This window comes from Nocardioides alpinus (assembly GCF_900112035.1).
GTDB classification, from domain to species: Bacteria; Actinomycetota; Actinomycetes; order Propionibacteriales; family Nocardioidaceae; genus Nocardioides; species Nocardioides alpinus.
In genome coordinates this window covers 56,307-169,472 of sequence record NZ_FOKC01000002.1, presented here as the reverse complement: position 1 = coordinate 169,472, position 113,166 = coordinate 56,307, and the positions used below count along the sequence as shown (strand labels likewise).

The 113,166-nt window shown below is 70.9% G+C and carries 116 protein-coding genes and 1 riboswitch (2 of these 117 running past the window's edge); of the genes, 60 read left to right on the top strand and 56 right to left on the bottom strand.

Annotated elements, in window-relative coordinates; genetic code table 11:
• Positions 1-979, bottom strand: the 5' portion of a protein-coding gene (locus tag BM127_RS06135; protein ID WP_175507333.1) for a molybdopterin-dependent oxidoreductase. Its footprint begins 1,166 nt before the window's first position; only the first 979 of its 2,145 coding nucleotides appear in the window; the start codon lies at positions 977-979; its stop codon lies beyond the left edge, outside the window.
• A gap of 142 nt (positions 980-1,121) precedes the next feature.
• Here BM127_RS06135 and BM127_RS06130 point away from each other — a divergent pair, with 142 nt between their 5' ends.
• From BM127_RS06130 to BM127_RS06115, 4 genes are all read left to right on the top strand, one after another.
• Positions 1,122-1,388, top strand: coding sequence for a DUF6458 family protein (locus BM127_RS06130; protein WP_091195989.1), 267 nt, complete (start codon positions 1,122-1,124; stop codon positions 1,386-1,388).
• A gap of 182 nt (positions 1,389-1,570) precedes the next feature.
• Positions 1,571-1,846 (top strand): 30S ribosomal protein S15, encoded by a 276-nt coding sequence (gene rpsO, locus BM127_RS06125; protein WP_091195987.1) that lies wholly within the window; start codon positions 1,571-1,573, stop codon positions 1,844-1,846.
• 286 nt (positions 1,847-2,132) lie between these two features.
• Complete coding sequence (locus BM127_RS06120) at positions 2,133-4,367, top strand: polyribonucleotide nucleotidyltransferase (protein WP_091195984.1); 2,235 nt, start codon at positions 2,133-2,135, stop codon at positions 4,365-4,367.
• A gap of 95 nt (positions 4,368-4,462) precedes the next feature.
• The gene (locus BM127_RS06115; RefSeq protein ID WP_231263286.1) at positions 4,463-5,782 is read left to right on the top strand and encodes a M16 family metallopeptidase; all 1,320 of its coding nucleotides are present in this window, start codon (positions 4,463-4,465) and stop codon (positions 5,780-5,782) included.
• 327 nt (positions 5,783-6,109) lie between these two features.
• Here BM127_RS06115 and BM127_RS06110 read toward each other — a convergent pair whose 3' ends face one another.
• Positions 6,110-6,625, bottom strand: coding sequence for a methyltransferase domain-containing protein (locus BM127_RS06110; protein ID WP_091195977.1), 516 nt, complete (start codon positions 6,623-6,625; stop codon positions 6,110-6,112).
• Between the two features lie 114 nt (positions 6,626-6,739).
• On the opposite strand from BM127_RS06110, the gene dapB reads away from it, so the two are divergent.
• Positions 6,740-7,495 (top strand): 4-hydroxy-tetrahydrodipicolinate reductase, encoded by a 756-nt coding sequence (gene dapB, locus BM127_RS06105; protein ID WP_091196858.1) that lies wholly within the window; start codon positions 6,740-6,742, stop codon positions 7,493-7,495.
• A 172-nt stretch (positions 7,496-7,667) separates the two neighbouring features.
• On the opposite strand, the gene BM127_RS06100 is transcribed toward dapB, so the two are convergent.
• The 5 genes from BM127_RS06100 to BM127_RS06080 form a co-directional block, all read right to left on the bottom strand.
• Positions 7,668-7,964 carry an AzlD domain-containing protein gene (locus BM127_RS06100; RefSeq protein WP_091195976.1) on the bottom strand — a complete coding sequence of 99 codons (297 nt, stop codon included), beginning with the start codon at positions 7,962-7,964 and terminating at the stop codon, positions 7,668-7,670.
• Entirely contained in the window at positions 7,964-8,695 is a 732-nt protein-coding gene (locus BM127_RS06095; RefSeq protein ID WP_091195973.1) for an AzlC family ABC transporter permease, read from the bottom strand. Before BM127_RS06095 ends, BM127_RS06100 begins: the two co-directional genes overlap by 1 nt.
• A 49-nt stretch (positions 8,696-8,744) precedes the next feature.
• A complete protein-coding gene (locus tag BM127_RS06090) occupies positions 8,745-8,972 on the bottom strand; it encodes a hypothetical protein (protein WP_091195971.1) in 228 nt (75 codons plus the stop codon).
• Between the two features lie 119 nt (positions 8,973-9,091).
• Positions 9,092-9,649, bottom strand: a complete 558-nt coding sequence (locus BM127_RS06085) for a GNAT family N-acetyltransferase (RefSeq protein WP_091195969.1) — start codon at positions 9,647-9,649, stop codon at positions 9,092-9,094.
• Positions 9,650-9,659: 10 nt separating this feature from the next.
• Positions 9,660-10,238 (bottom strand): DUF3043 domain-containing protein, encoded by a 579-nt coding sequence (locus BM127_RS06080; RefSeq protein WP_091195966.1) that lies wholly within the window; start codon positions 10,236-10,238, stop codon positions 9,660-9,662.
• A gap of 151 nt (positions 10,239-10,389) precedes the next feature.
• Here BM127_RS06080 and BM127_RS06075 point away from each other — a divergent pair, with 151 nt between their 5' ends.
• Genes BM127_RS06075 through BM127_RS06055 form a run of 5 tightly spaced genes read left to right on the top strand, consistent with a single transcriptional unit; the run spans position 10,390 to position 14,139 of the window.
• On the top strand, positions 10,390-11,190 hold the full coding sequence (locus BM127_RS06075) for a PspA/IM30 family protein (RefSeq protein WP_175507332.1): 801 nt from the start codon (positions 10,390-10,392) through the stop codon (positions 11,188-11,190).
• On the top strand, positions 11,187-11,465 hold the full coding sequence (gene pspAA, locus BM127_RS06070; RefSeq protein WP_091195961.1) for a PspA-associated protein PspAA: 279 nt from the start codon (positions 11,187-11,189) through the stop codon (positions 11,463-11,465). The genes BM127_RS06075 and pspAA overlap by 4 nt, the downstream gene beginning before the upstream one ends.
• A gap of 8 nt (positions 11,466-11,473) precedes the next feature.
• A complete protein-coding gene (gene htpX, locus BM127_RS06065) occupies positions 11,474-12,376 on the top strand; it encodes a zinc metalloprotease HtpX (RefSeq protein WP_091195959.1) in 903 nt (300 codons plus the stop codon).
• A 9-nt stretch (positions 12,377-12,385) separates the two neighbouring features.
• Positions 12,386-12,958, top strand: a complete 573-nt coding sequence (gene pspAB / locus BM127_RS06060) for a PspA-associated protein PspAB (RefSeq protein ID WP_091195956.1) — start codon at positions 12,386-12,388, stop codon at positions 12,956-12,958.
• Positions 12,955-14,139 (top strand): sensor histidine kinase, encoded by a 1,185-nt coding sequence (locus BM127_RS06055; protein ID WP_091195953.1) that lies wholly within the window; start codon positions 12,955-12,957, stop codon positions 14,137-14,139. Before pspAB ends, BM127_RS06055 begins: the two co-directional genes overlap by 4 nt.
• Positions 14,140-14,191: 52 nt before the next feature.
• Here the strand turns inward: BM127_RS06055 and BM127_RS06050 are convergent, their stop codons facing one another.
• Together BM127_RS06050 and nadA are read right to left on the bottom strand one after the other, a co-directional pair.
• Positions 14,192-15,373, bottom strand: a complete 1,182-nt coding sequence (locus tag BM127_RS06050) for a winged helix DNA-binding domain-containing protein (protein WP_091195951.1) — start codon at positions 15,371-15,373, stop codon at positions 14,192-14,194.
• Positions 15,374-15,391: 18 nt separating this feature from the next.
• Positions 15,392-16,564, bottom strand: a complete 1,173-nt coding sequence (nadA, locus tag BM127_RS06045; protein WP_091195949.1) for a quinolinate synthase NadA — start codon at positions 16,562-16,564, stop codon at positions 15,392-15,394.
• Positions 16,565-16,620: 56 nt separating this feature from the next.
• Here nadA and BM127_RS06040 point away from each other — a divergent pair, with 56 nt between their 5' ends.
• Entirely contained in the window at positions 16,621-17,865 is a 1,245-nt protein-coding gene (locus BM127_RS06040) for a glucose-1-phosphate adenylyltransferase family protein (RefSeq protein ID WP_091195946.1), read from the top strand.
• Between the two features lie 22 nt (positions 17,866-17,887).
• Here BM127_RS06040 and BM127_RS06035 read toward each other — a convergent pair whose 3' ends face one another.
• Together BM127_RS06035 and BM127_RS06030 are read right to left on the bottom strand one after the other, a co-directional pair.
• The gene (locus tag BM127_RS06035) at positions 17,888-18,775 is read right to left on the bottom strand and encodes a GNAT family N-acetyltransferase (protein WP_198554206.1); all 888 of its coding nucleotides are present in this window, start codon (positions 18,773-18,775) and stop codon (positions 17,888-17,890) included.
• Positions 18,772-19,200 (bottom strand): SRPBCC domain-containing protein, encoded by a 429-nt coding sequence (locus BM127_RS06030; protein ID WP_091195940.1) that lies wholly within the window; start codon positions 19,198-19,200, stop codon positions 18,772-18,774. The genes BM127_RS06035 and BM127_RS06030 overlap by 4 nt, the downstream gene beginning before the upstream one ends.
• A gap of 67 nt (positions 19,201-19,267) precedes the next feature.
• Here BM127_RS06030 and BM127_RS06025 point away from each other — a divergent pair, with 67 nt between their 5' ends.
• From BM127_RS06025 to erpA, 3 genes are all read left to right on the top strand, one after another.
• A complete protein-coding gene (locus tag BM127_RS06025; protein WP_091195937.1) occupies positions 19,268-20,350 on the top strand; it encodes a glycerate kinase family protein in 1,083 nt (360 codons plus the stop codon).
• 359 nt (positions 20,351-20,709) lie between these two features.
• Positions 20,710-21,669 (top strand): hypothetical protein, encoded by a 960-nt coding sequence (locus tag BM127_RS06020; protein ID WP_139227666.1) that lies wholly within the window; start codon positions 20,710-20,712, stop codon positions 21,667-21,669.
• A 249-nt stretch (positions 21,670-21,918) separates the two neighbouring features.
• A complete protein-coding gene (gene erpA, locus BM127_RS06015) occupies positions 21,919-22,281 on the top strand; it encodes an iron-sulfur cluster insertion protein ErpA (RefSeq protein WP_091195932.1) in 363 nt (120 codons plus the stop codon).
• A 57-nt stretch (positions 22,282-22,338) separates the two neighbouring features.
• On the opposite strand, the gene BM127_RS06010 is transcribed toward erpA, so the two are convergent.
• Positions 22,339-22,593: a hypothetical protein gene (locus tag BM127_RS06010; protein ID WP_091195930.1), complete on the bottom strand. Its 255-nt coding sequence runs from the start codon at positions 22,591-22,593 to the stop codon at positions 22,339-22,341.
• Positions 22,594-22,657: 64 nt separating this feature from the next.
• On the opposite strand from BM127_RS06010, the gene BM127_RS06005 reads away from it, so the two are divergent.
• Positions 22,658-23,644, top strand: coding sequence for a carbohydrate kinase family protein (locus tag BM127_RS06005; protein WP_091195928.1), 987 nt, complete (start codon positions 22,658-22,660; stop codon positions 23,642-23,644).
• A gap of 40 nt (positions 23,645-23,684) precedes the next feature.
• Here BM127_RS06005 and BM127_RS06000 read toward each other — a convergent pair whose 3' ends face one another.
• Positions 23,685-23,927, bottom strand: coding sequence for a sulfurtransferase TusA family protein (locus BM127_RS06000; protein WP_091195925.1), 243 nt, complete (start codon positions 23,925-23,927; stop codon positions 23,685-23,687).
• Entirely contained in the window at positions 23,924-25,051 is a 1,128-nt protein-coding gene (locus tag BM127_RS05995) for a cysteine desulfurase family protein (RefSeq protein WP_198554205.1), read from the bottom strand. The genes BM127_RS06000 and BM127_RS05995 overlap by 4 nt, the downstream gene beginning before the upstream one ends.
• A gap of 152 nt (positions 25,052-25,203) precedes the next feature.
• On the opposite strand from BM127_RS05995, the gene ctaC reads away from it, so the two are divergent.
• From ctaC to BM127_RS05975, 4 genes are all read left to right on the top strand, one after another.
• Positions 25,204-26,112, top strand: coding sequence for an aa3-type cytochrome oxidase subunit II (gene ctaC, locus BM127_RS05990; RefSeq protein WP_231263285.1), 909 nt, complete (start codon positions 25,204-25,206; stop codon positions 26,110-26,112).
• Positions 26,109-27,869, top strand: a complete 1,761-nt coding sequence (ctaD, locus tag BM127_RS05985; protein WP_443678024.1) for an aa3-type cytochrome oxidase subunit I — start codon at positions 26,109-26,111, stop codon at positions 27,867-27,869. The genes ctaC and ctaD overlap by 4 nt, the downstream gene beginning before the upstream one ends.
• Positions 27,866-28,264 (top strand): cytochrome c oxidase subunit 4, encoded by a 399-nt coding sequence (locus BM127_RS05980; RefSeq protein WP_091195916.1) that lies wholly within the window; start codon positions 27,866-27,868, stop codon positions 28,262-28,264. Before ctaD ends, BM127_RS05980 begins: the two co-directional genes overlap by 4 nt.
• 98 nt (positions 28,265-28,362) lie before the next feature.
• Complete coding sequence (locus BM127_RS05975; RefSeq protein ID WP_231263284.1) at positions 28,363-29,583, top strand: L,D-transpeptidase; 1,221 nt, start codon at positions 28,363-28,365, stop codon at positions 29,581-29,583.
• 528 nt (positions 29,584-30,111) lie between these two features.
• Here the strand turns inward: BM127_RS05975 and qcrB are convergent.
• Genes qcrB through ctaE form a run of 4 tightly spaced genes read right to left on the bottom strand, consistent with a single transcriptional unit; the run spans position 30,112 to position 34,501 of the window.
• Complete coding sequence (qcrB, locus tag BM127_RS05970; RefSeq protein WP_372476611.1) at positions 30,112-31,878, bottom strand: cytochrome bc1 complex cytochrome b subunit; 1,767 nt, start codon at positions 31,876-31,878, stop codon at positions 30,112-30,114.
• The gene (gene qcrA, locus BM127_RS05965) at positions 31,875-32,954 is read right to left on the bottom strand and encodes a cytochrome bc1 complex Rieske iron-sulfur subunit (RefSeq protein ID WP_231263283.1); all 1,080 of its coding nucleotides are present in this window, start codon (positions 32,952-32,954) and stop codon (positions 31,875-31,877) included. Before qcrA ends, qcrB begins: the two co-directional genes overlap by 4 nt.
• Entirely contained in the window at positions 32,951-33,823 is an 873-nt protein-coding gene (qcrC, locus tag BM127_RS05960; protein ID WP_091195910.1) for a cytochrome bc1 complex diheme cytochrome c subunit, read from the bottom strand. The genes qcrA and qcrC overlap by 4 nt, the downstream gene beginning before the upstream one ends.
• Before the next feature lie 30 nt (positions 33,824-33,853).
• Positions 33,854-34,501, bottom strand: a complete 648-nt coding sequence (gene ctaE / locus BM127_RS05955; protein WP_091195907.1) for an aa3-type cytochrome oxidase subunit III — start codon at positions 34,499-34,501, stop codon at positions 33,854-33,856.
• Positions 34,502-34,567: 66 nt separating this feature from the next.
• Here ctaE and BM127_RS05950 point away from each other — a divergent pair, with 66 nt between their 5' ends.
• The 3 genes from BM127_RS05950 (at position 34,568) to trpD (ending at position 37,062) form a co-directional block, all read left to right on the top strand.
• Complete coding sequence (locus tag BM127_RS05950; RefSeq protein WP_244889160.1) at positions 34,568-35,491, top strand: cytochrome c oxidase assembly protein; 924 nt, start codon at positions 34,568-34,570, stop codon at positions 35,489-35,491.
• A gap of 82 nt (positions 35,492-35,573) precedes the next feature.
• A complete protein-coding gene (locus BM127_RS05945; protein ID WP_091195903.1) occupies positions 35,574-35,990 on the top strand; it encodes an Rv3143 family two-component system response regulator in 417 nt (138 codons plus the stop codon).
• A gap of 43 nt (positions 35,991-36,033) precedes the next feature.
• Complete coding sequence (gene trpD / locus BM127_RS05940; RefSeq protein WP_091195901.1) at positions 36,034-37,062, top strand: anthranilate phosphoribosyltransferase; 1,029 nt, start codon at positions 36,034-36,036, stop codon at positions 37,060-37,062.
• Positions 37,063-37,069: 7 nt separating this feature from the next.
• On the opposite strand, the gene BM127_RS05935 is transcribed toward trpD, so the two are convergent.
• Together BM127_RS05935 and BM127_RS05930 are read right to left on the bottom strand one after the other, a co-directional pair.
• Positions 37,070-37,363: a hypothetical protein gene (locus tag BM127_RS05935; protein WP_091195898.1), complete on the bottom strand. Its 294-nt coding sequence runs from the start codon at positions 37,361-37,363 to the stop codon at positions 37,070-37,072.
• A 77-nt stretch (positions 37,364-37,440) separates the two neighbouring features.
• Positions 37,441-38,067 (bottom strand): hypothetical protein, encoded by a 627-nt coding sequence (locus BM127_RS05930; protein WP_091195895.1) that lies wholly within the window; start codon positions 38,065-38,067, stop codon positions 37,441-37,443.
• A 61-nt stretch (positions 38,068-38,128) separates the two neighbouring features.
• On the opposite strand from BM127_RS05930, the gene BM127_RS05925 reads away from it, so the two are divergent.
• The 3 genes from BM127_RS05925 to BM127_RS21805 are packed head-to-tail and all read left to right on the top strand — an operon-like array spanning position 38,129 to position 40,932.
• Positions 38,129-38,407, top strand: a complete 279-nt coding sequence (locus BM127_RS05925) for an Lrp/AsnC family transcriptional regulator (RefSeq protein WP_091195892.1) — start codon at positions 38,129-38,131, stop codon at positions 38,405-38,407.
• 53 nt (positions 38,408-38,460) lie between these two features.
• Positions 38,461-39,303 (top strand): glycosyltransferase family 87 protein, encoded by an 843-nt coding sequence (locus BM127_RS05920; RefSeq protein ID WP_157829515.1) that lies wholly within the window; start codon positions 38,461-38,463, stop codon positions 39,301-39,303.
• 12 nt (positions 39,304-39,315) lie between these two features.
• Positions 39,316-40,932: a hypothetical protein gene (locus BM127_RS21805; RefSeq protein WP_139227665.1), complete on the top strand. Its 1,617-nt coding sequence runs from the start codon at positions 39,316-39,318 to the stop codon at positions 40,930-40,932.
• 10 nt (positions 40,933-40,942) lie between these two features.
• Here the strand turns inward: BM127_RS21805 and BM127_RS05915 are convergent, their stop codons facing one another.
• The 3 genes from BM127_RS05915 to BM127_RS05905 are packed head-to-tail and all read right to left on the bottom strand — an operon-like array spanning position 40,943 to position 44,030.
• The gene (locus tag BM127_RS05915) at positions 40,943-42,721 is read right to left on the bottom strand and encodes a DEDD exonuclease domain-containing protein (RefSeq protein WP_091195888.1); all 1,779 of its coding nucleotides are present in this window, start codon (positions 42,719-42,721) and stop codon (positions 40,943-40,945) included.
• A gap of 29 nt (positions 42,722-42,750) precedes the next feature.
• Complete coding sequence (locus BM127_RS05910; RefSeq protein WP_091195885.1) at positions 42,751-43,587, bottom strand: hypothetical protein; 837 nt, start codon at positions 43,585-43,587, stop codon at positions 42,751-42,753.
• Entirely contained in the window at positions 43,584-44,030 is a 447-nt protein-coding gene (locus BM127_RS05905; RefSeq protein WP_139227664.1) for a hypothetical protein, read from the bottom strand. The genes BM127_RS05910 and BM127_RS05905 overlap by 4 nt, the downstream gene beginning before the upstream one ends.
• Positions 44,031-44,137: 107 nt before the next feature.
• On the opposite strand from BM127_RS05905, the gene BM127_RS05900 reads away from it, so the two are divergent.
• The 5 genes from BM127_RS05900 to BM127_RS05880 all read left to right on the top strand — a co-directional run bounded on the left by BM127_RS05900 (position 44,138) and on the right by BM127_RS05880 (position 48,444).
• Entirely contained in the window at positions 44,138-44,398 is a 261-nt protein-coding gene (locus tag BM127_RS05900; RefSeq protein ID WP_091196846.1) for a hypothetical protein, read from the top strand.
• Positions 44,399-44,408: 10 nt separating this feature from the next.
• The gene (locus BM127_RS05895; protein ID WP_101228775.1) at positions 44,409-45,650 is read left to right on the top strand and encodes an NYN domain-containing protein; all 1,242 of its coding nucleotides are present in this window, start codon (positions 44,409-44,411) and stop codon (positions 45,648-45,650) included.
• A gap of 69 nt (positions 45,651-45,719) precedes the next feature.
• Positions 45,720-45,926: a hypothetical protein gene (locus BM127_RS05890; RefSeq protein WP_091195877.1), complete on the top strand. Its 207-nt coding sequence runs from the start codon at positions 45,720-45,722 to the stop codon at positions 45,924-45,926.
• Between the two features lie 119 nt (positions 45,927-46,045).
• Positions 46,046-46,206: riboswitch (cyclic di-AMP (ydaO/yuaA leader) on the top strand.
• Positions 46,207-46,289: 83 nt separating this feature from the next.
• Positions 46,290-47,210 carry a C40 family peptidase gene (locus tag BM127_RS05885; RefSeq protein WP_231263279.1) on the top strand — a complete coding sequence of 307 codons (921 nt, stop codon included), beginning with the start codon at positions 46,290-46,292 and terminating at the stop codon, positions 47,208-47,210.
• Between the two features lie 67 nt (positions 47,211-47,277).
• Positions 47,278-48,444: a hypothetical protein gene (locus tag BM127_RS05880; RefSeq protein WP_091195871.1), complete on the top strand. Its 1,167-nt coding sequence runs from the start codon at positions 47,278-47,280 to the stop codon at positions 48,442-48,444.
• Positions 48,445-48,630: 186 nt separating this feature from the next.
• Here BM127_RS05880 and BM127_RS05875 read toward each other — a convergent pair whose 3' ends face one another.
• From BM127_RS05875 to BM127_RS05820, 12 genes are all read right to left on the bottom strand, one after another.
• Positions 48,631-48,804: a Flp family type IVb pilin gene (locus tag BM127_RS05875; RefSeq protein WP_091195869.1), complete on the bottom strand. Its 174-nt coding sequence runs from the start codon at positions 48,802-48,804 to the stop codon at positions 48,631-48,633.
• Between the two features lie 76 nt (positions 48,805-48,880).
• Positions 48,881-49,066 (bottom strand): Flp family type IVb pilin, encoded by a 186-nt coding sequence (locus BM127_RS05870; protein ID WP_091195866.1) that lies wholly within the window; start codon positions 49,064-49,066, stop codon positions 48,881-48,883.
• 181 nt (positions 49,067-49,247) lie between these two features.
• Positions 49,248-49,895 (bottom strand): response regulator transcription factor, encoded by a 648-nt coding sequence (locus BM127_RS05865; protein WP_091195863.1) that lies wholly within the window; start codon positions 49,893-49,895, stop codon positions 49,248-49,250.
• Positions 49,892-51,448 carry a sensor histidine kinase gene (locus BM127_RS05860; RefSeq protein ID WP_091195861.1) on the bottom strand — a complete coding sequence of 519 codons (1,557 nt, stop codon included), beginning with the start codon at positions 51,446-51,448 and terminating at the stop codon, positions 49,892-49,894. The genes BM127_RS05865 and BM127_RS05860 overlap by 4 nt, the downstream gene beginning before the upstream one ends.
• On the bottom strand, positions 51,445-52,251 hold the full coding sequence (locus tag BM127_RS05855; protein ID WP_175507330.1) for a type II secretion system F family protein: 807 nt from the start codon (positions 52,249-52,251) through the stop codon (positions 51,445-51,447). Before BM127_RS05855 ends, BM127_RS05860 begins: the two co-directional genes overlap by 4 nt.
• Positions 52,252-52,376: 125 nt before the next feature.
• Entirely contained in the window at positions 52,377-54,287 is a 1,911-nt protein-coding gene (locus BM127_RS05850; RefSeq protein WP_091195856.1) for a type II secretion system F family protein, read from the bottom strand.
• The gene (locus BM127_RS05845; RefSeq protein ID WP_091195853.1) at positions 54,284-55,690 is read right to left on the bottom strand and encodes a TadA family conjugal transfer-associated ATPase; all 1,407 of its coding nucleotides are present in this window, start codon (positions 55,688-55,690) and stop codon (positions 54,284-54,286) included. The genes BM127_RS05850 and BM127_RS05845 overlap by 4 nt, the downstream gene beginning before the upstream one ends.
• Before the next feature lies 1 nt (position 55,691).
• Entirely contained in the window at positions 55,692-56,873 is a 1,182-nt protein-coding gene (locus tag BM127_RS05840) for a CpaE/TadZ family protein (protein ID WP_157829514.1), read from the bottom strand.
• 77 nt (positions 56,874-56,950) lie between these two features.
• A complete protein-coding gene (gene cpaB / locus BM127_RS05835) occupies positions 56,951-57,736 on the bottom strand; it encodes a Flp pilus assembly protein CpaB (protein WP_091195849.1) in 786 nt (261 codons plus the stop codon).
• A 58-nt stretch (positions 57,737-57,794) separates the two neighbouring features.
• On the bottom strand, positions 57,795-59,483 hold the full coding sequence (locus tag BM127_RS05830; RefSeq protein WP_198554204.1) for a pilus assembly protein TadG-related protein: 1,689 nt from the start codon (positions 59,481-59,483) through the stop codon (positions 57,795-57,797).
• A complete protein-coding gene (locus BM127_RS05825; protein ID WP_091195847.1) occupies positions 59,474-59,905 on the bottom strand; it encodes a TadE/TadG family type IV pilus assembly protein in 432 nt (143 codons plus the stop codon). Before BM127_RS05825 ends, BM127_RS05830 begins: the two co-directional genes overlap by 10 nt.
• A gap of 201 nt (positions 59,906-60,106) precedes the next feature.
• On the bottom strand, positions 60,107-61,903 hold the full coding sequence (locus BM127_RS05820; protein ID WP_091195844.1) for an AMP-dependent synthetase/ligase: 1,797 nt from the start codon (positions 61,901-61,903) through the stop codon (positions 60,107-60,109).
• Between the two features lie 95 nt (positions 61,904-61,998).
• On the opposite strand from BM127_RS05820, the gene BM127_RS05815 reads away from it, so the two are divergent.
• The 4 genes from BM127_RS05815 to BM127_RS05800 are packed head-to-tail and all read left to right on the top strand — an operon-like array spanning position 61,999 to position 65,037.
• The gene (locus BM127_RS05815; protein ID WP_091195842.1) at positions 61,999-62,436 is read left to right on the top strand and encodes an SRPBCC family protein; all 438 of its coding nucleotides are present in this window, start codon (positions 61,999-62,001) and stop codon (positions 62,434-62,436) included.
• Positions 62,437-62,450: 14 nt separating this feature from the next.
• Positions 62,451-63,656, top strand: coding sequence for an ArsA family ATPase (locus BM127_RS05810; RefSeq protein WP_091195839.1), 1,206 nt, complete (start codon positions 62,451-62,453; stop codon positions 63,654-63,656).
• Positions 63,653-64,036, top strand: coding sequence for a hypothetical protein (locus tag BM127_RS05805; protein ID WP_091195836.1), 384 nt, complete (start codon positions 63,653-63,655; stop codon positions 64,034-64,036). The genes BM127_RS05810 and BM127_RS05805 overlap by 4 nt, the downstream gene beginning before the upstream one ends.
• Positions 64,033-65,037, top strand: coding sequence for an ROK family protein (locus BM127_RS05800; protein ID WP_231263278.1), 1,005 nt, complete (start codon positions 64,033-64,035; stop codon positions 65,035-65,037). Before BM127_RS05805 ends, BM127_RS05800 begins: the two co-directional genes overlap by 4 nt.
• Here BM127_RS05800 and BM127_RS05795 read toward each other — a convergent pair.
• The gene (locus BM127_RS05795) at positions 64,981-66,375 is read right to left on the bottom strand and encodes a hypothetical protein (RefSeq protein WP_091195834.1); all 1,395 of its coding nucleotides are present in this window, start codon (positions 66,373-66,375) and stop codon (positions 64,981-64,983) included. The two genes, BM127_RS05800 and BM127_RS05795, sit on opposite strands and share 57 nt — an antisense overlap.
• A 95-nt stretch (positions 66,376-66,470) precedes the next feature.
• Entirely contained in the window at positions 66,471-67,712 is a 1,242-nt protein-coding gene (locus tag BM127_RS05790) for an ornithine cyclodeaminase, nickel-pincer nucleotide-dependent (protein ID WP_231263277.1), read from the bottom strand.
• 131 nt (positions 67,713-67,843) lie between these two features.
• Between BM127_RS05790 and BM127_RS05785 the strand changes: the two genes are divergently transcribed.
• Positions 67,844-69,316: a hypothetical protein gene (locus BM127_RS05785; RefSeq protein ID WP_139227661.1), complete on the top strand. Its 1,473-nt coding sequence runs from the start codon at positions 67,844-67,846 to the stop codon at positions 69,314-69,316.
• Here the strand turns inward: BM127_RS05785 and BM127_RS05780 are convergent.
• The gene (locus tag BM127_RS05780; RefSeq protein WP_091195826.1) at positions 69,313-69,735 is read right to left on the bottom strand and encodes a hypothetical protein; all 423 of its coding nucleotides are present in this window, start codon (positions 69,733-69,735) and stop codon (positions 69,313-69,315) included. The genes BM127_RS05785 and BM127_RS05780 overlap by 4 nt on opposite strands.
• A gap of 83 nt (positions 69,736-69,818) precedes the next feature.
• Between BM127_RS05780 and BM127_RS05775 the strand changes: the two genes are divergently transcribed.
• Genes BM127_RS05775 through BM127_RS05755 form a run of 5 tightly spaced genes read left to right on the top strand, consistent with a single transcriptional unit; the run spans position 69,819 to position 73,766 of the window.
• Positions 69,819-70,631, top strand: a complete 813-nt coding sequence (locus BM127_RS05775; protein ID WP_231263276.1) for an alpha/beta hydrolase — start codon at positions 69,819-69,821, stop codon at positions 70,629-70,631.
• 9 nt (positions 70,632-70,640) lie between these two features.
• The gene (locus BM127_RS05770) at positions 70,641-71,408 is read left to right on the top strand and encodes a lysophospholipid acyltransferase family protein (RefSeq protein WP_091195823.1); all 768 of its coding nucleotides are present in this window, start codon (positions 70,641-70,643) and stop codon (positions 71,406-71,408) included.
• Positions 71,409-71,434: 26 nt separating this feature from the next.
• Positions 71,435-72,559 (top strand): MacS family sensor histidine kinase, encoded by a 1,125-nt coding sequence (macS, locus tag BM127_RS05765; RefSeq protein ID WP_091195820.1) that lies wholly within the window; start codon positions 71,435-71,437, stop codon positions 72,557-72,559.
• Positions 72,560-72,563: 4 nt separating this feature from the next.
• On the top strand, positions 72,564-73,079 hold the full coding sequence (locus tag BM127_RS05760) for a flavin reductase family protein (RefSeq protein WP_091195818.1): 516 nt from the start codon (positions 72,564-72,566) through the stop codon (positions 73,077-73,079).
• 36 nt (positions 73,080-73,115) lie between these two features.
• Positions 73,116-73,766, top strand: coding sequence for a response regulator (locus BM127_RS05755; RefSeq protein WP_091195816.1), 651 nt, complete (start codon positions 73,116-73,118; stop codon positions 73,764-73,766).
• A 27-nt stretch (positions 73,767-73,793) separates the two neighbouring features.
• On the opposite strand, the gene BM127_RS05750 is transcribed toward BM127_RS05755, so the two are convergent.
• From BM127_RS05750 to BM127_RS05740, 3 genes are all read right to left on the bottom strand, one after another.
• Positions 73,794-74,753, bottom strand: coding sequence for a hypothetical protein (locus tag BM127_RS05750; protein WP_139227660.1), 960 nt, complete (start codon positions 74,751-74,753; stop codon positions 73,794-73,796).
• Positions 74,750-75,241 (bottom strand): class F sortase, encoded by a 492-nt coding sequence (locus tag BM127_RS05745; RefSeq protein WP_157829513.1) that lies wholly within the window; start codon positions 75,239-75,241, stop codon positions 74,750-74,752. The genes BM127_RS05750 and BM127_RS05745 overlap by 4 nt, the downstream gene beginning before the upstream one ends.
• Before the next feature lie 143 nt (positions 75,242-75,384).
• Complete coding sequence (locus BM127_RS05740; protein ID WP_175507329.1) at positions 75,385-76,146, bottom strand: DUF4397 domain-containing protein; 762 nt, start codon at positions 76,144-76,146, stop codon at positions 75,385-75,387.
• A 263-nt stretch (positions 76,147-76,409) separates the two neighbouring features.
• Between BM127_RS05740 and BM127_RS05735 the strand changes: the two genes are divergently transcribed.
• From BM127_RS05735 to BM127_RS05725, 3 genes are read left to right on the top strand one after another with little or no spacing between them, the layout of a single operon-like run.
• Positions 76,410-77,303 (top strand): arylamine N-acetyltransferase family protein, encoded by an 894-nt coding sequence (locus BM127_RS05735; protein WP_157829512.1) that lies wholly within the window; start codon positions 76,410-76,412, stop codon positions 77,301-77,303.
• A complete protein-coding gene (locus tag BM127_RS05730; protein ID WP_157829511.1) occupies positions 77,300-77,743 on the top strand; it encodes a GNAT family N-acetyltransferase in 444 nt (147 codons plus the stop codon). Before BM127_RS05735 ends, BM127_RS05730 begins: the two co-directional genes overlap by 4 nt.
• 10 nt (positions 77,744-77,753) lie before the next feature.
• Positions 77,754-78,659, top strand: coding sequence for a hypothetical protein (locus BM127_RS05725; protein ID WP_091195800.1), 906 nt, complete (start codon positions 77,754-77,756; stop codon positions 78,657-78,659).
• On the opposite strand, the gene glpK is transcribed toward BM127_RS05725, so the two are convergent.
• Both glpK and BM127_RS05715 read right to left on the bottom strand, forming a co-directional pair.
• On the bottom strand, positions 78,656-80,125 hold the full coding sequence (gene glpK, locus BM127_RS05720) for a glycerol kinase GlpK (RefSeq protein WP_091195797.1): 1,470 nt from the start codon (positions 80,123-80,125) through the stop codon (positions 78,656-78,658). The two genes, BM127_RS05725 and glpK, sit on opposite strands and share 4 nt — an antisense overlap.
• Entirely contained in the window at positions 80,122-80,961 is an 840-nt protein-coding gene (locus tag BM127_RS05715) for a DUF1028 domain-containing protein (protein ID WP_091195795.1), read from the bottom strand. The genes glpK and BM127_RS05715 overlap by 4 nt, the downstream gene beginning before the upstream one ends.
• 61 nt (positions 80,962-81,022) lie before the next feature.
• Here BM127_RS05715 and BM127_RS05710 point away from each other — a divergent pair, with 61 nt between their 5' ends.
• On the top strand, positions 81,023-82,276 hold the full coding sequence (locus BM127_RS05710; RefSeq protein WP_198554203.1) for an MFS transporter: 1,254 nt from the start codon (positions 81,023-81,025) through the stop codon (positions 82,274-82,276).
• 124 nt (positions 82,277-82,400) lie between these two features.
• Here BM127_RS05710 and BM127_RS05705 read toward each other — a convergent pair whose 3' ends face one another.
• Positions 82,401-83,594 carry a pyrophosphate--fructose-6-phosphate 1-phosphotransferase gene (locus BM127_RS05705; protein ID WP_091195792.1) on the bottom strand — a complete coding sequence of 398 codons (1,194 nt, stop codon included), beginning with the start codon at positions 83,592-83,594 and terminating at the stop codon, positions 82,401-82,403.
• A gap of 165 nt (positions 83,595-83,759) precedes the next feature.
• On the opposite strand from BM127_RS05705, the gene BM127_RS05700 reads away from it, so the two are divergent.
• The 4 genes from BM127_RS05700 to BM127_RS05685 all read left to right on the top strand — a co-directional run bounded on the left by BM127_RS05700 (position 83,760) and on the right by BM127_RS05685 (position 89,244).
• Positions 83,760-85,217 carry an APC family permease gene (locus BM127_RS05700; RefSeq protein ID WP_091196833.1) on the top strand — a complete coding sequence of 486 codons (1,458 nt, stop codon included), beginning with the start codon at positions 83,760-83,762 and terminating at the stop codon, positions 85,215-85,217.
• 27 nt (positions 85,218-85,244) lie between these two features.
• Complete coding sequence (locus BM127_RS05695) at positions 85,245-86,591, top strand: metallophosphoesterase family protein (protein WP_139227659.1); 1,347 nt, start codon at positions 85,245-85,247, stop codon at positions 86,589-86,591.
• A gap of 75 nt (positions 86,592-86,666) precedes the next feature.
• Positions 86,667-88,004 (top strand): class II 3-deoxy-7-phosphoheptulonate synthase, encoded by a 1,338-nt coding sequence (locus BM127_RS05690; protein WP_091195786.1) that lies wholly within the window; start codon positions 86,667-86,669, stop codon positions 88,002-88,004.
• 244 nt (positions 88,005-88,248) lie between these two features.
• Positions 88,249-89,244, top strand: a complete 996-nt coding sequence (locus BM127_RS05685) for a threonine aldolase family protein (RefSeq protein ID WP_091195783.1) — start codon at positions 88,249-88,251, stop codon at positions 89,242-89,244.
• 3 nt (positions 89,245-89,247) lie between these two features.
• Here BM127_RS05685 and BM127_RS05680 read toward each other — a convergent pair whose 3' ends face one another.
• The 6 genes from BM127_RS05680 to BM127_RS05655 form a co-directional block, all read right to left on the bottom strand.
• On the bottom strand, positions 89,248-89,742 hold the full coding sequence (locus tag BM127_RS05680) for a GNAT family N-acetyltransferase (protein ID WP_091195780.1): 495 nt from the start codon (positions 89,740-89,742) through the stop codon (positions 89,248-89,250).
• 20 nt (positions 89,743-89,762) lie between these two features.
• A complete protein-coding gene (locus BM127_RS05675) occupies positions 89,763-90,839 on the bottom strand; it encodes a zinc ribbon domain-containing protein (protein WP_139227658.1) in 1,077 nt (358 codons plus the stop codon).
• Positions 90,840-90,886: 47 nt separating this feature from the next.
• Complete coding sequence (locus BM127_RS05670; RefSeq protein ID WP_091195775.1) at positions 90,887-91,786, bottom strand: DMT family transporter; 900 nt, start codon at positions 91,784-91,786, stop codon at positions 90,887-90,889.
• 17 nt (positions 91,787-91,803) lie between these two features.
• Positions 91,804-93,972: a Stk1 family PASTA domain-containing Ser/Thr kinase gene (gene pknB / locus BM127_RS05665; protein ID WP_157829510.1), complete on the bottom strand. Its 2,169-nt coding sequence runs from the start codon at positions 93,970-93,972 to the stop codon at positions 91,804-91,806.
• Positions 93,973-94,154: 182 nt separating this feature from the next.
• The gene (locus BM127_RS05660) at positions 94,155-94,913 is read right to left on the bottom strand and encodes a lytic transglycosylase domain-containing protein (protein WP_091195769.1); all 759 of its coding nucleotides are present in this window, start codon (positions 94,911-94,913) and stop codon (positions 94,155-94,157) included.
• Positions 94,914-95,090: 177 nt separating this feature from the next.
• Positions 95,091-95,891, bottom strand: a complete 801-nt coding sequence (locus tag BM127_RS05655; RefSeq protein WP_091195767.1) for a glycoside hydrolase family 16 protein — start codon at positions 95,889-95,891, stop codon at positions 95,091-95,093.
• Between the two features lie 103 nt (positions 95,892-95,994).
• On the opposite strand from BM127_RS05655, the gene BM127_RS05650 reads away from it, so the two are divergent.
• The 3 genes from BM127_RS05650 to BM127_RS05640 are packed head-to-tail and all read left to right on the top strand — an operon-like array spanning position 95,995 to position 97,324.
• Positions 95,995-96,378: an Rv2175c family DNA-binding protein gene (locus BM127_RS05650; protein WP_231263275.1), complete on the top strand. Its 384-nt coding sequence runs from the start codon at positions 95,995-95,997 to the stop codon at positions 96,376-96,378.
• Positions 96,378-96,893 carry a guanyl-specific ribonuclease gene (locus BM127_RS05645; protein WP_231263274.1) on the top strand — a complete coding sequence of 172 codons (516 nt, stop codon included), beginning with the start codon at positions 96,378-96,380 and terminating at the stop codon, positions 96,891-96,893. Before BM127_RS05650 ends, BM127_RS05645 begins: the two co-directional genes overlap by 1 nt.
• The gene (locus BM127_RS05640; protein ID WP_091195763.1) at positions 96,890-97,324 is read left to right on the top strand and encodes a barstar family protein; all 435 of its coding nucleotides are present in this window, start codon (positions 96,890-96,892) and stop codon (positions 97,322-97,324) included. Before BM127_RS05645 ends, BM127_RS05640 begins: the two co-directional genes overlap by 4 nt.
• Positions 97,325-97,348: 24 nt before the next feature.
• On the opposite strand, the gene BM127_RS05635 is transcribed toward BM127_RS05640, so the two are convergent.
• Both BM127_RS05635 and BM127_RS05630 read right to left on the bottom strand, forming a co-directional pair.
• The gene (locus tag BM127_RS05635) at positions 97,349-97,906 is read right to left on the bottom strand and encodes a hypothetical protein (protein WP_139227657.1); all 558 of its coding nucleotides are present in this window, start codon (positions 97,904-97,906) and stop codon (positions 97,349-97,351) included.
• A 73-nt stretch (positions 97,907-97,979) separates the two neighbouring features.
• Positions 97,980-99,044, bottom strand: coding sequence for a polyprenyl synthetase family protein (locus BM127_RS05630; RefSeq protein WP_091195759.1), 1,065 nt, complete (start codon positions 99,042-99,044; stop codon positions 97,980-97,982).
• 78 nt (positions 99,045-99,122) lie between these two features.
• On the opposite strand from BM127_RS05630, the gene metF reads away from it, so the two are divergent.
• On the top strand, positions 99,123-100,013 hold the full coding sequence (gene metF, locus BM127_RS05625; protein WP_091195757.1) for a methylenetetrahydrofolate reductase [NAD(P)H]: 891 nt from the start codon (positions 99,123-99,125) through the stop codon (positions 100,011-100,013).
• 35 nt (positions 100,014-100,048) lie between these two features.
• Positions 100,049-100,660 carry an SIMPL domain-containing protein gene (locus tag BM127_RS05620; protein ID WP_091195755.1) on the top strand — a complete coding sequence of 204 codons (612 nt, stop codon included), beginning with the start codon at positions 100,049-100,051 and terminating at the stop codon, positions 100,658-100,660.
• Positions 100,661-100,672: 12 nt separating this feature from the next.
• On the opposite strand, the gene BM127_RS05615 is transcribed toward BM127_RS05620, so the two are convergent.
• The 3 genes from BM127_RS05615 to BM127_RS05605 are packed head-to-tail and all read right to left on the bottom strand — an operon-like array spanning position 100,673 to position 103,072.
• Entirely contained in the window at positions 100,673-101,974 is a 1,302-nt protein-coding gene (locus tag BM127_RS05615; RefSeq protein WP_091195752.1) for a phytoene desaturase family protein, read from the bottom strand.
• A 9-nt stretch (positions 101,975-101,983) separates the two neighbouring features.
• A complete protein-coding gene (locus tag BM127_RS05610; protein WP_091195749.1) occupies positions 101,984-102,574 on the bottom strand; it encodes a DUF4126 domain-containing protein in 591 nt (196 codons plus the stop codon).
• 3 nt (positions 102,575-102,577) lie between these two features.
• Positions 102,578-103,072: a YbaK/EbsC family protein gene (locus BM127_RS05605; protein ID WP_091195746.1), complete on the bottom strand. Its 495-nt coding sequence runs from the start codon at positions 103,070-103,072 to the stop codon at positions 102,578-102,580.
• A gap of 68 nt (positions 103,073-103,140) precedes the next feature.
• Here BM127_RS05605 and BM127_RS05600 point away from each other — a divergent pair, with 68 nt between their 5' ends.
• The 7 genes from BM127_RS05600 (at position 103,141) to BM127_RS05570 (ending at position 110,919) form a co-directional block, all read left to right on the top strand.
• The gene (locus BM127_RS05600; RefSeq protein WP_139227656.1) at positions 103,141-103,584 is read left to right on the top strand and encodes a hypothetical protein; all 444 of its coding nucleotides are present in this window, start codon (positions 103,141-103,143) and stop codon (positions 103,582-103,584) included.
• A 177-nt stretch (positions 103,585-103,761) separates the two neighbouring features.
• Positions 103,762-104,079: a DUF6504 family protein gene (locus tag BM127_RS05595; protein ID WP_091196828.1), complete on the top strand. Its 318-nt coding sequence runs from the start codon at positions 103,762-103,764 to the stop codon at positions 104,077-104,079.
• Positions 104,080-104,125: 46 nt separating this feature from the next.
• Positions 104,126-104,527, top strand: coding sequence for an SAV_6107 family HEPN domain-containing protein (locus BM127_RS05590; protein WP_091195742.1), 402 nt, complete (start codon positions 104,126-104,128; stop codon positions 104,525-104,527).
• 1 nt (position 104,528) lies between these two features.
• Positions 104,529-108,347, top strand: coding sequence for a DNA polymerase III subunit alpha (locus BM127_RS05585; protein ID WP_091195740.1), 3,819 nt, complete (start codon positions 104,529-104,531; stop codon positions 108,345-108,347).
• A gap of 37 nt (positions 108,348-108,384) precedes the next feature.
• Complete coding sequence (locus BM127_RS05580; protein ID WP_091195738.1) at positions 108,385-109,128, top strand: class I SAM-dependent methyltransferase; 744 nt, start codon at positions 108,385-108,387, stop codon at positions 109,126-109,128.
• Positions 109,129-109,170: 42 nt separating this feature from the next.
• Entirely contained in the window at positions 109,171-110,352 is a 1,182-nt protein-coding gene (gene dinB / locus BM127_RS05575; protein ID WP_231263273.1) for a DNA polymerase IV, read from the top strand.
• A 129-nt stretch (positions 110,353-110,481) separates the two neighbouring features.
• A complete protein-coding gene (locus BM127_RS05570) occupies positions 110,482-110,919 on the top strand; it encodes a DUF3040 domain-containing protein (RefSeq protein WP_091195736.1) in 438 nt (145 codons plus the stop codon).
• A gap of 216 nt (positions 110,920-111,135) precedes the next feature.
• Here the strand turns inward: BM127_RS05570 and BM127_RS05565 are convergent, their stop codons facing one another.
• On the bottom strand, positions 111,136-113,166 hold the 3' portion of the coding sequence (locus BM127_RS05565) for a transglutaminase TgpA family protein (RefSeq protein WP_091195735.1). Its footprint extends 339 nt past the window's final position; only the last 2,031 of its 2,370 coding nucleotides appear in the window; the start codon falls outside the window, past its right edge — the gene reads right to left on this strand; its stop codon occupies positions 111,136-111,138.

The following is a 113,166-nucleotide window of genomic DNA, read 5'->3' as shown; positions in this document are numbered from 1 at the left end:
TGAGGCAGTTGACCGCCCACTGGCACACCGTGCCCCACGGTCCGGCGGAGACACCGATCCGGCTGTAGACCACGCCCGCACCAGCGGCCGCCAGCTCGTGGGCGAGGCGGCGGATCTCGCCCGCCGGCAGCCCGCTCATCGCCTCGGCCCGCTCGGGGGTGAAGTCGGCGACCAGGTCGACCACCGTCGCGAGCCCGTCGACGTACGCCGCCACGGTGGGCGCGTCGTCTGCCTCGACGGTCAGGACGTGCAGCATCGCCATCAGCACCCAGGCGTCCGTGCCCGGGCGCACGAAGTGGTGCTCGTCGGCGATCCGCGCCGTCTCGGTGCGGCGCGGGTCGAGCACGACCATCCGACCACCGCGGGCCTTCAGGTCGCGCGCCCGCTGCGGGAAGTCGGGGACGGTCATCAGCGACCCGTTGGAGGCCATCGGGTTGGCGCCGATCACCAGGAACCACGACGTGCGGTCGATGTCGGGGATCGGCAGGAAGAGCTGGTGGCCGAACATCAGGTGCGCCACCAGCTGGTGGGGGAGCTGGTCGACGGAGGTGGCGGAGTAGCGGTTCTTCGTCCGGAACGACTTGAACATCGCCGTGCCGTGGGTCATCGAGCCGAGGCTGTGCGCGTTGGGGTTGCCGAGGTAGACCCCCAGGGCGTCGTCGCCGTGCTCCTCGATCACGCGGGCGAGGCGGGTCGCCACCAGGTCGAAGGCCTCGTCCCAGCCGATCTCCAGCCACTGCGCGTCCGGTCCCTCACCGACCCGTCTGACGGGTCGCCGCAACCGGTCGGGGTCGGCGTACACGTCTGCGATGGCGACGCCCTTGGGGCAGATGTGCCCGCGCGAAAGCGGGTCGGCGCGGTTGCCGCGCACCGAGAGGACGTCGCGTCCCTCGATGGTGAGCTCGAGGCCGCAGATCGCCTCGCACAGGTTGCAGACGCCGATGCGCTTCTCGCCCTGCGGCGAGCTCTGGGTGGACACCTGCCGATCCAACCACGTCGGTCCTCTGGTGGTGCAGGGCGAACCGGGCCACCCCGAGAGGGGTTTCGCATCCGGTCACCGGTCGTGCACACTCTGCGCGTTCCGGCCACTGCCGGGCATCCCCAACAGAATGGAGCTCGTCATGGGTTTCGGAGGGCCGATCGGCCTCATCGTGCTCGGACTGATCCTCGCGCTCGCCTTCAACGAGCAGCAGGTCGGTCCGCTGGAGGTCATCACGCTGGGCTGGATCCTCGTCGTCGCCGGCGTGCTCTGGCTGGTGCTGACTCTGGTGCAGCAGAACACCAAGCGTCGCCACACGACCACCGCCACCACCACTGACGCGCAGGGTCGCCAGGCCAGCACGCAGCGCACCAGCGAGTCCGACCCGCCGGCCCCGCCGGCTGTCTGACCTCATCGGAGGCTGACACAGCTCCTCGACCGCGCGGCGCGGATTGGTCTCACCGTCCAGCGCCTCGATATGCTTCTGCGGTTGCCCTCAGGGGTGACGTGCCGTGACTACGGCCGCGGATCCAGAGTGCCCCGGTGAACAGGCCCGGGCGCGCCGCGCAACGAGAACCCGAAGGAGCCCCCATGTCGATTGGTACCGACGCGGAGACCAAGAAGAAGATCATCGCCGAGTATGCCCAGACCGAGGGCGACACCGGTTCCCCCGAGGTGCAGATCGCGCTGCTCAGCCACCGCATCTCGCACCTCACCGAGCACCTCAAGACGCACAAGCACGACCACCACAGCCGTCGTGGCCTGCTGCTGCTCGTCGGCCAGCGCCGGCGGCTGCTCAACTACCTGAACAAGACCGAGATCGAGCGTTACCGATCGATCGTCGAGCGCCTCGGCCTTCGTCGCTGATCACTGGAGCGGCCTCCCACACACGGGAGGCCGCTCCGCTCAGTTTTCGGCTCGCAGGAACCTGCGCTCGTCGCGCTAGTGTCTGAGCCGAAGCACTGCACAACTGAAAAACCAAACCACAGGAGCGACCCGCACGTCTGGCTCGGTCCTCGGTAGTGGCCTTCAGACATCCCCCACGCGGGAGCTGCGGGCCTCGATCGAAGACCGGCCCCGCGGGGCTTCGACGCCCCACCTCAGAGTGGACGCCGCGGATCGCTCCGCGAAGAGAAAGCAGGATCCTGCTTCCATGAGTGAACCCATCATCTCCGCCGTCGAGACCGTTCTCGACAACGGCAAGTTCGGCAAGCGCACCATCAAGTTCGAGACCGGCCTGCTGGCCCGTCAGGCTGCCGGTTCCGTCACGGCCTACCTCGACGACGAGACCATGCTGCTCTCGGCGACGACCGCGGGCAAGACGCCCAAGGACCACTTCGACTTCTTCCCCCTGACGATCGACGTCGAGGAGCGGATGTACGCCGTGGGCCAGATCCCCGGCTCGTTCTTCCGCTCCGAGGGTCGCCCGGGCGAGGACGCGATCCTCACCTGCCGCCTCATCGACCGCCCGCTGCGCCCGACCTTCAAGAAGGGCCTGCGCAACGAGGTCCAGGTCGTCATCACCGTCATGGCGCTCGACCCCGACCAGCCCTACGACGTGCTGGCCATCAACGCCGCGTCGCTGTCCACGCAGCTCTCCGGCCTGCCGTTCTCCGGCCCCGTCGGTGGCGTCCGCGTGGCGCTCATCGAGGGCCAGTGGGTCGCGTTCCCGAGCCACTCGCAGCTCGAGTCGGCCGTGTTCGACATGGTCGTCGCCGGTCGCGTTACCGAGTCCGGTGACGTCGCCATCATGATGGTCGAGGCCGAGGCCCCCGAGGACACCATCGCCCTCGTCCAGAACGGCGCCCAGGCGCCCACCGAGGAGGTCGTGGCCAGCGGCCTCGACGCCGCGAAGCCCTTCATCAAGCAGCTCGTCGAGGCCCAGGCCCAGCTCGCTGCCGAGTCGGCCAAGCCCGTCCAGGACTTCCCGGTCTTCCTCGACTACGAGGACGACGTCTACGCCGCCGTCGAGTCGGCCGCCAAGGACGACACCGCTGCTGCGCTGACGATCGCCGACAAGCAGGAGCGCGAGACCAAGGTCGACGAGATCAAGGTCGGCCTGCTCGAGAAGCTCTCCGGCCAGTTCGAGGGTCGCGAGAAGGAGATCGGTGCGGCGTTCCGCTCGCTCAACAAGTCCGTGATGCGCCAGCGCGTGCTGCGCGACAAGATCCGCATGGACGGTCGCGGCCTCGCCGACATCCGCCCGCTGCACGCTGAGGTCAACGTGATCCCGCGCGTCCACGGCTCGGCGCTCTTCGAGCGTGGCGAGACCCAGATCCTGGGCGTCACCACCCTCAACATGCTCAAGCTGGAGCAGCAGCTCGACACGCTGTCGCCGGAGAAGCACCGCCGCTACATGCACAAGTACGTCTTCCCGCCGTTCTCCACCGGCGAGACCGGTCGCGTGGGCTCGCCCAAGCGCCGCGAGGTCGGCCACGGCGCCCTGGCGCGTCGCGCCCTCCTGCCCGTGCTGCCGTCGCGTGAGGAGTTCCCCTACGCGATCCGCCAGCTCTCCGAGGCCATGGGCTCGAACGGCTCCACCTCGATGGGCTCCGTCTGCGCCTCGACCCTGTCGCTGCTGCAGGCCGGTGTGCCGCTCAAGGCCTCCGTTGCCGGCATCGCGATGGGCCTCATCTCCGACGAGGTCGACGGTGAGACGCAGTACGTCGCGCTGACCGACATCCTCGGTGCCGAGGACGCGTTCGGCGACATGGACTTCAAGGTCGCCGGAACCCGTGAGTTCGTCACCGCGCTGCAGCTCGACACCAAGCTCGACGGCATCCCCGCCGAGGTGCTCGCCGCCGCGCTGACCCAGGCCCGCGACGCGCGCCTGGCGATCCTCGACGTCATGGCCGAGGCCATCGACGCCCCCGAGGAGATGTCGATCCACGCCCCGCGCATCATCACGGTCCGCGTGCCCGTCGACAAGATCGGCGAGGTGATCGGGCCCAAGGGCAAGGTCATCAACCAGATCCAGGACGACACGGGCGCGACGCTGTCCATCGAGGACGACGGCACGGTCTACATCGGCGCGACCAACGGTGAGGCTGCCGAGGCCGCCAAGGCCGCGGTCAACGCGATCGCCAACCCGACGATGCCCGAGGTCGGCGAGCGCTACCTCGGCACCGTGGTGAAGACCACCAACTTCGGTGCCTTCGTCTCGCTCATGCCCGGCAAGGACGGCCTGCTGCACATCAGCAAGCTCCGCGCCCTGGCCGGCGGCAAGCGCGTCGAGGCCGTCGAGGACGTCCTGTCGGTGGGCCAGAAGGTCCAGGTCTCGATCGCCGAGATCGACGACCGCGGCAAGCTGTCCCTGGTCCCCGTCGTCGACGAGGCCGAGGGCGACTCCGAGGAGTCGGCCGAGGTCGAGGCCGTCGACGCCGAGTGACCTGAACGAAAACGTTCCACCTGCGACCGGCCGGCAGCCATGCCGGCCGGTCGCGGCATTTCCCCCAGCAGGACCTGGACACGCAAAGGACCCCCGTGCAGAAGAACGGCACCACCCGCACCCTCCAGACCGTCAAGGACGCCGACGGGACGGTGACCTCACGCGTACGTCGTACGGTCCTGCCCAGCGGCCTGCGGATCGTCACCGAGGACATGGCCGGTGCCCGCTCGGCCAGCATCGGCGTGTGGGTCAACGTCGGCTCGCGCGACGAGACGCCGGCCCTGCACGGCTGCTCGCACTTCCTCGAGCACCTCCTCTTCAAGGGGACGCCCGAGCGCTCCGCGATGGAGATCTCGGTCGCCCTCGACGCGGTCGGCGGCGAGTTCAACGCCTTCACGTCCAAGGAGTACACGGTCTTCCACGCGCGCGTCCTCGACGAGGACCTCGGCACCGCGGTCGACGTGCTCGGCGACATGGTCACCGCCTCCACCATCACCCCGTTCGACGTCGAGGCCGAGCGCGACGTGATCCTCGACGAGATCGCGATGCACGACGACGACCCGGACGACGTCGTCCACAACCTCTTCGCGCACCAGGCCTGGGGCGACAGCCCGCTCGGCCGGCCGATCGCCGGCACGGAGGCCTCGATCACCGCGATGACGCGTGCGCAGATCCACCGCTTCTACCGCCGCCACTACCGTCCCGACAACATGGTCGTCGCGGTGGCCGGCAACGTCGACCACGCGAGCGTCGTACGCCAGGTGACGAAGGCGTTCGGTCGCAACGACTTCCTCACCGGCGACGCCACGCCGACCACCCCCGTCCAGACCGAGAAGGCCCGCAAGGTGCAGCCCGGCGAGGCGAGGACGGTCCGCCCGCTGGAGCAGGTCAACCTGGTGCTGGGCGTGAAGGGCCTGACCCGCACCGACCCCCGCCGCTACGCCCTCGGCGTGCTCAACACCGCGCTCGGCGGCGGCACGTCCTCACGGATGTTCCAGGAGGTGCGCGAGCACCGCGGCCTGGCCTACTCCGTCTACTCCTTCGCCTCCCACCACGCCGACGCCGGCATCGTCGGGGTCTCGGTGGGCTGCCTGCCCGGCAAGTACGACGCCGTGCTGGAGACCGTGCGCGGCGAGCTCGCCAAGGTCGCGGCCGAGGGGCTCACCGAGGAGGAGGTCGAGCGCGGCAAGGGCCAGCTCAAGGGTGGCCTGGTGCTCGGCCTCGAGGACTCCGGCTCGCGCATGTCGCGCATCGGCAAGGCCGAGCTGGTCTACGACGAGCTGCTGACCATCGACGAGGTGGTCGGCCGGATCGAGGCCGTGACCCTCGAGGACGTCTCGGCGCTGGCACGCGAGCTGTTCACCCAGCCCGAGATGCTGGCGGTCGTGGGTCCTGCTGCCGCCGCCGCTGGTTGAGAAGTGTGCGCTGGCGCCGGTGGTTGAGCAGTGACCGCTGGCGCCGCCGCCGGGTTGAGCAGTGACCGCTGGCGCCGCCGCCGCCGGTTGAGCAGTGACCGCTGGCGCCGCCGCCGCCGGTTGAGCAGTGACCGCTGGCGCCGCCGCCGCCGGTTGAGCAGCGAGCGCAGCGAGCGTGTCGAAACCAAGGTGCGTGGGCTGAGGCTGCTCCTCGGCTGACCGGGTTTCGACACGCTCGGTCACGCCTTCGTTCCTCAGGCGTGCTCGCTGCTCAACCACCGATGCTTGGCGACCGTCGAGCGGCCTCGCAGGCTCGGCCGACGACGCTCACCTGCGCGCGATCAGCCCTATGACGGGGGGAGCCTTCTGCTCCACCACGCTCACGCGGAAGCCTCCGAGCTGGAGGTTCTCCGACGCCTTCTTGACGATGTTGGGGACCAGCTCCGGACGGGCGGCCTCGTAGAAGAGGTAGACGGCGCCGCCGGGCACCACCCGCTCGTGGAGCAGGGCGATCTCGTCCTCGCAGGCGCGGACCCAGAACAGGTTGACGTTGAAGGCGAAGACCTTGTTGAGCCGCTTCACCGGCACCCGCAGCGTGGCGAGGTCGATCTGGCGTACGACGAGGCGTCCCGCGTCGACGTAGCGCTGGTTGCGACGCTTGGTGCGGTCCACACCGGACTCGGAACGGTCGATCGCGAAGAGCTTCCCGGTCTCGAGGCGGGCACAGATCGCCTCGGCTCCGGCGCCGGCACCGCAGCCGATCTCGAGGACCTGGTCGCCCGGCTGGACGTCCATCAGGTCGACGGCCCACTTGATGCGCGGCGGGATGGTCGAGTTGGGCATGGCCCACAGCCTGCCAGACCCGCGTTCGTCAGTCAGCCACCGCCACCCGCCACGAGATCGCAACGCTAGATTCAGCCCGTGAGCACACCAGCAGCAGAGTCGCAGTCCACCACGATCCGCCCGGTCATCAAGGTCGGCGTGCTGGGCGCGCGCGGGAAGGTCGGCACCGAGGTCTGCAGGGCCGTCGAGACGGCCCAGGACACCGAGCTGGTCGCCACGGTCGACGCCGACGACGACATCGAGGAGCTGGTGCGCGCAGGCGCGCAGGTGGTCGTCGACTTCACCCACCCCGGGGTCGTGATGGACAACCTGCGCTTCTGCATCGAGCACGGCATCCACGCGGTCGTCGGCACGACCGGCTTCGACCAGGCGCGGCTCGACCAGCTCGAGGAGTGGCTCGCGGACGCGCCCGGTGCGGGCGTCCTCATCGCCCCCAACTTCTCGATCGGCGCGATCCTGATGATGCGCTTCGCCGCCCAGGCTGCGCCGTTCTTCGACTCCGTCGAGGTCGTCGAGCTGCACCACCCCGACAAGGCCGACGCACCCTCCGGCACCGCACGGCGTACGGCGGAGCTGATCGCCGCCGCCCGCCGGGAGGCCGGCAGTGACCCGATGCCCGACGCGACCTCGACCGGCATCGACGGTGCCCGCGGGGCCGACGTCGACGGCGTCCGGGTCCACGCCCTGCGCGTCCGCGGCCTGGTCGCCCACCAGGAGGTCCTCCTCGGGACCGCGGGGGAGACCCTCACGATCCGCCACGACTCGCTCGACCGCGTGTCGTTCACGCCGGGCGTCCTGGTCGGCGTCCGCGCCATCGCGGACCACCCCGGCCTGACGGTCGGGCTCGACTCCTTCCTCGACCTGGAGTGACCCCTTCGGCCTCCCGCTGAGGGTGGCGGCAGATGGCAGGTTGAAAGGCGCCGCGGACGCGATCTGCCGCCACCTTCGCGCGCGGGCGCCCGAGGGTGGCGGCAGATGGCAGGTTGAGGGGCGCCGCGGACGCGATCTGCCGCCACCCCCGCGGGCGCCCGCCGTGCAGCCCTCAGACGAGACGCGCGAGGGCAGCCACGACTGACGCCCCCACCACCACGACCAGGAACGGCATCCGCAGCAGCAGGGCGACCACCGCGAAGCCGAGGCCGAGCGCCCGGGCGTCGACCGTGAGGGCCTGGCCGTCGGCGAAGACCTGCACGGTGACGAGCGCGGCGAGCAGCGCGACGGGGATCAGGTCCGCCACCCGTTCGACGGTCGGGTGGCTGAGCACCCGCTCGGGCAGGGACAGGCCGGTGAGCTTGAGCAGGTAGCACCCGACCCCGGCGACGATGATCGCGGCCCACATCAGCGGTGTCCTCCGGCCACGTCGTCGGGGCCCGGGATCTCGGTCGGGTCCTGGCGCCGCGCCAGCACCCCGACCAGCAGGGCCACCCCGCCGGCGGCGAGGACAGGTACGCCGGGAGCGGCCACCGGCACGATCGACAGGGCGACCGCTGCGGCGAGGACGGCGACGAGGATGTTGCGCCGGTCCTGGAGCCGCGGCCAGAGCAGCGCGAGGAAGGCGGCGCCGACGGCCGCATCGAGTCCGTAGGTCCGCGGGTCGCCGACGGCTTCACCGGCGACCGCACCGATCGCGGTGGCGAGGTTCCACAGCACGAACACGGACAGTCCCGTGGTGAGGAAGCCCAGCCGGGCGCCCTCGGTCGTGCCGCGGTTGACGGCCATCGCCGTCGACTCGTCGATGAGCACGTGCGCAGCGCCCACCCGGCGCCAGCCGCGCCACTGCAGCAGCGGCGCCATCCGCAGGCCGTAGAGCGTGTTGCGCGTGCCGAGCAGCAGTGCGGTCGCGGCCCCCGACATCGGGGCCCCACCCGCTGCGACGACGCCGGCGAGCGCGAACTGGCTCGCGCCGGTGAACATCAGCAGCGACAGCACGCAGGTCTGCGCGACGCTCAGGCCGGACGAGACCGCGACGGCGCCGAACCCGATGCCGTACGCCCCGGTGGCCACCCCGACGGCCAGGCCGTCGCGGATGATCCCCGAGCGCTCGGCGGCGCTGAGGGAGGGCTCGGTCACGCGTCGAGGCTATCCGGGGCGCGCCGCGGGGACGGGGCCGGTGGCGCGGCTAGTGCGCGCGGCGGCGTGAGCGGGCCGGCCGGGTGCGCTGCTGGTGGAAGTCGTGCACCAGGACGAAGGCGGCGGCCACACCCGCGCCGGTGCCGGCCAGCAGGCCGGCGCGGAGGTTGAGCGGGATCTCGGGCATGGCGCCGAACCAGAAGCCGATGCCCGTGCAGACGACGAGTGCGGCCAGGACCAGGACGAACCGGTGAAGGGTGGGAAGCGGACCGAGCATGTCGAACCCCCGTGCTGGATCCGGCGGAGTGCCGGACCTCCATAGTGACGCTCGCCACACGAAAAGCAAGCAGCCTCAGGGGTGAAGTTCGCGCAGGTCGGGCAGCCGGTGTGCCGGGGTCAGCCGATCGCGGTGTGGAGCCGCACCTGCTTGACCGTGGTGGCGCCGGTCCCGTCGAGGTCGAGCTCGCGGTGGGCCGTGTCGGGGGCCCATCCGGCCTCGGTGAGGAAGGTCAGGAGGGCGTCGTCGCCGACGTTGACCCACGTGACCGCGCGGGTGAAACGGTCCGCGGCGAGCGTGTCCACGGCTGCCTGGAGCAGCCGGGAGCCGTGCCCCTTGGCGCGCTCGGGCGGGTCGAGCGTGACCTCGGCGAGCTCCCCGTCGGCGACGGGGTCGCAGTCCGGGTCGACCGCGGGGGAGGTCAGCGCGAAGCCGACCACCCGGTTGCGCTCCAGCGCGACGAGGACCCGGTGCCGGGCGTCGGCGGGCTTGGCGAGCGCCTGGCGCCACTGGGCGCCGACCGCCTCGACGTCGGTCGGGAGCACGTCGGCCGGGAGCACGCCGGCGTAGAGCTCGGGCCACGCGCGCACCTGGACCGCGGCGATCGCAGGGGCGTCGTCGCCCCACGCGATGCGGACCGAGACGTCGGCCGTCGGCCCGCCATGACTGTGGGTCATCGGCGGGGCCTCATCGATAGGTCTCGGGCAGCTTCTGGCCGATCTTGACCTGCGCCTTGGGCAGCCGCAGGAACTTCATCTGCAGGGACCGCATCACCGCGTACAGGGTGGCGCCCTTGGTCGCAGTGGGCTCGTCGGGGAAGCGCGAGGCGAGCTCGCGACGCAGCCGGAAGCGCAGCATGATGATGTCGAAGATGATCACCATGATCGTGCTGAAGAGGATCGTGTTGCCGAGCTGGGCCAGGCCGGTGTAGCTCAGGACCATCGAGGCGATCAGCAGCGGCACCATCAGCTCGATGAAGGAGAAGCGGGCGTCGACGTAGTCGCGCAGGAAGCGGCGTACGGGCCCCCGGTCGCGTGCCGGGAGGAAGCGCTCGTCGCCGGTCTTCATCGCCTCGCGCATCTTCTGCGAGGTGTCGCCGCGGGCCGCGCGCTGGGCGGCGGCCTGCTCCTTGCGGCTCCGGGGCACCTTGGCGCGCGCCCGGGCGGCGGCCTCGGCCTCCTTGCGGGTCGGCGTGGGGCGACCCTTGCCACCCACCTTGTCGGTGGTGGCCGGGGTCTCCGGCTGGGAGCTGGTACGACGGAACACGCGCGCTGCCTTCAGATGGTTCGGATGCTGGGAGCAGCCTATCGCCGCGGCGGGTGGGCGCGCGGTCGCGGGATGCCCTACCTCCGGCTTGGCTTTGGTCCTAGGGTGAGACTGACGACCCAGCCGTGACCAAGAGAGGGTTTCCACCCCGATGAGTCTCATGAAGCGCATCAGCCTGATCTTCCGCTCCAAGGCCAACAAGGCCCTGGACAAGGCGGAGGACCCCCGCGAGACCCTCGACTACAGCTACCAGCGCCAGCTCGAGCTGCTCTCCAAGGTCCGCCGTGGAGTCGCCGACGTGGCCACGAGCCGCAAGCGTGTCGAGCTGCAGGTCAACCAGATCGAGGCCCAGGCCGCCAAGCTCCAGGGCCAGGCCGAGAAGGCGATCGCCGCCGGCCGCGAGGACCTCGCCCGCGAGGCCCTCACCCGCAAGTCGGGCCTCGCCTCGCAGATCACCAGCCTCAAGGAGCAGCAGGCCACGCTCCAGGGCGAGGAGGAGAAGCTCGTCCTCGCGCAGCAGCGCCTGCAGGCGAAGGTCGAGGCCTTCCGCACCCGCAAGGAGACCATCAAGGCCACCTACACCGCGGCCGAGGCGCAGACGCGCATCGGCGAGGCGATGTCGGGCATCGGTGAGGAGATGGGCGACGTGGGTCTCGCGATCCAGCGCGCCGAGGACAAGACCGCCCAGATGCAGGCGCGGGGCCAGGCGATCGACGAGCTGATCGCCTCCGGCGCGCTCGACGACGCCTCCCAGCTCAGCGCCGGCGACGACATCTCCCGCGAGCTCGACGCGCTGAGCTCCGGCTCCGACGTCGAGGCCGAGCTGGCCCGGCTCAAGGCCGGGAACGCACCGCCGCAGGCCATCGAGGCCGCTGACGGCGGCGACATCCTCGCTGCCGAGCCGGAGGCCGTGAAGGTCGAGGGCGAGAGCACCGAGGGCGGAAGGGCATGATCGTCCGCATTCTCGGGGAGGGCCAGTACGACCTGGCCGACCACGCGCTCGACGCCCTCAACGGGCTCGACAACCAGATCGAGCGCGCCATCGAGTCGGGCGACGAGGTGATGTTCCGCCTCGCCCTCGAGGGCCTGCTGGCTGCCGTGCGCTCCAGCGGCACGCACCACGACCCCGACTCGCTGGACGAGTCCGACCTCATCCTGCCGCCGCCGGACGCGACGATCGACGAGGTCCGCGAGCTCCTGGGCGACGACGGCCTGATCCCGGGCTGAGGCGGGCGTTGGCCACCTCGCGCTTCATCAAGGACACCGGGCTCACCGCCCGGATGACCCTCACCATGTTCCTCCTGGGTGGCGTCTTCGTGGCGCTGGTCGTCGGTGCGACGTACGCGGTCGGTCCCGGCTGGGCCCCTGTCATCGCCGCGGCCGGCATCGGTCTGGCGTTCTGGCAGTGGTGGAGCTCGGACACGATGGCGATGCGGGCCATGCGCGCTCGCGAGGTCGCGCCGGAGGAGGCGCCCGAGCTGCACGGCATGATCGACCGGCTCTGCGCGCTGGCCGACATGCCCAAGCCCCGGGTCGGCATCGCGGACATGTCGGTCCCCAACGCGTTCGCCACCGGTCGCTCGCCCGACCGCGCCGTGGTGTGCGTGACGACCGGCATCCTGCAGACGCTGGATGCCGAGGAGCTGGAGGCGGTGCTGGCCCACGAGCTGAGCCACGTCGCCCACCGCGACGTCCTCGTCATGACGGTGGCCTCCTCGGCCGGCATCGCAGCCGGCCTGCTGATGCGTGCCGCCCAGTTCGGCGCGCTCGGCCGCTCGCGCAGCAACAGCGCCCTGCCCGCCGTGCTCATCGCCCTCGTCGTCAGCCTCGTGGTGTACGCCGTGAGCTTCCTGCTGCTGCGGCTGCTCTCGCGCTACCGCGAGCTGAGCGCCGACCGGGCCGGCGCCTACCTCACGCTCAAGCCCGCCGCGCTCGGCAGCGCCCTGCAGAAGATCAGCGGCGAGGTGGCTGCCACTCCCACCCGCGACCTCCGGGCCGGCAGCGCGGCCAGTGCACTGTGCATCGTCCCGGCGATCAGCGGCGGGCTGACCGGCCTGCTGGCCACGCACCCGCCGCTGCAGCAGCGCCTCGAGCAGCTGGCCCGCATCCAGGCCGAGCTCAGCCGGCCCACGGCCTGAGGAGGACGCATGGGACTCTGGGAGACGGTGCGTGCGCGGACGCGCCCCAAGCGCAACGACCTCGACGCACTGTTCCTGGTGCCGAGCGCGGCGATCACGTTGCAGACCACCCTCGGTCTCGTGCCCACCGGCTCCGGATCCGTGTGCTACCGCTCGGCCGCGGGTGCCGCCTTCGCGCAGACGCAGGACGACGTGCTGGCCCTGCTGCGTGACGACGCCGAGGCGCCGGACGTCACCGTCTCGCAGGACGACTTCGGGTTCACCTGGCTCGTCGTCACCGGCGATCCGGCCGACCTGTCCGGGCTCTGCACCGGCCTCCACGCCGTCAACACGACGCTCGAGCTCAACGGCTTCGCTGGCGGCCTGCTGTGCTCGCTGGTGCCGTTCGCCGACGCGGCCGGACGGCGGGTGGGGCTGACGTACCTCTACAAGCAGGGCACCTTCTACGCGTTCGCTCCCAGCGGGGAGCAGACCCGCGACACCCTCCTGGAGCTCTCTGTGCGCGACCAACTCGACAAGGAGCTTCCGATGGAGCCCGACCTGCAGCGCTGGCTGGCCGTGTGGAAGGCGCCGGGCCTGTGAGCGACGAGGTCCGTGACCAGCAGCGCGAGCGGGTGCTGGCGACGTACGACGTCGTCGGGGCGCCGGCCCGGCGCGAGCTCGACGCCCTGGTCGAGCTGGCCGCGCAGGTGGCGGGCGTCCCGTTCGCGGCGATCAACCTGCTGAGCGCCAGCGCCCAGCACCAGGTCGCCACGGCCGGGTTCGAGGGCGGGGACTCACCCATCGAGAGCTCGATGTGCCGGCTGGTCGTGGAGTCGGACCAGCCGATCATGCTCGAGGACGCGGGCGAGGACGTCCGGTTCGCGCAGAACCCGTGGACGACGGGCGAGATCGCCCACGTGAAGTACTACGGCTCGCACCCGTTGCGGACCCCGGCCGGTGTCGTGATCGGCACGCTGTGCGTCTTCGACAACGACGTCCACCCGGTGACCCCCGAGTCCGCCAAGGGCCTGGCGCAGCTGGCCGACCGGGTCGTCGACGTCCTGGAGCTGGAGCTGGCCTCGCGCCTGCTCAGCGCGGCCAACGACCGCCTGAGCACGTCCAACGACCGGCTCAGCCACTTCGCCGGCCAGGTCAGCCACGACCTCAAGAACCCGCTGACCTCGGTCTCGCTGTCGCTCGAGGCGCTCGAGCTCGACATCACCGAGGCGGGTCAGGCCGACACCGTGGCCAGGGCCCGTCGCGGCGTCGACCGGATGAACGGGCTGATCGACAACCTCCTCGAGTTCGCGACCCAGGGATCGTCACCGGGCGAGGACCTGGTCGACCTCGGCGTCGAGCTGGCGCTCGCGCTGGACGACCTCTCCGGGCACGTGCTCCCGCAGACCGTGCGGGTGATGGGGGAGCTGCCCGCGGCACGCGGCGACGCCGCGCAGCTGCGCTCGGTCCTGATGAACCTCCTCGACAACGCGACGAAGTTCAGCGAGGACGGTGAGCCGCCCGAGATCGAGGTCGACAGCCACCCGCTCGGCCGGCACAACCGGATCGAGGTGCGCGACCGCGGGCGCGGCATCCCCGTCGAGGCCAGGGAGCGGGTCTTCGCCCCGCTCGCGCGGCTGGACAAGAGCGTCGCCGGCGTGGGCATCGGCCTGGCGACGTGCCGCCGGATCGTCGAGGCACACGGCGGCTCCATGGGTGTCGACGCCCGTGAGGGCGGTGGATCGGTGTTCTGGTTCGAGCTGCCGGTCGTCGACGCCTCCTAGACGACCTCGGTCGGGGCAGCCGGGTAGGGGCAACTGGGTCAGGGCAGCTGGGTCAAGGCAGCTTGGCCTGCTTCATCAGTCGCGAGGCATAGACGTTGCCGATCACGGTGCCGCCCAGCCAGGCCGTGAGCCGCTCGGCCTCGCGGTCCAGCGCGGCGCGCCCCTCGGCGCCGACGTCCTCGAGCAGCGAGAGACGTACGCCCCCGTCGGGGTCCTGCACCCAGCAGCCGACGATCCGGCCGTCCCACCACGCCGTGGTGCCGGCGTTGCCGTTGGTGTCGAAGAGGTGGGCGACGTGGTCGGGGCGGAGGTAGAACGCCCGCGCCTTCCAGCCCATCACGGTCGGGTCGAGCGTCGGCAGCAGCGCCGCCCACGGTTCCAGGGGCGCGGTGTCCTCGGCGTCACCGGCGAGCACCCAGCCGGTGGTGCCGTCCTCGAGCGCGACCTCCTCGGCCCCGACGTCGGCGAGGGCACGCGCGACCGCGGTCTTGGTCGAGCCGAGCCACCACTGGATGTCGTCGGCGGTGCCGGGGCCGAAGGTGCCCAGCCAGGCGCGGACGAGGTCGGCGTACCCCTCTGCCTCGTCGAGGGCGACCGGCACCTCGTCGAGCCAGTCGTGGGTGAGGGTCCAGCTCGGCTTGTTGAGGCGCCAGTGGCCGGCGTTGCGGCCCCGGAGGGCGGCGCCGGTGAGCCCGAGGTGGGTCAGCACCCACGGCGCCACCGGCGTCGGCCGGTCGTAAACCTTGTCGGAGGTCCCGCCGGTCGTCCCGGCCAGCTCGGGCACGTCGGCGCGCAGCTGCGTGGTCGTCGCCGGTCCGACGGCCAGGCGGGCCAGCGTGGCAGCGCGGGCCGCCTCGAGCCAGGCGTCGCCGTCCTCGGCGACGCCGGCGGCCGCGACGGCCTTGGCGATGCGTCTGCCCTCCGCCGTCGCGACCCGCGCCGAGGCGCTGCCCCAGGCGGCGGGCAGGAGCTCGCGGGGGAAGACGAAGAGCGTGCGTCGCATCGCCAGCTGCTTGACGACCTCGCGGTCGTCGTACAGGGCTGCGTCGACGTGCGCGGGGGTGAGGCCCTCGGACCGGGCCGCGACCGCCAGGTGCACCGTGGCCGCCTCGGTCGCATGCAGAACCGTCATCGCCCGCGTCACCGCGGCGACGTCGCCCAGCCGGTGGGACGGCGCGAGGGCATGGCGTACGCCGATCCGGCGCCGGCGCTCGGCATCGCTGAGGTGCGGCACCGCGGGAGACACAGTCGGTCAGTCGCGGTGGGACTTGCCGGGCAGGTCGAGCATCCGCTGCAGCGCGAGGAGCGCGTCGGCCTCGGTCTCCGGGTCGACGGTGATCTGGTTGACGACCGTGCCGGCGACCAGGTTCTCGAGGGCCCAGACGAGGTGCGGCAGGTCGATCCGGTTCATCGTGGAGCAGTAGCAGACGTTGCGGTCGAGGAAGACGATCGTCTTGTCGGGGTGGGCGTCCTTGAGGCGCTGGACGAGGTTGAGCTCGGTGCCGATCGCCCAGACCGTGCCGGGCTCGGCGGCCTCGATGGTCTTGATGATGAACTCGGTCGACCCGACCAGGTCGGCCTTGAGGACGACCTCGTGGGTGCACTCGGGGTGGACCAGGATGTTGATGCCGGGGTGCTTGATGCGCAGCTCGTCGACGACGTCCGCGGAGAAGCGGCCGTGGACCGAGCAGTGGCCCTTCCACAGGATCATCCGCGCGTCCTGGAGCTCCTCGGCGCTGAGCCCGCCGCCGGGCTGCTGCGGGTCCCAGACCACGCAGTCCTCGAGGGACATCCCCATCTTGAGCACGGCGGTGTTGCGGCCCAGGTGCTGGTCGGGGAGGAACAGGATCTTGGCACCGGGCCGCTGCTCCTGCGCCCACTCCAGCGCCACGTCGGCGTTGGACGAGGTGCACACGACGCCACCGTTGCGGCCGCAGAACGCCTTGATGTCGGCGCTGGAGTTCATGTAGGTCACCGGCACGACACTGTCCTGGATCCCGGCGTCGGCCATCGCGTCCCAGGCGTCCTCGACCTGGCGCAGGCGGGCCATGTCGGCCATCGAGCAGCCGGCCGCGAGGTCGGGGAGGATCACGCGCTGCGTCGGCGAGGTGAGGATGTCGGCCGACTCGGCCATGAAGTGCACGCCGCAGAAGACGATGAACTCGGCAGCGGGCCGTCCCGCGGCATCGCGCGCCAGCTTGAACGAGTCGCCGGTGACGTCGGCGAACTGGATGACCTCGTCGCGCTGGTAGTGGTGGCCGAGCACGAAGAGCCGCTCGCCCAGCGCCGCCTTGGCAGCACGCGCTCGCTCGACCAGGCCCGGGTCGGACGCTGCCGGGAGGTCACCGGGACACTCCACGCCGCGCTCGGCGTCGAGGTCGCGGCCCTTGCCGAGGGGGAGGAGCGGCAGGTCGACGATGCTCATGCAGCACATCCTAAGAGGGGGCACGGCGCGGGACCGCCGCGTGCCATGCTTCGGCCATGCCACGTCGCGGTGAGGTACTGGCCCTGGTCCAAGCGGGCGGACAGGGCTCCCGCATGGATGTCCTCACCCGGGAGCGCGCCAAGCCCGCGCTGCCGTACGGCGGGGTGCACCGGCTGATCGACTTCGCGCTGTCCGGGCTCGTGCACGCCGACCTGGCCGACGTGTGGGTGTCGCTGGAGTACCAGGTGACGTCCATCGACGAGTACCTCTCCGGCGGGCGTCCGTGGTCGCTCGACCGCAACCGTGGCGGGTTCCGTCGCATCGTCCCGCAGACCGGCACCGGTCCCGCGACCGAGAGCGGCTTCGCCCACGGCAACGGCGACCTGCTGCTGCGGATGTCGGCCGACATCGAGGCCTTCGGCGCCCGGACGCTCGTCGTCTGCAGCGCCGACCACGTCTTCAACATGGACCTCGGCCCGGTCGTGGACGAGCACGTCGCCTCCGGGCGGGTGGCGACGGTGCTGACCAGCGAGGTGACCAAGAAGGACGCGTCCGACAACGTCGTGGTGCTCGCGAACCGCGACGGCACCGTCACCGGCATCGAGCACAAGCCCTCGAAGCCCTCGGCCGGCACGGTCGCGACCGAGATCTTCGTCTACGACACCGAGGCGCTGATGGCAGCGCTCCACACCCTGCGCGCCGAGCTGGTCGGGGAGCAGGACCCCGAGGACGCGGCTGACGGCGACAGCGGCATCGGCGACTTCGGCGAGCACCTGCTGCCGCGACTCGTCGAGAGCGGCAAGGTCGGCGCCGTACCCCTCAGCGGCTACTGGCGCGACGTCGGTCAGCCCGGCCTCTACCTCCAGTCCCACCGCGACCTGCTGGCCGGCAAGGTCGACGTCTTCGACCACCCGGGCCGCCCGGTCATCTCCCACTGGCCCGACCGTCCCGCGGCGCGGGTGCGTGCGTCCGGCGAGTGCCGCGACTCCCTGCTCTCGCCGGGTTCGGACGTCTCCGGCCTCGTGGTCGGCAGCGTGCTGGGCCCGGGCGTGGTCGTGGAGAAGGGCGCCGAGGTCCACGACAGCGTGATCATGGAGGACTGCGTGGTCCGGGCCGGTGCGGTCGTACGCACCACGGTGCTCGACGAGCGCTCCTCCGTCGCCGCGCGCGCAAGGGTCGGCGCCGAGCCGACCGCACGGCTGGCGCGCGACGAGGACGTCGTGCTGGTCGGTCGCGACTCCGTCGTGACCGGTCGGGTGGCCGCGGGTGCGCGGCTCGAGCCGGGCTCGCACCTCTCCTAGAGGCGTCCCCTGGCGGCGTCTCCTAAAGGAGGCTGCCGTGGTGGAGGTAGGGAGTCGGTGGCTTCATCTGTCGCACGCACAGGAAGCCGCTCTGGTGGATCGCCAGCCGTGCCGCGAGACCCACGTCGAGGGCCCAGGCGTTGGCGGCGGTGATGTGGTGCACGGAGACCTGCTCGCCCGGTCGTGAGGACGCGAGCGCCTCCCACATCAGCTTGGCCGCCGTACGCCGGTTGGTGGCCGCGAGCAGGGTCGGGGCGCCGTCGTCGTCGACGTAGGCGTAGCCCGCCCCGGTGGTGTGGTCGGTGACGACGAGCCTGAACTGGGCGAGCAGCAGCTCGTGGTCCGACAGGTGCGCGGCACCCCGGGTCTGCCGGTCGACGGAGTTGAGCAGGTCGATGTCGCCCGCAGCACCCTCGCGCACCCGGTCGACGACGGGGATCTCACTGCGGTCCACGACGCCCATCAGCAGCATCTGCGGATGCAGGTCGAAGCCCGCGAGCCGGTAGCGGCGTACGGCGCCGGGGTCGGCGCTGGCCGCGAACATGCCCCGCAGGCAGCCGCGTCCGTGGTGCATCGCCGCCGCCATCAGCTGGGTGCCGATGCCCCGGCCCTGGTGCTGGGGGAGAACGGCGAAGGACGCCAGGATCCACATCAGCTCGCGGACCCGTGACACCGCCCCACCGACGACCTCGCCGTCCACCTCGGCGACCCAGCAGCCGCCCGGGTCGGTGTCGAGGGCGGCACGGGCGCGGTTGAGCCACGCGCCGTTGCGCCCGGGCGGGCGGCGTACGGGGTCGGGCCACGCGCGCTGGTAGGTGCGGGCGTCGACCTCGTAGTAGCTGGTGGCGGTGATCTCACCGAACGCCGCGAGGTCGCCCTCGCGCATCGGGCGGACGAGGGCGGCGGTCACGACACGTGGGCAGCGTACCGGTCGAGGAGGTCGCCCCAGCGCGTGTACTTCTCGCGGATCTCCTCGCTGCCCTCCGCCCAGCCGCTGTGCACCACCCGCACCAGCGTGCCTCCCGGGGCATCGGTGAAGCGGACGTCGAGGACGGTCGCCTCGTCGGCGGGGTGCCCCAGCCAGAACTCCTGCGTGTAGTGGCCGATCGGATCCCACTTCATCACGCGGCCCCAGGTGTACTCCTCGTCGCCGTGCACCGACGCGACCGGGCCGTTGGGGTCGATCGAGATGCCGGTGAAGGTCGGAGGTTCGGGGCTCAGCATCGGGTCCCACCACTCGCCCATCTGCGCGGTGAATCCGACGAAGGCCGAGGTGGTGGACACCGGGACGATGACCTCCGCGACGATGGGGGCGAGGTCAGGGGTCGAGGACATGCGGACAAGCATGCCCGAAGTGGGGTGGCCCACGACCCCCTGCCGGGCCTGTTGCAAGGATGGCGGCATGCGCGTGCTCATCGCCCCGGACAAGTTCGCCGGCACCCTCACGGCCGTCGAGGCCGCCGAGGCCATCGCCGCGGGCTGGCGACGCCACGCGCCCGACGACGAGCTCGACCTCGCGCCGATGGCCGACGGCGGTCCGGGCTTCGTCGACGTGCTCCACGCGGCGCTCGGCGGGGAGCTGCTGGCGATGACCGCGGAGGGGCCGCACGGCGAGCCGGTGCCTGCCACGATCCTGCGGGTCGGGGAGGTCGCCTACGTCGAGACCGCACAGGTCGTCGGGCTGCACCTGATCACGGGCGGTGCCGAGTTCGGCTCCACCAGGGGCGTCGGTGAGCTGATCCTGTCGGCCGTCGACGGCGGGGCCACGACGGTCGTCGTCGGGCTGGGCGGCTCGGGGACGAACGACGGCGGCGCCGGCGTGCTGGCGGCGCTGGGGGCGACGTCGGACGGCGTCCTCGACACCGGCGCCATCGGGCTGCACACCGTCACCACCGTCGACCTCGCGCCGGCCCGCGCCCGCCTCGCCGGCGTACGACTGGTCGCCGCCACCGACGTCGACATCCCCCTCACGGGACTGTTCGGCGCGACCAAGACCTTCGGGCCGCAGAAGGGGATCGCCGAGGACCGGATCGCGGAGGTGGACGGCTGGCTGGAGGCCTTCGCGGTCGCCACCGACCGGCGTACGTCCCTGGAGAAGGGCGCCGGCGCCGCGGGCGGGATCGGCTACGCGCTGCTCCTCCTCGGTGCGACCAGGGAGCCCGGCATCGACCTGGTGACCTCGGCCGTGTCGCTGGAGTCCCGCGCCCGCCTCGCGGACCTGGTCGTGACCGGCGAGGGCGCCTTCGACTTCTCCAGCCGCGCGGGCAAGGTGCCCTACGGCGTCGCTGCCATCGCCTCCGAGGCGCTCCGGCCGTGCGTCGCCCTCGCCGGGCAGGTGCTCGTCGGGTCCCGCGAGATGCGCGCCCTCGGCATCGAGTCGGCGTACGCCGTCGTCGACCTCGTGGGGGAGGAGCGCGCCTTCGCGGCCCCTGCCGAGGCGCTCAGCGAGCTCGCCGCGCGGGTGGCGCGGACCTGGTCGCGCTGAGGGATGTGATCGGGCGGGCTGGCGGGGTTGGCGGGGCTGGCGGCCTGCTCGCGGGGTTCCGTGAGGGTGGCGGCAGATTGCAGCGGCTGCCCGGGGGTGGCGGCAGATTGCATGGCCCAGCGCCTGCCAGTTGTCATCTGCCGCCACCCCGAGAGGTCGCGCCCCTCGGGGTGGCGGCACATCGCAGGGTCGAGGCTCGGCCAGCCGCAATGTGCCGCCACCCTCCACGCGCCGACCGTGTGGGTCAGTACTCTCTGCGACAGGCCGGGAAACGTCCACAGGCGGGCCAGGACACTTGTTCTCCCCAGGTCGATCGGCCCACGACGACACGATCGTTCCGGACGGCCGAGCCTCGACCCATGGGACGCATCGAGCCGGTCAGGGGTCATCGACGGAGCTCGCACTGGACGCCTGTGACGTACGGCGTCCACCGTCCGGCGGGCTCGACGGAGCCGGACGAGCACCCGCCCTACTGGGCGGAGGAGGACCTCGCCGGCTGGCAGCTCCTGCTCACTGACGTGGGCTGCCTGACGGGCCTGACCGCGCTCGAGGTCTGGGGGATCCCGCTGCCGCCCCTTCCCGACGGGTGCCCCGTGTTCGTGGCGCTGGCGAAGGACGATCCTCGCCCGTTGCGGGCCGGCGTCCACACGAGTCGGCACATCCGTCCGCCCGCGTACGTCGTCGTGCGGGGCTTGCGAGTGGCATCGGTCGCGGAGGCCCTGACGGCCGCCGCGCGATGGGTGGGCCTCGTGGACCTGGTGGCCATGATCGACGCAGCCCTCCACCTGGGTCTCGTCACCATGGACGATCTGGAGGAACGGAGTCGTTCCCGACGTCCGGGCGGTCGCGCCCTCCGCGCCGCGCTCGTGCTCGTCGATGGGGACGCCGAGTCGCTGTGGGAGTCGTTGCTGAGGCTGCTCCACGTGGTGTGCGACATCCAGGTGGAGTCGCAGTGGACCGTGTACGACGAGAACGGCGCGGTCATCGCCGTGGCGGACATCAGGTTGTGCGGCACCACGGCATTGCATGAGTACGACGGGGACGAGCACGAGAAGGCCCCTCGGCGGGTCAAGGACCTTCGGCGACATCGCAAGCTCGACAGGGCAGGCTACGTACGTCGCGGCTACACAAGTGGCGACGTGATCCACCGGGCGGTGACGATCCTCGAGGACGCCGACCGCGCGCTCGGACGGCCGCATGACCCCACGCGCATCCGGGCCTGGCATGACCTTCTTCGACTCTCGTTGTTCACGCCAGCGGGTCGGGCGGCTTTCCTGGATCGCCTTCCGACTGCCTCGCCCCGCCGTCGCTCCGCCTGAAGGTGGCGGCGGACTGCGCCGCGGAGGGCCGCCAGGTTGCGATGTGCCGCCACCCCCGCCCGGGGACCGTTGAAGGTGGCGGCGGACTGCGCCGCGGAGGGCCGCCAGGTTGCGATGTGCCGCCACCCCCGCCCGGGGAGGGCGTCGTACGCCCCCAGTCATCCGGCCCCGGACGAGGAGACGGGGAATATCCGCACGTGTGCGACCATTGGAACCTGCACGACCCCGAGACTTTCTGGAGTGATTTGCATGACCGAGCAGGTCGAGACCACCACCGAGCGCCGCACCGACCAGATCAACCTTTCCGACGTCGCTGCCGGCAAGATCAAGAGTCTCCTCGAGCAGGAGGGTCGCGACGACCTGGCCCTGCGCATCTCCGTCCAGCCCGGTGGCTGCTCGGGTCTGCGCTACCAGCTCTTCTTCGACGAGCGCACCCTCGACGGTGACGTCACCACCGACTTCGACGGCGTGACCGTCGTCGTCGACCGGATGAGCGTCCCCTACCTCAACGGTGCCGAGATCGACTTCGTCGACACCATCGAGAAGCAGGGCTTCACGATCGACAACCCCAACGCGACCGGCTCCTGCGCGTGTGGAGACAGCTTCCACTGACAGGACCTACGACGAAGGGCCCCAGCCGGATGGCTGGGGCCCTTCGTCGTACGTCGATCAGTCCATGTGCAGGTGCAGCGCGTTGGCGATCCGCGCGGCCGCGTCGGAGACCCGGATCTCGCGCTTGCCGACCTCGGCCGGGTAGTCCTCGAAGCGGAGGCTCGGCGGCGCGGCCACGGCGGCGCGGGCGGCACGCTCCAGACGCAGGTTGCGACCCACCACCTTGCAGTCGGCGGCCAGCTCGGCAGGGGTGCCCAGCTCGTCGTGGACCAGGTGGGAGGGGCGGCCGGAACCAGGCTGCGAAGTCGTCATGGCGACGACGCTATGTGCTACTGAGTGGTATCCAGAACTGTACCGAGAGGTAGTGTTTCGCGGCGTGTCCCTCCTCGTAGCCGGATCCATCGCGACCGACCACCTGATGTCCTTCCCGGGCCGGTTCGCCGACAGCCTCGTGGTGGACCAGCTCGACAAGCTCTCGGTGTCGTTCCTGGTCGAGGACCTCGAAGTACGCCGCGGCGGGTGCGCCGCCAACATCTGCTTCGGCCTCGGCAACCTGGGCCTGCGCCCGGTGCTCGTGGGCGCGGTGGGTGAGGACTTCGCCGAGTACCGCGCCTGGCTCGAGCGGCACAACGTCGACTGCGACTCCGTGCACGTCTCCGAGACCCGGCACACCGCGCGCTTCGTGTGCACCAACGACAGCGCCCACGCCCAGATCGCCAGCTTCTACGCCGGCGCGATGAGCGAGTCGCGCGAGATCGAGCTGAAGCCGATCGTCGACCGCGTCGGCGCCCCCGACTACGTGATCATCGGCCCCGACGACCCGCAGGGCATGCTCCGTCACACCGAGGAGTGCCGCCAGCGCGGCTACCCGTTCCTCGCCGACCCGTCGCAGCAGCTCGCGTTCGGCGACGGCGACCTGATCCGCCCGCTCATCGACGGTGCGGAGATCCTGTTCTCCAACGAGTACGAAGCCTCGCTGATCACCCAGAAGACCGGCTGGAGCGCCGATGAGGTCCTCTCCCGGGTCGGCACGTGGGTCGTCACCCTCGGCCCCGCCGGCGTCCGCATCGACCGCGAGGGCGCGGAGTCGATCCACGTCGAGGCCGTGCCGGAGATCGAGAAGGTCGAGCCGACCGGCGTCGGCGACGCCTTCCGCGCCGGATTCCTGGCCGCCCTCAGCTGGGGCCTCGGCCACGAGCGTGCCGCCCAGCTCGGCTGCCTCCTCGCGGTCTACGTCGTGGAGAAGGTCGGCACCCAGGAGTACGAGATCTCCCGCGGCGCCTTCCTGGCGCGCTGCGCGGCGACCTACGGCGATGACGCGGTCGCCGACTTCGAGCCGCACCTCAAGACCATCCGCGCCTGACGAGGACGCGCCGGCCGAAGCCGGCGGCTGACCAGCAGCCTCAGCCGAGACGTCGTACGACGTAGCGCGGGGCGCCGTCGTCCGCGAGGTCCTCTCCGACGTAGTCCTGCGCCTTCATCCGGCACCAGGCAGGTACGTCAACGGCTGCCGCGGGGTCGTGGGCGACCACGGCGAGCAGCTCGCCGACCTCGACGTCGCCCAGGTGTCGCGCCAGCTCGATGACCGGCATCGGGCACGGCAGGTCCCGACAATCCAGCTCGAGGGCGACGTCAGGCCCGCTCACATGCCCACCCGCGCCCGGATCTCGGCCACCAGCCCCGGCAGCACGTCGCAGAAGGCGTCCACGTCCGCGCGGCTCGCGTCGCGCTGCAGCGAGAGGCGCACGTTGCCGTGGGTCAGCACGCCCATGGCCTCGAGCACGTGGCTCGGGGTGAGGGTCGAGGCCGTGCACGCCGACCCGCTGGCGATGCCGAAGCCGCGCCGGTCGAGCTCGGTGACCAGCGCCTCGCCATCGACGTACAGGCAGGAGAACGTGACCAGGTGGGGGAGTCGTCGCACGGGGTCACCGACGACCTCGACGTCGGGCACCTCGGCCGCCACCCGGCGGCGTACGACGTCGATGAGGGCGTGGTGGCGCGTGTTGACCTCGTCGCGCTCGGCGACCACGGCCTGCAGGGCAGCGGCGGCCGCGAGCACGGCGGGGACGTTCTCGAAGCCGGTCGAGCGCTCGTCGATGCGGTCGTCGCCCGGGAAGGGGTTGCGCCAGCGGGCGCGCTTGCGTACGAGCAGCACGCCGACAGCCGCCGGACCGCCCCACTTGTGCGCCGAACCGGCGGCGGCCGCCCAGCCCGAGGGCAGGGGGAGCCGCCCCATGGAGGCGCAGGCATCGGTGAACAGCGGCACGTCGTTGGGCAGCTCGAGCTCGCCGACCGGCTGCACCGTGCCGACCTCGTGGTTGGCGCTCTGGAGCGCAACGACGCCGACCTCCGGCGAGGCGGCGGCTTCGACCAGGTCGCCGTCGTGGACCCGGCCGTCGCCCCTCACGCCGACCTCGGCGGCGCGGGCGCCCCACGCCACCGCGTGCCGTACGGCCGAGTGCTCCACCGCGGAGTGGACGACGGTGTCGCCGCGTCGCGAGCCGCGCACAAGCCCCAGCAGCCCGAGGTGCACCGCGTGGGTGCCGGTGGGAGTGAACGTGACCTCGTCGGCCCGTACGCCGAGCGCGTCGGCGGTGGCCTCGCGGGCGTTGTCCAGCAGGAGTCGCGCCTCGCGTCCGGCGCGGTGCAACCGCCGCGGGTCGGCGTACCCCCGGTCGAGGGCCGCCAGCAGCACCTCGCGGGCCGCCGGGTGCAACGGTGCAGAGGACGCGCTGTCGAGGTCTCCCACTCCCGGCGCCGGCCCTGTCACAGGGGCAACCTATGCCACCCACCGCTCTGCGCAGGCGGGACGACCGACGTGGAGCCCGACCGATCCCTCGACACCCGACCCTGCCCCGCACACGTGTGCCTGATGGAGATAGTCTCTGCATGTTGGAAAAGGACCGAGAGAGAGGCTCGTCAGTGGGTCTGCAAGTCCCCAAGCTCTCAGGCGCGCCGGTGCGGCGCACGCTGAGGGTCGCGCTGCTGGGCGCGGCCATGCTGGTGCTGGCCGGGTGTTCCGAGGCCGACCAGCACCAGATCCGCAACCTGGCCATGCCCGACCGCGCGACCGCGGAAGGTCCCTTCACCTACGAGCTCTGGAAATGGGCCTGGGTCGCCGCGATGGTGACCGGCGTCATCGTCTGGGGCCTGATCGGCTACGCCGTGGTGAAGTTCCGCCGGCGCAGCGACGACGAGGTCCCGCGGCAGACGCGCTACAACCTGCCGCTCGAGGTCTTCTACACGATCGCCCCGGTCCTGATGTGCGTCGTGTTCTTCTTCCACACGGTCCGCGTCCAGGACGAGATCACCAACATCGACCCGCAGCCCGACATGACCGTCGAGGTCATGGGCCAGCAGTGGACGTGGACGTTCAACCACGGCGTGGGCGAGCAGGACACCACCGCCGACGGCGAGGAGACGTTCGCCTACGACGAGTACGTCTACGAGTCCGGTGACGGCAACGAGATCCCGACGCTGTGGCTCCCGGTCGACCAGACCATCCAGTTCAACCTGCACTCGCCCGACGTGATCCACGACTTCGGTGTGCCGGCCTTCCTGACCAAGCTCGACGTCATCCCCGGTCGGGTCAACAAGCTGCAGGTCACCCCCACCGTCATCGGCCGCTACGCCGGCAAGTGCTACGAGCTCTGCGGTGTGTCCCACTCGCGGATGCTCTTCAACGTCGAGGTCGTCAGCCAGGCCGACTACGACGCCCACCTCGAGGAGCTGGCGGCAGCGGGACAGACCGCCGACGCACCGCTCCTCGGCGGCAGCTTCGTCAACGACCAGGCCGGCCTTGACGACGAGTCGGAAGGAAGCAACGAGTGAGCGCCGCAACCACCACTGCCCCCCGGGCAGCGACCCCGCCGCCGGAGAAGAAGCCCCTCGGCGAGCTGGTCGTCCGCATGCTCACCACGACGGACCACAAGCTCATCGGCAAGATGTACCTGATCGTGTCGTTCGGCTGGTTCATGATCGCCGGCCTGATGGCCATGCTGATCCGGTCCGAGCTGGCCTACCCCGGCACGCAGGTCGTCAACGACCAGCTCTACAACCAGCTGTTCACGATGCACGGCACGATCATGCTGCTGCTGTTCGCGACGCCGCTGTTCTTCGGGTTCGCCAACGTGATCATGCCGCTGCAGATCGGCGCACCTGATGTCGCGTTCCCGCGCCTCAACATGTTCAGCTTCTGGCTGTTCCTCTTCGGTGGCCTCATCGCCGCCTCCGGCTTCCTCACGCCCCAGGGCGCGGCTGACTTCGGGTGGTTCGCCTACACGCCGCTGTCGGACGCCGTACGCAGCCCGGGTGTCGGTGGAGACCTCTGGATCATGGGCCTCTGGATGGCGGGCCTCGGCTCGATCCTCGGTGGCGTCAACTTCATCACCACGATCATCTGCATGCGCGCGCCCGGCATGACGATGTTCCGCATGCCGATCTTCGTGTGGAACACGCTGATCACCAGCATGCTCGTGATCATGGTCTTCCCGATCCTCGCGGGTGCGCTGCTCTCGCTGGAGGCCGACCGGATCCTCGGCGCCCACGTGTTCGACCCGTCGCACGGCGGGCCGATCCTGTGGCAGCACCTGTTCTGGTTCTTCGGGCACCCCGAGGTCTACATCATCGCGCTGCCGTTCTTCGGCATCATCTCCGAGATCCTCCCGGTCTTCAGCCGCAAGCCGATCTTCGGCTACGTCGGCCTGGTGGCTGCGACCCTCGGCATCGCGATGCTGTCCGTGGCCGTGTGGGCCCACCACATGTTCGTCACCGGTGCGGTCGACCTGCCGTTCTTCTCCGGCATGACGTTCCTGATCGCGGTGCCCACCGGAGTGAAGTTCTTCAACTGGATCGGGACGATGTGGGGGGGATCTTTGTCCTTCGACACCCCGATGCTGTGGTCGATCGGCTTCCTCACCACGTTCCTCTTCGGCGGCCTGACGGGCGTCATCCTGGCCAGCCCCCCGCTGGACTTCCACGTGTCCGACTCCTACTTCGTGGTCGCGCACTTCCACTACGTCGTCTTCGGCACCGTGGTGTTCGCGATGTTCGCCGGCTTCTACTTCTGGTGGCCGAAGATGACCGGCCGGATGCTCGACGAGCGCCTCGGCAAGGTCCACTTCTGGATCCTCTTCGTCGGCTTCCACACGACCTTCCTCGTCCAGCACTGGCTGGGTGTCGAGGGCATGCCGCGCCGCTACGCCGACTACCTGCCGGCCGACGGGTTCACCACGCTCAACCAGATCTCGACCGTGGGTGCGTTCCTGCTCGGAGCATCGACGCTGCCGTTCTTCTACAACGTCTACATCTCGTCCAAGGGTCCCCTGGTCGAGGTCGACGACCCGTGGGGCTGGGGCCGCTCGCTCGAGTGGGCCACCAGCTGCCCGCCGCCGCGCCACAACTTCCACTCCCTGCCCCGGATCCGCTCCGAGTCGCCGGCCTTCGACCTGCACCACCCTGAGATCGCGCTCATGGAGCTGCACGAGAACGATGCGGAGCGTGAGGGCGAGCCTGCCGACGCGCCCGACGTGGACGGCCGCGAAGAGATGCTGCGCAACCGTGTCGACGACGAGGGAGACAACCGATGAAGGCGGAAGCGTGGGTCTTCGGGATCACCGCCCTGTTCGTGGCGGTCGTGACGCCTGCCTACTGGTTCCTCTCCGAGGACTGGACCGGCACGTCCGCGCTGACGATGACCGCGCTGCTCTTCGGCATGGTCACCCTCTACCTCGGCTTCCACGCGTCCAAGATGGACGCCCGCCCGGAGGACCGCAAGGAGGGTGAGATCGCCGAAGGTGCCGGTGAGCTGGGCTTCTTCCCGCCCTACTCCTGGTGGCCGCTGTGGTGTGCGCTCGCGCTCGGCGTGATCGTCTACGGCACTGCGCTCGCAGCCTGGTGGCTGGTCTTCATCGGCTTCACCATCGGTGCGGTCGTCTCGTGCGGATTCATCTTCGAGTACTACCGGGGCGAGCACGCCCACTGAGCCCCCGCGCGTCTGTCGTCTTGGGAGGAGCCCGTCCACGCCGTAGGCTGGACGGGCTTCGCCGTCTCATCTGGGGGTTCCTTCGCATGCGCACACGCGTGTCAGTCCACACACGCTCTGCGCGCCGTCGTACGGCGGCTGCTGCGGCGCTGCTCGCGCTCACGGGGGTCGCAGGCTGTACGTCCTCGACGGGCGGCGGCTCTCCCGACGGCAGCGGGGGCGCGGGCGGCCCCGGCGACTCCGCGGCCTCGGACGCCGCGAAGCCGGAACCGGTCCGCCTGAGCACCAGCTTCACCGACGCTGCCGCAGTGCCGATCGACGGCCCGCTCACGGTGAGCGCCACCGGAGCAGCGCTCGAGGGCGTCACGGTCAGCTCGCCGGTCGGTGAGGTGGACGGCAAGGTGGCCAACGGCTCCTGGACCTCCTCCGACCTGCTCGAGCCCGGCACCGACTACACCCTCACCGCATCGGCCACTCGCTCAGACGGCAGCTCGGTCGAGCGCACCCGCAGCTTCCACACGGTGGACCTCACGCTGGACGAGCAGACGTACGCCGCGATCGCGCCGCTCGACGGCGAGACGGTCGGCGTGGGCATGCCGGTGGTCGTGACGTTCGACCTCCCCGTCACCGACCGGGCGCTCTTCGAGAAGCACATGCGCGTCACCAGCACGCCGGCCCAGCGCGGCTCGTGGCACTGGCTGAACGAGCGGGAGGCGCACTTCCGCCCGGCGCAGTACTGGAAGGCCGGCACGGACGTCTCGGTCGACCTCGACATCAACAGCCTGCCCGCGGGCAACGGCATCTACGGCCAGGAGTCGCGCAGCATCGACTTCCAGATCGGTGACGCGCACGTCTACAAGGTTAACGCGCAGACCCACCAGATGCAGGTCTTCTCCAACGGGTCCCTGCTGCGGACCATCCCGATCACCACGGGCAAGGCCGGCTTCACCACCCGGTCCGGCACCAAGGTCATCATGGAGAAGTTCGCCGAGAAGCGGATGAACTCCGAGACGGTCGGCATCAACCGCAACAGCCCCGAGGCGTACGACATCGACGACGTGCAGTGGGCGATGCGGGTCACCTACTCCGGCGAGTTCATCCACGCCGCGCCCTGGTCGGTCGGATCCCAGGGCTACGCCAACGTGTCGCACGGCTGCACCGGCATGTCGACCGCCGACGCCGGCTGGCTCTACGCCATGAGCCGACGCGGCGACGTCGTCGAGTACACCGGCACCGACCGGCCCATGACGCTCGAGAACGGCTACGGCGACTGGAACCTGCCGTTCGCCGACTGGAAGGCCGGCTCCGCCCTCTCGTAGGTCGTTGCTGCTGCAGGAGTCCCCGCTTCAGCGGTGACTCCCGCGCGGTTGGGCCGTTGCAACGGCCTGTCCGCGACAGACTCCGCCCAGTTGTGGGGTTGATGAGCCTCCTGGGGCGACCCGGCCGCCCGAGTCGGCGCGACGGGCGGTGGCCCACCCACGGTCTCGGGTCCCAGGACCGTGGCTCACGCACCGCCCGCCAGCTCGTCGTACGCCGACGTGCGGGGGAGCGGTGGCCCAGGCGGCTTCGAGAACACCGGAACCCGCCTCACGCACCGCCCGCCAGCGCGTCGTACGTCGACGTGCGGGGGAGCGGTGGCCCAGGCGGCTTCGAGAACACCGGAACCCGCCTCACGCACCGCCCGCCAGCGCGTCGTACGTCGACGCGCGGGGGAGCGGTGGCCCAGGCGGCTTCGAGAACACCGGAACCCGCCTCACGCACCGCCCACGCGGAGGACATCGCCCACGAAACGACGAAGGCCCGCCGGAATGATCCGGCGGGCCTTCGTACGATGCGTCCTACGACGATCAGTGGTCGCGCAGCGGGACCTCGTCCGCGTCGCGCAGGTGGTGGTCGTCGAACTGGTGACCGTCGACCGGCTGGTTGAGCCCGGAGGTGAGCTCGGCCTCGTGGGCGGCGTGGTGGTGCGCCTCCTCGAGCTCGGCGGCCGTGGGCTTCTGCACGTTGTGGACGTACATCCACCTCGACAGGCGGGCCCGCAGCTTCTCGGAGCGCGAGTTCGGCGAGGCCACACCGGCTGCGTCGGTCTCACCGTCGGCCGTGAAGATCTCGTCGCGGTCGCGTGCGGTGAGCGAGTACGCGGCCGAGGTGCTGATCGGCAGGTGACGCTCGGCGTACTGCCCGTCGGGGGAGCGGGTGATGATGCCCGTCTCGTAGCCGTGGAGCAGCTTGTCGTTGTCGTGGCGCTGCAGCGAGATGCACCAGCGTCGCGTGATCCAGAACGCCAGCACGGGGCCCACAAAAATGGCGACCCGCATGAAGTAGGTGATCTGGTTGATGCTGGCGTGCAGCTTGATCGCGATGATGTCGTTGCCGCCGGCCGCCCAGGCGAGCCCGTAGAAGGTCATCAGGGCCACCATCACCGCGGTGCGCGTGGGCGCGTTGCGGGGACGCTGGAGCAGGTGGTGGTCGCGCTTGTCACCGGTGATCCAGCCCTCGAGGAAGGGCAGCATCATCAGGACGACGAGCATCAGCGGCGGCACGATGAGGATCGGCAGCATCACGTTCCACGAGATGGTGTAGCCGAAGATCACCGACTCCCAGCCGGTCGGGATGATGCGCAGCAGACCGTCGGGCCAGCCCATGTACCAGTCGGGCTGCGAGCCGGCCGTGACCTTGGTCGGGTCGTACGGGCCGAACTTCCAGACCGGGTTGATCGACAGCAGCCCACCCATGAGGGCGATGATGCCGAAGACCATGAAGAAGAACCCGCCGGCCTTGGCGGCGTACACGGGCAGCATCGGGTAGCCGACGACGTTCTGCTCGGTGCGTCCGGGCCCGGGCCACTGCGTGTGCTTGTGGTAGACGAGCAGCAGCATGTGGGCCGCGATCAGGGCGAGCAGGATGCCCGGGATCAGCAGGACGTGGATGATGTAGAGCCGCGGGATGATCGACTCGCCGGGGAACTCGCCGCCGAAGAGCAGGAACGACATGTACGACCCGGCGACCGGGGTGGCCTTCAGGAACCCGTCCGCAGCGCGGACGCCGGTGCCGGAGAGCAGGTCGTCGGGGAGCGAGTAGCCGGTGAAGCCCTCGAGCGTGCCGAGGAGGAGCAGGATGCAGCCGATGACCCAGTTCAGCTCACGCGGCTTGCGGTAGGCGCCGGTGAAGGCGACGCGGAGCAGGTGCACCATCATCGAGGCGATGAAGATCGCCGCGGCCCAGTGGTGCATCTGGCGCATCAGCAGACCGCCGCGCACGTCGAAGGAGATGTGCAGCGTGGAGGCCATCGCCTCGGACATGCCGACGCCGCGCAGCTGGTCGTACGAGCCCTCGTAGGTGACGTGGCCCATCGACGGGTTGAACCACAGCGTGAGGAACACGCCGGTGAGGAGCAGGACGACGAAGCTCCACAGCGCGATCTCGCCGAGCATGAAGGACCAGTGGTCGGGGAAGACCTTGCGGAGGTTCTTCTTCATCGCCGTGGCGAGGCCGAGGCGGTCGTCGGCCCATGAGGCCAGCGACCCTGCGGGGCTCGGCTTGGACGCGGTGGCAGCGTCGGTGCGGTTGCTCGTCGCCACCTTGCTGGTGTCGAGCCTGGAGTCGGTGCTCACTGCTTCTCACGCTCCCAGTAACTGGCCCCGATGGGCTCGTCGAAGTCGCTCTGGGCGACCAGGTAGCCCTCTTCGTCCACTGCCAGTGGCAGCTGTGGAAGGGGGCGGGCAGCCGGACCGAAGATGACCTTGGCCGAGTCGGCGAGGTCGAAGGTCGACTGGTGGCACGGGCAGAGCACGTGGTGCGTGGTGCGCTCGTAGAGGGAGATGGGGCATCCCACGTGGGTGCAGATCTTGGAGTAGCAGATGATCCCGTCGACGGTCCACTTCTCGCGGCCCTTGGTCGGGATGATCTCGTCGGGGTCCATGCGCACGATGATGATCGCGCCCTTGGCCTTCTCGGCCTGTTCCTCGGCACCCTCGAGCTCGGGGTAGCCGTTCTCCTCGGTGGGGAACATCGCCTCGGGCGCTGCGTTGACCAGGTCGCCGACCTCGATCTCGCTGGCGAGGATCGGCGTGCCGGTGACGTCGCGGACCAGGCGCATCTGGGGCTCCCAGATGGTGTGCGCGAGCTTGCTGGTGTCGAGGGCGTCGCCGGGGGCGAGGTCACGCAGGAGCACGACGACGGGCAGGCCGAGCACGCCGACCGCGCCGAGCATCGTGTTGCGCACCAGCGGGCGACGGCCGATGCCGGCCTCGTCGAGGCCGTCGTTGAGCGCCTGGATGGTGGCGTCGCGGTCCTCCTGGGGGGAGGCGGCCGGGTGGCGCATCTCGACCATCTCGGCGTCCGCCATGAGCTTGCGGGCGAGGTGGATGATGCCGACGCCGATGAGCAGCAGGCTCAAGCCCAGCGTCACGCCGAGGGAGACCGTCGAGGCGCCCATGCCGGCGAAGGTGTCCCAGTTGTCGCCGACCTCGAAGGAGAAGTAGGCGACGACGAAGAGGACGGCGCTGATCATGGCCGCGATGAACATCGCCGCGATCTGCCGCTCGGCGCGCTTCTCGGCCTTGGGGTCGACGTCGGTGGGGCGCCACGTGTGCGGCGGCAGCCCCGGGTCGGCGATCGGGTCGGCCTCGTGGTGGACCGGCACCTGTGAGTCGTGGGTGGTCACGGGGGTGTGGTCGTCGTTGCTCACGCGTTCACCTTGCTCTTCTTGGTCCGAGTCGTGTGCGAAGCGATCCACACGGCAGCCCCCACGAGAGAGCCTATGCCGACCAACCACGCGAACAAGCCCTCGCTGACCGGGCCGAGGCCGCCGAGCGTGAATCCGGCGTACTCGGGGGTCTCCTGGATGCTGTCGAGGTAGGCGATGACGTCGCGCTTGTCCTCGGGGGTGAGGTTGCCGTTGCTGAAGTTGGGCATGGCCTGCGGGCCGGTCAGCAGCGCCTCGAAGATGTACTTGCCCTCGACGCCGTGCAGGCTCGGGGCGTAGCCGCCGCGGGGCATCGCGCCGCCGGCGCCGTTGAAGTTGTGGCAGGCCGTGCAGTTGGTGAGGAAGATCTGGCCGCCGCGGGAGATGGCCTCCTCACGCTCCTCCTCGGACAGGCCCTCGATCGAGTAGTCCGACTCGTTGGGGATGGCCGGGCCGGGCGCCAGCGAGGCGACGTACGCCGCCAGGGCTGCGGTCTCCTCGTCGTTGAAGACGACCTTCTTGCGGGGCGCCTGCGCACCCGGGCTCGCCATCGGCATGCGGCCGGTGCCGACCTGGAAGTCGACCGCCGCAGCGCCGACGCCGACCAGCGACGGGCCGATCTGGTAGCCCTCGCGGACGGTCGGGATGCCCTCGCCGTTCTTGCCGTGGCAGAACGCGCAGCTGGCGAGGAAGAGCTCCTTGCCCTGCGCGATCTGGTCGGTCTCGCTGGCCTGGTTCTGGGCCTGCGCGGGGGAGAACGCGGTGTAGAGGGAGCCACTGATCAGCAGCCCCAGCAGCAGCACGGCGAGGCCGGCGAGCGGTCCCCGGCGATGCCGGGAGAGGCGACCAGCGGTTCGGTTGATCAACTGCACGACGATTCCTTGCCGGTTGCGGGGGCGGACTTACTTGATGACGTAGATCGTGAAGAACAGGCCGATCCACACCACGTCGACGAAGTGCCAGTAGTAGGACACGACGATGGCTGTCACGGCTTGCTCGTGGGTGAAGCGTCTGGCCAGGTAGGTGCGGCCGAGCACGAACAGGAAGGCGATCAGCCCGCCCGTCACGTGGAGGCCGTGGAAGCCGGTGGTGAGGTAGAACATCGAGCCGTAGGCGGAGCTCGGGATGGTCACGCCCTCGTGGATCAGCTCGGCGTACTCGAGGGCCTGGCCGCCGATGAAGATCGCGCCCATCACGTAGGTGAGGATGAACCACTCACGCAGGCCCCACTTGGTGAAGTTGAACACCGACCCGGTGCGCCCGACCTGGCCGCGCTCGGCGGCGAAGACGCCCCACTGGCAGGCGAACGAGGACGCCACCAGGATCGCGGTGTTGGCCGTGGAGAACGGGACGTTGAGCTTCTCCGTCTCCTGCGCCCACAGCTCGGGGCTGACCGCGCGGATGGTGAAGTAGGCCGCGAACAACGCAGCGAAGAACATCAGCTCGCTCGAGAGCCAGATGATCGTGCCCACGCTGACCATGCTGGGTCGGTCGTGGTGCCCGTGCAGTCGGGATGCCGGAATCGCAGTTGCTGTCGCCACGAGCGCCATTATTGCTTCTAGGGGAAGCGGAGGGCACCCCGACCCCCTGTGTATCTGCGTCATAAAGTTCACACTGTGCTGCTCCCTCTGTCCTCGCCCTCCCAGGACGCCCTCGAGACGCTTCCGAGATTCACGCTCGGACGCGTGTTCACCGACTGGGGAATCGACCCGATCCCCTTCGTCATCACCGTCTGGGCAGTCGGCCTGTACGTCCTCGGGGTGGCCGTGCTGAGCCGACGCGGCGACGCCTGGCCGCTGGGCCGCACCCTCGCGTTCGTGGTCCTCGGGATGGGCACCTTCACCTTCGCCACCGCGTCCGGACTGGGGCGCTACGACACGACCCTCCTGAGCGTGCACATGGTCCAGCACATGCTCCTGTCGATGGTCGTGCCGCTGGCGCTCGCTCTCGGCGCCCCGGTGACCCTGGCGCTGCGGACCCTCCCGGCGGCGCCGCGGCGCTGGCTGCTCGCGGTGCTGCACTCGCGCGTGGCGACGGTGCTCGCGTTTCCGCCGCTCGCGTTCGCGTTGTACGTCGCCTCGCCGTGGGCGCTCTACTTCAGCGGCTGGTACGACGCGAGCCTGGCGTCGCCGTTCGTCCACCAGATGATGCACGTCCACCTCGTGCTGGTCGGCACGCTCTTCTTCTGGCCGCTCATGGGCATCGACCCGGTCCCCGGCCGCGTCGGCTACCCGTTCCGGGTGCTGCTCACCCTGATGACGCTGCCCTTCCACGCCTTCCTCGGTGTCACGATCATGGGACAGAGCACGCTGATCGGCGGCGAGCACTACCTCGCGCTGCGGGAGGGCCCTATGGGCGCCTGGCTGCCCCCGGCGATCGACGACCAGCACCTCGCCGGCGGGATCCTCTGGGCCAGCGGGGACCTGATCGGGGCGCTGTTCTTCGCCGTGCTCTTCATCCAGTGGGTGCGGTCCTCGATGAAGGAGGCGGCGCGCGAGGACCGGCGCCTGGACCTCGCCGAACGGAGGGGTGCCGGTTGAGCAGCGAGCGCATCGAGCCCTCCCGTCGGTTGAGCAGCGAGCGCAGCGAGCGTGTCGAAACCAGGGCCTATACGATGCCCGCGTGAGCACCCCCGACGACAGCCGCCCGATCAAGGTCCTCGTCTACAGCGACGACGTCAACACCCGCCAGCAGGTCATCCTGGCGCTGGGCCGTCGTCCGCACCCGGACCTCCCCGAGTTCGAGTACGTCGAGGTGGCCACGGAGCCCGTCGTCCTGCAGAACATGGACTCCGGCACCATCTCGCTCGCGATCCTCGACGGCGAGGCCGTCCCTGCCGGCGGCATGGGCATCGCCAAGCAGCTCAAGGACGAGATCTTCCAGTGTCCGCCCGTCGTCGTGCTGACCGGGCGCCCGCAGGACGCCTGGCTCGCCACGTGGTCGCGGGCCGAGGCCGCCGTGCCGCACCCGATCGACCCGATCCAGCTCGCCGAGGCCGTCATCGGCCTGATGCGCCCGTCGGTCCCGGCCACGTCCTGAAACCCCTTCGGCCGCGATCGTTGCGCGCCACTAGCCTGATCCCATGTCCCACACCTGGCCCGATGTCCTCTCCACGTTGGTCGCTGGCACCGACCTGACGAACGAGCAGGCGCGATGGGCCATGGACGAGGTGTTCGCCGGCGCCGCGACCCCGGTCCAGCTGACCGGCTTCGTGGTCGCCCTGCGCGCCAAGGGAGAGACCGTCGACGAGGTCTCCGGCATCGCTGCGGCCATGCTGGCCGCGGCCAACCCGATCTCGGTGCCCGGCAGGTTGCTCGACATCGTCGGCACCGGCGGCGACCGCTCGATGTCGGTCAACATCTCCACGATGGCGGCGATCGTCGCGGCGGGCGCTGGTGCGCGCGTGGTCAAGCACGGCAACCGGTCGGCGTCGTCGCAGTCCGGGTCGGCCGACGTGCTCGAGGCGCTGGGGATCCGGCTCGACCTCGCGCCGGCCCGCGTGGCCGAGGTCGCCGAGGAGGCCGGCATCACCTTCTGCTTCTCGGCCGCCTTCCACCCCGCGATGCGTCATGCGGCCGTGCCGCGTCGCGAGCTCGGTATCGCGACGACCTTCAACATCCTCGGTCCGCTCACCAACCCCGCCCGTCCGCAGGCCCAGGCGATCGGCTGCGCCGACGCGCGGATGGCTCCGGTGATGGCGGGCGTCCTGGCCGAGCGCGAGGTCGACGCCTGGGTGTTCCGTGGCGACGACGGCCTCGACGAGCTGACCACCACGACCACCTCGACGGTGTGGCGCGTACGCGGGGGAGAGGTCAGCCAGCTCACGATCGACCCGCTGTCCGTGGACATCCCGCGCGCCACCACCGAGGACCTGCGAGGCGGCGATGCCGCGCACAACGCGGACGTCGTACGACGCCTGCTGGCGGGGGAGCGCGGCCCGGTCCGCGACGCGGTGGTGCTCAACGCCGGCGCGGCGCTCGCGGTCTACGACCAGCCGGACACGGACGTGGAGGTCGCGCTCGCGGCCGGGGTGGCGAAGGCAGCCGAGGCGATCGACTCCGGCGGGGCGCAGGCTGCGCTGGAGCGCTGGGTGGCCGCGAGCTCGGCCTGAGCCCGACTCAGAAGAAGCGTCCGTTCTTGCCCGTCACCCGGTCGCGCCCGTTGTAGCCGACCTGGATCGCGCCGCGACCGGTGCACGTGTCGTAGTAGCGAAGCTCGCCCGAGCCGCCGCCCAAGTTGGTCTCGGCTCCCTCGGTGTCGAAGATCGCGTGCACCTTGGTCATCGACATGCCCTTGGCGACGCGGTCGTACTCGTGACGCGAGACACAGCCGGGGGTGTCCGCGCTCGACGGCGGCAGGCCGCCCAGCGACAGGAGGACAGCGACGGAACTCATGACGGCGATCTTGCGCATGGGGGACTCCTTCGTCCGGGACGGTCCACCGAAACTAGTGCCGGTGCTCCCTCGGCGGGGAGGAATGCGCAGGTTGGTCAGGAGACGTCGAGGACGTACGACTCGCCCTCGCGGCGGAAGCCGAGGCGGTCGTAGTAGGCGCCCACCATGCCGGGCCGGGTAACGACCCGTCGGATCCCGCGGCCGCTGAGCAGGCCGCTGCGACGCCACACGAACTCGCCGGGGGAGAAGTCGCGGTAGCGCGGCGTGACGTAGTCCAGGAGCACGTCCGCGGATGCGCCGTCCTTGTGGAGCAGGACGACGCCCACGGTCTCGTCCCCTCGCTGGACGAGGAACGCGTCCTGGTCAGCCGACGGGTCGTGCACGAAGCCAGGGTTGAACTTGAGGATGTCCGCCCCGTGGACCCGCAGGGTGTGGCGCAGGTACTCGTCGGTGGGACCCACTTCGAGGACCTCGAAGACCGACTCGTCGTGACGCTCGCGGAGCAGCTTGGCGATGAACCACGCGTTGATCAGCACCAGCACGATGTTCATGCCGACCATCGGCCACACCGACAGTGCAGCGTTGAACACGATCAGGATGACGCACGCGACGGCGTTGAGGATGCGCAGTCTCAGCACGCTCGCCTGGAGAAGCGAGTAGACGAGCAGGGCACTGCCGCCCCAGCCGAGGATGTCGAGCCAGTGGTCTTCAAGCCAGGTCACGGCGGGAGACTATCCCTCGACGCTCCGCGCCGTGGCCTCCCCTAAGCGATACTGTCCTCGCATGATCACCGCCATCGTCTTCGTAAAGGCCGACGTCGCGCGCATCCCAGAGGTAGCGGAGGAGATCGCGGCCCTCGACGGCGTGAGTGAGGTCTATTCGGTGACGGGCCAGATCGACTTAATCGCGTTGGTGCGCGTTCGTCAGCACGAAGACGTAGCCTCAGTCGTGGCCGATCGCTTGAACAAGGTCGACGGAGTGTCAGAGACCGAGACGCACATCGCATTCCGGGCATACTCGACCCACGACCTCGACGCCGCGTTCAGTTTGGGTGGGGACTGACCGTTTTTGCCGTTTGTCGTCGGACGGCCTCCCGGATGTTGGATGATGCTGACGTGTCCGCCCCCAGTCGCGCTCCCCACTCCCCGCAGATCAGGGCGGTTGTTCCATGGCTGCTTGCCCTTGTTATCTGGGGCTTTATGATCAAGTTGTGCTTCTTCGTGAACTTCGCCTCTGACACACATGCGTATTGGTTAACCGGTCACGTAGAAGACTTGTACAGGAACGCGCCAGCCACTAAGGATGCCTACCTGTACTCCCCGGCATTCGCCCAGATCGTTGCACCCTTAACTGCCTTGTCGTTTCCGGCATTTTACGGACTCTGGGTCTTCGTTGAGGCGATTATTCTTGCGTGGTTGGTTTGGCCACTGAGGACGCCTTGGGCTCTGTGCGTCTTTGCGTTGTGCATTCCTGAACTAATTATTGGGAACATCTACTTGCTCATGGCCGGTGCGATCGCCTTGAGTGTTAAGCGTCCAGAGTTCTGGAGCTTCTTGATTCTAACTAAGGTGACTCCCGGGATCGGTTTGCTGTACTTTGCGATCTTGCGAGATTGGCAAAAACTTGCTCGTGCCGTGTTCGCAACTCTCGCGATAGTCGTGGTTTCGTTTGTCGTGGCTCCTGGCTTGTGGGGAGAGTGGATCTCGTTCATGATTGATAATGGCGGGGGCAAGCCCTGGCTCTACTTCCAGCTCGCCGCCGCCGCTGCCGTCGTGGTTGTTGCCGGACGGTCTGGCAGGCCTTGGCTCATCCCCGTAGCGGTTCTGATCTCTTTCCCAGTCCTAAACACGCCGGCCGCGCCAGCCGTCCTGGCGGCTATTCCTCGTTTGCGTGCCCAGACAAGAGTCAGCCCCGATGTAGACACGGTTAGCGCGATTGCCTCACCGGCCCAGCGTTAGGACTGTGGCTCAGTGACCTCACCGCGATTTTCTCCTCGGGTGTTGTTGTCGGAGTTACCGGCTGCGTTACTCGTCGGCCTTGCGGTCGTGACCACTGCGACTTTGGCCTTAGGGGAGATTGAACAGGCACCACTTCGCCACCCCGTTGTCGTCCTGACGCTGGTGTCGCTCTTTGTCGCCGTTATGTCTGCGTTGACCTGGTGGTTCTCGGGTCGGTCTACTCCTCCGCCCAGCTGGGTGGGATTATTTCCCACTGGGTGGGTGCTCTCTGTTGGATTGGTCGGCCTTCTGTCCGGCGGGCCTGAGCGGGTCGGCTGGTTTCTTGGTGGTGACAATGTGCGTCACCTTGCCTTGGTCGCTGAAATTGTCGACGTTGAGACTCTCGACTATTCAGACGCAAGCTATCCCAGAGCTTGGCACACTGGAGTTTCGCTGGTGTGGCTACTCGGACATCATGGCGTGGATGAATCGTCCCTTTCGTCGTTCATAGGCGTGAATGCGGGAGCGACTTGGCTTCTCTTTGTGCTTCTTGTTTTGGCTACCAGCAACTTCGCCGCCTCGCTTGCAAGGATCGTCTCACCGCAGGTGAAGCGCGTCGAGGCTGGCGCTGCACTTGTTGCTGGGTTCGCGGTCATGACGCCTCGCTTCATGGCGGACACCATGGCTTTGGGGTTTCAAACTTCAATACTTGCGTCGGTAATACTTGCGGTGGTGGCACGGGAATGCGTAATCAGACGGCGAACTCTCGAAAGTTTCGTCGTGCTTATCAGCGGCGTAGTCCTAATGGCCCATACGTGGCAGTTACTCCTTCCCGCGGTAGCTGTTCCCGCCGCGGTTTTCGGCTGGCAGCTCTTTCGTCGCGACTGGCGGGCGAAGACCGTCGCTGCCGCGATCGCCTCGGTGGGTGCCCTGGCGTCCCTTCCGCCTGTACTGGCTGTCGTTGCGGGACCTGGAATTGCGGCGACAACGGCTGAGGGCGTGGTGTCTGAGCCGGCCTGGATCGTGCTGGTGGGTTCGCTTGGTGCTGCTGCATTCGTGCTCCGGCGTTTGCCTCAGCGACGTGCTCTTGCTGCGGGTGGGTTGCTTCTTGCCCCTGCCCTCTTCGCAGCCGTCCTGTCAGCTACCGGCAACATTTCTTTGACCGCCTATTACCCTTCCAAGTTGTTGTGGCACAGCGCTGCCCTTGGATTGAGTTACCTCGCCGTTGTGGGTGTGTCGGCGGCCGTACAGGCCACTCAAGCAACCTTGCCGCTACGGCTCGGCGGCGCGCTGCTCGGAGTCTTCATGGCGTGCGTCATTTTGCTGGGGTGTATTACGCCTTTCAGGTCTCAAATGGGCGGATGGTCAACTGTCGATCCGGCACGCGTCCTTGCAGCGAGTACCGCGACGGGTGCGTCTGGGGCAGAGGCGGTATGGCTAGAGTCCGCCACCGAGTCGGCCGTGACGCGGACGCTGCTCATGACGTTGAAGGGCGGGCGGCTATCTGCGGACCGTTTGACCGTCGCTGAGGAGTGTGTGGCGCTGCGGGTCGCAGAGACGCCGACCGTGGTGACAAGTCACTCCGAGGCGAGTGCCATTCGGAGATATGACTGTGTAGGTCGCCTATTTGTTCTGACCGCACGGGAGTAGGCACATCACTTCAGCCATTCGCCGCACGTGGCGACCGCTCGTCGAAGGGCACGAGCGACAGCCTCGACTCGCTCGCCGCGTCGTAGAGCGCCAGGTGGCGCGCAGCGCCGCCCAACGGGCAGATCCACTCGCCGTCGACGTCGACGAGGCGCACGCCCGGTGACTCGAGCCACCGGAGGATCTTCTCGGACTCCTCCGCCGTGGCAGCCGGCACGGGGCCGGGTGCCGAGCCCACTGTCTCCGCACTGGCGGTGAGCTCGCGGACGTACTGGTGGGCGTCGCTGCCGCGAGGGATCACTCCTGCGGCGGCCAGTCGTCCGTGGCGTACGACGTGGACCGACCAGCGTCCGCTGTCCTCGCGGCGTGCCGCGACGATCTCCTGGCATCGGGTGAGGGCGGAGAGCCGCTGGGTGCGAGCGGCGGCCCGTACGAACGTCGCGAGCCGGTCGCGGTGCACCCCGGCCTCCTCGAAGCGTTCGAGGTCGGCCAGGGCGGTCATCCGCAGGTTGATCGCCTCGACCACCTCCTCGGGGCTGCGGAGCAACGTGTCGCGCAGCTGGCGCACGACGGCGGCGTAGGTCGACGCGCCGGTCGAGCCGTCGCAGGGGGAGAGGCAGCGACCCATCTCCGCCAGCACGCACGCCGACCCGGACGGGACTCGAGCCATCGTGCCGCTGCACTGGCGCACCGGGAACGTGTCGTGGAGGGCAGCCAGGCACTTCTCCGCGGTCTTCCTCGACGAGAACGGGCCGAGGTAGTCGGCGTCGTCGTCGAGCACCTTGCGCACCAGCGACAGGCGCGGCCAGGCCTCGCGCGTCAGCTTGACGAAGTGGACCTTCTCCGGGAAGCGCGAGCGGCGGTTGTACTTGGGCTTGTGCTCGGCGATCAGCCTCAGCTCGCGGACCTCGGCCTCCAGGGGGGTCGCACACTCGATGCCGGTCACGGACGTGGCCAGTCCGACCATCTCGCCCATCCGAGTGCGGGTCTCGGACGCTGTGAAGTAGGTGCGGACGCGGGTGCGCAGGTCACGTGAGGTGCCGATGTAGAGGACTCGGGAGCGGTCGTCGCGGAAGAGATAGACGCCAGGAGAGTGGGGGAGCCCCTCTGCCAGGTGGCGCTTGCGTCGCTGCGCCGTGCTCACCCGTGCCGAGAAGGTCTGGAGCTCCTCCAGCGTGTGCACGCCGAGTCCGCCGAGGCGCTCCATCAACCCGTGCAGGACGTCGACGGTCGCCCGCGCATCGGACAGAGCGCGGTGGTTGGGGGTCGTCGCGGAGTTGAAGGCCTTCGCCAGCGACGACAGCTTGCAGTTGGGCGCATCGTCGCGGGTGATCACCCGACGCGCCAGCTTGGCCGTGTCGAGCACCTCGAACTTCGGCCAGGGGCGACCTTGCGCGCGCGCGAAGTGCTGCAGGAAGCCGACGTCGAAGGGGGCGTTGTGGGCCACGAGGACACAGCCCGCTGCGAACTCGAGGAACGAGGGCAGGGCCGACTCGATCGGCGGTGCGTCGTGGACCATCGAGTTGCTGATCCCGGTGAGGACCGCGATGAACGCGGGGATCTCGGCGTGCGGGTTGACCAACGTCTGGAACTCGCCGAGCACCTCGCCGCCACGCACCTTCACCGCACCGATCTCGGTGATCATCGAGCCCGCGGACGCCGAACCGCCGGTCGTCTCGAGGTCGACCACGCAGAAGGTGAGGTCCCGCAGCGGCCGCCCCAGCTCGTCGAAGCTGCGTTGCACCTCCCAGCGGGAGGTCTCCCGCGCGGTGCGGTGGGCGGTGGTGCTCATGCGGGGGACGCTAGCTGTCCCCACCGACATCAGAAGGCCAACGTGGCCACACGGATCGCGATGACGATCATGAACGTGGGCAACACCCACATGACGTCACGTCGCCACCCGGCGACGGTCATCGCGAACAGCGCGAGCAGCAGTGCGAACGGGAGCACAGGCACCACCCCGTACGTCACCACGCCGAACAGCACGAGGGAGGGAAGGCGCAGGCGTGCGAGCCTGCTCCGGTCGGAGACAAGGTGCGACAGGGAGATGACGATCTCGAGGACGAGCGTGAGCACCGAGACGGCCACGATGCCCGTCACGGTGAGACCGGACGACTCCAGCACCGCGACGGCCCGATCACCCGAGAGAAGCTGCGAGATCTCCTTGCGGTCCGCCTGGATCGCGTCATCGGACAGGCCAAGGACTGTCGACAGGGGCCGGAACCGCTCGTCGGCGATCATGTAGGTCCACAGTGTGACTCCGTCCAGGTACGTGCCGAAGTAGACCTTCCACGCGACTGCCGCGCCGAACGTCACTCCCACCAGCATCCGTGCCTGGAAGGCTGCCGCCGCGAGGAACTCCTCGGCAGGGCGGTGGAGACACAGCGCCACCGCCACCAGCCAGATCGCGAAGAGCGGGACGTGGTCCTCCATGCGCTCCGGGACCACCACCTGGGCGGCGAACCAGGCCACAGCCATGATCCACCACACCGCCGGGTGCGCAGCGACGTTGGGCCGCGCCACGAACAGGGCGAGGAGCGCGAGGCTCGGAACTGCCATGGGCGGCCAGTGGCTCGCCATCACCAACGACGTGACGGCCGTGAGGAAGGTGATGCCGAACCGTGGCTCGTTGAGTCGGGCCAGGAACTGGTCGATCACGAGCTCGGCCCCACGACGACGTCGACGAGCACGGTGCGGTGCAGCGTCCGACCCTCGTTGCCCAGCCCCACCACCTGCAGCCGAAGTCCGTCGAACGTCTCCGACCCTCCCTCGGTGGCCACGCCGTCGGCCACCGTCCAGGTGAGCTCCGTCAGCTCGGACACGAAGCTCGTGGCAGCCTTCTCGGAGGGACGGTCGAGCAGGCTCAGGCCTTGCTGACCCATGGACTCAGGGAGCTCCAGCAGCACGGCCCCGTCCTGTGCAGTGACGACGATCTTTCTCGTGGCACCGATGTCGATGGTCGAGAACATCGCGAACGCCCCGCTCCGCTGGGGATCGTCCTCGTGGGCGACGATCTGGAATCCATGGACAGCGATGGAGCACAGAAGGAGGGCGACGGGCACCATCGCAGCCAGCGAGCGCGAGTCACTACTGAGCTTCATGCGCACAGGATGCCGTGAACCGACAGGTGCTCACGGCGAATCGCCGCGAACACCCGGCAGGCAGACGTCGCACGTGGTGGATCGGGCGCGCCGCTAGGGTTGCGAGCGTGAATCCTCTGCTTCCTGATGCGTCCCAGCGCTGGCGTTGCGCCGGGTGCGGCAACCTCACTCGCTTCGATGTCACCCGCACCCGCCGTACGACCGAGTACTGGCACTTCGACCTCTCCGGCGACCACCAGGTCGAGGAGGAGACGGTGCTCGCCGAGACGGTCGAGGCCGTCTCGTGCCGCTGGTGCGGGCGGGCCGACGCCATCGAGACCGTCGACCGGGCCTCTGCCGACACGGCCGGCGACCCGGCTGCCGGGTGACGGTCCCTCGGTGACGGAGTCGGCGGTCCTCCCGGAGCGGCTGCGCCTGCGGGTGGTCGCCCTGGTCTCCGCCGTCCTACCGACGATCACGCCGGTCCCGGCGCGTCTGCGGAAAGTGGCCGACTTCGCGCCCGCACGCCGAGCGCGGCTCGGGGGAGGGCTGATCTGGGAGGCCCTCGCCGAGGACGAGTTCCGCGGGCACGCCGCGGTCCAGGTCGCCGCACTTCCGGCAGGTGAGGACGACCCCGTCGACGCTGCCGCACGGGCGTGGCTGGTCCGTGACGAGGGGTGGGAGAGCGTCGTCAGCACGGCGACGGAATCGTTGGACGACAGTGTCACCCGCGACGACGTGGTCCAGGCCGAGATCGGCCGGCTCGCCGCCCAGGTGGCGTCCCTCCAGGCAGAGGTCGCATCGTTGCGCGCCGAGCACAAGGACGAGCTCGACCGTGCACGGTCCGACTACAAGGTCCTGCGCCAACGGCTGGGCGAGGCGCGCGGTGTGCTCCGAGGTGCCGAGGACCAGCGCGACACCGCACTCGCGGCACGCGACGAGGCGCTGGCTGCGGCCGAGACGGCGACCCGGGCCGCGGACGCAGACGTACGCCGCCTCCGCGCGCAGCTCGAGGAGGCGGAGACCGCGCTCGCTGCCACGCGCCGTGACTCCCGCTCCGAGCGCGATGCCGGGACGATCCGGGTGCGCCTGCTGCTCGACGCCGTCGTCGAGTCGGCGACCGGTCTGCGTCGCGAGCTCGGCCTGCCCGCAGTGACGGGTGTGCCCGGCGGTGCAGTGGAGGCAGAGCTGGCCGGCGTCGATGCCGCTCCGGCCTCCAGCGCGCCGGCGTCGCCCGCGTTGCTCGAGCAGACGCTCGCCCTTCCTCGCGCCCGGCTGATCGTCGACGGCTACAACGTCACCAAGCAGGCGTGGCCCTCGGCCAGCCTCGAGGCGCAGCGCAGCCGGCTGGTCGCTGCGCTCGGCCCACTCGTCGCCCGGTCCGGCGCGGAGACCACCGTCGTCTTCGACGCGGCCGAGTCGACGACCAGGACTGCGATGCCCGCGCCGCGTGGCGTCCGGGTCGTCTTCAGCCCGGAGGGCGTGATCGCGGACGACGTGATCCGGCAGCTGGTCGCAGCAGAACCTCGTGGCCGGGTGGTGGTCGTCGTCAGCGGAGACCAGGCGGTGGTCAGGGATGTCGTACGCAGTGGGGCGCGGGCCGTGCCGCCGTCCACGCTGACCGCCATCATCTCCGCCTGAGGGGTCTGCCACGCCGGCTCGCGACACGCCGCGGGCCCGTTGTCGGTGGGCTCTGTCACCGTTCCCACCATGACGACACGGATCGATTGCGACACCTGCATGGTGCGCGGGCTGCACTGCCACGACTGCGTGGTCATGGTGCTCCTGGGCCCACCTCCCGAGATCACCATCGACGACGACGAGATGGCCGCGCTCGACGTGCTGGCCTCGGGCGGGTTGGTGCCACCCCTTCGGATGGTCGAGCCGGTCGCGGGGCCCGTCGTCGAGTCGGCGTGAGACACATGCCGAGAACATGCGTCGAAGATTGGCGAGCCCCCGGCAACCGGTCTAGTCTGTGGGCTGGCTTCCGTGGAAGTGGGTCAACCGACCCGCTCGGAAGCCGCGCCGAGTCGTCGTCCACACCCCCGCACCACCGTGGTCGACGAGCCGGGGAACCACACTTCCCCCTGGGGTGAATCCCCTGCAAGGCGCACTGCGCGAGCGGTGCGTGGAGCAGGGGTAGGACACGTCGTGCCGAACCCGTCAGCTCACCTGGTAGGCGTACGACAATTTGAGGGAGAACCCCCGCTCGTGGCTCACACCCGCAAGCGAGTTGGCGCGGCCGTACTCGGCCTGTGCGCGATCGCTGCCATCTCATTCGTGCCCGCGACCCCCGCGCTGGCCGAACCGGACATCAAGGACGTCAAGGCGCGCGTCGATCGCCTCTACCACGAGGCCGAGGCTGCCCAGGAGCGTCTGCACGACGCCCGGCTCGACCTCGTCGACCTGCGCCGTGACCTCGCCGGCCTCAAGGCCGACCAGGCCCGTCAGGACGAGCAGCTCGAGGCCGTGCGCGACCAGGTCTCCGACGCCGTCGTGCGCCAGCTCGAGGGTGAGGGCATCTCGACCGTCGGTCAGATCGTCGTCTCGGAGGACCCCGGCTCGTTCCTCGACACCCTCTCCACGATGTCGTCGTTCAACGACCTGCAGGCCAACCTGCTCTCTGACTACGACACCGAGCTCGAGGCCCTCGAGATCCGACGCGAGGCCACCGATGCCCGCACCAACGAGATCGCCGAGCTCACCGAGCAGCTGAGCGCCGAGAAGAGCACGGTCGACGAGAAGCTGGCCGAGGCCAAGACCGTGCTCGCCGACCTCGAGGCCGAGGAGCGTGACCGCCTGCTGGCCTCCCGCAGCGGCACCGCCCGCATGCCCGCCTCGGTCCCGGCCTCCGGCCGCGCGGCGGCGGCTGTCCAGTACGCGATGGCGCAGGTCGGTGACGCCTACGTCTATGGCGCGATGGGCGAGAACGCCTTCGACTGCAGCGGCCTGACGATGCGTGCCTGGGCCCAGGCCGGCGTCTCGCTGCCGCACTCCTCGAGCGCCCAGTTCGGCTCGGGGCCCCGCATCGCCGCGGGCGACCTGCAGCCCGGCGACCTGGTGTTCTACTACAGCCCGATCAGCCACGTCGGCATGTACATCGGCAATGGCCTGATCGTCCACGCGGCCAACCCCGGCACCGGGGTCGCCGTGTCCGGCCTCTACTCGATGCCCTACGTCGGCGCAGTCCGCCCTGGCTGACACGCAGACGTCGAAGGCCGGTCGCTCACTCTGGTGGGCGGCCGGCCTTTCGCTGTGCCTGATCGCCGTGGGCGCGGTCGTCCTCACCCGCGGGGACCGGTACGAGGTCGCGCCACGTCCCGCCGACGTGCCCCGCGCCAGTCCCGCGGCCGCGGCCGCCGCCGTGGCGTCGTTCGTCGATGGTGTGGACGCCCGCGACGCCGAGACCCTCGCCGGGCTTGCGCCAGCGGGTGACACGGACGCGGAGGAGAGGCTCACCAGCATCGCCCGCAACGCCGACTCGCTGGACCTGCGCGGGGTCACGGCACGGTACGTCGACCAGGTCGGCACCGTCGCTGCGGATGGTTCCTGGACGGGGATCGTCGACCTGACCTGGCAGTTCGGTGGCCTCGACGCCGAGCCGTCGCGAGCCGACATCGCGGTGGCCTTCGCCCCGGACGACGACGGTCTCGGGGTGACGGGCTTCCGTGCGGCTGGCACGGGCAGAGTCCCGCTGTGGCTGCGCGACGAGCTGTCAGTGGCCCGTGCCGATGGCGTGCTCGTCCTCGTCGACGGCGCGCCGGCTGAGGCTGAGGCGGTCGCAGATCGGGTGGCGCGCGGGATCGGCGTCGTGAGCCGCGTCCTGACCGACTGGAGCTCGCCGGTCGTGGTCGAGGTTCCGGCGAGCGCGGCTGACCTGGACGAGACCCTGGGTGCGGTTCCCGGAACGTACGCCTCCATCGCCGCAGTGACGACGACTGCCGGCAGCGGCACTGGTCCTGATGCTCCGGTCCACGTCTTCGTCAACCCCGACGTGACGGCCGGGCTGCGTCGCGCGGGGGCGCAGGTGGTGATGAGCCACGAGCTGGTGCACGTCGCCACGGATGCGGCACGAACCCCCATCGAACCTTGGCTCCTGGAGGGCTTCGCGGACTACGTCGCCCTGCGGGACACGCATCTCCCCGACCGGACGACCTTGGGTCGGGCGATCGAGGCGGCCCGCGGCGACGGGGTCCCGACCGAGCTGCCGTCAGCGGCCGACTTCGACACGCGCGCGCCGGATCTCCAGGCGCGCTACGAGGAGGCGTGGCTGGCCTGCCGCATCATCGCGGAGACGCTGGGCGAGGGTGCGTTGGTCGAGACGTACGCCGCCGCTGCCACCGGACTGTCGGTGGTCGACGCGCTGCGCCGGTCGGGGCTGTCCCAGCGCAGGCTCACCCAGCAGTGGCGGACCCAGCTGCGCGCGCTGGCCTGACCGATGCCGACCCGAAGGGACCGAGGGCGCGCGGCCCGCACGACACTGAAGGCGACCGGGGGACCCGGTCGCCTTCAGTGACGTGCGATCGTGCTGTGCGACGTCTGCCGACGGCCCCACGCCGCTGTCAGGTCGCGATGGTGAAGCCCCCCGGCCCACCGTCCTGGAGCAGTACTGCCTCGGCCGTCAGATGACGGTGGTGAGCCAGGTGCCCAGACCCTGGAAGTAGTCGTTGAGCGAATCGCCGAAGAAGCTGACGCCGGCGACGATCGCGATGGCGATGAAACCAACCAGGAGGCCGTACTCGGTCGCGGTGGCACCGCGGTCGTCGCGGCTGGGACCTGCGTTGTTGTTGTCCATGGGTTTCTCCTCTCCGGAGAATGCGAGAGGCCGACCACTCCGTGACGGAGTGGTCGGCCTCGTCACGAGGTGGTGATTACCAGCTGCCGACCGTGGTACCCAGGCCCTGGAAGAAGTCGTTGAGGGCGTCGCCGAAGAAGCTGACGCCGACGACGATGATCAGCGCGATGAGGCCGACGAGCAGGCCGTACTCGGTGGCGGTGGCGCCCTTCTCGTCGCGCTTCGGGCCGGCGATCATGAGGGTGATGAACTTCTCGAGCATGGGATTCCCCTTTGGGTCAGTGTGGTGAGTCTCGGATCCGAGCCCCCACGAGGACCCGTCGAAGAGAACTCTGCCAAGTTCGGCAGGATGTCGAATCGGGTGATCGGCCGCGGATGCATAGTCCCTTGTGACTATCCCTGCCCACCCACCGAGCCCATGCCTGGTTCCAGTCGGCGGTGCCTCAGAAGCGTTGCGGCGAGGCGCGGTCCAGCAGCCCCAGCCGCATGGCCGCCACGAGCGCCTGCGCGCGGTTGGCAGCGCCGAGCTTCTGGTAGATGTGCGTGATGTGGGTCTTGGCGGTCGACTCGCTCATGAAGAGGCTGCCTGCGATCTCTCCCGTGCCGAGGCCGTCGGCGAGCAGTGACAGCACCTCCTCCTCGCGGCCGGAGAGCTTCGGGGGTGCTGGGCTGGTGGCGCGGCGCATCATCGCGGCGCTCAGTCCGGCGCACAAGAACGTGCGCGGAGCGACGGCCGCATGCCGAGCCGCACTCACGACGTCCGTGGCCTTGCTGTCCTTGCCCACGAAGGCTGATGCGCCCGCCTCCATGGCGGCGAAGATCTGGTCGTCGCCCGCGTGCATGGTCAGCACGACCAGACCGACACTGTCGGTCGTCGCGCGAACCCTTCTCACGACCTCGAGGCCGTGTCCGTCGGGCAGCTCCAGGTCAGTGACGATGACGTGTGGCTCGAGCTCGTCGAAGGCTGCGACGCCCTCGGCGACGGAGCAGGCCTGCCCGACCACCGTCATCTCGGCGTCGCGCTCGAACGCGCGCGCCAGACCCTGCCTGATCAGCTCGTGGTCGTCGATGAGCAAAACACGGGTGGTCATGCGAACTCCTTGGTGACGGTGGTCTGAGGCGGTGACTGGAGGCGGACGATGGTTCCTCCACCAGCCCGTGCGGTGACTTCGAGCGAGGCCTCGATGCCGGCGGCTCGCTCCTGCATGCTCTCCAGCCCCCAGTGGCGCTCCTTGGGGCGAGCCTTGCCGACCCCGTCGTCCTTCACCTCGAGGAGCAGGGTGGATCCGTCGGAGATGAGGGTGACCCAGAGATTGTCGGCCCGGGCGTGCTTGCGCACGTTGCTGATGGCTTCCTGAGCCACACGCAGCAGCTCGGACTCGGTGCGTGGCGGAAGGGATGGCCCTGACTCGTCCAGCACGAGGTTCACCCGGAGGTCCATGTCCTGGGTCACCTGGCGGACGTAGTCGGCGAGCGATCCGGAGAGGCGGTGCTCGGCGACGTGGTGGCGAAGGTCCAGGATGGAGTACCGGATCTCAGCAACGACCCGGCTGATCTCCTGCCGCAGGGTCTCTGCGAGTGCAAGGGTCTGCGCCTCGTCCGAGACCGACGTGATCTCGTCGACGATGTAGCCGAGGGCGACGAGCTCCTGGGCGACTCCGTCGTGCATCTCGCGCGCGATCCGCTTGCGCTCCTCGGCAGTGGCGAGACGACGTACCTCGTCGAACAGAACGGCTGTGTCCAGCCGTAGGGCGAACTCGTCCGCCACGATCTGGGCGGCCGCGCGGGACTCGGCCGTCCAGACGCCGGGGATGCGGAGGACGACGCTCCCGAGCTGGTGCCCGGCACCCCGGAGCCCGATCACGAGGACATCGTCCACGCGCTGGTGGTTGGCCCCCAGGGCATGGCTGGCGAGCGACGACGTGTCGCCGTGGCCGGCGAGCTGGACCAGGGGCTGCCCCCAGGCGTGGCCGTACACCGCGACCCCCGTCGCGCCGGTGGCGTCCCGGAGGCGGCCGACGAGCTCGGTGGCGAGCTTCACGCTGTCGAGCCCGACCTCGCCGCGACTGGCCAGGTCATGGAGCTGGCTCATCAGCTGGTGTGTGGCGACGTAGGGGGCTTGGCTCTGCTCGAGGGTGCGGATGCTGCGCGTCTGAACCCCGGCCAGGACGCCGATCCCCAGGCCCGTCACCAGCCAGAAACCGGCAGCCTGCAGCACGTCTTGGGTGGGCGGCTCATCGGCCAGGCGTCCGCCGATCAGGACCGCGGCGGTGGAGACGAGGAAGGAGTTGGCGGCCGAGAGCCATCCGTGCCGGATCCCTGCTACCAGTGGTGGAACAGCCAGGTAGAGGAGGATCGACTCGTCTGCGGAGGGGTCCGCAGCCACCACGGCGCCCACCAGGAGTGCCTCGGTGATGGGAACCCACCGCTGGACGGACTCGGTGCCCACTCCCTCGACCAGGCTCGCAAGCGTCGCGACAAGGACGAGGACCATCAGCAGGACGGCCACGCGACCCAGTCCGTCGGCCGAGAGGGTTCGACCCAGGACAAGTGCGATCGCGAAGACCCGGACCGCTGTGGTGATCCGCCAGGTGCGCTGGGCGGAGTTGCTGGGTGTCGCCGACGCGATCAGGTCGAGGATCACTGGCTGCCGAACAGGTCGCCCATCGACAGGAACACAGGGCCGATCACGACGATGAAGACGGTGGGCAGGATGAAGAAGATCACCGGGAACAGGATCTTGACGGGCACCTTCTGGGCCGCCTCCTCTGCACGCTGGCGCCGCTTGGTGCGCATCTCGTGGCTCTGGATGCGGAGCACGCGTGCGATCGGGATTCCGAGGCTGTCTGCCTGGACCATGGCCAGGCAGAAGGACTTCAGATCGGGAAGGCTGGTGCGTTCGCCCATGGCACGCATCGCCTGGGCCCTTCCGATGCCGAGCTGCATCTCCTGGAGAAGGCGTGCGAACTCCTGGGCCATGGGTCCGGTGGTGTTCTTCGCAACCCGCGCGACGGCAGCGTCGAATCCGAGGCCCGCCTCGACCGAGATCGTGAGGAGGTCGATGGCATCCGGGAGCGCATTGCGCATGAGCTTCTCGCGCTTGTCGCCGGCATTCTTCAACAAGAGGTTGGGAAGGACGTAGCCGAAGGCGGCAAAACCGGCGGTGTAGAGGAGAACGCGGCTCGGAGGGAAGCCTTGACCCAGGCAGAACAGGAGTCCCATGACGCCCACCCCGCCCAGGCCGAGGACCTTGAGCCCGATGATGCGGTTGACGTCCCACGCGGGTGGGTTGCCGGCGATGTCGAGTCGGTGGCCAATCTTGGTGGCCGTGTCCGCGCGCGTGATCTTGCGACCGACACCGACCAGACGCCCGCCGAGCGGCGCGATGACGCGCTCGGTGAAAGGTCGCTCCAGCTCGTCGGAGATGATGCTCGGTGCGGAGTTCATGGCCTGCACCGCGGCGACCGACCGCGCGACGGCGCGACGCTCCGAGGTGAGCACCCCCATGATGGAGAGCGCCAGCACCAGCGCGGCGAAGAGGAGACCGGCTCCCAGCAACAACAACATGTCGGTCACACCTTGATCTTGGTGAGTCGGGACATCACGAAACTACCGCCTGCCAGCATCATGATGGCGATACCCAGCAGCAGGTATCCGCTGCCTGTTGTGTAGAGAGGCTCGACGAAGTCGCCCCGGAAGACCAGCATGTAGCAGAAGAGGGCGATCGGCATCGCGGTCAGCACATAGCCGGAGAACCGACCTTCGGCGCTGAGCACGCGCACCTGCCGGCGCAGGTACTCCCGGTCGCGGAGGGTGTCGGAGACCGTGTTGAGGAGCTCGGCGAGGTTGCCTCCCACCTCGCGCTGGATGCGGATAGCCATGACCACCCAGCCGAAGTCCTCCGACTCCATGCGCTCGGCCACGTTGTCGAGGGTCTCCTCGATGGGGATGCCGAGGCGCTGCTCGATGAGCGCTCGCCCGAGCTCTCCCGCCATCGGCTGGTGACCCTCGCGGACGACTGTGTCAACGGCCTGCGGAAGGGACAGTCCTGCCGACAGGCCGCCTGCCATCAGCGTCAGGGTCTCGGCCAGCTGCGCGTTGAATGCGGCGAGTCGCTTCGCGTGCTTGCGCTTGAGCCAGAACCACGGCAGCACGAGGCCGACGATGAACAGGATGACCATGAGCGCGCCACCCTTGAGGATCAGACCCGCAAATCCTGCGCCGAACGCGATGGCTGCGTGCAGCAACAGCCACTCTGCGGGCTTGAGGGAGCTTCCCGCGCCCGCCAGTCTCTTGGTCAGGCGGTCCTCGAAGTCACCCTTGACCATCTGGCCGGCAATACCCACAGCCGCGTCCCTCAGGCTGCCCTGGGCCTTGGGCTGGTTGCGTCGTCCGCCCTTCGCCTTGGCTCCGTCGGCGCTGTTGGCGAAGTAGTTGTTGAGTCGCTGGTCGCTCAGCGACCTGCTGCTTCCTCCGCCGAGCGCGAAGGCCAGCACTCCGGCGAGACCGAGCCCGAACGCCAGCAGCCCGAGCAACAGGCCGCTGCGCCCGATCATCGGACTCCCGGGCTCGATCACCTCCAGCCCGGCCGCCGACCCCGACTCCGAGCTGGCAAGGGACACGAAGGCGGAATCGGTGAAGGTGGACCCGCCGGCGGACAACGAGGCCTCGACGGTCTGCTCACCCGAGACGCCCTCAGGCAGGTCAAAGGTCACCACGACCTGGGACGCGAGCGCCTCTGCCTGGGCGGAGAACACGTCGCTGAGCGCTGCAGGGTCCGCCGGGATGACCCGGCCGCCCGCGGCGGAGGCGAGTCCGTCGAGGGTGGCCTGCTGCTCGGCGGACTGCGCCAGTGCGACCACGTCGACGACGACGCCGGCGTCGGTGGCCTGGGTCGACAGCTCGTCGATCGTGGTGGCGCTGCCGGTGTCAGCGCCGTCGGAGAGCACGAGGAGGGAGCGCGCGCCCTCATCACCGGCGAGGTCGGCACCTGCCGCAACCGCGTCGTACAGCTTGGTCCCGGCCTTGAGCTCGACCTCGGCCAACGTGTCGATGATCGACTGGTGGTCAGTCGTGGGGGAGATGCTCTCCTGGACGGTGCCGGCGAAGGTGACGAGGCCGATCTGCACGTCTTCAGGAGCGGCCGTCAGGAACGCGTCGATCGCGCTGGTGGCAGCGGCGAGCTTCTCCCCGGACATGCTGTTGGAGGCGTCGAGGACGAGGATCGTCGTGCGCTCGACCGGGCCTCCCTCGACGCTCTCCGCCGAGGCATCGACGGTGTCTCCGTTGACCGTGACCTCGACGGTGTCGAGGTCGGCGGTGGCTCCGGCGGGAAGCTGGTCGACGCCGAGCAGGAGGGAGACCGTGCCACCCTCCGACTGCACGTGGTCGATGCTGATCTCGTCCGCCGCAAAGGCAGCCGGTCCGGTGCAGAGGGCACCGAGCGTCAGGGCGCAGGCAGCAATCGACGTGGCGATCCTCATCGCCCGGCTCCTGTGGCGAAGACGGCCGGGTCGACATGCACACCGTGGTCGGCAAGGTGCTCCAGGAAGCGTGGCCGGAGCCCGGTCGACACGAGACCCCCCTGGAACTTGCCCTCGTCGTTCATGCCGGCGGCGTAGTCGAAGAGGAACACGTCCTGCGTGGTGATGATGTCGCCCTCCATGCCGACGATCTCGGTGATCGCGGTGATGCGACGCGAACCGTCCTTCAGTCGCGTCTGCTGGATGATCAGGTCGACGGCGCTCGACACCTGCTCACGGATGGCGCGCACCGGCAGGTCCATGCCGGCCATCAGCACCATCGTCTCCAGACGGGCGAGCGCGTCACGCGGAGTGTTGGCGTGGAGCGTCGAGATCGACCCGTCGTGACCGGTGTTCATGGCCTGGAGCATGTCGAGCGCGGCGGCGTCACGGATCTCGCCGACGACGATGCGGTCGGGACGCATACGCAGCGAGTTCTTGACCAGGTCGCGGATGAGCACCGCTCCCTTGCCCTCGATGTTGGGCGGTCGGGACTCCAGACGGAGCACGTGGTCCTGACCGAGTCGCAGCTCGGCTGCATCCTCGATGGTGACGATGCGCTCGTCGTCGGGGATGAAGGAGGACAGGACGTTGAGCGTCGTGGTCTTGCCGGCACCCGTACCTCCCGACACCAGGATGTTGAGCCGACCCTTGACGCATGCCTCGAGCAGGCTGGCCGACATGGGCGTGAGGCTGCCGAAGTTGATCAGGTCCTGGACCGTGTAGGGGTCCTCGGAGAACTTGCGGATGGTGAGCTTGGACCCGTCCAGGGCGAGGGGCGGGATGATCGCGTTGACGCGGCTGCCGTCGGGCAGGCGTGCGTCCACCATCGGGCTCGCCTCGTCGACGCGACGTCCGATCTTGCCGACGATCTTGTCGATGGTGCGGCGCAGGTGTGCCTCGTCGGAGAAGGACGTGCCTGTCTTGACCAGCTTGCCGTTCCGCTCGACGTAGATCGAGTCGAAGGAATTGACCATCACCTCGGAGAGGTCACCGTCGCGCAGGAGCGGCTCCAGCGGGCCGTAGCCCAGGATGTCGTCGGAGATCTCCTGGGTGATCCGGGTGCGGTCAGCGCCCGACATCACCACCTCGGTGGCTGCGACTGCCCCTTGGAGCGCCAGGCGGACGTTGCTCTCGAGCTCGCTCTGCGTCATGTGGACGTCGTAGAGCTTGGGGCCGAGAGAGGCCACCAGCTGCGCGTGGACGACGCGCTTGACGTCCTCGAAGGGGTCGCGCGTGGGTGTCTTCTTGGCAGGCTTGGCGGCCGCCGCTGACGAGGCGGTCGCCGGCGACTTCTCCTGCGGCACCTCAGGCGCGTCGGATCGGGCTCGTTGGGCAGCAGCCAGTCTGTCGGTGAGACCCATGTCAGGCCTTCCTCAGTCGGAATCGGTTGGCGGAGGAGCGCGACTTGCCGTCCGCATCCGCGTCCGCCTCGGCGGCACGGGCAGCACCCGCGATCGAGTGGGCGAACGCCTTGATCGCCTTGCTGTTCGGATGGCCGGCGTAGGCACGCACCAGTGGTTCACCGCGGTTGACAGCGGTCAGCACCTCGCGGCTGGAGACCAGCGAGCAGTCGGCCTTCAGGCCCAGCGTCGACTCGTACTCGTCGACGGACAGGCCAACCTTGGCATCAGCCCGGTTGAGCACGAACCGCCACTTCTCACGGGGGAAGTTGAGCAGCTCGAGGGTCTGGGTCGCGAGCTTCAGGCCCTTGAGGGCAGGGATGTCGAGCGTGCCGACGAGGACCAGCGTGTCAGTGCGGTCGAGGGCGGTGAGCGCGTGGTCGTCGAACACGCCCGAGGTGTCCACGACGACGTAGTCGTAGACCCGCACGAGCAGGTCGAGCAGCGTGGCGATGTCCTCGTTGGTCGCCTGGTCGGGGGAGTCGAGGTGCACGGGCGCCGCCACGATGCTCAGTGTCTTGGAGTAGGGCGTGACAAGGGTCTCGATGGCCTCCACGTCGATGTCGCCGTGGAAGGCGGCGAGATCGTTGAGGGTCCGCATCGGGGTGAGCTGGAGCATGATCGCGATGTCGCCGTTGTTGACGTCGAGGTCGACGATGCACACCGAGCTGCCCGCGTCTGCGAGCGACACCGCGATGTTCGCCGCCATGAGGCTCTTGCCCACGCCACCCTTGGTGGAGAACACCGTGATCATCTGACCAGTGGGGCGCTCGGCCTCCACCCGCTCTGCGTCGGCCTGGGCCCGGGCCGCAGTGAGGGCCGCCGAGGCTGCAGCCTTGGCAGCTGCCTGGGCCTCGTCCTCGATCTGCTGGGAGATCGCCGAGGACACGGACCGGGCGCGACTCACCGCTGTCGTGAGACCGGCGAGGTCGCGCGACTCCACGACCTCGCGCATCCCGCTGCGCAGCGCGGTCGACAGTGCGCGAGCGTCCACCGTCTCCCGGAGCAGGATGACGCCGAGGTCGGGCTTGTGGACGCGAGCCCACTGGGCGAAGACCGCCGCGTCGTCGACCGGCACGGACGGGCCGATCACGACCGCGAACTCTTGGGGCGTTGCAGCGACGTGCTCGCTGAGGGCCTCCATGGACTCGAGAGGAACGGAGCCGTGGAGCATGGCTTGGAGCACGCTCAACCGAGACCGATCCGTCTCCACGATTGCGGTCATCCAGCGGTCCCCCTGAACGTCTCCGGAAGGATGTCGACCGGGTTGACTCCGGCCTTGTCCTGCGACTTGGTCTCGCTGCCGAGCAGGGCGAAGGTCAGCTCGAGGGTGCGGTCCGCCAGCACCAGCTGCTCGGCCTCCTCCTGCGTCACGGCGACCGTCAGGATGGTCCGCGCGACCTGCTCGGTGACCTGCGCGCCTTCCTCGCCCTCCGTGACCGTTCGCGACGTGACGGATGTCGTGCCGACACCGATCACGGGAATGCGCGGGAGGATGATCCGGGTGACCGAGGAAAGCGTCTGCTCGGTCCCGTCGGGGAGTCGGCGGATGGGGGAGGCGGCAGTACCGAAGATCGCCACCTCGGAGCCGGGGTTGACGAAGCCCGCCACGCGCTCGAAGTCGGTGAGCTCGACCGAGACGGCCATCTTGTCGTCCGGGATGACGAGGTTCTCGATGCTGCCCAGCGCCCCGAACCGGTCGGAGATGACCTGCTCGCCGGGGAACACGGTGCCGAGCGCGACGAGGTCGGCGATCGACTCGGTGCTGTCGAGGGCGCCGGCGACCATGTCCTCGCGCCGCACCTGCTTGGCCTCGAACTTGCCTGCCTCCTGGGCCGCGCTCACGGTCTCACCGGCTTCGATCACCGCGGTGGCGGTGAGGACCTCGACCAGCTCCTGGCCCTGGGTCGCGCGGTCGTCGATCCCCTTGACGTAGAGCACGATCATTGCGGTGCCGATGGCGGCGATGAGGACGGCTGCGATGAGCAGCGCGGAGCGGCGAGCCATGAAGTGGTTCCTTCACTCGAGAGTGGACTGGGAGATTCTGAAGAGGTGTCGGGCGGCTTCAGTCGACGAGGACGATGACCTTGGCGCCAGAGCCGCGGTAGGCCACCTCGTGACCCTCGGCGGTCGTGCCTGCAGGCAGCGCGTCGGGGTTGATGAACCAGATCTTCATCTCCCGCACCTTGGTGCCGGAGAGCGTCAGCCCGTTGGGGACCGTCACAGTGGCCCCCGAGGAGCCGCTCGTTCCCGAGGCAGGCTGGTCGGTGATGAAGCCGGGCTTGAAGCCCTGGATGGAGACGTCCTTCTTGCCGCTCGGCGGCGAGGTGATGAGCGGCACCCAGACGAAGCGGGGCGACTGGAAGATGGCGGGGCTGATGACGGGTTCACCGGTGTACGTCGCCTTGGTGACGTCACCGACGCGGATGCTGGGGTTGGTGAAGAAGCAGCTCAGCACGTCGTCGTTGAGGCTGTGGCCGGACACGGTCACGTTGGCGCGTGTGCAGGGCGAGGTGGGCGGCTTCTTGAGACGTCCGGGGTAGCCGCTGATGCCGGTGATCATGCCCTCCTCGAGGGCATTGGCCGGCAGCCCTGTGTCGGTCTCGACGCAGTTCTGGCCGTCGATGGGCGCCTGGATCGCGCCGGTCACGCCGTTGCAGAGGTTGGGAGCCAGCGGTGCGTTGGGCATGGTGCCGAGCTCGTGGTCGACGCCCAGGGCGGTGTTGAGGGCGATCAACGAGCTGGGGGTGACGGTCGGGGTGCGCTCGATGGCGAGTGAACCGAAGTTGCCGGTCACGCTGTCGAGGCAGTACAGCTTCTCGTCGCCGACGGTGAACTTCTTCACACCGGTGGTCGCGTTGCCGTCGTTGGTCGACCAGAGCCCGCCCTTGAGCACCCGTACGTACCAGATGTCAGGGAAGTCAGTCACGCCCACCGGCACCGGGGCGACCGTGATCTGGGTCGCGGAGTTGATGGTGGCACCGCTGCCGACGGCCACCTGGAAGTGGTCGCCCGACGCGGTGGTGAAGCCCACCGCGGTGACGGGTGTGGGCGTGTTGAAGTTGGTTCCGGTGATGACGAGAGACGGCACCGCCGTCCCGGTGGGCGTCGACGCCACGGACAGTGCAGTCAGGTTCGAGCTGTTGAGCGGAGAGCTGAACGGAGTGAGTGGGATCACCGGCGGCGCGGAGTGACCGCTGCTGTCGGTGGAGAGCACCTGGAGGCCGTTGCTGCACGACGGTGTCGCGTAGAAGGGCAGCGTGCCGAGGCGGGGGGAGCGGATCTCCGCCGCCGCGTGGGCAGGGACGTTGATGGTGGTCTCGTCAGTGACAGCCTTGGCCAGGCCGAGGTTGACCTTGGCTGTGGGGGCGTACAGGTCCACGCGCCACTTGTTGCAGTTCATGAAGCCGTTGCCGTCCTTGGCGGTTCCGGCCAGGTTGATGTCGCCGAGGACCTTGGGGTCACCGCCCTGGTCGATCCAGTTGTCGATCAGGTACTGCTTCGCCGCGGTGATGGCACCGGCCGTGCAGACGGTCGTGCCGTCGAGCTCGGCGGCGGCGGCGAGGACTGCCTGGTCGACCGCGCTCTGGAGGGACGCGCGCTTGGCGTAGACCTGGCCGACGTCGATCGCCACGGCCGCCATGCCGAGGATGACCATGGACATCAGCGCGACCATCACCGCGATGGCGCCCGACTCGTCGCGTCGGCGACTGGCGATCGGCTTCTGGAAGCTGCGCAGCGTGATCACGGGCACCCCTGGACGTCCTCGACGCGCGCGGTGGCGGTCTTGGTGATGTTGGCGTTGTAGTCCCAACCGGGCACGAGGTTGAAGCCGAGCGCCTTCGCCTTCATCTTCACCGTGACGGTGACCTGGTCACCGGGTTCACGCCCTGTGGCGATGTTGCCGGCTCCCTTGACGAAGGCTGCCGTGGCAGTGACGGACCCTGTGCGAGCGGCAGGCGAGACGGCCGTGAGCACCTTCGCGGAGTTCGTCGTCGCACACGGGTTGACGGCCCAGGCGCGGGCGCCCTCGCGGGCGCCGTTCGATGCGGCCTGGAACGCCCACAGGTAGATCGCGAACTGGAAGATCACTCCGACCAGGGTCATCAGGATGAGGGAGACCAGGGCGAACTCGACCGCCGCGGCACCCCGCTCACGGTTCTTGCGTCGTCGCATCACTGACACCCCTCTCGCCGGACCGTCTGGAGGACCCGATTCCTCGCAGCGACACGAATTTAGGGCGTCGCCTGTGGCACCGGGGGCTAAACCGGTCAAACCACCCGAAGGTGGCCCAGGGGTAGTCCGAAGTGACTAGTCAGACCTAGTCATTGTCTAGTCCGGCATGGTTCGGCCAGCACCACCGCGCAGCGACACGCGTCAGCCGAGGTAGAGCGCCTCGATCTCGCCGCGGGCCTCGCGGACCACCACGTTGCGCTTGAGCTTGAGGCTCGGGGTGAGCTGCCCACCCTCCTCGGTCCACTCGCCGGGAAGGATGGTGAACTTGCGGATCGCCTCCGCCTTGGACACGGCCTTGTTGGCGTCGTCGACAGCCCCTTGGACGGCCGCCACGAGGTCCGGGTCCTCCAGGAGGTCGGCGACGTGGGAGGACTTGCCGTGCTGCTCGGCCCAGGCGGGGAAGGTGTCGCGGTCGATCGTCACGAGGGCGCCGATGAAGGGCTGCCCGTCGCCGACGACGAGGCACTGGTCGACGAGGGCGTGGGCCCGCAGGCGGTCCTCGAGCACGGCCGGAGCGACGTTCTTGCCTCCGGCCGTCACGATGATCTCCTTCTTGCGTCCGGTGATCCGGACGAAGCCCTCGTCGTCGACCTCGCCGACGTCGCCGGTGTGGAACCAGCCGTCGCGGTCCAGCGCCTCGCTGGTCGCGGCCTCGTTGGCCCAGTAGCCCGCGAAGACCTGTCCACCTCGGAAGAGCAGCTCGCCGTCGTCACCCACGCGCACGCTCGTGCCCGGCAGCGGGCGCCCCACGGTCCCGACCTTCTGCGCGTCGGGGAGGTTGACGGTGAGGGCGGCCGTGGTCTCGGTGAGGCCGTAGCCCTCGAGCACCTTGAGGCCGATCCCGCGGTAGAAGTGGCCGAGCCGCTCGCCCAGGGGAGCGCCGCCGGAGATGGCGTAGGCACAGGACCCGCCGAGGGCCTGGCGCAGCTTGCCGTAGACGAGCCTGTCGAAGAGGGCGTGCTGGGCGCGCAGCCGCACCGGCACGCGCTTGCCGTCGAGCGCCCGCGACCAGGCGATCGCCACGTCGGCCGCGCGGTCGAAGATCGTGCCGCGGCCGTCGGCGGTGGCACGCTGCGAGGCGGTGTTGAAGACCTTCTCGAAGACGCGCGGGACGGCGAGGATGAACGTCGGCCTGAACTCGCCGAGGTCGGCGACGAGGTTCTTGATGTCGGCGCTGTGCCCCATCTTCGTACGGCTCTTCACCGCGCCGACCTGGATGATCCGGGCGAAGACGTGCGCGAGCGGCAGGAAGAGGAGCGTCGAGGCGCCCTCGGTGTCGAAGAGCTCGCTGAGCTCGTCCACGGCGACGCCGAGCTCGAACATGAAGTTGCCGTGGGTCAGCATGCAGCCCTTGGGCTTGCCGGTGGTGCCGCTCGTGTAGATGAGGGTGGCGAGGTCCAGGGGCGTCGCCGTCGTACGCCGCTCCTCGAGGACGGCGTCGGAGATGTCGGACCCGAGGCGGCCGAGCACGTCGACGGCGTTGTCCTGGATCGACCACACGTGCTGGAGCTCGGCAAGGTCACCGGACTCCCGAGCCTCCCGCACCCGGGCCAGGTGGTCCGCACCCTCGGCCACGACCGCGCGCGCATCCGAGTCCTGGAGGATCCAGCCGATCTGCTCGGCCGACGAGGTCTCGTAGATCGGCACGGTCACGGCGCCGGCGAACCAGATCGCGTAGTCGAAGAGGGTCCACTCGTAGCGCGTCTTGGACAACAGCGCGACGCGGTCGCCGGTTGCGACGCCGGCCGCGATCAGGCCCTTGGCGACAGCGCGCACCTGGTCGTGGAACTCCGCGGCTGTGACGTCCACCCAGCCGTCCGGCGTGCGGCGGCTGAAGACGGCGGTGGAGCCGGCCTCACGGGCGTTGTCGACGACGTCGTCGGTGAGGTTCCCGGTGGTGGGGACGGCGATCGAGAGCGGCGTCGAGAACTCGCGCACGGTGGAACCTCCTGCTCGTGGTCACTGCATGGCGCACGTTATCGCTCGGGTCCGGGCACCGGGCACGCCCGGGTCGGTGGGCTAGGCTCCGGCGCATGGCCGAACAGACCTCCTCGTCGATCACGATCGACGCCCCGCCGGCCGATGTCATGGCCGTCATCGCCGACTTCGAGTCCTACCCCGAGTGGGCCAAGGGAGTGCAGAAGGCGGAGGTCACCGCGGCCGGATCCGGCGGCCGGGCCGACCAGGTCTACTTCGCGCTCGACGTCTCGCCGATCAAGGACGAGTACACGCTGGCCTACGACTGGGACGGCGACCGTGAGGTCACCTGGACCCTCGTCGAGGGCAACATGCTCCGCATGCTCGACGGGGCGTACACCTTGGTGGACCGGGGCGACGGCAGCACCGAGGTGACCTATCGCCTCGCCCTCGACGTGAGCATCCCGCTCATCGGCATGCTCAAGCGCAAGGGCGAGAAGATCCTCATCGACACCGCGCTGAAGGGTCTCAAGAAGCGCGTCGAGTCGCTCTGACGTCCGGGTCCGGGATGCGGATCCTCCTCTTCACCGGCAAGGGCGGCGTCGGCAAGTCCACGCTCGCTGCGGCGACGGCCTGTGCCAGCGCCGCAGCCGGCCACCGCACCCTGGTCCTCTCCACCGACGCGGCGCACTCCCTGGCCGACGCGCTCGACGTGCCGGCCACCGGCGAGCCCAGCGAGGTGGCGTCGAACCTGTGGGTCCAGCACGTGGATGCCCAGGAGCGCTTCGAGCGCTCGTGGCGCGACATCCAGGGCTACCTGATGAGCGTGCTCGACGTCGCCGGGATCGACCCCGTCACCGCCGAGGAGCTCACCGTCATCCCCGGCGCGGAGGAGGTGCTCGCCCTCCTCGAGGTCCGCGCCCAGGCGAGGTCGGGGGAGTGGGACGTGCTCGTCGTCGACTGCGCGCCCACCGCCGAGACGCTGCGGCTGCTCGCCCTGCCCGAGGCCCTCGGGTGGTACATGACGCGCGTCCTGCCGATGGAACGCCGGGTGGTGAAGGCACTCAAGCCGGTGCTCACGAGGGCCGCAGGGGTGCCGATGCCGGACGACTCGGTGTTCGACGCCATCGAGCGGCTGCATGCCGAGCTCGACGACGTACGGACCGTGCTGACCGGACCCGAGACCTCGGTCCGACTCGTGCTCACGCCCGAGTCGGTGGTGCTGGCGGAGGCACGACGGGCCTACACCTTCCTCACGCTCTTCGGCTACACCGTGGACGCGGCGATCGTGAACCGGGTCTTCCCGGACGGTGGCGCCGACGCGTGGCGTACGACGTGGGTCGAGGCGCAGACGCGTGTCCTGGCGGACGCCGCTGACTCCTTCGCGGGGCTGGACCTGCGGACGTCGGTCTACCGCGCCTCCGAACCGGTCGGTCACGAGGAGCTGCTCGACCTGGCGCGGACGGTGTACGCCGATGTCGACCCGCTGGCCCCCGGCCCCGCCCGCCCGCCGATGAGCGTGCAGGCCACGACGAGCGGCCACGTGCTGTCGCTGCCCCTGCCGCTGGCGGACCAGGACGACGTACGCCTGGCGCGCAAGGGCGACGAGCTCGTGGTGTCGGTCGCGTCGTATCGTCGCCTCGTGACGCTGCCCTCCGGGCTGGCACGTCACCGCGTGGCGGGAGCCCGCGTGCACGACGGGGAGCTGCAGGTCAGGTTCTCCGACCCTTCCACCGAACCCACGACCGACACGGCTGACGAGGAGACGACGTGAGCGACGCAGGTGACGCCCACGACGTCGGCTCGCTCGGCGACGAGGCGGCCAAGCTCCTCGGCGCACTCTCGGGCTGGGCACGCGAGCACGCCGGCGAGGCCAGCGACGGTCTGTCCGGGTTCGCGGCCCACGCCGCGGCGTCGGCGCACGACCTGAACGAGCACCTGGCGACCGGGTCGACCGAGTGCACGGTCTGCCCTGTCTGCCGGACGGTCCACGCGGTCCGCCAGCTCAGCCCTGAGGTCAAGGCGCACCTGGCCACCGCCATGACGTCGCTGGCGCAGGCCGCCGCGGCGGTCATGGCGACCCCGACGCAGCGCGAGGACCGGGGCGGCGTCGAGCACATCGACCTCGGCGACGACTGGCCCGAGGACGAGTGAGCGCCGACCTGCCCGGCGTCGTGGTGGGCGTCGACATCGGCGGCACCAAGGTCCTGGCCGGGGTGGTCGACGAGGCCGGACAGGTGTCCAGCACCGCGCTCCGGACCACCCCCGGCCGACGAGTGGTGACGGCCCAGGTGGAGGACGCCCTGGTGGAGGCGATCCTCGAGTCCGCCGCCGGACAGGCGCTGTCGGGTGTCGGCGTGGCGGCTGCCGGCTTCGTCGACTCCCGGGGCGAGCGGGTGATGTTCGCTCCGCACCTGCCGTGGCAGGGGGAGCCCCTGCGCGACCTGCTGCAGGAGCGACTGGGATGCCCCGTTGCGCTCGACAACGACGCCAACTGCGCGGCACGCGCCGAGGCACACCACGGCGCGGCACGGGGCACGATCTCGGCACTCATGATCACGATGGGCACCGGCATCGGCGGCGCGGTCCTGCTCGAGGGGCACGTGCTGCGCGGCGCCAACGGGATGGCCGGTGAGTTCGGGCACATGCAGGTCGTGCCGGACGGCCAGTCCTGCGAGTGCGGGCGTCGCGGGTGCTGGGAGCAGTACTCGTCCGGCAACGCCCTGGTCCGCAACGCCCGGACCCTGATGGGCGAACAACCGTCTGTGCTGGAGGAGATGACCGGCGGACACCCGGATCGCGTCACCGGGCCCATGGTCACGGCAGCAGCCGAGCAGGGCGACCTGGTCGCGCGTCGCGCGTTCGCGTCGGTGGGGGACTGGCTCGGGGTCGGCACGGCCAACCTCGTCGCCGCGCTCGACCCCGAGGTGGTGGTCATCGGCGGTGGCGTCTCGGCCGCCGGTGACCGGTTGCTGGAGCCGGCCCGAGCGGCACTGCAACGCACCCTCGTCGGCGCCGCCCATCGGGTCGTGCCCGACCTGGTCGCGGCGCAGCTGGGGCCGCAGGCCGGGATGATCGGCGCGGCGCTGCTGGTGACGTCAGCCCTGGGGGCAGAACGGCGCGTCAGTGGTGGGGACGGGCCGCAGGAGGAATAGCCGGTACTGCCACGCAGGAAGTGGCTCCAGCTCTCTCTGGCCCTCCTCGGGGCCGAAGACGATCGTCTCGCCGTGCAGGACGCCGGTGACCTCGAACCCCGGGCGGTCCATGGCGATCCGGCGCAACGCGACGAGAGGGACGGCGAGGTCGTTGTCCGCCCCCGCCTGGAGCTCGGCGTCCGTCGAGGACAGCAGGGTCACCATGTCGTCCTGCCAGTCCGTCAGCCGCCATGACGGCATGAACAGGTGGTTGGGGTTCGGGGACTCCGTGCGCAGGTTGGAGAACATCGTGTTCACGCCAGTGGTGCGCAGGCCGAGGTAGGGGTTCAACGCCCAGACGAGCGCAAGCAGCAGGACGGGTAGGTGAAGCAGCTGGACGCGACCGAGCCGGGCTCGCGGACGACCGCTGGCTCGCTGGTCGCGCACCGCCAGGGCGGTGGCCACGAGGAGGGGAACGAAGTAGAACTGCTCCAGGACGTAGAGCGTGGCGACCGGCACGGGCCCGAGGAAGTGTCCTCCGAAGCCGAGGAAGACGAAGGCGATGGCAACCGTGACGGGGGGCCGACGACGCGCGTCACGCACGACAGCCGACCGCCTCGCCCACGACGAGGTTCGGTCCAGGACCCCTCCGACGACCTCGGGGCGGAGGAAGAGGAAGAACAGCGCGTAGACCGTGGACGTGTAGTCGCCGACAGCGATGATCGGGCTCGCGCTGAGGGAGAAGTGAAAAGCCAGACCGAGCAGCACACCGCCGGAGCGCGTACGGGGAATCGCGAGGAGCAGGAAGATCATGCTCTCGGTGACGACCGTCCCGTAGTTGAAGAGGTGGCTCTCGGCCAACGGGGCGGTGAGGCCGAAGGAGATGATCCCCGCGATGGCGTTCGCGCAGCTGGTCACCGGATCGAGGAACGTGACGTTCCACTTCGACAGGGCGGCAGCACCGTAGGCGATCAGGAGGATGACCCTGATGGCCGGGAACGCCTGAGGGAGCCGGTGCAGGGACGTGGACCGACCGGCGACCATGGTGAGCAGGATCGTCAGGTTGACCAGCGCCACGAGCGCCCAGTGGTCGGGGCTGAACGGCATCTCGATCGTGTGCTCGACGAGCTGCGCGACGAGGAGCGCGGCGAAGAGGCGGCCCGACTCCGGCCGGAGCAGCACGACGAGGGCGAGCGCGACGACCGAGATGTTCCAGGGCGTGTCCAGCGCGTTCCGCTCGGCGATCAGGAGATGGAGGATGTGCGCGATCGCCCACATGCGGACGAACAGCAGCGTCGCCCGACGTGCGGGCTCGACGTCCACGTCGGACTGCGTGGCCTTGTCGAGCTCGCTTGTCATGCCCCATCCCGGTTTCTCGCGAGCGGGCTCTGAGAGGGCCCGGACACTCGCCCGAGCGAGGCTAGTCATTCGTGGCCGATTCCGTGGGCGAAACGTCAGGTCCGGCGGTAGTCCGGCACGAGCTCCAGCGCGAGCTGCTCGAGGAAGAGTCCGACGTCGGTGACGATGCCGCGGCCCTGGTTGGAGCCGCGGTCGGCGATCTTGGTGACCGTGGTCGGGTTGATGTCCACGCAGACGAGCGGCACGGTCGCGGGCAGGATGTTGGCCGTCGCGACCGAGTTGAGCTGGGTGGCCATCATCAGGCAGTAGCCGACGTCCCGGATCTCGGCGCGCATCGCGCGCTGGCCCTCCAGCACGTCGGTGTAGACGTCCGGGAGCGGCCCGTCGTCGCGCACGGAGCCGACCAGCACGAAGCGCTTCTCGTGGGTGACGAGCGCGTGCATGATGCCGCTGGTCACGACCCCGTCGGCGACAGCAGCGGCGATGGAGCCCGACTTGCGGACCGTGTTGAGGGCGCGCACGTGGTGCTCGTGGCCGTGCTCGACGCCGTGCGCCATGCTCAGGTCGACGCCCAGGCTGGCGCCGTACAGCGAGGCCTCGATGTCGTGCGTGGCCAGGGCGTTGCCGGCGAAGAGGATGTCGACGAAGCCGCACGCGATCAGGGAGACCAGGGCTGGGGCTGCTCCGGTGTGGACCACGCCGGGGCCGGCCACCCAGAGCAGACGCTTGCCGTCTGCCTTGGCCTGGCGCATGCCGTCCGCCACCTGCCTCACGACCACGGCCTGGGGCTTCTCCCACGGCGCAGAGTCGTCGGCACGGCCGAACGAGTCGGCAGACCCCCTCGGCGAGGGGACGGACACCTGGATCCCGGAGGCCCCCACCACGATCCGCATGCCGGCGGTCACGTCCGACATGGGCACGGTGCGGACCCGGGTGGCGCCATCGGATGTCGAGCCCACGACGAGGCCGCAGTCCATCTCGGGGTTCTCCACGTCGTACCAGGTGCCCTCGATGCACACGCGCGTCTGGAGGTTGGTCGTGGAGTAGAAGCCATCGGGCAGCACGCCGTCCAGCTCGGCGGTGCCGGTGACGGCCTCGCCGGGGACGAGCTGGTTGACCCCGCGGGTCTGCAGGCGCATCAGGAGGCGCTGGAGGGACGCATCGTCGTCGGACTCGACGGTGATCCTTGCGCTGCTGGGATCGTGGGCCTCGTGCCCGACGTCGAACGTGTCGATGACGTAGTCGCCGCCGTAGTCGCGGATGTCGTCGAGGATCCGCGACAGGATGCCGCTGTCCATCAGGTGTCCCGTGACCTGGACCGTTACTCGTGCCCCCACGCGCCGACAGTAGCCGTCAGCACTGGCGGCTCAGCCGGCGCCCTGAGGGGCGACCGTGTCCAGGGGCCGTCGGTGGACGGGATCAGTGGAAATGCGGGTGCAAACCGGCAGGAGTTGGGATGATCCCGTGCGTGGGCACATCATTTCGGGACGCGCCGGACCTGGACCATCCCGGTCCGCTGGCCGCGGAGCCGTACCGCTCGGCACCCACACGCGCGGAGCAGTACCTGGGCGTCGTGGCCGCGGCCTTGTTCTTGATCCTGCTCACGATGGTGTTCATCGCTGCGGCGCCGCTGGGTGATCCCGACGTGTGGTGGCACCTCGAGATGGGTCACGCCTACCTCGATGGTGCCTCGGTGCGTCACCCGGGCCCGATGTCACCCTTCGGCACCGAGGACTGGCACTCGCGCGACTGGCTCACGCAGATGCTGATGGCCGGCTTCGACAGCGCGTTCGGCCTGCCAGGCGTGGCGTGGCTCCGTGGACTGGCCCTCGTCGCGCTCTTCGTCGTGTGCTTCCGGCTGAGCCGGCAGGTCGCGCCGTTCGGCGCAGCTGTCGTCGCCACGGGACTCACCTTCTTCGGCATGATCGGCAGCCTCTCGGCCCGCCCCCAGCTGGTCAGCTTCATCCTGCTGGCAGTGACCGTCGGGGCGCTGCTCCGCACGAGCCAGGACCTGCGCCCGCGGTGGTGGCTCGCGGTCCTCACGGGGGTGTGGGCCTGTGCGCACGGCCTGTGGTTCCTGGTCCCCGGCCTCCAGGTCGTCCTGCTGGTCGGCCTCCGCCTCGATCGACGCCTCGACCGGCGCTCGGCGCGTCCGCACGTGTTGCTGGTGGGCCTGTGCCTGGCAGCAGTCGCCGTCACGCCCAACGGCATCCACCAGCTCGCCCATCCCCTCGGATCCAGCATGGGCGTCGCCCAGTACGTCCAGGAGTACCAGCCTCTGTCGGTCACGTTCCCCCCTTATGCGGCGGTCCTCCTGATGCTGTTCGTCGTCTGCGCGAGCTGGGCGCGGCGGGGCGGCTCGTCGTGGGTGGCAGTTCTCCTGGTGGCTGTCGGCGCGGTCCTGTTCCTCTACATGGGTCGAACGCTTCCGCTGGGAGCGATCCTCGTGATGCCCTTCTTCGCAGCAGCCATCGGAGCGGCTGCTCCCCGTGCCCGGACCCATCTGCCTCGGCCGGTCGAGCAGGCGGTGGTCCTCGGCGGCGCCGGTGTCGCGCTCGTCGCGCTGGCGCTCCTCGTGCCGACCTCAGCAGCCGCGCCGTCGTCCTACTTCCCCAGCACGTACGACGCCCGCCTCTCCGCGATCGCGGAGGGCGACGTCCTCATCAACCAGCTGGGGGACGGCGGCTACCTGGCCTGGAAGTACCCGGACCTCAGGATCGTCGGGGACGGGCTGTCGGACCAGTACTCCGTCGCCTGGCTGACGGACTGGCACGAGGCGTTGCGCGGGGAGCCCGGGTGGGAGGACTTCGTCGAGCGGACCGGAGCGGACTACGCCCTCCTGAGCGACACCACGGCCCTGAGACTGGGTCTGGAGTCCCAGGGGTGGACCACGGTCCAGACCGGTCAGGACCGCGTGCTCATGAAGGCTCCGGAGGGCTAGATCCGCGACCCGTCGTCCCAGGGGTCCCGCGGAGAGCGCGGCATCTCACGCACGAGGTAGAGGAAGCCGCCGATCGGCCAGAGGACCAGCGCCCAGCCGAACAGCGGGTGGACGTGGACCGAGAACAGCACGAGCAGCAGGGCCAGGGCTGGAGCGACGAAGATGCCCGACCAGGCGACGCCCCGCTGCCACGTCCGCGGACGAGGGAACGGCGGCGCGACCGGGGGCTGGAACCGCTCCGCTGCGGGGACCTCGTCCGCAGCGTCGGCCCCGTCCGGTTCCTCGACGTCCTCGACGACCGGCTCCGGCTCGGGGGTCTTCTCCGACTCGTCGTCGCCCAGCACGGGGCGCTCGCCGTAGTTCTGCACGATCTCGCGCCAGGCCAGCTCGGTCCGGCCCTCGTCGCCAGGAGTCGTCACGCCCTCACGGTACCGGGGGACTGGTTTCGAGGCTCGCTCCGCTCGCACCTCGACCAGCACGAGAATTGGTGCACACTGTGCCCGTGAAGATCCCGTTCCGTGGCGCACCCGTCGCGCCTCTCGACCCCACGCTGGTCGCCCCCATGTCCACCGCGGCGAAGCCCGAGCTCACCGGAGGTCGACGCATCGGGGTCCTGGTCCAGCACGGCTTCACCGGCAACCCGGTGTCCATGCGCCCGTGGGCCGAGGACCTCGCCGCTCGTGGGTACGCCGTAGAGATGCCGCTCCTGCCCGGTCACGGCACCCGCTGGCAGGACCTCAACAAGGTCACGTGGGCCGACTGGGTCGCGACCGTCGAGGGGGCGTACGACAAGCTCGCCGCCGAGAACGACGAGGTCGTGGCGGTCGGGCTGTCGATGGGGGGCGCGCTGTGCCTCCGGCTCGCCGCCGACACGGGGGAGGGTCTCGCCGGGATCGTCATCGTCAACGCCGCGGTCGACACGATGCGCAAGGACGTCAAGCTGCTGCCCGTGCTCAAGCACGTGGTGCCCGGGTTCCCGGGGATCGCCAACGACATCAAGAAGCCGGGTGCCGACGAGCACGGCTACCCGACGACGCCGCTCAAGGCGGCCGCGTCGATGTTCGCGGGCTACGCCGAGCTCCGCAAGGACCTGCCCAGGATCACGATCCCCGTCCTCTTCTTCCGCTCCGCCGACGACCACGTCGTCGACCTCTCGAGCTCGCGTGCTCTCAACGCGGGCCTGTCCTCGAAGGACTTCGAGGAGCGGGTCCTGGAGGACAGCTTCCACGTCGCGACCCTCGACAACGACGCGGCGCGGATCTTCACCGAGTCGGCCGAGTTCATCGAGCGGGTCACCCAGCGTCAGCAGGGATAGGGTCGGGGCGTGCTCTATTGGTTCCTGAAGTGGATCGCCCTCGGGCCCGTGCTGCGACTCGTCTTCCGGCCGAAGGCCTACGGCATGGACCACGTGCCGGAGGAGGGTCCCGCCATCCTCGCCAGCAACCACCTGTCGTACGCCGACTGGCTCTTCATGCCGCTGACGCTCAACCGGCGCGTCACCTTCGTGGCCAAGGCCGAGTACTTCACGAGCCCCGGCATCAAAGGCTGGTTCCAGAAGAAGTTCTTCTCCGGTGCAGGTCAGGTGCCGATCGACCGCTCCGGCGCCAACGCCGCCGAGGGCGCGATGAAGTCGGCCATGAAGATCCTCGCCGAGGGTGACCTGTTCGGCATCTACCCCGAGGGCACCCGCTCCCACGACGGCAAGCTCTACCGCGGCAAGACCGGTGTCGCCCGTCTGGCGCTCGAGACCGGGGCACCCGTGATCCCGTGCGCGGTCGTCGGCACCGACGTGGTCGCGCCGGCCGGCAAGGTCTACGGCACCTGGACGCGCCCGGTGGTGCGCTTCGGCAAGCCGCTCGACTTCTCGCGCTATGCCGGGATGGAGAACGACCGCTACATCCTGCGGTCGATCACCGACGAGATCATGTACGAGATCATGCGGCTCTCCGGCCAGGAGTACGTCGATCTCTACGCCAGCAAGGCCAAGGAGCTCGACAAGGAGAAGGCCAAGCAGGCTGCCGCCGAGAAGGCCGCGCACGAGCTTGCGGAGCGCGAGAAGGCCGGCGACGGGCCGGAGCAGAAGGCGTCCTGAGCACCCACTCCCGGCCCCTCGCACCGGTGCCGCGCGCGGACTCCGCGCTGGCTGTCGAGGACCGGCTCTACTCGGCGTTGGCCCTGGTGCGGGTCGTGGTCACCATCAACATGGTCGGCCTCAACGCCTACCGCCGCGACAACTTCGACCATCCGACGATCGCCCTGGCCATCGTCCTCGGACTCGTCGCCTGGACGGCCGCGGCCATCTGGCTCTACCACGACCGCGCCCGGCGTACGTCGGTCCTGCTGGTCGCCGACCTCGCGATCGCCGTGGCCGCGATGGCCGTCACGCCGTGGGTGAAGTCCCCCGACTTCAACGCGACGATCCCGGGGTACTGGGTGATGGGAGCGCTGCTGGCCTGGGCGATCCACTGGCACTGGAAGGGTGGCCTGGTCGCCGCCGTCGCGCTGGCGGTGACGGACCTGCTGCCGCGTTCGCAGGTCGACCAGGGCAACTACGGCAACGTCTTCCTCGTCCTCATCGGCGGTCCCATCGTGGGCTTCATGTGCGAGTCGCTGCAGCGGATGGCCCGGGAGCGCGACGCGGCCGAGCACGCAGCGGCCGCCGCCGAGGAACGGACGCGACTGGCTCGTGCGGTGCACGACGGCGTGCTCCAGGTCCTGACCATGACCCAGCGCAGAGGCGCAGCCGCCGGTGGTGAGTGGGCCGACCTCGGTCGGCTCGCGGGGGAGCAGGAGCGGAGTCTCCGCTCGCTCATCCGGCAGCAGGACACCGTGCCCACCGCAGCCGGGGGGCAGGTGGACCTCGCGGGCGCACTCGAGGCGATGGCGACGGCGCACCCGGTCCGGGTTGAGGTCGCCACCCCCGGCGGCGCGGTCCTCGTCGACGTACGCGTGGCCACCGAGACGGTCGCCGCCGTGCGTGCCTGCCTCGACAACGTGCTCACCCACGTCGGTCCCGACGCCTCGGCGTGGGTGCTCGCGCAGTCCGCACCCGACGCGATCACCGTCTCGGTGCGCGACGACGGTCCCGGCATCTCGCCCGGTCGGCTGGAGGAGGCCGAGTCCCAGGGGCGCCTCGGCGTGGCCTCCTCGATCCGGGGACGCATCGAGGACCTCGGTGGCACGGCCGTGATGGAGAGCGGGTCGTGGGGCACCGAGTGGGAACTGACCGTCCCGCTAGCGTGACGGGGTGACCATCCACACCACCCACCCGTTCCTCGAGCCCGAGGGCGACCGTGACCCCGTACGCCAGCTGCGTGGGCGGGTCGGTGCCGCGGTCTCGCTGTGGACCGCCGGCTCCGCCGACGACAGGACCGGCCTCACGGTCTCGTCGTGGCTGGTCGCCGGAGGCGATCCCGGACGGGTGCTCGCCCTGCTGGACCCCGACGCCGACCTGACCGACGCCCTGCTCGGGACGGGGCGCGGGGTGGTCCAGCTGCTGTCGTGGGACGACCGCAACCTGGCCGACGTCTTCGCCGGGACGGCGCCGGCGCCGGGAGGACCGTGGCGGCTGGCCGAGTGGGTCGCGACGGACCACGGTCCGCGGCTCGGGCACGCGGCCACGTGGGCCACGGTCGAGGTGGAGAGCGACGTCGAGGTCGGCTGGTCGCGCCTCGTCACGTGCACCCTGGTGGAGGTCGTCGTGGGTGAGGACGTCGACCCGCTGGTGCACCGCCGCGGTCGTTACCTCCCTCCGGGTGGGTAGCGGGTCTACGATTCGACCAACTCTGGAGGGGGAGCCATGGTGCGAGTGATGGTGGTCGACGACCACCCGATGTGGCGCGACGCGGTCGAGCGCGACCTGCAGGCGGCCGGGCACGAGGTGGTCGCCGTGGCGGCCAACGGTCGCGAGGCGATGGCGAGGTTCCCGGCGTCTGCTCCGCAGGTCGTCGTGCTGGACCTGCAGCTGCCCGACAACACGGGCGTCCAGGTGACCAGCATGATGATCGAGCACGACCCGACCGCGCGCGTGCTGATCCTGTCCGCGAGCGGCGAGCAGGGCGACGTGCTCGAGGCGATCAAGGCCGGCGCCACGGGCTACCTCGTCAAGTCCGCCTCCAGCGCCGAGCTCATCGACGCGGTGGTGCGTACGTCGGAGGGCGAGGCCGTCTTCACCCCCGGGCTGGCCGGGCTCGTGCTCGGCGAGTTCCGCCGCATCGCCGACGGCTCGGCCGCGGACGACCCGCGCGACCAGCTCACCGACCGCGAGACCGAGATCCTCAAGATGGTCGCGACCGGGATGAGCTACAAGCAGATCGCGGCGCGGCTCGTGCTGTCGCACCGGACCGTGCAGAACCACGTGCAGAACACGCTCCGCAAGCTCCAGATGAACAACCGCGTCCAGCTCACCCGGTGGGCCATCGAGCACGGCCTCGACGAGGAAGACGCCTGATCCGGTAGGAGTCCCGTCCGTGACGCCTCAGGAGACCGTCACCGCCGCGACCACGCGGGCGCCGACATCCGGTCCCGTGAGCCGCACCGTCCACTGGTCGTCGGCGTCCGACTCGCCGCACGGCTCCAGCGACGTCTCCGCCGTGGGGGCGCATGCGAGCGAGAGCACTGCCTCGGACCTCACCACACGCGTGTCGGTTCCCTGGACGGGCGAGACGTCCAGCGTCGTGGTGGTGACGAGGCCGCGATCGGGCGCCGAGGAGCTCAGCTCGACGGCTCCGGAGAGCTGGTAGCTGACCCGGATGCGCGTCGCGTCGGAGAACGCGTACGACGCGCTGCTGAAGGTGAGCATGGCGGGGCCGGAGGCGCGCCGGCCGTCGGCGACGACCTCCACGGCCGAGGCGTCGATCGAGACGCCGTCCGGCAGCTCGGGGAGCGCGACGTCGAGCTCGTCGAGGGGCTCCGTGGCGTGGATCCAGTGGGTGACGTCGAGCACGCCGTCGGCACCCACCTGCGTCGTGGTGCGCGAGGCTCCGGCCTCCGGCCAGCCTCCCTGGATGGGGGCGGCGCCGGGTGCGCCTCCCGGCTCGTCGTCGCCGGTCCGCCCGACGGCGACGAACGCTGTGGCCAGACCGACGAGGCCGAGCAGCACGGCCGCCGACACCAGCACCCGCGCGCGGGGGCTGGTGGTGGAGTGCGGCTGCACCGTCACCGGGGCGGCGACCGGCGCGGCGACCGGCTGCGCCACCGGCGCGGACGTGGGCGGGGGGATCGGCGTGGCAATGGCCGGGGGCGTGGCCGTGGGCGTGGCCGCGGGCGCGGGCGCGGGCGCGGGCGCGGGCGCCCGAACGGACCGCGGCGACAGTGGAGTCGTCGACGGACGGGGAGCGTCCCCGCCCGTGCGTGTCAGCGACTCCTCGGCGGGCGGACGTCGGGGGGCAGGCGGCAGCACGCTGGGCAGTCGCTTCTGGTAGCCCTTCTTGCTCATCGGCGGGCCACCGGGGTGACGGGCACGGCCGTGACGACGGCCAGGTTCTGGTAGCCGCCACGCGCGGCGGAGTACGGCGGTGCGCAGGTCACGAGGGTGAGGCGGCCGTCACCGGTGGCGGCGAAGATCCACGAGTCGTCGACCAGTGACCCTTGGGGGACGAGTCGACGTGATCGGACCACGAAGGTCTGCTGGAGGCCCGCCGACGTGAGCTGCACCCGGGCGCCGCGAGCAACGGTCAGCAGCTCAGCGAAGGGGCCGAGGCCCTGGGTGCGTGAGTCGACGTGGGCAGCGACGAGGATCGACCCGAACGGGTCGCCGAGCCGCGACCCGCCGCGCCACCAGCCCGCGACGTCGACGTCGTCGGGCACGTCGAGGAGGCCAGCCGGGGTGGTGCCGACGGCGCTGATGGGGACCGTCCGGCCGCTCGGGAGGAGGACGCTCTCGGGGGGCTGGGCGACGAGTGAGGCCCGCCGCGCAGGCGGCACGGAACGCGCGGGCGAGGGTGCCGAGGTCGGTGTGGCCGAGCTCGTGGCCGTCGACCCGGTCCTCGGAGGGACCTCGCTCGCGGCGCAGCCGCTTGCCCCCAGCAGTGCCATGACCGCAGCCCCCGCCGCCGACCGCCGCGCCCTCATCCCTGCGGCTGCGGGCCACTGCCCGCGCCGCGCCGACGGCGTACGACGAGCAGTGCGACCGTCCATGCCACCACCAGCGTGCCGAGCACCGTCGCGGTGACCGGCTGTCCGTCGTCGTCGCCGAAGGTCGTCACCGGGGTCGCGGCGAGGCCGGCCGAGCCGGTGTCGATGCGGGACGGCTGCACGCTCCCGTCCGCGCTGAGCACGGCGGTGTGTGCGATGACGTTCATCGAGCCGTCGCGCGGGTTGCCGTAGGCGTAGACCATCGAGAGGGTGCTGGCCTCCAGCGCCAGGTCGAGGGGCCCGAGGATGGGGTCGCCACCGGTGCCGGACGGCAGCAGCGCGACCTTGATGCTCCCCGCGGGGACGTCGGCCTCGGCGAACTCCCCGTTGGCGATGTTGGTGAACACCGTCTGCCCGTCGACCTCGACGTCCGCAGGCGCGACCGTGGCGGTGTGCGCGAGCACGACGCGTGCCTTGTCGGGTCCGATCGCCCCCGTGGGCGCCTCGTAGGAGTGGACGACCGGCTCGCCGCCCGGGTCGGCCGGCAGGTGGAGCACGACGTCGCTGCTCGCGCCGGCGGTGACGCTCAGCTGGGAGTCCACGGCGACGCCGTCGCCGCGGAAGGAGATCTCGTGGTCGCCGGGGGTCAGCTCGAAGGGCCCCAGCACGTCGCCGACCCCGGCTGCGGTCGCGACCGGGCGGCCGTCGACCTCGACGTCGACCTCGGCATCGGGCACGGCCTGGATCACGGTCACCCGCGCCGGCGATCCTGCGGTGGTCGCTCCGGGTGGAGCCGGTGCCAGCGCCAGCAAGGCCAGTGCAGTCAGCAGTGTCAGCAACAGTCGGCGCATCTGCGTCACCCCCCGGTGAGACGGGCCCGATCGGGCCACCGCGCTCACCTGAACACCGCCGCGAAACGCGTTCAACCCCAGTTTTGGGTACGTGGCGGCTGTTCCCACCCCCACGGGTAGGTTCGGCCCCGCCGGGATCCAGCCCGGCCGAACCGGAGGAGGAGCACGTGGGGAGCACAGCGCACCGGACGGCGTACCTCGCGCGTCTCGGCCTGCCCGAGGCCCCGCCGCCCACGCTGGCCGGGCTGCGCGCGGTCCACCGCGCCCACGTCGCGCGGATCCCCTACGACAACCTCTCGACCATGCTCGGCCGGCCCGACCCCGTGGACCCCGCAGCCGGCGTCGTACGTGCTGCCGGCGGCACGCGCATCGGCTACTGCTTCCAGCAGAACGGTGCGTTCGAGTGGCTGCTGTCCGAGCTCGGGTTCTCGGTGAGCCGTCGCCACGGGCACGTCTGGTCCCGGCCCGAGGACGAGCTCGGCACCGCGCTCAACCACCTGGTGCTCGTCGTCTCCGACCTGCCCGCCGAGGACAACCCGGGCGGTCACTGGTGGGTGGACGCGGGACTGGGGGAGGGCTTCGCCGAGCCGCTGCCGATAGTGCGGGGCGAGCACGTCGTCGACGGCTGGTCCTTCGGGATCGGCGCCGGCTACGGCGCCCAGGCCGCCGGCCGGCCGACCGGCCCGGCAGCGTGGACCTACCGCCACCTTCCGGGCGGCGTCCTGCGGGGCATCGTGGTCACCTCCCGTGACCACTCCCCGACGACGATCGCGGACTCCCACCACACCCTCAGCGGCAGCGCGCAGTCGCCGTTCCGGCGTGTGGTGGTCGCCCAGCGCATCGACGGTCCGGCGCAGCGCACCGTGCGTGGGCTGGTGCACCAGGTGCTCACGCCGACGGGTCGCGAGCAGCAGGACCTGACGTCGTACGACGACTGGCGCGCGGCACTCGTCGACGACCTGCTGCTGCCCGTCGACGACGTCACCGAGGGCGAGTGGCGCTCGCTCTGGGAGCGTACGACGACCTCGCACCGCGCGTGGGACGAGGCGGGGCGCCCGTGAGCACCTGGCGCCGTGCCACCGCCGCCGACGTCGTCGCGCTGCGCGACCTCGAGCGGATCGCCAGCCGGGCGGGGCTGGCGCACGTCTTCGGCGAGCTGCCCTACCCGGACGACGACGTCCTGGCCCGGTGGGCGCTGCTGCTCGACGACCCCGGTGTCGTCGTCGAGGTGGTCGAGGACGAGGTCGGGATGGTGGCACTGACGGCTCACGACGGCACGACCCTGCGCCACCTCGCGGTGCGTCCGGACCACTGGAGCGCCGGACTCGGCCGGGAGGGATTCGCCCGCGCCGAGGCCGCGGGCGCGCGTCGGCTCTGGGTGCTGGAGGAGAACCACCGCGCCCGAGCGCTCTACGGTGCGCTCGGCTGGACCCCCAGCGGGGACCGCCAGGAGTGCCCCTGGCCACCCTTCCCGGTCGAGCTCGAGTACGCCGCTCCCTAGGATCGAGGGCATGCCTGCCTCCACGTCGGACCCGCTGCTGGAGATCGCCGACGACCTCTACGCGTTGCCCCTCGCGGACTTCACGCCCGCGCGCGACGCGCTGGTGAAGGAGCACAAGGCCGACAAGGACCTCGCCGCCGCCGTCAAGGGCCTGCGGAAGGCGTCGCTCGCTGCCTGGGTGGTCAACCTGCTGGTGCGGCGCGACCCCGACCAGGTCGACCAGGTGCTCGCCGTGGGGACCGCGCTGCGCGACGCGCAGGAGAACCTCGACGCGACGCAGCTGCGGGAGTTCACCAAGCAGCGCCGGCAGCTGACCGCGTCGGTGACGACCTCGGCCCGCCGGATGGCGCGCGAGGAGGGCGTGAAGACCACCCAGTCGGTCGCCGACCAGGTCGAGGCGACCCTCACCGCCGCGATGCTCGAGCCCGACGCCGCCAGGGCGGTGCGGAGCGGTCTGCTCGTGACGTCCCTGGCCGCCACCGGCCTCGGCGACCTCGACCTGAGTGAGGCGGTCGCGCTGCCCGAGGCGCTGGGGTTCAGCGCCAAGGCCCGCCCGGTCCCCGGGCCCGACCCGACCCAGCGGGCCCAGCTCCACGTCGTACCGGACCCCGACGCCGACGCCAAGGCGCGCGCCGCCGCCGACGAGCGACTCGCGGACGCCCGGGGTGTGCTCGGCGAGGCGGAGAAGGAGCACCGGTCGGCCCGGCGGGCGGTCGAGAAGCTCCGGGCCAGGACCTTGCAGCTGCAGGCGGAGATCGACGAGCTGCGCAGCAGGATCGCCGCGGTCGAGGCGGAGGTCGAGGAGGTCGACGAGGAGCTCGGGGAGGCCGAGGCGGTGCAGGAGGAGGCGGTGGAAGCCGTCGACGAGGCGCAGGCCGCGGTCGACGCGGCGAGGGCCGCGCGGGACCGGCTCTAGTCGGCCCAGCCCTTCGAACGCTCGACCGCGTCGCTCCAGCGGGCGTACGACGCGTCCAGGGCGCCGCGGTCGCCGGCGGGCTCGAAGCGTCGGTCGAGGGCCCAGGTGTCGCGCAGGTCGTCGGTCGACTCCCAGACCCCGGTCCCCAGGCCGGCGAGGAACGCCGCGCCCAGGGCGGTCGTCTCCACGATCTCGGGTCGCTCGACCGCGCGTCCGACCTGGTCGGCCTGGAGCTGGCAGAGCAGGTCGTTGGCCGAGGCTCCGCCGTCGACGCGCAGCGTCGTGAGCCCGGGCAGCGTCTCGAGGACGTCGCGCACCTCGAAGGCGATCGCCTCGAGCGTGGCCCGGACGATGTGGGCGCGCGTGGTGCCGCGGGTGATCCCGATGATCATGCCGCGGGCGTGCGGGTCCCAGTGGGGCGCACCGAGACCGGTCAGCGCCGGCACGAAGACCACGCCGTCGCTGTCCTCGACGGTCTGCGCGATCGCGGCGGTCTCGGCGGCGTTGCCGACGATCTGGAGCCCGTCACGCAGCCACTGGACGGCTGAGCCGGTGACGAAGATGGCGCCCTCGAGGGCGTACGTCATCGCGCCGTAGGGGGAGCGCCAGGCCGCGGTGGAGAGCAGGCCGGCGTCGCTGCGCACGACCGCGCTGCCGGTGTTGGTGAGGATGAACGAGCCCGTGCCGTAGGTGCACTTGGACTCGCCCTCCTCGAAGCAGGTCTGCCCGAAGAGCGCTGACTGCTGGTCACCGGCGATGCCCGCGATCGGCAGCGCGAGCCCGAGGAAGACCGACGGTTCGGTCGGCGCGACCTCGCCCCAGTTGGGGACGAGCTCGGGGAGCGCGTCGCGCGGCACCCCGAACAGCTCGCAGAGCTCGTCGGACCAGTCGCCGGCCTCGAGGTCGAAGAGCAGGGTGCGGCAGGCGTTGGAGACGTCGGTGACGTGCCAGGTGCCGCGCGTCATCCGGGAGATGAGGTAGGAGTCGACCGTGCCGACGGCGTACCTGCCGGACTCCACCAGCGCCCACGTGTGCGGCTCGTGCTCGGCGAGCCACATCAGCTTGGTGCCGGAGAAGTAGGGGTCGAGGCGCAGCCCGGTCAGCTCGGCGACCCGGTCCTCGTGCCCGTCGGCGCGGAGGCGGTCGCAGATGTCGGCGGTGCGCCGGTCCTGCCACACGATGGCGCGCCGCGGCGAGCCGAGGGTCTCGCGGTCCCACAGCACGATCGTCTCGCGCTGGTTGGTGATGCCGATGGCGGTGAGCTCGGAGGAGTCGACCTTCTCGAGCACCTCGCGGGTCGCCTCGATCGTGGCCTGCCAGATGTCCTCGGCCGAGTGCTCGACCCAGCCCGGCTGGGGGAAGTGCTGACGGAACTCCTGGTAGCCCTTGGCCTGGATGCGCCCGTCCGGGGTCACCACGACGGCCGTGACGCCGGTCGTGCCGGCGTCGATGGCCAGGATGCTCATGCGGTCTCCCCGCGCAGGATGGCGAGGATCCTCCGGTCGATCCAGTCGGGTCGCGCGCCGGGGCCGACCCGCATCTCGTAGTTCTCCGAGCCCACCCACATGTGGAAGCTGTCCTTGCCCTCGGCCTTGGCCAGCGCCTCGAGCTCGATCATCAGCGCGTCGTCGACCGGCACCTGCTCCTCGGGCGTCGACGCGGTCAGGTAGAGCTCGTTGAGGTCCACCAGCCGCGCGAGCTCGGTCACCGGGTCGGCGTGGTCGTCGACACGGAGGTCGACGGCGACGTCGTCGTGGCCGCCGTAGCCGGCCCCGTCGCGTACGACGAGCAGTGCCGCCGACTGCCGACCGCGGCTGTCGCCACCGGCCGCGTCGCCGGCGGCGAGGGCGGCGAGAAGTCGTCGCTCGACCGGCTGGTCGGCGCCGGCCAGCCAGGCCGTCTCCATCGCCTCGACCACCTCGGGACCGGTGAGGATGTTGCCCTGGATGGCATAGCCACCGAGCTCCCCGCTGCGGCCGGTGACCCCGCCGGCCCAGGCGAAGCACTCGGAGCCGGTGTACGTCGCCGCGTTGCCGTCGGAGTCGACGATGCCGACCTGGCGGTGCTCGCGGCCGTCGTCCTCCTCGACCAGCCGGTCGAGCGCCACCTGGGCGGTCGCTCCGTCGTCGAGGTGCGCGAGGCCGAGATACTTGTAGGCGATGTTGGCGTCGGCCTGCGTGGCGATGGCTCCCACGTCGGCCGCTGCGGCAGGGACGGCGGAGCCGACGGCGAGGAACTTCGACGCCACCGCCACGCCCCACGATGCGCCGTCGTCGGAACGGGCCACGATCGAGAAGGTCATGCGCCGAAACATATCCGGCCGAGGGGCAGGAGCGCGTCGCTCGGAGTCCTAGGGTGGGCCCGTGCTGACCCGTCTCGGATTCCCCAGCGTGGGGGAGCATCGCCGTTTCGTCACGGCCATCGTGGCCGACACGGTCGGCAGCGGGCTGTTCATGCCGATCACGCTGCTCTACTTCCTCGCGATGACCGACCTGTCGCTGGTGCAGGTCGGGTCGGCGCTCTCGCTCTCCGCGATCCTCACCATGCCCGGCGCGTTCGTCATCGGCAGCCTGGTGGACCGCTTCGGCCCGCGGCGGATGATGCTCATCGGCAACCTGGTCCAGGCCGTCGGGATGCTGGCCTACCTCTGGGCCGACTCGCTGCTCGCCGTCGCGCTGTGGACGACCCTGCTCAACATCGGCCGCCAGGCCTTTTGGGGGTCCTTCGGCAACGTCGTCACCGCGATCTCCGCGCCGGGGGAGCGCGAGCTGTGGTTCGGGTTCCTGCAGGCCGTGCGCAACCTGGGCTACTCCGTGGGTGGGGTGCTGGCCGGCATCGCGCTCCAGATCGGGACGGACCTGGCCTACCAGACGGTGGTCGTGGTGAACGTCGTGACGTTCGTGGTCGCGTTCTTCCTGCTGCTCGACGTGCCCGACCACCGGGTCGCGCGCGACGACGACGCGCCCCTCGAGGGGTGGGGAGTCGTGCTGCGCGACCGCGCCTACCTCCGCCTCGTCGTCGGCCAGCTCGGCTTCGTGGCCGGGATGATGGTGCTCAACTTCGCGCTGCCGGTCTACGTCGCGGAGACGATCGACCTGCCGGGGTGGGTCGTCGGCGCGATCTTCACGCTCAACACCGCACTCGTCGGCCTCGGCCAGGGGCTCGTCGTACGCCGCATGACCGGGCAGGTGCGTGCCCGGATGATGGGTCTGGCCCAGGTCGTCTTCGTCGCCAGCTACGCGTTGTTCGTCGTGGCCGGCTGGCTCCCGGTGTGGCTGGCCGTCGTCGTGATGCTGGTCGGCGCGGCGGTCTACACCTTCGGCGAGCTCACCGGCGGCCCCGTCCTGAGCGCCACCGCCGCCGAGGCTGCGCCGGACCACCTCCGGGGCCGCTACCTCGGGTTGTTCCAGCTCAGCTGGGCCCTCGGCGGCGCCGTGGCGCCGGTGTCCTTCACGTGGCTGCTCGCCCAGGGACCGACGACGCTGTGGTGGGTGCTCACGCTCATCGCGGTCGTCAGTGCGGCGTACCTCCAGCGGCTGCCCCGGGTGCTGCCGGCCGCCGGGATGCGCGTGACGACGCGGGTGGCCGAGCAGGACGCCACCGGACCCACGCCCTGAGGGTGGCGGCGCGCGACATCGGCCCGCGCGTCCGGGACGTCGTACGCCGCCAGGGTGGCGGCAGATTGCTGGTGACGACGGTCCCGCGGTGCGATGTGCCGCCACCCTGGCGGCGTACGCCAGATCAGCCCTGGCCGGTCCACCCCAGGAGCTCGGTGAACCACGCCTGCGACGGGTCGAACGGCTTGTGGCCGGCGATCCGCTCGAACTCGATCGCGCGGAGCTCGTCGCCGCGGTCCTCGTCGTGGCCCACGACCCCCGGCCGGCCCTCGAGGGCGCAGACGACGGCCAGCTCGGCCATCTCCCGGATGAGGGCGAGGTCGGTCTCGTTGGCGGGCGCCGAGCGGGAGTAGTAGCCGGACTTCTGCACCATGTGCTTCTCGGCACCGATGGCCGTGGAGAAGCGTTCGGCGAAGTAGCGCCCCGGGTTGATCAGGTCGATCTTGACGTGACCGAACGGGTCGCGCCCGACGACCTCCCCGGCGGCCTCGAGGTCGGCGACGATGTCGTCGATCCCGGCACCCTCGGCCAGGAAGATGTTGACGCAGCCGACCTCGTCCATCACGGCCCGCAGACGGGTCGCCTCGGCAGCCAGGTCGATGCCGCGCTCGGGGACGTAGACCGCGTGGATCGCCCAGCGGCGCGGGTCGAGGCCGATGCCGGGCAGCCACTCCTGCTCGGCGTGCCAGGCCATGTAGTCGCGTGCCGCAGCGGCCGTGAGCCAGCCCGACGCACGCCCCATCACCTCGTGCACGATCAGCATGCGCGGGTTGGAGCCGTGCTCGGCAAGCACGTGCTGGGCGAACCGTGACGCCTCCTGCGCGGCGGTCTGCGCGCCGAGGCTCTGGCGGATCGGCACGATGTCGTTGTCGATGGTCTTGGGCAGGCCGACCACGGTGAGCTCGGAGCCCTGGGTGCGCAGGTAGGCCGCCAGGTCCGCCGCCGCAGTGTTGGTGTCGTCGCCACCGATGGTGTGGAGGATGTCCACGCCGTCGGCCTGCAGGCGTGCCGCCGCCGCGGCCAGGGCGGTCTCGTCGTCGCCGATGAGGCCGCGCCTGCGGCAGTCGGCGTCGTTGGTCAGCTTGACGCGGCTGTTGCCGATCGGGCTGCCGCCGAAGCGGTGCAGCAGCGCCGCCCCGGCCCGCTCGTCGGGCCCGATCACGATGCTGTTGCCCGTGAGCAGGCCGTGGTAGCCGTGCTTGTAGGCGATCAGCTCGATCTCGGGGTCGGTGGCGTCGTAGGTCTCGATGAGAGCACCCACGGCGGAGGACAGGCAGGGGGCGTAGCCGCCGGCCGTGAGGAGGGCAACGCGTGTCATGGCAGCAGGGTAGTTAGAACGATCCAACTGCGGAAGGTGCCGTCTCGGCGCGCCGCTGCGCACGCGACACGACGTACGCCGATCGCCGCGGTGGTTGCCTCGCCCCCGGCCCTCAGGACATTGTGGCTGCACCGTGCGGGCGCACGGACGGACGAGGGGATCTCGATGAGCGCGACAGAAGCGACCAAGGACGTCAACGGGGAGCAGCCCGACCTCAACCGGGTCATCGGCCCCAAGCTGCTCCTGCTGTTCATCGTGGGAGACATCCTCGGCACGGGCGTCTACGCCCTCACGGGTTCGGTCGCCGGCGAGGTGGGTGGCGCCGCCTGGGCCCCGTTCCTCGTGGCCTTCGTGGTGGCGACGATCACCGCCTTCTCCTACCTCGAGCTCGTCACCCGCTACCCCCAGGCCGCCGGTGCGGCGCTCTACACGCACAAGGCCTTCGGGGTGCACTTCGTGACGTTCCTCGTCGCGTTCACCGTCATGTGCTCGGGCATCACCTCCGCCTCCACGGCGTCGAACGCCTTCGCCGGCTTCCTCAACGACGGCTTCGACCTCGGCTTCGAGGTCGGTGGGGCGGGCATCCTCATCACGGCGCTCGCCTTCATGGCGCTGGTCGCAGCGGTCAACTTCCGCGGGGTGGGGGAGAGCGTCAAGGCCAACGTCGTGCTGACCCTCGTCGAGCTCTCCGGCCTGCTGATGATCATCTTCATCGGCCTCTTCGCCGTCACGCAGGGCAACGCCGACTTCTCCCGCGTGGTGGTCTTCGACAGCCCCAGCGACAAGAGCACCTTCTTCGCCATCACCGCGGCCACGTCGCTGGCCTTCTTCGCGATGGTCGGCTTCGAGGACTCGGTCAACATGGCCGAGGAGTGCACGGACCCCGTCCGCGACTTCCCCAAGATGATGCTCACCGGCCTCGGCGTCACCGGCGTCATCTACCTCCTGGTCTCGATCACGGCCGTCGCCCTCGTGCCGGTCGGCGACCTGACCGACCCGGCCAAGGGACAGGCGCTGACCCAGGTCGTCGCCGCCGGAGCGCCGGACTTCCCCTTCGACACGATCTTCCCGTTCATCGGCATGTTCGCCGTCGCCAACTCCGCCCTGATCAACATGCTGATGGCGAGCCGACTGCTCTACGGCATGGCCAACCAGGACGTCCTGCCGCGCGTGCTCGGCAAGGTGCACAAGTCGCGTCGTACCCCGTGGGTGTCGATCCTCTTCACCACCGCCATCTCCTTCGCCCTGATCACCTACGTCGTCCGGGCCAGCGCGTCGGCGGACGGGGCCTCGTCGGTGGCGCTCCTCGGCGGCACGACCGCCCTGCTCCTGCTCTGCGTCTTCACCGTGGTCAACATCGCGCTGATCGTCATCCGCCGGCGCCCGACCGACGAGAAGCACCCGCACTTCACCGCGCCGACCGTGCTCCCCTACGTCGGGGCGATCACCTGTGCGTTCCTCGCGGGCCCGTGGGCACGCAGCGAGGAGCAGCAGGAGCAGTACGTCATCGCCGGCTTCCTGCTCGCTGCCGGGCTCGTGCTCTGGTTGCTCACCTGGCTGACCAACCGCGGCATCCGGGCCAAGAAGACCGGCTTCCGCGACATCGACCACCTCTCCGAGTAGCGAGGGTCGGCCGACTACGGTGGGGGCGTGACACGACGACCTCTCGGGCCGCTCCTCGCTGTGCTGATCGCCTCCGTGCTGGGTTGTACGTCGGTCACTCCGCCCTCTCCGTCCGCGAGCGCCACGCCCGGGGGTGACCTGCCCGCTCCGACGCTCTCGTCGACACCGTCAGCCACGCCGAGCGAGCGCAGCCCACGCGACCGGACGTCCGTGCCCGCGGCGCCCGACCTGCCCCGTGCCTACCGCTTCATCTCCAGCCCCGACTTCCTGAACCAGGACGTCGCCGACCTGACCGTCGGTGGGCGCGAGGAGATCGTCGACCGCGCGACCGGCCAGGTCGCCAACTCGACCAACGCGGAGTACGACGCCGCGCTGGACCACGTGCTGAGCGAGATGGCCTCCCACGGCACCGACGACGTGCTCGTGGCCGGCGACCTCGTCGAGGGCCGGTGGGGGCGCGACGACTCCCGCACCGGGGTGTTCGGGCCCGTGAGGACCGAGGTGCAGCGGTTGCGCGCCTGGCGTCGGGCGGCCGAGGTCTACTACCCGGCCTGGCGCGAGCGGTTCGCCGACCACGGCCTCACGACGTACACCGCGCTCGGCGACCACGAGCTCGGCGACGACCCGTGGCGCAGGAGCGGGGACGCGTGGATCGACTTCAAGCGCCGCCACGTGCCGCAGTTCAAGAAGATCTACGCCGACCAGATGCTGCGCGGCACCGACGGCACGCGGCGCTTCACCGATCGTCCCCGCGGACAGGCGCGCCACACCGCCTATGCCGTACGCCTCGATCCCCGGGTCCTGCTGGTCACCATCGACGTCTTCGAGCGCCGCGGGGGAGACGTGCACATGTCGGTCGACGCGGCCCAGCTGCGGTGGCTCCGGCAGGTGCTCCGGCAGGCGCGGCGCGACGAGGTGCCGTGGGTGATGGTGCAGGGGCACGTCCCGATGACCGGCGCCGTCCGCACCCGCAACTCCAGCCACCTGGTCTACGAGCGCGGGGCGCGCTCCGAGCTCTGGAAGGTGATGGCCGAGGGAGGCGTCGACGTCTACCTCAGCGGCGAGGTGCACGACCAGACGGTCCACCAGCGCGACGGGATCCTGGAGGTGTCGCACGGCTCGCTGCTCTACCGCGGCGAGGCGTCGTACGTCGTCGGGCAGGCGACCGCCGACCAGCTCGTCCTCGAGAACCACCAGTTCAGCGGGACGATCGGCTTCGAGGACCGGCTCTGGACCACCTCGCGCCAGGGTGCGCCGGGTCACATCAGCTATCCCGACCCGTCGATCGTCACCGGCACCCTCGTGGCCAGCCGGACCCGGTCCGGCGGGCTGCGGGTGGACGAGGCCGACGGCGTGCTCACGCCGCGGTCCTGACCGATCCGGGTCGCGGCCCGTTCAGCGGGCGGTCAGGGTTCGGGCCGGGCGGGGCGCGCGCCGTACCCTTGGAGGGTGAGTCAGATCCCCACCCTCGAGCAGCTGCACGCGCTCGGGCCCCTGCAGCAGCCGACCTACCCCGACCAGGGTGCGGTCGACGCAGCCGTGTCCCGACTCAAGACGTCGCCGCCGCTGGTGTTCGCGGGGGAGTGCGACGACCTCACGGCCAAGATCGCGGCCGTCACGCGCGGTGAGGCGTTCCTGCTCCAGGGTGGTGACTGCGCCGAGACCTTCGACGGCGTCACCGCCGACAACGTCCGCAACAAGCTGCGCGTGCTGCTGCAGATGGCGGTCGTCCTGACCTACGCCGCCTCGGTGCCCGTGGTGAAGCTCGGTCGGATCGCAGGGCAGTACGCCAAGCCGCGCAGCTCCGACATGGAGACCCGCGGCGGGGTGACCCTCCCGGCTTACCGCGGCGACGCCGTCAACGGCTACGACTTCACGCCCGAGTCGCGCATCCCCGACCCGCAGCGCCTCGTCGACGTCTACAACTCCTCCGCGGCCACCCTCAACCTGGTCCGCGCGTTCGTCACGGGCGGCTACGCCGACCTGCGCCAGGTGCACACCTGGAACACCGACTTCGTGCAGAGCTCACCCTTCGGCGAGCGCTACGAGGCCGTGGCCGACGAGATCGAGCGCGCCCTCACCTTCATGAAGGCGATCGGCGCCGACCCCGACGAGTTCCACCGTGTCGACTTCCACTCCAGCCACGAGGCCCTGCTGCTGGAGTACGAGCAGTCGCTGACCCGCATCGACTCGCGCACCGACGAGCCCTACAACGTCTCGGCCCACTTCGTGTGGATCGGTGAGCGGACCCGTCAGCTCGACGGCGCCCACGTGGAGCTGCTCTCGCGGATCAAGAACCCGATCGGCATCAAGCTCGGCCCGACGACCACCCCGGACGACGCGCTGGCCTACGCCGCGCGCCTCAACCCGGACAACACCCCGGGTCGGCTCACGTTCATCACCCGCTTCGGCGCCGACAAGATCCGCGACGGCCTGCCGCCGCTGGTCGAGAAGGTCACCGCAGAGGGCCTCCAGGTCGCCTGGGTCTGCGACCCCATGCACGGCAACACCTTCGAGGCGTCCTCGGGCTACAAGACCCGCCGCTTCGACGACGTGATCGAGGAGGTGCAGGGCTTCTTCGACGTCCACCGCAGCCTCGGCACCTGGCCCGGCGGCGTCCACGTCGAGCTGACCGGCGACGACGTGACGGAGTGCATCGGCGGCGGCGAGGAGATCAACGAGGCCGGCCTGGCCAACCGCTACGAGTCGGTCTGCGACCCCCGCCTCAACCGGGTCCAGTCCCTGGAGCTGTCGTTCCTCGTCGCGGAGATGCTGCGCAAGGCCTGAGGTCCGCCCTTCTCGCCAACTGACCGGTTGGCCGGCCAACTCGTGAGTTGGCGAATGGGGGACCTTCCACGCCTCCTCGACCCACCCGACCCGCCAACTCGTGGGTTGGCGAATGGGGGGTCGTTCAGGCGCGCCCGGCCCTACCCGTCTCGCCAACTGACCGGTTGGCCGGCCAACTCGTGAGTTGGCGACTTGGGGGCGGGGCGCGGCGACGGTGACGCGCGGCCCGGGTAGGTTCGCCCCCGTGATCGACCTCCGCTCCGACACCCTGACCCGGCCGACCGACGCGATGCGCGAGGCGATGGCCCGCGCCGAGGTCGGCGACGACGTCTACGGCGAGGACCCGACCGTCACCGCGCTCCAGGAGCGGGTGGCGGACCTGTTCGGCCACGAGGCCGCGCTGTTCACGCCCACGGGCTCGATGGCCAACGTGCTCGCCGTCGCGTCCCTCGTCGCGCCCGGCGAGGAGGTTCTCTGCGAGTCGTCGGCCCACATCGCGCGCGCCGAGCTCGGTGCCCACGGGGCGATCAGCGGGATCACGATGCGTACGTGGACGGGCGAGCGCGGCCAGGTCGACCTGCCGGCCATCGAGCACCTCCACGCCCCGGACATGGGGCCGTTCTTCGTCCGGACCGCGGCGGTGTCGGTCGAGAACACCCACAACTTCGCCGGCGGGGCGGTGCTGCCCCTGGACGACCTGCGCGACCTGCGCGCCTGGGCCGACACGACGGGCACGCGGATCCACCTCGACGGCGCCCGGCTGTGGAACGCCCACGTCGCCACGGGCACGCCGCTGGCCGACTACGGCCGCATCGCCGACGTGCTGGCGGTCTGTCTCTCCAAGGGGCTCGGCGCGCCGATCGGCTCCCTGATGGTCGGCTCCGCGGATGCGATCGACCTCGCGCGGGTGCGCCGCAAGCGGATGGGCGGCGGGATGCGGCAGGTGGGCGTCCTGGCCGCAGCCGGGGCGTACGCCCTCGACCACCACGTCGAGCGGCTGGCCGACGACCACGCCCACGCGCGGCTCCTCGGCGAGGCGCTGGGCCTCGACCCGGCCGGCGTGGACACCAACATCGTGGTCGTCGACCGCCCGGACGCCGCAGCCTTCGTCGCCGCGGCCGCCGACCAGGGTGTCCGGATCGCCGCGGTGGGTCCCCGAGCCGTACGCCTGGTCACCCACCTCGACGTCACCCGCGCCGACGCCGACCGCGCGGCGGCCGTGCTGGCACGGCTGGGCTGACCTTCACTCCTCGGCGCGCCACTCCCAGCGGCAGATGACCTCGCCCTCGTGGAGGGCCGCGCGCTCGCCGGTGTCGGTGAAGCCCCGCGCCGCATAGAGGCGCCGGGCCCGGCGGTTGGTCTCGCGCGTCCAGACCGACAGCCGGGTCCAGCCGGGGCCGTGGTCGCCGCGCTGGAGGGAGCGCAGCAGCGCGCCGGCGACCCCGCAGCCCCAGAGCGCCGGGTCGACGAAGACCATCGAGAGGTGGCCGCACGAGTCGTCCGGCCCGTCGTCGCCCACGAACGGCTCGGCCACCAGCATCCCCGCCGGCCGCTCGCCGTAGTGAGCGAGCAGAGCAACATCCCCGCCCGCCGTGCGCGTGGCCATCTTCTCCGCCACCCGCTGCGCGCGGGCGGGCTGCGGCCGCGGACCCGAGGCCGACCGTGCGGCGGCCCACACCTCGACCGCGAGCCGACGGGTCTCCTCGTCGGCGATGGGGGTGATGAGCGTGCGCGGCATCGTCGTCTGCTGGGTCTGGCTCAGCCGGCCCTGCGCCCGATGACCGAGACCTCGCTGATCGCGGTGTAGTCGCGTCCGAGGTTGCCGCTGCCCGGCGGTGTCACCGCGGTGAGCTGGATGCCGATGGTGCTGGTGAGCACGGGCGGCACCTTGATCATCTGCAGCCCGGGCCGCTCGGCGAAGGTCTGCTCGAGCGAGCTGCCGTCCTCGAACACCCAGGTGACGCCCACGATCCGACGGTTGTTGGGATACCAGTCCACGCCGGCGACCAGCTTGCTGTAGCCGTTGACCAGGCCCACGCGCTGGACGACGCCGGGCTCGGCCAGGGTGAGGGTGACGGTCTGCCCGGTGGCGTCGCCGGCCGTGCGCCACGCGGTGCTCAGGTTGCCGTCGTTCATCTGGCTCGCCTCGTAGGCCACGAGGTTGCCGTCGAAGTCGGTGGTGGGCGGCGCTGTGTCGGGCACGTCGAAGGTGCCGCCGGGCGCCATCTCGAAGCGCTTGCCGACTCCCGTCGGACCCTCCGCAGGCTCCGACCCCGTCTCCTCGTCGGAGTCGGCGACGGGGCTCTCCGATCCCTGGTCGGGCGCAGGTGCGGGTGCGGAGGTCTCGCTCACGGCCGGGTCGGTGGCGGTCTCCTCGCCGTCGGTGCCGAAGGCGCGCAGCAGCACGACGACCAGCCCGACCAGGAGCACGGCGCCGAGCACCCACGCGATCCATGCCCGTCCGGGGAGCGGGGAGTCGCGCTCGAGGTCGTCGACCTCCTCGTAGGGGAGCAGGTCCTCGCGGGGGTCCCACTGGGACTGGGGACGGGGCGGTGGGACGGGGCGGGTCGGCGCCGCCGGCGCCTCGCGCACCGGATCGACGGGAGTCACCGGAGGGACCGGGGTGGGGTCGGCGGCCTGCACGGGGAGGCCCTGCGGCTCAGGGCCCTGCGGCTCAGGCGTGGTCGGAGCGGCCGCTGGGCGGCCCGAGGGGTCCGCGGTGGGCGGAGCCGTCACCTCTGCGGCGGCGGGGACGGGCTCGCCGATGCGGTGCCCGCAGTTGAGGCAGAACCTGCCCACCCCGAGCTCAGCGCCGCACCGTACGCACCTGTCCACGCGCCCACGATAAGGGGACGCACCCACACCGTCGCACCGTCTCGCGATCAGACGGCGATGTGCGGGACCTCGCCCTCGACCACGCGGCGCGGCGCGAGCTCGACCGTCAGCATCGCGACGAGCACCATCGCGCCACCCAGCAGCAGGCGCGTCGTCACGTCCTCACCGCCCAGCCAGACCGCGAAGAACGACGCGAACACCGGCTCCATGCTCATGATGATCGCGCTGCGGGTGGGCGGCAGGTGCGCCTGCGCCCACGTCTGTCCGAGCAGGCCGAGCGCACCGACGACGACGGCCATGTAGAGCACCGACAACCAGTCGCCCGTGCGGTCGGGGAGCACGATCCCGTCGTGCGCGGTCGCGAGGGTGCAGATCACGGCGATGACCATGACCTGGAGGATCGTCATGCCGACCGCGTCCTGTGCCGTCGACCAGGCGCCGAGGCCGACGATGTGCAGGGCGTAGAGCACCGCCGAGGCCAGGGTGATGAGCTCGCCGTAGCCGATGCTGAGCCCGTTGAGCGCGAGCACCGCCAGCCCGACGGTGGCCAGCAGGACGGCGACCCAGGTGATCGGCGGGATCCGCGTGTGCAGGATGGCGGCCGCCAGCAGCGGCGTGAACACGACGTACAGACCCGTCACGAAGCCGCTGATGCTCGCCGGCGTGTGGGCCAGGCCGGCGGTCTGCAGGATCTGGGCCACGCCGTAGAGCGCCCCGAGGACCACGGCGTGCTTGCGCACCACGGGGGACAGCCGACCCAGCGCCCTGGGTGCGACGATCAGCAGCGCGAGCGAGGCGATGGTGAATCTCAGCGCCAGGAAGTCGAGCGTCGGCACCCGGTCGAGCAGGTCCTTGATCAGGAAGAACGTCGAGCCCCAGCAGGCCGCGAGACCGAGGAGCGCGAGGCTCGCCAACAGGGTCGTACGCCGGGTGTGCTCGGGACTCACGCAGAGAGGCTAGGACCTCAGATCAGGAACAGCGTGATCGTCGATCCCTTGGGTACTTCCTCGCCCTGGCCGGGGTCGGAGCTGAAGACGAAGCCGAGGCCGAGGTAGCCGTCCGCCTCCTCGGTCTCGACGGTGAAGCCGAGTCCCTCGAGCAGCTCGGTCGCGGCGTCCACGCCCATCGCCCGCACCCGCGGCACCTCGACGAGCTCGGGTCCCAGGGAGACCACGAACGAGACGGTGTCGCCGCGGAAGAGGGTGCCGGTGGTCGGGTCCTGGGAGATGACGTCACCCTCGGCGACGGTGTCGCTGTACTCCTCGCCGGCGACGCTCACCTCGAGCCGGCGGCCCTCCAGCGCGGACTGGGCATCGTCGAAGGACTTGCCGGTCCAGTCCTTGATCGTGAGGGGCTTGCGGCCGCGGCTGAGCACCAGGTCGACACTGGCGCCGGGCTTGAGGGTGGTGCCGGCCTTGGGGGAGGTGCGGATCACCTGGCCCTCGGGGACGGTCTCGCTCCAGCGTCCGGTGCTCGCTCCGAAGGCGAGGTTGGTGGCAGCCAGCGCGTCCTGGGCCTGGTCCTCGGTCTGGCCCTCCAGGGCAGGTACGTCGTAGCGCTCGAGGCCGAGGGAGAGCGTGAGGGTGACGGTGCCGCCGTCCAGCACCTTGCCGCCGGGACCGGGATCGGTCGCGATGACCAGTCCGGCCTCGACGTTCTCGGAGTAGGCCGGCTCACCCGCCTCGGCCTCGAGCCCCGCGTCCTCCAGCTCGGAGGCCGCGGCCGCCTCGTCCATCCCCAGCACGCCCGGGGTGGTCGTGTAGCGCTCCCAGCCGAACCACCACGCCCCGAGGGCGATGCCGCCCACCAGGAGCAGCGCGAGCAGCAGCGCGACCGGACCCCTGAGGGAGCGACGTCGCGCCGTGGTGGCCACAGGAGCGACCTTGGTGGGTGCGCGACCTGAGGCGGGACGACCGGGCGCGAGGCCTGTCGAGGTGGCGGGAGACGTGCCGACCGGCATCGCGGCGGTGGCCGGTGCCGCGGTCCTCGGGACCACTGCCGTGGCGACCGTCGGTGGCGCGGGGTGGCGCTCGAGTGCCGTCGTCCGGTCCGGGCTGCCGTCGTCGACCAGCCCCGAGTCGCGCGGGTCGACCTCGGTGAGCAGTGCCAACGCGCTCGCGTCGAACGGCTCGGGCGTGGTGTCGGAGGGCTGCGCCGTGTCGTCGTCGTACGCCGGTGCGCGGCGCGGGAGCAGGTCGGCGGCGAGCTCCGGGTCGGAGTCGAGTCCCTCGCGCAGCGCCTGCTCGACACGGTGCAGGTGGTGCAGCAGGACGGTGGCGTCGGCGGGGCGCTGGCCGCGGTCCCGCGAGGTGGCCCGCGCGACGAGGGCGTCGACGTAGTCCGGGATGTCGGGCCGGACCGCCGAGGGCATCGGTACGTCGTGGTGCACGTGGCGGTAGGCGACCTGGATGGGCGACTCGCCCTCGTGGGGCTTGCTGCCGGTGAGGAGCTCGTAGAGCACGACGCCAGCCGCGTAGACGTCGGCGCGCGCGTCGGCGCGACCGTCGATGACCAGCTCGGGCGCGAGGTAGGACACGGTGCCGATCAGCACCCCGCCGGTCGCGGTGTGCTGGGTGTCGGCACTGACCGCCTTGGCCAGCCCGAAGTCGGCGACCTTGATCCGGCCGCCGTGGGCCTCGTCGGCGATCAGCACGTTCTCGGGCTTCACGTCCCGGTGGATCAGGCCGGCGCGGTGCGCGGCCGCGAGGGCCGAGACGACCGGCTCGAGCAGGGCCAGCGCCCGGCTCGGCGGCATCGGCGCCTCCTTGCGGATCACGTCGCGCAGCGTGTGCCCCGGGACGTACTCCATGACGAGGAAGACGGTGTCCTGGCCGTCCGAGGTGTCGTCACCCTGGTCGTAGACGCCGACGACGTGCGGGTGGTTGAGCCGGGCAGCGGCACGGGCCTCGCGGACGAACCGCTCCGCGAACTCGTTGTCGTCGCCGAGGCCGGGGTGCATCACCTTGACCGCGACGGTGCGGTCGAGCCGGGTGTCGGTGGCCTCGTAGACACTGGCCATGCCACCGCGCGCCACCCGGGCGCCGATGCGGTAGCGCCGGTCCAGCAGACGCCCGATCATGGGGTCGCCAGCAGCGCCGGGCGCTGCTGCGCGGGCGTGCTCGGGTGACTCCACTGCTCGACCTCCAGCCGGATCGGAGTGGTGACGGGGAAGGATCCGGCGCCACCACTCTACGGAAGTCCCACCCGCGCCCACGCTCATGTGCGGGCTCCGGCGTGGCGTCACGCGCCCCACGACGCGTCGGAGCGGGCCACCGTCGGGGTCAGCGTCGGGGTCAGGACGGGTCGGGGTCGGGGTCAGGACGGCGAGCGGCCGTCTTCGAGGCGGCGCTTGATCGCCTCGACGTTGTCGACGTAGGTCCGGGTCTCCTCGTAGAGCCCGTGGCGCTGCACCGCTCCGAGGCCCTGGTAGTAGGCGCCGATCTTGTGCGGACGACGGTGCGTCTGCTGCGACAGCACCCGCAGCAGCAGCACGCCGGCCTGCGCGTTGTCACCGAGCTTGCGCAGGTCGAGCGAGCGACCGGCGTACTGCTCCATCCAGCGCGCTGTCGACGGCAGCACCTGCATCGCGCCGATCGCATCCGCGCTCGAGACCACGCCCATCTGCCACCCCGATTCCTGCCAGGAGATGGCGAGGGCGAGCTGCGGGTCGACGTCGTGGCGCCGCGCCGCGCCGGCGATCACGCGCCGCACCTTCTCGCGGTCGCGGTCGGGGTGCTGCCACATCGACGGGCCGCTGCGACCGCCCTCGTCGCCGTCGTTCGCGCCGCCCTTCCTCACGACCGGGATCACGATCCGCTGGCCGACGCGCAGGGTGCCTCCGGCGCCGAGGTGGTTGTGCGCGATCAGCTCGGCCGTCCACGCGTGGAAGCGCACGGCCAGGCTCGAGGCGGTGTCGCCCGGCTCGACGACGTACGACACCCCCGTGCGGCCGGCCGGCAGTCGCTCGTGGTCGGCGTGGGCCGGCGTCACGGCAAGCACGACGGCCAGGGCACAGACCACGGACGCGAGTGCGCGGACGCAGGTGCGGGCTCGGGAGTGCGTTGCTCGGGGCACGGGGGTTGCTCCTCGTCCTCGTCCGCTGCGCCCGGGGCACGAGGCCGCGGGAGGGAAGCGCGCGAACGAGCAGTCGACGTTAGCGACCGGGGTGGGACGACGCGAGGCGACGGCCGGGTCGGGCGTGTCGCGCGACCCGGCCGGCGCCTCGTGGCTCGGCGCGGTGGTGGGCTGCGGTCAGCAGGCCCCGTTGAACGTGCTCAGCTCGAACTGAGGAGCCTTGATGGAGCGCTCGTTGCGCGCCTTCATCGACCAGTAGCGCATCCAGTCCATCTGCATCCGGGCCGGGTGCATCAGCTTCCCGTCCTGGGCGCGCAGCTCGAACTTCAGCTGGCGGGGGACCGGGTCGAGAGCGGCCTCGCGACGCTCGGTGTGGACGACGTGGGCGTCGACGAACCACGAGATGTGGTCCTCGGCGACCTCGACGGCGTAGGTGTGCCACCGGTCGTTGCGGAGGTGGCGGCCCTTGAAGCCGCGGTAGGAGCTGTTGGGCAAGGTGTGGACGTAGGACTTCACCGTGTTGCTGCCGAGCGTGAAGTTCTCGAGTCCGATGTCGCGGCCACCGCAGTGCTGGTCGCGCGTCCCGGCGGGGACGAGCTCGGTGACGACCTTGAAGGGCTTGCCGCCCTTGACCTTGCCCAGGGTGCGCGCCCGCATCCGGATCTCCCAGCGGCCGTAGGTGTGGCCCTTCAGGTCGAGGGTGGCCGAGACGCTGCCGCGCTGGGTGGTCATCAGCGTGAGCATCCCGTTCTGGGTGCGGACGATCCCGCGACCCTTCTTCTTCCAGAAGGCCGGCTTGGGGCCGATGAACTCCTGTCGGAACACGCCGTGCTGGTACCAGCCGAACGTGTTGCCGGCGTGGATCGGGCCAGGCGCGCCCTTGACGTGGTCGGCCGTCGCGGGGGACACGGCGGGCGAGAGCGTGAGTGCCAGCAGGCCCACCAGGGCAGCGGCGAGTGCAGATCGCAGGGGGTGCATCCCGGACACGCTACGGATCACGTGCCGCGGCGACAACTCAGTCGGCGCCCGCCCCGGCTCGTACGACTCACGCTGTCGGCGGCTGCTCACCTAGGCTGCGGGCATGAGTGAGCGCATGAGTGACGTACCCCTGGCTGATCGTGACCTGGCCGCCCTCGTCCCGGAGTGGCTCGACTGGAAGCAGGTCTCCGTGCTGCTCGGGGTGACGCCCGGCAAGGTCCGCACGATGATCAAGGAGCACGAGCTGGCCGCCGCCGTCTCTGCGCCCGGCACCGGCCCCCGCGTGCCTGCCGACTTCATCCAGGACGGCCTGGTCGTCAAGGGCCTGCCCGGCCTGCTGACCCTGCTGCACGACCACCGCTTCGACGACCGCGAGATCATCGCGTGGCTCTTCACCGACGACAACCTGCCCGGTCGGCCCATCGACGCCCTGCGCGAGAACCGCGGCAGCGAGGTCAAGCGGCGCGCGCAGGTGCTGGAGTACTGATGGCCGCGACCGCGGGGCGCCAGCGCTACCGGCTGCTGGTGCTGCTGGCCTCCGCGGTGATCCTGCTGGTCTGGATGTTCGTCCCGGCCGACCAGGACGGTGCCGACACCAGCGGCGGTGCGACGGCGACGTCGTCCGACCCGTCGTCGTCCCCGCCGCCGTACACCCCCTCCGGCGACCAGCCGACCACCTTCCCGTCGACACCTCCGGCGGCCGCGGACCCCGACAGCGGGCTGCCGGTCGTCCGGCTCACGGACCTGCCGCCCGAGGCCGCTCTAACGCTCGAGCTGATCGACGACGGCGGGCCGTTCCCCGAGGACCGGGACGGAGTCACCTTCCGCAACGACGAGGAGCTCCTGCCCGACCAGCCGGTGGGCTACTACCGGGAGTACACCGTGCCCACGCCCGGCTCCGACGACCGCGGCGCGCGCCGCATCGTGGCCGGCGATGACGGGGAGCTCTACTACACGGGCGACCACTACAGCTCCTTCGCCCGGATCGAGCGGACCTCGTGAGTGGACTGGCAGCCGTGCTGGCCGGTCACGAGGTGCCCGGCATCCATCTGTGGCACGCGGCGTTCGACGTCACCGACGTACGCCACACCGTCGAGCACGCCGGCTGGGGCTTCGCCCACGTCGACGGCTGGACCGGCGCAGGCACCAAGTCCGCCTTCCTCGCAGCCGTGGGGGAGGCGCTGGACTTCCCCGACTACTACGGCCAGAACTTCGACGCGCTCGCCGACTGCCTCCACGACATCGGTCGCGGCGTCGACGGGGTCGTCCTGCTGTGGGACGGCTGGAGCACGTTGGCCCGGACCGACGAGAAGGCCTTCGGCATCGCGCTCAGCGTGCTCGGCTCGCGGGTGCACGCCGAGAGGGGCGTGCCGTTCTCGGTGCTGCTGAGGGGCGACGGGCCGGACGTGCCGGGGATCACCAGTCTCGACTGACCGCCGACCCACCGGTCTGCCCGGTCACCCGACCGCGCTGCCGAAGGAGTCCGCCGTCAGGTCGTCGATCAACCACGCGCCATCCTGGTTCTCGAGCGTCGCGGTGCCGGCCCAGTGGGACTTCGCCGGGACTCCCGCGTCGCGCTGCAGGCGGTCGCCGATCATCGGGTAGCTCACGCCGGTGCTGTGGAAGTCGAAGTCGATCCGGATCGTGTCTCCGGTCCATCGCGGGCTCGAGAGATCGACCGAGACGGTCGAGTCCGTGATGCCGGACGGACGATCCTGCATGCCGGCTTCGTACGCCGCGCTCGGGTGCACGTCGCGAGCGGTGAGGTGGACGGACTGCTCGTCGATCCGGACGCTGAGGGGGTCCTCGGCCCGCCCCTTCACGGCGAAGAACGCCCGGAGGGTGGCCTCGGCCTCCTGCACGGCGTCCGGGTCGGCCACCGGCTCGGACGTGGTCACGGGGCTCGGCGCAGCGTCCTCCGGTGCGGACCGCGGCCCGCAGGCGACCGTGAGGCACGCCACGAGCACCACCAGGCCGAGCGTTGCTCGGCCGTGCCCACGTGTCCCCTCCTCCACGTGCCGATCGTAGGGAGCCGACGCCCGGCGCGTGGGCGAAATGGCAGAGCCCACGGGCGTCGCCTGAGGCAGGTCAGACCGTCCGCTGCGTCGCTGCTGCGGCCAGCTCGGTGAGCACGACGACCGCGCGCCCGTCGACGTCGGCCGACCGCAGTGCCTCGACGGCGCGGTCGGCCAGCTGGCCGATGACGGCCTCCACCTGGGCGCGCGCCCCGGACTCGTCGATGATCTGGCGGACCTCGTCGACGTCGGCGGGGCTGAGCGGCGTACCGAGGGCGTCGTCGAGGCGCTGGGCCGCGGCGCGGGGAGCGCCGTCGAGCGCGAGAGCGACGAGGACCGTCCGCTTGCCCTCGACCAGGTCGTCGCCGGCCGGCTTGCCGGTCAGCTCGGGGTCGCCGAAGACGCCGAGCAGGTCGTCGCGGAGCTGGAACGCCTCACCGAGCGGCAGGCCGAAGCGGGTCAGCTGCTCGATCTGGGCCGCCGACGCGCCTGCCAGTGCGGCACCGATGTGGAGCGGCCGCTCGATGGAGTACTTGGCCGACTTGTAGCGCAGCACGGTCATCGCGGTGTCGACGTCGGCCCGGCCGCGGGCCTGCACGGACACGTCGAGGAACTGCCCCGCGATGACCTCGTTGCGACACAGCTCGAAGAGGTCGAGCCCGGCGAGGATGCCCTCCGCGCCCAGGCCGCAGTGCCGCAGCAGGTCACCCGACCAGCCGAGCAGGAGGTCGCCGAGCAGGATCGCGGCGGCGGCGCCGTACTGCACGGGGTCGCCCCGCCAGCCGGCCGCGCGGTGCTCGGCCTCGAAGGCGCGATGCGTCGCGGGCCGGCCGCGGCGGGTGTCGGAGGCGTCCATGAAGTCGTCGTGGACCAGCGCGCTGGCGTGCAGCACCTCGAGCGAGGCGCAGGCGCGGGCGAGCGCGGCGGGATCGGCGACCTCGGGGCGGATCGCGCGGTAGCCCCAGTGGCAGAAGGCCGCGCGGAACCGCTTGCCGCCGGTCACCGCCGTACGGGCCTCACCGATCAGTCGGGTGGCGTCGGGACCGAGCGGGGCCAGCTCCGCCGCGCGCTCGTCGAGGAACGCATCCAGCACCTGCTGGACCTGGTCGCGGAAGGCAGCGGGGTCCCAGGTCGTCACGTCGGCGAGCCTAGCCACGGACGACTGATCCGTGGACTCCGGGCCGGACGCATCGTGCACCTCCGTAGGCTGTTGCGCATGACGCACGGACGCGACCTGAGCATGGGCGAGCTCCTCGCACGAGGTGAGCGCTCCTTCTCCTTCGAGTTCTTCCCGCCGAAGGACGAGGCCGGCGAGGAGCAGCTCTGGCAGGCCATCACCGAGCTGGAGCCCTACGGCCCGACCTTCGTCTCGGTGACCTACGGAGCCGGCGGCACGACCCGCGACCGCACCGTCGCGATCACCGAGCGGATCGCCCGCGACACCACGATGCTGCCGGTGGCCCACCTGACCTGCGTCGGGCACACCACCGACGAGCTCACCGCGATCCTCGACGAGCTCGACGCCGCCGGGGTGCACAACGTGATGGCGCTGCGCGGCGACCCGCCGGACGGCCCCGGCTCGCCCTGGACGCCGACTGAGGGGGGTCTCACCTACGCCAACGAGCTGGTGGCGCTGATCCGGGAGCGCACCGACATGCGCATCGGCGTGGCGGCCTTCCCCGAGGGCCACGTCGACGCCGCGGACCTCGAGACCGACGCGCGCGTGCTGAAGGCGAAGTACGATGCCGGCGCCGAGTTCGCTGTGACCGACATGGTGCTGCGCGCGTCCGACTACGTCGCGCTGGTCGAGCGGGCGACCGCCGCCGGGGCGGACTTCCCGATCATCCCGGGCATCATGCCGATCCTGAACCTCCGCTCGATGCAGCGGATGGTCGAGTTCTCGCGCCGCGAGCTGCCCGAGGAGATCACCGCCCGCCTCACGCCGTACGCCGACGACGCCGTGCGGCTGCGCGCCGAGGGCATCGCGATCGCGACCGAGCTGTGCGAGGCGTTGCTGGACGCCGGGGCGCCGGGACTGCACTTCTACACGCTCAACCGGTCCAGGGCGACGCGCGAGATCTTCGCCAACCTGCGCATCACGGTCTGACGGCTCCTCCTCGGCGGCGCACTACGGTGGGGCGCATGCACACCGTCACCGTGACCGGCACCGGCACCAGCTCGGTCGCACCGGACACCGCAGTCGTCCGCCTCGCTGCAGTGGCGCGTGGCGCGGGTGTCGCCGAGGCCTATGAGGCGGTGAGCGCCAGTGCCGCTGACCTCGTCGAGGTCGCCGCGCGGCACACCGAGGAGCGGCGCATCGGCTCGACCGGGATCACCGTCTGGCCGTGGCACGACCACACCGGTACCCGGCAGGGCTACGAGGCCCGCCACGCCTACGCCATCGGCTGCGCCGACCTGTCCGCGGCAGGCACGATGCTCGCCGAGCTGGCGCGCGAGGTGGGCGACGGACTGGCGATCGACAGCGTCGGACTCGAGGTCACCGAGGACCACGGAGCCGGCGGCGTCGCCCGTGAGGCCGCCTTCCAGGACGCGAAGGAGCGCGCTGCCGCGCTGGCGCGGATGGCGGGTGCTGGTCTGGGAGCCGTGCAGACGATCGTCGAGGACGGCGCCGGCCAGGGCGGTCCGGGGCCGATGCCCAAGATGGCGATGATGCGTGACTCCGGCGGCGGGATCGAGCCCGGAGAGGCGACGGTCACCACGTCGGTCACCGTCGTGTGGGAGCTCGTGTTCTGATCCGCTCCGCGGTCAGGCCCGGCCGACGACCTCGGCGACCAGCGCCGCGCTGAGCCCGGCGAAGGGCAGTCCGGACCCGGTCGTCGCGTGGGCACCCGCGGCCAGCACGCCGTCGATCGGCGTCCGCGGACCCAGTCGCGTCCGGGCCGTGCGCGGGCCCTGCCACAGCATCCCGTGCGGCGAGCCACCCCACCGCTCCACGAGGTCGCGCGGTGACCGGTCGATCCGCGCGACGACCTGCCTGCGGACGTCGAGGCCGTGGCGCGCAAGAGCGGTGAGCACGTCCTCGGCCAGCCGGCCGCGCCCCAGCACCGTCCAGGCGCTGGCGCCGTCGGGGGCGCGGCCACCCGTGCGCACCACGAGCAGCGGATCGCCGTGCAGGACCACCTCGTGGGGGAGGTCGGGCACGTCGCCCTCGAGCCCGATGTGGCACACGACCGGCGGGATCGCCGGCATCGTGCGCCGGACGTACGACGCCAGTGCGGGCAGCCGGCGCGGGTCGATCGCGACCACCACCCGGTCGGCGTCCACCTCATCGTCGGGAGTCCGTACTGCGGTGACCCGGCCGTCGCGCACCACGAGGTCGAGCGCCTCCGTCGCCGTGCGGACGGTGACGCCACGCAGCGCCAGCCTGTCGGCCATCGCGGTGCCGAGCGCCGCGAGGCCGCCGGGGACGGTCCACGCCCCGAACCGCTGCTCGAGGTAGACGTCGACACCCGCGAAGACGGGCACGTCGCGCAGCTCGTGGCCGTCCATGACGAGCCGGTGCCCGGCCACCAGTCGCAGCCGCTCGTCGCGGAACGTCCGCCGGAGCCGCTTCTCCAGCGACTCGCGCCGCCCGATCAGGTCGGTCAGCTCGCGCGGCGCGACGTCCTTGTCGAAGGGCCGCTCGAACCACTCCTTGCGCAACAGCTCCCACACGTCGCCGTACGACGCCACGTGGTCGACCCACTGCCGGCCGAGGCCCGGCCCGAGGTCGTCGACGGCCGCGAGCTGGGCAGCCCGTGAGCCCCCGGGCAGCCGGAGGGCCGAGCCGTCCTCGAAGCGGTGCTCGCGCACCAGGTCGAGCGGCTGGAGGTCGACCTCGCGCTCCAGGGGGCGGCCGGACTTGCGGAAGAGGTCGCGGATGACCGCCGGCAGGAGGGTGTTCGTGGGGCCGGCGTCCCACGCGAAGCCGTCGAGCTCCTCGGTGCCCAGGGCGCCACCGAGGGTCGCCGAGCGCTCGAGCAGCGTGACGTCGTGGCCGAGCTTGGCGAGGCGCGCCGCCGCGGCCATGCCGCCGAAACCGCCACCGACCACCACGACACGAGCCACGGGGGAACCCTAGGGGACCTGGTGGACCGGGTCCTTCTTCTTCCACCGCCGCCACCCGCGGCGGGCCAGGCGGCTGACGAAGAACAGCATGACCAGGCCGAGGAGCAGCAGCACGCCGGCGATCGCTGCGGCCGCCTGCGGGTTCTCGATGGCGAACCACACCACGCCCAGCACCGCGACGTCCTCGGTCACGCTGGCCACCACGTTGGTGACGGGCTCGGGGGAGGAGTTGATCGCCAGCCGGCCGCCGGCCTTGACCAGGTGGCTCAGGAAGGCGGTGCCGCCGCCCACCACGGCGAGGACGGCCTGCTCGAGGGTGGTCGCGTCGCCGGCGAGGAGGATGCCGATCACTGCGCCCGCCGTCGGACGGACGGCGGTCGAGATCGCGTCCCAGGTCGAGTCGATGTAGGGGATCTTGTCGGCGACGAACTCCATCGAGAACATGAACGCCGCGACCGTCAGCACGTCCCAGCGCCCCAGCACGTCAGGGATCTCGGCGACCGAGCCCACCCGGTCGGAGATGCCGAGGACGAGGACCACGAGGTAGGCGTTGATGCCGCTCGCCCAGCCGGTGGAGAAGGTCAGTGCCAGTGCGTCCACGACTCACGCACCGTCGTCCGCGGGGCTCTCGACGTCGACCTCGACGGCGCCCGTCATGCCCACCAGCTCGTCGTACGTCGTGGAGAAGACCGCCGCCGGGTGGCCGGCGGCCGCCCACACGACCGGGTGCTGCCGCAACCACGGGTCGATCCAGGTGCGGACCGGCGCCGGGTGGTCGATCGGGGAGACGCCGCCGATCACCTGCCCGGTGTGGCGTCGTACGAACGCGGGGTCGGCCCGGGCGAGCCGGCCGACGCCGATGCGCGCGGCCACGGCAGACGTGTCGACACGATGGGCGCCGGAGGTGAGGATCAGGACCGGCTCGCCGGCGGCGTCGAAGAGCAGGCTGTTGGCGATCGCTCCGACCTCGCACCCCAGCGCGGCCGCGGCAAGTGCGGCAGTGTGGGCGCTGTCGGGCAGGATGACCACGTCACCCGTCCCGCCGCGCCGGGTGAGCTCGCCTCGGAACGAGGTGATGGATGCGTGCTCGGTCGACATGATGCGAGCCTAGCGACGAAACCGATGAGCTTCAGGAGTGATGGATGGCGCGCGACGTGCCTGGGTCCGTGACCAACAGTGTGCGAGTGCTCGGCCTGATCGTGGCCACCTCGGGGGTGATCACCCTGCTCATCTGGCTGCTGCGCGACGACGTCCTGCTGGCGTGGGCGAAGGGCAACGACGGCGCCCAGGCGACGTTGAGCGAGGGCGGCATCGAGGCGCTCCGGGAGAGTCCGAGTGCGCCCGGCTTCGTGGCCCTCGCCGTGGTGGCGTTCGTCGGGTTCGCGCTGCTGGCGATGGTCCTGGCCTCGTTCTTCGTGGGCGGCCACCCCTGGACCCGCTTCGTGCTCACCGGCACGGCCGGGGTCGGTGTGCTGGTGGGGGCGATCTGCCTCGACAACCACCTCCCGGTCATCTTCGTGGTGCTCTCGGGCGTGATCATCGTCGAGGGACTGGTCCTGCTGTTCTTCCTCTGGCAGCGCTCGACCACGACCTACCTCCGCGACGTCTGAGCCCACTTCCTCCACGACTTCGCACCCGTCCGCGGCTGGCCCTTGACGGGCTGTCGGTGGGGAGGGGTACCGTTCGGGGTGTTCGAACAGATGTTCGATGCGACCCGGGTGGCGGTGACCTCGACCCCCACCTCCGCCCGGGTCGGCCCCGGGGTCGACGGAGTGCGAGGAGGCGCGATGAGGCAGTACGACGACCCCGTCGAGGTGCGACGAGGCGAGGCGGAGGACCCCGACCAGTTCCTGTGGCGTGGCCGGCTCTGGAAGGTGCGCGGCGTGGTCGCGCACTGGGTGGAGACCGGTCCGTGGTGGCAGGCCGGCGGCGGGAGCGTCCGGGCGTCCGACCCGGTCGCCGAGCGTGAGCTGTGGCGGGTGGAGGCCGGCCGAGGCACGCCGGCGCTGCGGCGCAGCGACGACGAGCAGGAGACCTACGGCGTCTTCGACCTGTCCTTCGACTGGACCGACGGGCGCTGGCAGCTCGTCGGGTGCCTGGACTGAGGTGGCCACGATGTCTGCGACAGCCCCTCACCCAGCCCCCCAGTCCATGAGTCCCCACCTCCTGCCGTCCACGGCCCACTCCTACCTAGAGCGCTCCGTGACGTCGCTGCACGACGCGATCACCGCGCGCGACGTCCCCACCCGCTACGCCTGCGCCCATGTCGCGGCCCTGTGCGCGGCGGCGGCGCTGCTCGCCGCCCGGGCCAGGCCCGCGCCGCGGGGTCGACGGCAGAAGAACGCGTGGGTGCTGCTGGCCGAGGTCGCCCCGGAGCTCACGGAGTGGGCGAGCTTCTTCGCCGCCGGCGCCCCCAAGCGGGCCGCCGCGGAGGCCGGGTCCACCCGGGCGGTCAGCGAGCGCGAGGCCGATGACCTGGTCCGCGACGCCGATCGGTTCCTCGCCGTGATCGAGCAGGCGCTCGGGCTGGTGCCCCACGCCCGCGTGGCCTGAGGTGCCTGACCCGTTCGTCCATCTCCACGTCGCCTCCGGCTACTCCTTGCGCTACGGCGCGTCCCACCCGCACGTATTGGTGGGGCGCGCGGTCGAGCAGGAGATGGACACCCTCGCCCTCACCGACCGCGACGGCACCTATGGCGCGGTGAAGTTCGTCCGCGCTGCCCGTGCGGCCGGCATCCGGCCGGTGCTGGGGGTCGACCTCGCGGTCGCCCCCGTGCCCGGCACGACCGACCCACGCGCCTCGCCGCCCCCACGTCGTACGCCGGCGCGGGGCGGCGCGGTACGCGAGGAGTCGGCAGCGCAGGGCGGCGGGCGGGTGACGTTCCTGGCCAGCGGCAAGGCGGGCTGGGCGGCGGTGTGCCGGATGGTGTCGTCGGTCCACCTCACGGGGGAGCGCGGTCGTCCCGTCGCCACCCTCGAGCTCCTGGCGCCGCACCTCGCCGGCGGCGACGTCCTGGTGCTCCTCGGGCCGTCCTCGGAGCTGGGCGGCGCCGCGACCCGCCGACGCGACGACCTCGGACGGGCCGTGATCGCGCGCTGGCTCGAGGTGGTGCCGCGGGACAACCTCGTCGTCGAGCTGGTCTCCCACCGGCTCGGCTCCCGCTCGGGTGACTGGGGCCCGGGCACCTCGCCGCATGCGGCCCGGATGGCCGGCATCGCGCGAGCGGGCGGTCTCGCCACGGTGCTGAGCAACTGCGTGCGTTACGCCGACCGCCTGGACGCCCCCACCGTCGACGTCCTCGACGCGGCCCGCCGACTGGTCCCGCTGGGATCGTCGCACCTGCGCGACGTCGGACCGTCGAGCAGCCGGGGCAACGCGGAGGGTTTCCTCAAGTCCGGCAAGCAGATGCACGAGGTCGCCGAGGAGATCTGCCGCCTCGCCGGGCTCGCGCACGACAGCGACGACGAGGCGAGACGCCTTCTCGCCCGCACCCGCACGGTCGCCGACCGGTGCGCGCTCGACCCGTGCGCCGACCTCGGCATCGGGGAGGTGCACTTCCCGGAGCTCGCCGTGTCCGACGCGTCCGCACCCTCCGCGGACGGTGCGCTGCGCCTGCGCTGCGAGGCGGCCATCAGCGACCGCTACGGCTCCGCTCCCCGGATGCGGATCTGGAAGCGCCTCGACGACGAGCTCGAGACGATCCGGACCCTGGGCTACGCCTCCTACTTCCTCACCGTCGCCGACGTCACCGACATGATCGGCGAGATGGGCATCCGGCGCGCCGCCCGGGGGTCGGGTGCCGGGAGCCTGGTCAACTACCTCCTCCGCATCTCGGGCGTCGACCCGATCCGCCACGGCCTGCTGATGGAGCGCTTCCTCTCCCCGCTCCGAGCCTCGCTGCCCGACATCGACATCGACGTGGAGTCCGCCCGGCGCGAGGAGGTCTACCGTGCGATCCTCGACCGCTTCGGCGGCGAGCGGTGCGCCGCCGTCTCGATGATGGACACCTACCGCGTACGCCATGCGGTGCGCGACGTCGGCGCCGCGCTCGGGATGCCGCCGGGGGAGATCGACGCCATCGCCAAGGCCTTCCCGCACATCCGGGCCCGTGATGCCCGGGCCGCCATGCGCGACCTGCCCGAGCTGCGGGCGAGCGGCCTGGGCGACGGCGGCCTCGACCGGTTCTTCAGCCTGGTCGAACGGCTCGACGGGCTGCCGCGCCACATCGCGATGCACCCGTGCGGCGTCCTGCTCTCCGACGCGACGCTGCTCGACCGCACCCCGGTCGAGGCGTCCTGGGCCGGGTTCCCGATGAGCCAGTTCGACAAGGACGACGTGGAGGAGCTCGGCCTGCTCAAGCTCGACGTGCTCGGCATCCGGATGCAGTCCGCGATGGCCCACGCCGTCGCCGAGGTGGAGCGCGTCGACGGCGTCCGCATCGACCTCGACGACGAGGTCCAGGTGCCCTTCGACGACGTCACGACCTACGAGATGATCAGCAGCGCCAGGACCCTCGGCGTCTTCCAGATCGAGTCGCCCGGCCAGCGCGAGCTCGTCGGCAGGTCCGGGATCGAGTCCTTCGACGACATCATCACCGACATCTCGCTCTTCCGGCCGGGGCCGGTCAAGAGCGACATGATCACCCCCTACCTCGAGGTCAAGCAGGGGTGGACCACGGCGCGCTACCTCCACGAGAACCTGCGCCCGATCCTCGAGCAGACGCGCGGCGTGGTGGTGTTCCACGAGCAGGTGATCGAGATGATCGCGACGTTCGGCGGCGTCTCCTACGCCGAGGGCGACGAGCGGCGCCGCGCGCTGGGCGACCCTGACGGCATGGCGGCGACCGAGGCGTGGTTCTTCCCCCACGCCCTCGCCCAGGGCTACGACCTCGCGCTCGTCGAGCAGGTCTGGAAGGTGCTGGAGGCCTTCGCCTCGTTCGGCTTCTGCAAGGCCCACGCCGCCGCGTTCGCGCTCCCGACCTACCAGTCCGCCTGGCTCAAGGCGCACTGGCCGGCCCACTTCCTGTCCGGCGTGCTGACCCACGACCCGGGGATGTATCCCAAGCGCCTGATCCTCGACGACGCCCGCCAGTTCGGCGTCGGCGTGCTCGGGCTCGACGTCAATGCGAGCGCCTCGTCGTACGTCGTGGAGAAGGCCCGGGACGGCGACGACGCGCAGCCCCACGCGATCCGGCTCTCGCTCACCGACGTCAAGGGCATCAGCGGGGCGGAGGTCGCCCGCATCGTCGAGTCCCGCGCGGGTGCCCCCTACGTCTCGCTGTCCGACTTCTTCCACCGCGCCCACGTCTCCCGGCCGGTGCTCGAGCGGCTCGTGCTGGCCGGCGGGTTCGACACGGTCTACGGCATCGGCTCGGGTGAGCAGGCGGTGGTCCGGCGCGGCCGCATCACCCGGCGCGACCTGCTGCTGCAGGTGGCCGAGCTCGACCTGCACGCCCGCGCGATCGACCGTGCCTCGCGTACTCGCGGCCGCGGCCTGTCGAGCCGTCGTACGCCGTCGCCTGCGGCCGTCACCGCCACCGCGGCGGCCGAGCGCAACAGCTCCGACCCCACTGTCCGGGCGGGCTCCGAGCCGACCGAGCGGCATGCCCTGGCCGACGGAGGCGTGTGGGCGCGGGCGGCCGCGCAGTCGCAGGCGGCGCGCCCGGTGGCCGCGGCCGAGTCGGTCCAGCTCACGCTCCGGCTGGGCGACGAGCCCGGTGAGCCGGGGGAGCGGCCCACGGGCCTGCCCGAGATGACCACGCTCGAGCGGATGCGCGCCGAGCTCGAGATCCTCGGCCTCGACGTCAGCCAGCACGCCGTCGCCGCCTACGACCCGTTCCTCGATGCGCTCGGCGCGACCCGCAGCCGAGACCTGCTCCGCCGGCGCAGCCGCTCGGAGCTCCTGGTCGCCGGGGTCAAGGTCGCCACCCAGACCCCGCCGATCAGGTCGGGGCGCCGGGTGGTCTTCCTGACCCTCGACGACGGGACCGGCCCGGTCGACGCGACCTTCTTCGAGGACGCCCAGGGCCCCTACGCCGCCACGGTCTTCTCATCGTGGCTGCTGCTCGTGCGCGGCGAGCTGCGCCGCACCGGACGCCGAGGTGTCTCGCTGCGCGCCACCGGGGCCTGGGAGCTGGCGGTCCTCCACGAGCTGTGGCTGCGAGGCCGCACCGGCGAGGAGGGCCTCGCGCTGGTGCGCGCCGAGCTCGCGAGGGTGCCGGAACCCGTCGGGGAGGAGCCGAGCCGCCACCGGGTGCTCGTCCACACCAGCGGCTTCCGGGTGTCCCCCTACGCCGACGTCGAGCCGGCCGGTGACGCGGCCAAGGACGTCGCCCGCAGGTTGTGGCACCGCAGTCCGGGCAGCCCGGGATGAGCTCGTCCCGGCCCGCCGGCCCACTAGGGTTGCTCCCATGCCGCAGCCCTCTGCCAGCGACCGTCGCCAGTCCGTCCGCACCGGCGTGGTGTGGGACGGCGTACGCCGGTTGCTGGAGGACGGAGCCTTTGACGACAAGCAGGCGCGCATCGTCGACGTCGGTGGCGGCACCGGCGGCTTCGCGGTCCCGCTGGCCGAGCTCGGGCACACCGTCCAGGTCATCGACCCCAGTCCGGACGCCCTCGCCTCCCTCGACCGCCGCGCCCGCGAGCGCGGCGTCGCGGACCGGGTCGCCGGTCAGCAGGGCGACCTGTCCGACCTGCCCGGGCTGGTCGACGGGGCCGATCTCGTCCTCTGCCACGGGGTGCTCGAGATGGTGGAGGACCCCGCCGCGTCCCTTGCCGCCATCGCCGGCGTGCTCCGCCCCGGTGGACACCTCAGCCTGCTCGTCGCCCAGCGCCACGCTGCCGTCGTCGCGCGGGCGATGGCCGGCCACTTCCAGGCCGCTCGCGAGCTGCTCGAGGCTGACTCGACGACCACGCTGGCCGGGCGGGGCGGACGCCGCTTCACCCACGACGAGCTGGTCACCCTCCTCGTCACGGCCGGCCTGCAGCCGTCGTCTGTCCATGCCGTGCGGGTCTTCGCCGACCTCGTGCCCGGCAGCCTCCTCGACCTCGAGCCCGGTGCGAGCGCAGCGCTGGTCGAGCTCGAGCGAGCCGTCGCCACGCGCCCCGAGTACCTCCCGCTCGCCGCGCAGCTGCACGTCATCGCCGGCCGCTGACCGCGCCGCCGCCCGGCTCGGCCCGAGGGGCGGTCGGGGCCGGTGACCGGCGCGCAGATCCTCACCCCGCTCCTGCACGTCGACATGGACGCCTTCTACGCCTCCGTCGCCCTGCGCGAGCGCCCCGACCTGGTCGACCAGCCGGTGGTGGTGGGCGGCAGCGGCCGGGGCGTCGTGCTCGCCGCCAACTACGTCGCCCGTCGCTACGGCGTGCGCTCGGCGTTGCCGATGGCCCGCGTCCGCCGGATGTGCCCGCACGTCGTGGTGATCGAGCCCGACTACGCCACGTTCGCCAGCGTCTCGGCGTCGGTCATGGAGACCTTCCGCGAGGTGACGCCCGTGGTGGAGGCGCTCTCCCTCGACGAGGCCTTCCTCGACGTGCGCGGCTCCACGCGGCGCCTCGGTCCGCCCGAGCAGATCGCCGAACGGCTGCGCGCGACCATCCACGACGAGCAGGGCATCACCTGCTCGGTGGGGGTGGCGGCGTCGGTGTCGGTGGCCAAGCTGGCCAGCAGGCGGGCCAAGCCCGACGGCGTCATCGTGGTGCCGCCGGCCGAGGTGACGTCGTTCCTGCACCCCCTCGACGTCGGCGAGCTCTACGGCGTGGGGGAGAAGACCCAGGCGCTGCTGCACCGGTTCGGCCTGATGACGGTCGGCGACCTGGCCCACACGCCGCTCCTCACGCTCCAGCGCGCCGTCGGTGACCACCTCGGCCGTCAGCTCCACCACCTGGCCTGGGGCACCGACCGCAGCGAGCTGACCCCGCGGGCCGGGCCGCACGAGCCGGAGCGCTCCATGGGTGCCGACGAGACCTTCGCCCGTGACACCGACGACCGCGACGTGATCGTGCGCGAGCTGCTGCGCCTGTCCGCCCGGGTGGCCGGGCGGATGCGATCAGCAGCCGTGGCCGGTCGGACGATCACCCTCAAGGTCCGCTTCGCCGACTTCACCACGATCACCCGCTCCCGCACGATGCCCGAGGCCACCGACGTCACGGTCGAGATCCACCGCGCGGTGACCCGTCTCTACGACGCACTCGGCCTCCAGCGGGCCCGCCTGCGGCTGGTCGGCGTACGGGTGGAGGGCCTGGTCCCGCGCGCCTCCGTGCACCGCCAGCTGGTCCTGGGGGAGCCCGAGCACGGGTGGGCCGAGGCCGACCGCGCGGTGGACCGGGCGACCCGTCGCTTCGGCTCCGCAGCCGTACGCCCCGCCAGCCTGGTCTGAGGGCGCGCGGGTCCGTCGGAGTCCCGGCGAGTTCGCAGAGATGGCCTGCTTCGGGTGAATTTTCTGGGGACGCCTACCGTGGGGGCAACAGCGTGCCTAGACTTGGCCGCAAGAAGGTGAGGAGGAACCGTGGAGCTCTCCGAGGAAGAACTGCGACTGCTCGAGCAGATGGAGCGCGCGCTCGTCGAAGAGGACCCCAAGTTCGCCTCCACGCTGCGCGGCACGTCGTTCCAACGCGCTGCCCGCCGCCGCATGATCCTGGGTGGCGTCGTCCTCGTGGCCGGCATCGGCCTGCTCGTCGTCGCTGTGCTCCTCGACGTCAACACCCTCGTGCAGACGGTCGTGGGTGTGCTCGGCTTCGTGGTGATGCTCGGTGGCGCGATCCTCGCCCTCACTTCCGCGCGCTCGCCCGGCACCCCCGCATCGAAGGTGCGTGCCTCCGGCCGCACCGGCTTCGGCGTCGTCGACGGCGGTCGCCAGCACCGTCCCGGTCGTCAGCGCTCGGGCAGCCCCTTCATGGAGCGCATGGAGGAGCGGTGGCGTCGCCGCCGCGAACGCGGTCTCTGACTCCTCGCCAGACCCTTTCCTCGAACCGGGCACGTCGCTCGCGTCCCTGACGCCGACGGGGCCCTTCGCCCGCGTCCCGTACGTCGACCGGGCACGTCGCTCGCGTCCCGCGCATGCCGTGCGCAGCAAACGGCCCGGTCACCGGTCCTGACGCGGACAAACGCCCGCTCAAGCCCCGGACGTGAGCGAGCCGCCCGTTCGAAGCGCCCGGTGTGCTCAGCCGACGAGCTCGTCGACCGTCCGGGTGCTCTCGCGGTCCGCACCCGCCGCGCCCCTGGACCGGCCGAGCCGCGCACGGGGACGCCACGTCGTACGCCGTCCGGTCACCGAGGCCGGCCACCAGGCGGCGCGGCGTACGTCTCGCGGCGTGACGCCGGCGGCCAGTGCGGCCTCGACCAGCTCCAGGTCGACGAGGAAGCGCTCGGCGGTGAAGGTCTCGGGGTCACGGGCGTATCGACTGTGCTCGAGGACGGAGACGAGCCGGTCAAGGGACTGTGCCGCCTCGGGGGCCTGGTCGCGCCCGCGTCGGGGCCGGTCGGCCCGCGCGGCTCCGGACGTCGGGGTGGCGAGCAGCCGTCCCAGCCACTCACCGGCGCGACGGGGGGAGCGGCCGGCCGGCCAGGGGTGGCCGAGGTCGCGGGCCGTGTCGCGCAGCTCGATCCAGAGGTCCTCGACGTCCCCCGCGAGCCGACTCCGGCGCCGGGCACCACGGACGAGTCGCGGGGTGAGCAGGAGCAGCGCGATGACGGCCAGGCCGACGAGCGCGGCGAGGATCGGCACCCACGGGATCGATGAGGCGTCCCCGTCGGCCGCGCCGTCCGCGGCGCTGGGGGTCTCGCCGCGCTCGGGGAGGAGCTCGGTGGACCGGCTGGCGCTCGGCGAGGGGCTCTCGGTCACCGGGGCGAAGTCCGCGGTGGTGTAGTCGGGGACCTGGCCGGCGCGGTCCTGCGGGGTGGGCTCGAAGCGCACCCAGCCGGACCCAGGGAAGTAGAGCTCGGGCCACGCGTGCAGGTCGTGCGCGGAGAACTCCCACGCGCCGCTGCTGGTCTTCGTGGGCTCGAGGAAGCCGACAGCGACCCGGCTGGGGATCCCCAGGACGCGCGCCATGATGGCCATCGACGCCGCGAACTGCTCGCAGTAGCCGACCCGGTCCTCGAGGAAGGCCGTCAGGTCGGCGCCGCCGCTGCCGGCCGACTCGACCTGGGCCTTGTCGTAGCGGAAGCCGCCGTCCTCGCGGAACCACTGCTGCAGGAGCTGGGCCTTCTGGAAGCGGGTGGGCGCGTCGGCGGTGACACTGGACGCGAGCCGCCGGATCTCGTTGTTGAGGCTGGGCGGGATGTCGGTGAAGGTGCCGGGCACCGAACCGGCGCCGGAGACCGCGGTGTTCATCGTCTCGGCGTCATAGGTCAGCTGGGCACCGGTGAAGTCGTAGGTGCGTTCGGCGGTGGTGACGTCGTCGCGTGCGGCGATGAAGTCGCGGGTGGTGACGTCGTAGCGCCAGTCGGCGCCGGCCGCGATCCGGGTGACCTGCGCAGTGGTCGGCAGCCAGGTGGAGTCGAGGTCCGGCCCCACGCGGACGTCGTACTTGAACTCCTTGCGCGCCACGCTGCTGGCGACCCCGTCGAGCGGGGGGAGCGCGCCGGTCGCGATCTGCGTGTCCGGGATGGCGCGGTCGCCGGGCGTCCACGCCGTGCCGTTGAAGCGGGTGAGCACCGAGAGGCGCAGGTAGTTGGGCCGCGGGCCCGGAGTGGTGACCCAGAGCAGCGGGATGTCCTCGCCGCGGCTCAGGTCGCGGCGCAGGTCGATCATCGGGTCCTTGACCTCGACCTCGCGGGTGCCGGGTCCGTTGCCGTCGAAGACGCTCATGCTCATCGTCGGCACGGCGGCAGGCACGACGACCGCCAGCGCGATCGCCGCGGTCCCGAGCGCCAGTGCGGAGTTGCCGATCGCGCCGGTGCGCACGGAGAACGAGCCCTTCTCGCCGTCCGGTGCGCGACCCCAGCTCGTCACGTGGTCGCTGTGCTGGAGGAAGACGAGGGTCAGGAAGAGGGCGGCGATGACGGAGAACAACCACCACGACACGGCCTCGCCGGTGACGGCGACCGGCAGGGTGTAGGCCGCGAGCAGCACGAGGCCGGCCACGGGTGCCCGGCGCAGGGTGCACGCGATGACGTCCACCAGGAGGATGACCAGGGTGCCGCCGATGAGCAGCAGCGGGTGGACCGGGGGGACGCCGAGCTGCACGGG

Excerpts from the sequence above, each read along its gene's own strand:
- BM127_RS06090 (WP_091195971.1), bottom strand. The coding sequence starts at position 8,972 with ATGCTCGGTCCGCTTCCCACCCTTCACCGGTTCGTCCTGGTCCTGGCC.
- BM127_RS06020 (WP_139227666.1), top strand. The coding sequence starts at position 20,710 with ATGGGACGCATCGAGCCGGTCAGGGGTCATCGACGGAGCTCGCACTGG.
- BM127_RS06100 (WP_091195976.1), bottom strand. The coding sequence starts at position 7,964 with ATGTGGGCCGCGATCATCGTCGCCGGGGTCGGGTGCTACCTGCTCAAG.
- BM127_RS05935 (WP_091195898.1), bottom strand. The coding sequence starts at position 37,363 with ATGCGCAAGATCGCCGTCATGAGTTCCGTCGCTGTCCTCCTGTCGCTG.
- BM127_RS05915 (WP_091195888.1), bottom strand. The coding sequence starts at position 42,721 with ATGAGCACCACCGCCCACCGCACCGCGCGGGAGACCTCCCGCTGGGAG.
- BM127_RS06025 (WP_091195937.1), top strand. The coding sequence starts at position 19,268 with ATGCGCGTGCTCATCGCCCCGGACAAGTTCGCCGGCACCCTCACGGCC.
- BM127_RS05750 (WP_139227660.1), bottom strand. The coding sequence starts at position 74,753 with ATGAGCAAGAAGGGCTACCAGAAGCGACTGCCCAGCGTGCTGCCGCCT.
- BM127_RS05755 (WP_091195816.1), top strand. The coding sequence starts at position 73,116 with ATGGTGCGAGTGATGGTGGTCGACGACCACCCGATGTGGCGCGACGCG.
- BM127_RS05580 (WP_091195738.1), top strand. The coding sequence starts at position 108,385 with ATGCCGCAGCCCTCTGCCAGCGACCGTCGCCAGTCCGTCCGCACCGGC.
- BM127_RS05840 (WP_157829514.1), bottom strand. The coding sequence starts at position 56,873 with ATGGAGGCCCTCAGCGAGCACGTCGCTGCAACGCCCCAAGAGTTCGCG.
- BM127_RS05645 (WP_231263274.1), top strand. The coding sequence starts at position 96,378 with ATGGCCGCGACCGCGGGGCGCCAGCGCTACCGGCTGCTGGTGCTGCTG.
- BM127_RS05905 (WP_139227664.1), bottom strand. The coding sequence starts at position 44,030 with ATGAAGCTCAGTAGTGACTCGCGCTCGCTGGCTGCGATGGTGCCCGTC.
- BM127_RS05795 (WP_091195834.1), bottom strand. The coding sequence starts at position 66,375 with ATGACAAGCGAGCTCGACAAGGCCACGCAGTCCGACGTGGACGTCGAG.
- BM127_RS06075 (WP_175507332.1), top strand. The coding sequence starts at position 10,390 with ATGAGTCTCATGAAGCGCATCAGCCTGATCTTCCGCTCCAAGGCCAAC.
- BM127_RS05815 (WP_091195842.1), top strand. The coding sequence starts at position 61,999 with ATGGCCGAACAGACCTCCTCGTCGATCACGATCGACGCCCCGCCGGCC.
- BM127_RS05890 (WP_091195877.1), top strand. The coding sequence starts at position 45,720 with ATGACGACACGGATCGATTGCGACACCTGCATGGTGCGCGGGCTGCAC.
- BM127_RS05810 (WP_091195839.1), top strand. The coding sequence starts at position 62,451 with ATGCGGATCCTCCTCTTCACCGGCAAGGGCGGCGTCGGCAAGTCCACG.
- pspAA (WP_091195961.1), top strand. The coding sequence starts at position 11,187 with ATGATCGTCCGCATTCTCGGGGAGGGCCAGTACGACCTGGCCGACCAC.
- BM127_RS05870 (WP_091195866.1), bottom strand. The coding sequence starts at position 49,066 with ATGCTCGAGAAGTTCATCACCCTCATGATCGCCGGCCCGAAGCGCGAC.
- BM127_RS06030 (WP_091195940.1), bottom strand. The coding sequence starts at position 19,200 with ATGTCCTCGACCCCTGACCTCGCCCCCATCGTCGCGGAGGTCATCGTC.
- BM127_RS05655 (WP_091195767.1), bottom strand. The coding sequence starts at position 95,891 with ATGCACCCCCTGCGATCTGCACTCGCCGCTGCCCTGGTGGGCCTGCTG.
- BM127_RS06085 (WP_091195969.1), bottom strand. The coding sequence starts at position 9,649 with ATGACCCACAGTCATGGCGGGCCGACGGCCGACGTCTCGGTCCGCATC.
- trpD (WP_091195901.1), top strand. The coding sequence starts at position 36,034 with ATGTCCCACACCTGGCCCGATGTCCTCTCCACGTTGGTCGCTGGCACC.
- BM127_RS05650 (WP_231263275.1), top strand. The coding sequence starts at position 95,995 with ATGAGTGAGCGCATGAGTGACGTACCCCTGGCTGATCGTGACCTGGCC.
- BM127_RS05980 (WP_091195916.1), top strand. The coding sequence starts at position 27,866 with ATGAAGGCGGAAGCGTGGGTCTTCGGGATCACCGCCCTGTTCGTGGCG.
- pspAB (WP_091195956.1), top strand. The coding sequence starts at position 12,386 with ATGGGACTCTGGGAGACGGTGCGTGCGCGGACGCGCCCCAAGCGCAAC.
- cpaB (WP_091195849.1), bottom strand. The coding sequence starts at position 57,736 with ATGGCTCGCCGCTCCGCGCTGCTCATCGCAGCCGTCCTCATCGCCGCC.
- glpK (WP_091195797.1), bottom strand. The coding sequence starts at position 80,125 with ATGAGCATCCTGGCCATCGACGCCGGCACGACCGGCGTCACGGCCGTC.
- metF (WP_091195757.1), top strand. The coding sequence starts at position 99,123 with ATGACGCACGGACGCGACCTGAGCATGGGCGAGCTCCTCGCACGAGGT.
- erpA (WP_091195932.1), top strand. The coding sequence starts at position 21,919 with ATGACCGAGCAGGTCGAGACCACCACCGAGCGCCGCACCGACCAGATC.
- BM127_RS06040 (WP_091195946.1), top strand. The coding sequence starts at position 16,621 with ATGCCACGTCGCGGTGAGGTACTGGCCCTGGTCCAAGCGGGCGGACAG.
- BM127_RS05680 (WP_091195780.1), bottom strand. The coding sequence starts at position 89,742 with ATGCCGCGCACGCTCATCACCCCCATCGCCGACGAGGAGACCCGTCGG.
- BM127_RS05700 (WP_091196833.1), top strand. The coding sequence starts at position 83,760 with ATGAGCGCGACAGAAGCGACCAAGGACGTCAACGGGGAGCAGCCCGAC.
- BM127_RS05705 (WP_091195792.1), bottom strand. The coding sequence starts at position 83,594 with ATGACACGCGTTGCCCTCCTCACGGCCGGCGGCTACGCCCCCTGCCTG.
- BM127_RS05855 (WP_175507330.1), bottom strand. The coding sequence starts at position 52,251 with ATGAACTCCGCACCGAGCATCATCTCCGACGAGCTGGAGCGACCTTTC.
- BM127_RS05595 (WP_091196828.1), top strand. The coding sequence starts at position 103,762 with ATGAGGCAGTACGACGACCCCGTCGAGGTGCGACGAGGCGAGGCGGAG.
- BM127_RS05620 (WP_091195755.1), top strand. The coding sequence starts at position 100,049 with ATGCACACCGTCACCGTGACCGGCACCGGCACCAGCTCGGTCGCACCG.
- BM127_RS05725 (WP_091195800.1), top strand. The coding sequence starts at position 77,754 with ATGCCTGCCTCCACGTCGGACCCGCTGCTGGAGATCGCCGACGACCTC.
- nadA (WP_091195949.1), bottom strand. The coding sequence starts at position 16,564 with ATGAGCATCGTCGACCTGCCGCTCCTCCCCCTCGGCAAGGGCCGCGAC.
- BM127_RS05850 (WP_091195856.1), bottom strand. The coding sequence starts at position 54,287 with ATGAGGATCGCCACGTCGATTGCTGCCTGCGCCCTGACGCTCGGTGCC.
- BM127_RS05715 (WP_091195795.1), bottom strand. The coding sequence starts at position 80,961 with ATGACCTTCTCGATCGTGGCCCGTTCCGACGACGGCGCATCGTGGGGC.
- BM127_RS06130 (WP_091195989.1), top strand. The coding sequence starts at position 1,122 with ATGGGTTTCGGAGGGCCGATCGGCCTCATCGTGCTCGGACTGATCCTC.
- BM127_RS05590 (WP_091195742.1), top strand. The coding sequence starts at position 104,126 with ATGAGTCCCCACCTCCTGCCGTCCACGGCCCACTCCTACCTAGAGCGC.
- BM127_RS05875 (WP_091195869.1), bottom strand. The coding sequence starts at position 48,804 with ATGGACAACAACAACGCAGGTCCCAGCCGCGACGACCGCGGTGCCACC.
- BM127_RS05925 (WP_091195892.1), top strand. The coding sequence starts at position 38,129 with ATGATCACCGCCATCGTCTTCGTAAAGGCCGACGTCGCGCGCATCCCA.
- BM127_RS06120 (WP_091195984.1), top strand. The coding sequence starts at position 2,133 with ATGAGTGAACCCATCATCTCCGCCGTCGAGACCGTTCTCGACAACGGC.
- rpsO (WP_091195987.1), top strand. The coding sequence starts at position 1,571 with ATGTCGATTGGTACCGACGCGGAGACCAAGAAGAAGATCATCGCCGAG.
- BM127_RS06010 (WP_091195930.1), bottom strand. The coding sequence starts at position 22,593 with ATGACGACTTCGCAGCCTGGTTCCGGCCGCCCCTCCCACCTGGTCCAC.
- BM127_RS05865 (WP_091195863.1), bottom strand. The coding sequence starts at position 49,895 with ATGACCACCCGTGTTTTGCTCATCGACGACCACGAGCTGATCAGGCAG.
- BM127_RS06110 (WP_091195977.1), bottom strand. The coding sequence starts at position 6,625 with ATGCCCAACTCGACCATCCCGCCGCGCATCAAGTGGGCCGTCGACCTG.
- ctaE (WP_091195907.1), bottom strand. The coding sequence starts at position 34,501 with ATGGCGCTCGTGGCGACAGCAACTGCGATTCCGGCATCCCGACTGCAC.
- BM127_RS05825 (WP_091195847.1), bottom strand. The coding sequence starts at position 59,905 with ATGCGACGACGCAAGAACCGTGAGCGGGGTGCCGCGGCGGTCGAGTTC.
- BM127_RS05605 (WP_091195746.1), bottom strand. The coding sequence starts at position 103,072 with ATGTCGACCGAGCACGCATCCATCACCTCGTTCCGAGGCGAGCTCACC.
- BM127_RS05845 (WP_091195853.1), bottom strand. The coding sequence starts at position 55,690 with ATGGGTCTCACCGACAGACTGGCTGCTGCCCAACGAGCCCGATCCGAC.